105 protein-coding genes, 3 tRNA genes and 1 pseudogene (1 of these 109 running past the window's edge) are annotated in these 115,343 nt (G+C 53.6%); 28 read left to right on the top strand and 81 right to left on the bottom strand.

Annotated features, from left to right (window positions below; translation table 11 throughout):
* The 11 genes from fdhF to ACTVJH_RS01780 form a co-directional block, all read right to left on the bottom strand.
* On the bottom strand, positions 1-1,016 hold the 5' end (the start) of the coding sequence (gene fdhF, locus ACTVJH_RS01830) for a formate dehydrogenase subunit alpha (protein WP_455986954.1). Its footprint begins 1,744 nt before the window's first position; 1,016 of the gene's 2,760 nt are visible here — the first part of the coding sequence; the start codon lies at positions 1,014-1,016; the stop codon falls past the left edge of the window.
* Positions 1,017-1,023: 7 nt separating this feature from the next.
* On the bottom strand, positions 1,024-3,021 hold the full coding sequence (locus ACTVJH_RS01825) for an FAD-dependent oxidoreductase (protein WP_455986867.1): 1,998 nt from the start codon (positions 3,019-3,021) through the stop codon (positions 1,024-1,026).
* 310 nt (positions 3,022-3,331) lie between these two features.
* Complete coding sequence (locus ACTVJH_RS01820) at positions 3,332-4,507, bottom strand: murein transglycosylase domain-containing protein (protein WP_455986865.1); 1,176 nt, start codon at positions 4,505-4,507, stop codon at positions 3,332-3,334.
* 317 nt (positions 4,508-4,824) lie between these two features.
* Positions 4,825-5,898 carry a 3-isopropylmalate dehydrogenase gene (gene leuB, locus ACTVJH_RS01815; protein ID WP_455986863.1) on the bottom strand — a complete coding sequence of 358 codons (1,074 nt, stop codon included), beginning with the start codon at positions 5,896-5,898 and terminating at the stop codon, positions 4,825-4,827.
* Between the two features lie 294 nt (positions 5,899-6,192).
* Positions 6,193-6,687 carry a 3-isopropylmalate dehydratase small subunit gene (locus tag ACTVJH_RS01810; protein WP_455986861.1) on the bottom strand — a complete coding sequence of 165 codons (495 nt, stop codon included), beginning with the start codon at positions 6,685-6,687 and terminating at the stop codon, positions 6,193-6,195.
* 206 nt (positions 6,688-6,893) lie between these two features.
* On the bottom strand, positions 6,894-8,153 hold the full coding sequence (gene leuC / locus ACTVJH_RS01805; protein ID WP_455986859.1) for a 3-isopropylmalate dehydratase large subunit: 1,260 nt from the start codon (positions 8,151-8,153) through the stop codon (positions 6,894-6,896).
* Entirely contained in the window at positions 8,138-9,673 is a 1,536-nt protein-coding gene (locus ACTVJH_RS01800; RefSeq protein WP_455986857.1) for a 2-isopropylmalate synthase, read from the bottom strand. The genes leuC and ACTVJH_RS01800 overlap by 16 nt, the downstream gene beginning before the upstream one ends.
* 201 nt (positions 9,674-9,874) lie before the next feature.
* Complete coding sequence (pssA, locus tag ACTVJH_RS01795; protein ID WP_455986855.1) at positions 9,875-10,636, bottom strand: CDP-diacylglycerol--serine O-phosphatidyltransferase; 762 nt, start codon at positions 10,634-10,636, stop codon at positions 9,875-9,877.
* An 11-nt stretch (positions 10,637-10,647) separates the two neighbouring features.
* A complete protein-coding gene (locus ACTVJH_RS01790) occupies positions 10,648-11,322 on the bottom strand; it encodes a phosphatidylserine decarboxylase family protein (protein ID WP_455986853.1) in 675 nt (224 codons plus the stop codon).
* A 361-nt stretch (positions 11,323-11,683) separates the two neighbouring features.
* Complete coding sequence (locus tag ACTVJH_RS01785) at positions 11,684-12,964, bottom strand: CgeB family protein (protein WP_455986953.1); 1,281 nt, start codon at positions 12,962-12,964, stop codon at positions 11,684-11,686.
* 53 nt (positions 12,965-13,017) lie between these two features.
* The gene (locus tag ACTVJH_RS01780) at positions 13,018-14,256 is read right to left on the bottom strand and encodes a glycosyltransferase family 9 protein (protein WP_455986851.1); all 1,239 of its coding nucleotides are present in this window, start codon (positions 14,254-14,256) and stop codon (positions 13,018-13,020) included.
* 707 nt (positions 14,257-14,963) lie between these two features.
* On the opposite strand from ACTVJH_RS01780, the gene ACTVJH_RS01775 reads away from it, so the two are divergent.
* Complete coding sequence (locus ACTVJH_RS01775) at positions 14,964-16,289, top strand: hypothetical protein (protein WP_455986849.1); 1,326 nt, start codon at positions 14,964-14,966, stop codon at positions 16,287-16,289.
* A 769-nt stretch (positions 16,290-17,058) separates the two neighbouring features.
* Here ACTVJH_RS01775 and ACTVJH_RS01770 read toward each other — a convergent pair.
* From ACTVJH_RS01770 to ACTVJH_RS01760, 3 genes are all read right to left on the bottom strand, one after another.
* Positions 17,059-17,403, bottom strand: a complete 345-nt coding sequence (locus ACTVJH_RS01770) for a hypothetical protein (protein WP_455986847.1) — start codon at positions 17,401-17,403, stop codon at positions 17,059-17,061.
* 48 nt (positions 17,404-17,451) lie between these two features.
* Positions 17,452-18,042 (bottom strand): hypothetical protein, encoded by a 591-nt coding sequence (locus tag ACTVJH_RS01765; protein ID WP_455986845.1) that lies wholly within the window; start codon positions 18,040-18,042, stop codon positions 17,452-17,454.
* A 68-nt stretch (positions 18,043-18,110) separates the two neighbouring features.
* On the bottom strand, positions 18,111-19,676 hold the full coding sequence (locus tag ACTVJH_RS01760; RefSeq protein ID WP_455986843.1) for a glycosyltransferase family 9 protein: 1,566 nt from the start codon (positions 19,674-19,676) through the stop codon (positions 18,111-18,113).
* 150 nt (positions 19,677-19,826) lie between these two features.
* On the opposite strand from ACTVJH_RS01760, the gene ACTVJH_RS01755 reads away from it, so the two are divergent.
* Entirely contained in the window at positions 19,827-21,146 is a 1,320-nt protein-coding gene (locus ACTVJH_RS01755; RefSeq protein WP_455986841.1) for a malic enzyme-like NAD(P)-binding protein, read from the top strand.
* A 204-nt stretch (positions 21,147-21,350) separates the two neighbouring features.
* Here the strand turns inward: ACTVJH_RS01755 and ACTVJH_RS01750 are convergent, their stop codons facing one another.
* Positions 21,351-22,730 (bottom strand): MBL fold metallo-hydrolase, encoded by a 1,380-nt coding sequence (locus tag ACTVJH_RS01750; RefSeq protein ID WP_455986839.1) that lies wholly within the window; start codon positions 22,728-22,730, stop codon positions 21,351-21,353.
* Positions 22,731-23,172: 442 nt separating this feature from the next.
* Here ACTVJH_RS01750 and budA point away from each other — a divergent pair, with 442 nt between their 5' ends.
* A complete protein-coding gene (gene budA, locus ACTVJH_RS01745; RefSeq protein ID WP_455986837.1) occupies positions 23,173-23,880 on the top strand; it encodes an acetolactate decarboxylase in 708 nt (235 codons plus the stop codon).
* An 80-nt stretch (positions 23,881-23,960) separates the two neighbouring features.
* Here budA and ACTVJH_RS01740 read toward each other — a convergent pair whose 3' ends face one another.
* Positions 23,961-24,299 carry a P-II family nitrogen regulator gene (locus ACTVJH_RS01740; protein WP_455986835.1) on the bottom strand — a complete coding sequence of 113 codons (339 nt, stop codon included), beginning with the start codon at positions 24,297-24,299 and terminating at the stop codon, positions 23,961-23,963.
* 62 nt (positions 24,300-24,361) lie between these two features.
* Positions 24,362-25,579 carry an ammonium transporter gene (locus tag ACTVJH_RS01735; RefSeq protein ID WP_455986833.1) on the bottom strand — a complete coding sequence of 406 codons (1,218 nt, stop codon included), beginning with the start codon at positions 25,577-25,579 and terminating at the stop codon, positions 24,362-24,364.
* A 326-nt stretch (positions 25,580-25,905) separates the two neighbouring features.
* Here ACTVJH_RS01735 and glnD point away from each other — a divergent pair, with 326 nt between their 5' ends.
* From glnD to ACTVJH_RS01705, 6 genes and pseudogenes are all read left to right on the top strand, one after another.
* Positions 25,906-28,440: a [protein-PII] uridylyltransferase gene (glnD, locus tag ACTVJH_RS01730; protein WP_455986831.1), complete on the top strand. Its 2,535-nt coding sequence runs from the start codon at positions 25,906-25,908 to the stop codon at positions 28,438-28,440.
* 67 nt (positions 28,441-28,507) lie between these two features.
* The gene (locus tag ACTVJH_RS01725; protein ID WP_455986829.1) at positions 28,508-29,566 is read left to right on the top strand and encodes a VgrG-related protein; all 1,059 of its coding nucleotides are present in this window, start codon (positions 28,508-28,510) and stop codon (positions 29,564-29,566) included.
* A 162-nt stretch (positions 29,567-29,728) separates the two neighbouring features.
* A pseudogene (locus tag ACTVJH_RS01720) lies at positions 29,729-30,031 on the top strand (HU family DNA-binding protein); the annotation flags it as partial.
* Between the two features lie 442 nt (positions 30,032-30,473).
* Positions 30,474-31,898, top strand: a complete 1,425-nt coding sequence (locus ACTVJH_RS01715; protein WP_455986827.1) for a nicotinate phosphoribosyltransferase — start codon at positions 30,474-30,476, stop codon at positions 31,896-31,898.
* 442 nt (positions 31,899-32,340) lie between these two features.
* The gene (locus ACTVJH_RS01710) at positions 32,341-32,643 is read left to right on the top strand and encodes an HPr family phosphocarrier protein (RefSeq protein ID WP_455986825.1); all 303 of its coding nucleotides are present in this window, start codon (positions 32,341-32,343) and stop codon (positions 32,641-32,643) included.
* A 38-nt stretch (positions 32,644-32,681) separates the two neighbouring features.
* Complete coding sequence (locus tag ACTVJH_RS01705; RefSeq protein ID WP_455986823.1) at positions 32,682-33,185, top strand: Hsp20/alpha crystallin family protein; 504 nt, start codon at positions 32,682-32,684, stop codon at positions 33,183-33,185.
* Between the two features lie 70 nt (positions 33,186-33,255).
* Here the strand turns inward: ACTVJH_RS01705 and crcB are convergent, their stop codons facing one another.
* Complete coding sequence (gene crcB, locus ACTVJH_RS01700) at positions 33,256-33,633, bottom strand: fluoride efflux transporter CrcB (protein WP_455986821.1); 378 nt, start codon at positions 33,631-33,633, stop codon at positions 33,256-33,258.
* A gap of 199 nt (positions 33,634-33,832) precedes the next feature.
* Between crcB and ACTVJH_RS01695 the strand changes: the two genes are divergently transcribed.
* Both ACTVJH_RS01695 and ACTVJH_RS01690 read left to right on the top strand, forming a co-directional pair.
* Entirely contained in the window at positions 33,833-34,492 is a 660-nt protein-coding gene (locus tag ACTVJH_RS01695; protein ID WP_455986819.1) for a LexA family transcriptional regulator, read from the top strand.
* Positions 34,493-34,574: 82 nt separating this feature from the next.
* Positions 34,575-34,736, top strand: coding sequence for a hypothetical protein (locus tag ACTVJH_RS01690; RefSeq protein WP_455986817.1), 162 nt, complete (start codon positions 34,575-34,577; stop codon positions 34,734-34,736).
* Between the two features lie 46 nt (positions 34,737-34,782).
* Here ACTVJH_RS01690 and rlmN read toward each other — a convergent pair whose 3' ends face one another.
* From rlmN to ACTVJH_RS01650, 8 genes are all read right to left on the bottom strand, one after another.
* Entirely contained in the window at positions 34,783-35,814 is a 1,032-nt protein-coding gene (gene rlmN / locus ACTVJH_RS01685; protein WP_455986952.1) for a 23S rRNA (adenine(2503)-C(2))-methyltransferase RlmN, read from the bottom strand.
* Positions 35,815-36,045: 231 nt separating this feature from the next.
* Positions 36,046-36,600 (bottom strand): methyl-accepting chemotaxis protein, encoded by a 555-nt coding sequence (locus tag ACTVJH_RS01680; protein WP_455986815.1) that lies wholly within the window; start codon positions 36,598-36,600, stop codon positions 36,046-36,048.
* Between the two features lie 6 nt (positions 36,601-36,606).
* Entirely contained in the window at positions 36,607-37,716 is a 1,110-nt protein-coding gene (locus ACTVJH_RS01675) for a HAMP domain-containing protein (RefSeq protein ID WP_455986813.1), read from the bottom strand.
* Positions 37,717-38,257: 541 nt separating this feature from the next.
* Complete coding sequence (locus ACTVJH_RS01670; RefSeq protein WP_455986811.1) at positions 38,258-38,527, bottom strand: hypothetical protein; 270 nt, start codon at positions 38,525-38,527, stop codon at positions 38,258-38,260.
* A gap of 75 nt (positions 38,528-38,602) precedes the next feature.
* Entirely contained in the window at positions 38,603-39,595 is a 993-nt protein-coding gene (locus tag ACTVJH_RS01665) for a D-alanine--D-alanine ligase family protein (protein ID WP_455986809.1), read from the bottom strand.
* A complete protein-coding gene (locus tag ACTVJH_RS01660) occupies positions 39,573-40,826 on the bottom strand; it encodes a KamA family radical SAM protein (RefSeq protein WP_455986807.1) in 1,254 nt (417 codons plus the stop codon). Before ACTVJH_RS01660 ends, ACTVJH_RS01665 begins: the two co-directional genes overlap by 23 nt.
* 48 nt (positions 40,827-40,874) lie before the next feature.
* Entirely contained in the window at positions 40,875-41,144 is a 270-nt protein-coding gene (locus tag ACTVJH_RS01655; protein ID WP_455986805.1) for a hypothetical protein, read from the bottom strand.
* Positions 41,145-41,445: 301 nt separating this feature from the next.
* On the bottom strand, positions 41,446-42,849 hold the full coding sequence (locus ACTVJH_RS01650; protein ID WP_455986803.1) for a sigma 54-interacting transcriptional regulator: 1,404 nt from the start codon (positions 42,847-42,849) through the stop codon (positions 41,446-41,448).
* Positions 42,850-43,083: 234 nt separating this feature from the next.
* On the opposite strand from ACTVJH_RS01650, the gene ACTVJH_RS01645 reads away from it, so the two are divergent.
* Positions 43,084-43,638 (top strand): NapC/NirT family cytochrome c, encoded by a 555-nt coding sequence (locus ACTVJH_RS01645; RefSeq protein ID WP_455986801.1) that lies wholly within the window; start codon positions 43,084-43,086, stop codon positions 43,636-43,638.
* A 66-nt stretch (positions 43,639-43,704) separates the two neighbouring features.
* Positions 43,705-45,090 (top strand): multiheme c-type cytochrome, encoded by a 1,386-nt coding sequence (locus ACTVJH_RS01640; RefSeq protein WP_455986799.1) that lies wholly within the window; start codon positions 43,705-43,707, stop codon positions 45,088-45,090.
* Positions 45,091-45,235: 145 nt separating this feature from the next.
* On the opposite strand, the gene ACTVJH_RS01635 is transcribed toward ACTVJH_RS01640, so the two are convergent.
* From ACTVJH_RS01635 to ACTVJH_RS01485, 31 genes are all read right to left on the bottom strand, one after another.
* On the bottom strand, positions 45,236-45,721 hold the full coding sequence (locus ACTVJH_RS01635) for a pyridoxamine 5'-phosphate oxidase family protein (protein ID WP_455986797.1): 486 nt from the start codon (positions 45,719-45,721) through the stop codon (positions 45,236-45,238).
* Between the two features lie 142 nt (positions 45,722-45,863).
* Entirely contained in the window at positions 45,864-46,952 is a 1,089-nt protein-coding gene (gene secF / locus ACTVJH_RS01630; protein ID WP_455986795.1) for a protein translocase subunit SecF, read from the bottom strand.
* Positions 46,953-46,967: 15 nt separating this feature from the next.
* A complete protein-coding gene (gene secD, locus ACTVJH_RS01625; protein ID WP_455986793.1) occupies positions 46,968-48,569 on the bottom strand; it encodes a protein translocase subunit SecD in 1,602 nt (533 codons plus the stop codon).
* Between the two features lie 132 nt (positions 48,570-48,701).
* Positions 48,702-49,073 carry a preprotein translocase subunit YajC gene (gene yajC, locus ACTVJH_RS01620; RefSeq protein ID WP_455986791.1) on the bottom strand — a complete coding sequence of 124 codons (372 nt, stop codon included), beginning with the start codon at positions 49,071-49,073 and terminating at the stop codon, positions 48,702-48,704.
* Positions 49,074-49,141: 68 nt separating this feature from the next.
* Positions 49,142-50,656, bottom strand: coding sequence for a beta-barrel assembly-enhancing protease (locus tag ACTVJH_RS01615; RefSeq protein WP_455986789.1), 1,515 nt, complete (start codon positions 50,654-50,656; stop codon positions 49,142-49,144).
* 35 nt (positions 50,657-50,691) lie between these two features.
* The gene (gene nadE / locus ACTVJH_RS01610) at positions 50,692-51,576 is read right to left on the bottom strand and encodes an NAD(+) synthase (RefSeq protein ID WP_455986787.1); all 885 of its coding nucleotides are present in this window, start codon (positions 51,574-51,576) and stop codon (positions 50,692-50,694) included.
* Between the two features lie 55 nt (positions 51,577-51,631).
* A complete protein-coding gene (gene rho / locus ACTVJH_RS01605; RefSeq protein WP_455986785.1) occupies positions 51,632-52,879 on the bottom strand; it encodes a transcription termination factor Rho in 1,248 nt (415 codons plus the stop codon).
* 366 nt (positions 52,880-53,245) lie between these two features.
* Positions 53,246-53,788 (bottom strand): CarD family transcriptional regulator, encoded by a 543-nt coding sequence (locus ACTVJH_RS01600; RefSeq protein WP_455986783.1) that lies wholly within the window; start codon positions 53,786-53,788, stop codon positions 53,246-53,248.
* A gap of 325 nt (positions 53,789-54,113) precedes the next feature.
* On the bottom strand, positions 54,114-54,698 hold the full coding sequence (gene pth, locus ACTVJH_RS01595; RefSeq protein WP_455986781.1) for an aminoacyl-tRNA hydrolase: 585 nt from the start codon (positions 54,696-54,698) through the stop codon (positions 54,114-54,116).
* 117 nt (positions 54,699-54,815) lie between these two features.
* Complete coding sequence (locus ACTVJH_RS01590; protein ID WP_455986779.1) at positions 54,816-55,430, bottom strand: 50S ribosomal protein L25; 615 nt, start codon at positions 55,428-55,430, stop codon at positions 54,816-54,818.
* A gap of 23 nt (positions 55,431-55,453) precedes the next feature.
* The gene (locus ACTVJH_RS01585) at positions 55,454-56,401 is read right to left on the bottom strand and encodes a ribose-phosphate diphosphokinase (RefSeq protein ID WP_455986777.1); all 948 of its coding nucleotides are present in this window, start codon (positions 56,399-56,401) and stop codon (positions 55,454-55,456) included.
* Between the two features lie 25 nt (positions 56,402-56,426).
* Positions 56,427-56,502 (bottom strand) — tRNA-Gln (locus tag ACTVJH_RS01580).
* A gap of 3 nt (positions 56,503-56,505) precedes the next feature.
* Positions 56,506-57,414, bottom strand: coding sequence for a 4-(cytidine 5'-diphospho)-2-C-methyl-D-erythritol kinase (gene ispE / locus ACTVJH_RS01575; RefSeq protein WP_455986775.1), 909 nt, complete (start codon positions 57,412-57,414; stop codon positions 56,506-56,508).
* The gene (locus tag ACTVJH_RS01570; protein WP_455986950.1) at positions 57,407-58,834 is read right to left on the bottom strand and encodes a DegQ family serine endoprotease; all 1,428 of its coding nucleotides are present in this window, start codon (positions 58,832-58,834) and stop codon (positions 57,407-57,409) included. Before ACTVJH_RS01570 ends, ispE begins: the two co-directional genes overlap by 8 nt.
* A gap of 790 nt (positions 58,835-59,624) precedes the next feature.
* Positions 59,625-61,313, bottom strand: a complete 1,689-nt coding sequence (locus ACTVJH_RS01565) for a bifunctional sulfate adenylyltransferase/adenylylsulfate kinase (protein WP_455986773.1) — start codon at positions 61,311-61,313, stop codon at positions 59,625-59,627.
* A gap of 211 nt (positions 61,314-61,524) precedes the next feature.
* Positions 61,525-62,775, bottom strand: a complete 1,251-nt coding sequence (locus tag ACTVJH_RS01560) for an EAL domain-containing protein (RefSeq protein ID WP_455986771.1) — start codon at positions 62,773-62,775, stop codon at positions 61,525-61,527.
* A 495-nt stretch (positions 62,776-63,270) separates the two neighbouring features.
* Complete coding sequence (locus ACTVJH_RS01555; RefSeq protein ID WP_455986769.1) at positions 63,271-64,764, bottom strand: sigma-54-dependent transcriptional regulator; 1,494 nt, start codon at positions 64,762-64,764, stop codon at positions 63,271-63,273.
* A 483-nt stretch (positions 64,765-65,247) separates the two neighbouring features.
* On the bottom strand, positions 65,248-65,490 hold the full coding sequence (locus ACTVJH_RS01550; protein WP_455986767.1) for a hypothetical protein: 243 nt from the start codon (positions 65,488-65,490) through the stop codon (positions 65,248-65,250).
* A 154-nt stretch (positions 65,491-65,644) separates the two neighbouring features.
* Positions 65,645-66,196, bottom strand: coding sequence for a FumA C-terminus/TtdB family hydratase beta subunit (locus ACTVJH_RS01545; protein WP_455986765.1), 552 nt, complete (start codon positions 66,194-66,196; stop codon positions 65,645-65,647).
* Complete coding sequence (locus ACTVJH_RS01540; protein ID WP_455986763.1) at positions 66,196-67,032, bottom strand: fumarate hydratase; 837 nt, start codon at positions 67,030-67,032, stop codon at positions 66,196-66,198. The genes ACTVJH_RS01545 and ACTVJH_RS01540 overlap by 1 nt, the downstream gene beginning before the upstream one ends.
* A gap of 76 nt (positions 67,033-67,108) precedes the next feature.
* Positions 67,109-67,861: a fumarate reductase iron-sulfur subunit gene (locus ACTVJH_RS01535; RefSeq protein WP_455986761.1), complete on the bottom strand. Its 753-nt coding sequence runs from the start codon at positions 67,859-67,861 to the stop codon at positions 67,109-67,111.
* A gap of 3 nt (positions 67,862-67,864) precedes the next feature.
* A complete protein-coding gene (locus tag ACTVJH_RS01530; RefSeq protein ID WP_455986759.1) occupies positions 67,865-69,700 on the bottom strand; it encodes a fumarate reductase flavoprotein subunit in 1,836 nt (611 codons plus the stop codon).
* Between the two features lie 14 nt (positions 69,701-69,714).
* Positions 69,715-70,365 carry a succinate dehydrogenase/fumarate reductase cytochrome b subunit gene (locus ACTVJH_RS01525; protein ID WP_455986757.1) on the bottom strand — a complete coding sequence of 217 codons (651 nt, stop codon included), beginning with the start codon at positions 70,363-70,365 and terminating at the stop codon, positions 69,715-69,717.
* A gap of 312 nt (positions 70,366-70,677) precedes the next feature.
* Positions 70,678-71,025 (bottom strand): hypothetical protein, encoded by a 348-nt coding sequence (locus ACTVJH_RS01520; protein ID WP_455986755.1) that lies wholly within the window; start codon positions 71,023-71,025, stop codon positions 70,678-70,680.
* A 255-nt stretch (positions 71,026-71,280) separates the two neighbouring features.
* Complete coding sequence (locus ACTVJH_RS01515) at positions 71,281-71,625, bottom strand: hypothetical protein (RefSeq protein ID WP_455986753.1); 345 nt, start codon at positions 71,623-71,625, stop codon at positions 71,281-71,283.
* Between the two features lie 192 nt (positions 71,626-71,817).
* A tRNA-Leu gene (locus tag ACTVJH_RS01510) sits at positions 71,818-71,904 on the bottom strand.
* 17 nt (positions 71,905-71,921) lie between these two features.
* A complete protein-coding gene (gene secG, locus ACTVJH_RS01505) occupies positions 71,922-72,338 on the bottom strand; it encodes a preprotein translocase subunit SecG (protein ID WP_455986948.1) in 417 nt (138 codons plus the stop codon).
* Positions 72,339-72,486: 148 nt separating this feature from the next.
* Positions 72,487-73,245 (bottom strand): triose-phosphate isomerase, encoded by a 759-nt coding sequence (gene tpiA / locus ACTVJH_RS01500; RefSeq protein ID WP_455986751.1) that lies wholly within the window; start codon positions 73,243-73,245, stop codon positions 72,487-72,489.
* On the bottom strand, positions 73,242-74,429 hold the full coding sequence (locus ACTVJH_RS01495) for a phosphoglycerate kinase (protein WP_455986749.1): 1,188 nt from the start codon (positions 74,427-74,429) through the stop codon (positions 73,242-73,244). Before ACTVJH_RS01495 ends, tpiA begins: the two co-directional genes overlap by 4 nt.
* 168 nt (positions 74,430-74,597) lie before the next feature.
* Positions 74,598-74,978, bottom strand: coding sequence for a rhodanese-like domain-containing protein (locus ACTVJH_RS01490; RefSeq protein ID WP_455986747.1), 381 nt, complete (start codon positions 74,976-74,978; stop codon positions 74,598-74,600).
* 108 nt (positions 74,979-75,086) lie between these two features.
* Positions 75,087-75,278 carry a hypothetical protein gene (locus tag ACTVJH_RS01485; RefSeq protein ID WP_455986745.1) on the bottom strand — a complete coding sequence of 64 codons (192 nt, stop codon included), beginning with the start codon at positions 75,276-75,278 and terminating at the stop codon, positions 75,087-75,089.
* A gap of 492 nt (positions 75,279-75,770) precedes the next feature.
* On the opposite strand from ACTVJH_RS01485, the gene ACTVJH_RS01480 reads away from it, so the two are divergent.
* Positions 75,771-75,965: a hypothetical protein gene (locus ACTVJH_RS01480; RefSeq protein WP_455986743.1), complete on the top strand. Its 195-nt coding sequence runs from the start codon at positions 75,771-75,773 to the stop codon at positions 75,963-75,965.
* Positions 75,966-75,986: 21 nt separating this feature from the next.
* Here the strand turns inward: ACTVJH_RS01480 and ACTVJH_RS01475 are convergent, their stop codons facing one another.
* The gene (locus tag ACTVJH_RS01475; RefSeq protein WP_455986741.1) at positions 75,987-76,274 is read right to left on the bottom strand and encodes a hypothetical protein; all 288 of its coding nucleotides are present in this window, start codon (positions 76,272-76,274) and stop codon (positions 75,987-75,989) included.
* Positions 76,275-76,419: 145 nt separating this feature from the next.
* Between ACTVJH_RS01475 and ACTVJH_RS01470 the strand changes: the two genes are divergently transcribed.
* A complete protein-coding gene (locus tag ACTVJH_RS01470) occupies positions 76,420-76,584 on the top strand; it encodes a hypothetical protein (RefSeq protein ID WP_455986739.1) in 165 nt (54 codons plus the stop codon).
* Between the two features lie 21 nt (positions 76,585-76,605).
* On the opposite strand, the gene ACTVJH_RS01465 is transcribed toward ACTVJH_RS01470, so the two are convergent.
* The 3 genes from ACTVJH_RS01465 to ACTVJH_RS01455 all read right to left on the bottom strand — a co-directional run bounded on the left by ACTVJH_RS01465 (position 76,606) and on the right by ACTVJH_RS01455 (position 79,387).
* Positions 76,606-77,697 (bottom strand): LptF/LptG family permease, encoded by a 1,092-nt coding sequence (locus ACTVJH_RS01465; RefSeq protein ID WP_455986737.1) that lies wholly within the window; start codon positions 77,695-77,697, stop codon positions 76,606-76,608.
* A 133-nt stretch (positions 77,698-77,830) separates the two neighbouring features.
* Positions 77,831-79,033 (bottom strand): LPS export ABC transporter permease LptF, encoded by a 1,203-nt coding sequence (gene lptF / locus ACTVJH_RS01460; RefSeq protein WP_455986735.1) that lies wholly within the window; start codon positions 79,031-79,033, stop codon positions 77,831-77,833.
* A gap of 168 nt (positions 79,034-79,201) precedes the next feature.
* Complete coding sequence (locus ACTVJH_RS01455) at positions 79,202-79,387, bottom strand: hypothetical protein (RefSeq protein ID WP_455986733.1); 186 nt, start codon at positions 79,385-79,387, stop codon at positions 79,202-79,204.
* 307 nt (positions 79,388-79,694) lie between these two features.
* On the opposite strand from ACTVJH_RS01455, the gene ACTVJH_RS01450 reads away from it, so the two are divergent.
* The 4 genes from ACTVJH_RS01450 (at position 79,695) to ACTVJH_RS01435 (ending at position 83,215) form a co-directional block, all read left to right on the top strand.
* The gene (locus ACTVJH_RS01450) at positions 79,695-80,486 is read left to right on the top strand and encodes an amino acid ABC transporter substrate-binding protein (protein WP_455986731.1); all 792 of its coding nucleotides are present in this window, start codon (positions 79,695-79,697) and stop codon (positions 80,484-80,486) included.
* A 163-nt stretch (positions 80,487-80,649) separates the two neighbouring features.
* Complete coding sequence (locus ACTVJH_RS01445) at positions 80,650-81,651, top strand: ABC transporter permease subunit (RefSeq protein ID WP_455986729.1); 1,002 nt, start codon at positions 80,650-80,652, stop codon at positions 81,649-81,651.
* Complete coding sequence (locus ACTVJH_RS01440; RefSeq protein ID WP_455986727.1) at positions 81,638-82,417, top strand: amino acid ABC transporter ATP-binding protein; 780 nt, start codon at positions 81,638-81,640, stop codon at positions 82,415-82,417. The genes ACTVJH_RS01445 and ACTVJH_RS01440 overlap by 14 nt, the downstream gene beginning before the upstream one ends.
* A 3-nt stretch (positions 82,418-82,420) precedes the next feature.
* Positions 82,421-83,215 carry an undecaprenyl-diphosphate phosphatase gene (locus ACTVJH_RS01435; RefSeq protein ID WP_455986725.1) on the top strand — a complete coding sequence of 265 codons (795 nt, stop codon included), beginning with the start codon at positions 82,421-82,423 and terminating at the stop codon, positions 83,213-83,215.
* 92 nt (positions 83,216-83,307) lie between these two features.
* Here ACTVJH_RS01435 and ACTVJH_RS01430 read toward each other — a convergent pair whose 3' ends face one another.
* From ACTVJH_RS01430 to ACTVJH_RS01400, 7 genes are all read right to left on the bottom strand, one after another.
* Complete coding sequence (locus ACTVJH_RS01430) at positions 83,308-86,193, bottom strand: Hpt domain-containing protein (RefSeq protein ID WP_455986723.1); 2,886 nt, start codon at positions 86,191-86,193, stop codon at positions 83,308-83,310.
* Positions 86,194-86,259: 66 nt separating this feature from the next.
* Positions 86,260-86,628, bottom strand: coding sequence for a response regulator (locus ACTVJH_RS01425; RefSeq protein ID WP_455986721.1), 369 nt, complete (start codon positions 86,626-86,628; stop codon positions 86,260-86,262).
* A gap of 44 nt (positions 86,629-86,672) precedes the next feature.
* Positions 86,673-87,074: a PilZ domain-containing protein gene (locus tag ACTVJH_RS01420; protein ID WP_455986719.1), complete on the bottom strand. Its 402-nt coding sequence runs from the start codon at positions 87,072-87,074 to the stop codon at positions 86,673-86,675.
* Between the two features lie 2 nt (positions 87,075-87,076).
* Positions 87,077-87,958 (bottom strand): CheR family methyltransferase, encoded by an 882-nt coding sequence (locus tag ACTVJH_RS01415; protein ID WP_455986717.1) that lies wholly within the window; start codon positions 87,956-87,958, stop codon positions 87,077-87,079.
* Positions 87,958-89,886: a HEAT repeat domain-containing protein gene (locus ACTVJH_RS01410; RefSeq protein ID WP_455986715.1), complete on the bottom strand. Its 1,929-nt coding sequence runs from the start codon at positions 89,884-89,886 to the stop codon at positions 87,958-87,960. Before ACTVJH_RS01410 ends, ACTVJH_RS01415 begins: the two co-directional genes overlap by 1 nt.
* 88 nt (positions 89,887-89,974) lie before the next feature.
* Entirely contained in the window at positions 89,975-91,030 is a 1,056-nt protein-coding gene (locus ACTVJH_RS01405) for a protein-glutamate methylesterase/protein-glutamine glutaminase (RefSeq protein ID WP_455986713.1), read from the bottom strand.
* Positions 91,031-91,431: 401 nt separating this feature from the next.
* On the bottom strand, positions 91,432-92,949 hold the full coding sequence (locus ACTVJH_RS01400; RefSeq protein WP_455986711.1) for an HD domain-containing phosphohydrolase: 1,518 nt from the start codon (positions 92,947-92,949) through the stop codon (positions 91,432-91,434).
* A 208-nt stretch (positions 92,950-93,157) separates the two neighbouring features.
* On the opposite strand from ACTVJH_RS01400, the gene ACTVJH_RS01395 reads away from it, so the two are divergent.
* A tRNA-Pro gene (locus ACTVJH_RS01395) sits at positions 93,158-93,234 on the top strand.
* 151 nt (positions 93,235-93,385) lie between these two features.
* On the opposite strand, the gene ACTVJH_RS01390 is transcribed toward ACTVJH_RS01395, so the two are convergent.
* From ACTVJH_RS01390 to yihA, 3 genes are all read right to left on the bottom strand, one after another.
* A complete protein-coding gene (locus tag ACTVJH_RS01390; RefSeq protein ID WP_455986709.1) occupies positions 93,386-94,630 on the bottom strand; it encodes a uracil-xanthine permease family protein in 1,245 nt (414 codons plus the stop codon).
* Positions 94,631-94,761: 131 nt separating this feature from the next.
* Entirely contained in the window at positions 94,762-95,388 is a 627-nt protein-coding gene (gene upp / locus ACTVJH_RS01385) for a uracil phosphoribosyltransferase (RefSeq protein ID WP_455986707.1), read from the bottom strand.
* 204 nt (positions 95,389-95,592) lie between these two features.
* Positions 95,593-96,225: a ribosome biogenesis GTP-binding protein YihA/YsxC gene (gene yihA / locus ACTVJH_RS01380; RefSeq protein ID WP_455986705.1), complete on the bottom strand. Its 633-nt coding sequence runs from the start codon at positions 96,223-96,225 to the stop codon at positions 95,593-95,595.
* 179 nt (positions 96,226-96,404) lie between these two features.
* On the opposite strand from yihA, the gene ACTVJH_RS01375 reads away from it, so the two are divergent.
* From ACTVJH_RS01375 to ACTVJH_RS01365, 3 genes are all read left to right on the top strand, one after another.
* Entirely contained in the window at positions 96,405-97,334 is a 930-nt protein-coding gene (locus tag ACTVJH_RS01375) for a hypothetical protein (RefSeq protein ID WP_455986703.1), read from the top strand.
* Positions 97,335-97,545: 211 nt separating this feature from the next.
* Positions 97,546-97,719 carry a hypothetical protein gene (locus tag ACTVJH_RS01370; RefSeq protein WP_455986701.1) on the top strand — a complete coding sequence of 58 codons (174 nt, stop codon included), beginning with the start codon at positions 97,546-97,548 and terminating at the stop codon, positions 97,717-97,719.
* Positions 97,716-98,069 (top strand): hypothetical protein, encoded by a 354-nt coding sequence (locus ACTVJH_RS01365; RefSeq protein WP_455986699.1) that lies wholly within the window; start codon positions 97,716-97,718, stop codon positions 98,067-98,069. Before ACTVJH_RS01370 ends, ACTVJH_RS01365 begins: the two co-directional genes overlap by 4 nt.
* On the opposite strand, the gene ACTVJH_RS01360 is transcribed toward ACTVJH_RS01365, so the two are convergent.
* The 3 genes from ACTVJH_RS01360 to ACTVJH_RS01350 form a co-directional block, all read right to left on the bottom strand.
* A complete protein-coding gene (locus ACTVJH_RS01360) occupies positions 98,070-99,452 on the bottom strand; it encodes a sigma-54-dependent transcriptional regulator (protein WP_455986697.1) in 1,383 nt (460 codons plus the stop codon).
* Complete coding sequence (locus tag ACTVJH_RS01355) at positions 99,449-101,653, bottom strand: ATP-binding protein (RefSeq protein WP_455986695.1); 2,205 nt, start codon at positions 101,651-101,653, stop codon at positions 99,449-99,451. The genes ACTVJH_RS01360 and ACTVJH_RS01355 overlap by 4 nt, the downstream gene beginning before the upstream one ends.
* 211 nt (positions 101,654-101,864) lie before the next feature.
* A complete protein-coding gene (locus ACTVJH_RS01350; protein ID WP_455986946.1) occupies positions 101,865-102,416 on the bottom strand; it encodes a DUF4390 domain-containing protein in 552 nt (183 codons plus the stop codon).
* 293 nt (positions 102,417-102,709) lie between these two features.
* Between ACTVJH_RS01350 and ACTVJH_RS01345 the strand changes: the two genes are divergently transcribed.
* On the top strand, positions 102,710-103,177 hold the full coding sequence (locus tag ACTVJH_RS01345; RefSeq protein ID WP_455986693.1) for a 23S rRNA (pseudouridine(1915)-N(3))-methyltransferase RlmH: 468 nt from the start codon (positions 102,710-102,712) through the stop codon (positions 103,175-103,177).
* On the opposite strand, the gene ACTVJH_RS01340 is transcribed toward ACTVJH_RS01345, so the two are convergent.
* Both ACTVJH_RS01340 and ACTVJH_RS01335 read right to left on the bottom strand, forming a co-directional pair.
* On the bottom strand, positions 103,168-103,380 hold the full coding sequence (locus ACTVJH_RS01340) for a glycosyltransferase (RefSeq protein ID WP_455986691.1): 213 nt from the start codon (positions 103,378-103,380) through the stop codon (positions 103,168-103,170). The two genes, ACTVJH_RS01345 and ACTVJH_RS01340, sit on opposite strands and share 10 nt — an antisense overlap.
* Positions 103,381-103,382: 2 nt before the next feature.
* Positions 103,383-105,062 (bottom strand): glycosyltransferase family 4 protein, encoded by a 1,680-nt coding sequence (locus ACTVJH_RS01335; RefSeq protein ID WP_455986689.1) that lies wholly within the window; start codon positions 105,060-105,062, stop codon positions 103,383-103,385.
* Between the two features lie 79 nt (positions 105,063-105,141).
* Between ACTVJH_RS01335 and ACTVJH_RS01330 the strand changes: the two genes are divergently transcribed.
* On the top strand, positions 105,142-106,668 hold the full coding sequence (locus tag ACTVJH_RS01330; protein WP_455986687.1) for a GGDEF domain-containing protein: 1,527 nt from the start codon (positions 105,142-105,144) through the stop codon (positions 106,666-106,668).
* A gap of 195 nt (positions 106,669-106,863) precedes the next feature.
* On the opposite strand, the gene typA is transcribed toward ACTVJH_RS01330, so the two are convergent.
* On the bottom strand, positions 106,864-108,708 hold the full coding sequence (gene typA / locus ACTVJH_RS01325; protein WP_455986685.1) for a translational GTPase TypA: 1,845 nt from the start codon (positions 108,706-108,708) through the stop codon (positions 106,864-106,866).
* Positions 108,709-109,078: 370 nt separating this feature from the next.
* On the opposite strand from typA, the gene ACTVJH_RS01320 reads away from it, so the two are divergent.
* Positions 109,079-110,041, top strand: a complete 963-nt coding sequence (locus ACTVJH_RS01320; protein ID WP_455986683.1) for an MDR/zinc-dependent alcohol dehydrogenase-like family protein — start codon at positions 109,079-109,081, stop codon at positions 110,039-110,041.
* Between the two features lie 169 nt (positions 110,042-110,210).
* On the opposite strand, the gene ACTVJH_RS01315 is transcribed toward ACTVJH_RS01320, so the two are convergent.
* From ACTVJH_RS01315 to ACTVJH_RS01300, 4 genes are all read right to left on the bottom strand, one after another.
* The gene (locus ACTVJH_RS01315) at positions 110,211-111,329 is read right to left on the bottom strand and encodes an Rpn family recombination-promoting nuclease/putative transposase (protein WP_455986681.1); all 1,119 of its coding nucleotides are present in this window, start codon (positions 111,327-111,329) and stop codon (positions 110,211-110,213) included.
* 94 nt (positions 111,330-111,423) lie between these two features.
* Positions 111,424-111,840, bottom strand: coding sequence for a hypothetical protein (locus ACTVJH_RS01310; RefSeq protein ID WP_455986679.1), 417 nt, complete (start codon positions 111,838-111,840; stop codon positions 111,424-111,426).
* Entirely contained in the window at positions 111,800-112,894 is a 1,095-nt protein-coding gene (locus tag ACTVJH_RS01305; RefSeq protein ID WP_455986677.1) for an FUSC family protein, read from the bottom strand. Before ACTVJH_RS01305 ends, ACTVJH_RS01310 begins: the two co-directional genes overlap by 41 nt.
* 145 nt (positions 112,895-113,039) lie before the next feature.
* A complete protein-coding gene (locus ACTVJH_RS01300; RefSeq protein ID WP_455986676.1) occupies positions 113,040-114,002 on the bottom strand; it encodes a 4Fe-4S binding protein in 963 nt (320 codons plus the stop codon).
* Between the two features lie 537 nt (positions 114,003-114,539).
* On the opposite strand from ACTVJH_RS01300, the gene sugE reads away from it, so the two are divergent.
* Positions 114,540-114,860, top strand: coding sequence for a quaternary ammonium compound efflux SMR transporter SugE (gene sugE, locus ACTVJH_RS01295; protein ID WP_455986674.1), 321 nt, complete (start codon positions 114,540-114,542; stop codon positions 114,858-114,860).
* 191 nt (positions 114,861-115,051) lie between these two features.
* Positions 115,052-115,343: DJ-1/PfpI family protein (locus ACTVJH_RS01290; RefSeq protein ID WP_455986672.1), on the top strand; the 292-nt coding region annotated here is incomplete at its 3' end.

Below are 115,343 nucleotides of genomic sequence, written 5' to 3'. Positions count from 1 at the left end.
AACAGATAGTTTTCCTCGTTGGTGCATCTGGCCGAACTCAGACCGGCCAGGGAATCCGGGCCGTGATCCCGTGCGATCGCATGCAGCCGTTCGGCGACATGGGCCAGGGCCTCGTCCCATGAGGCCGTGCGGAAACCTCCCTTTTCGCGGATCAGGGGGGCGGTTATCCGCTCGGGAGAATGAATAAATCCGAGGCCGAACCGTCCCTTGGCGCACAGGGAACCGTCATTGACCCCTCCCCGGCAGGAGCTGACGCCCTGGACGCGGTCCTCCTGAATCCGAAGGTCCATTTCACAGCCGCATCCGCAATAGGGACAGACCGTTCTGACCTTCTTCATCTTCACCCCGACGGGCATCGTGTCCCCACCATGGGTCGGGGTCAGGGCGTTGACCGGACAGACGGACAGACATTCCCCGCAGGAAAGACATTCATCCGCGCCCCGTATATCCCTGACAGCCGGGCCGATCGTGGTCTCCGCCCCATGGCCGATAAAGGAGAGAACGGACTGGCCGCTGATTTCCTCGCAGGCCTTCACGCACCGACCGCACAGGATGCACCGGTCCGGATGATAGGTGATCAGGGGGGTTGCCCCATAGGTTGTCGGCCCCTTGGGGACGGGACAAAAGCCCAGTTCATCGATCTCCGCCTGGGTGATCCCATAGCGCCGGGCCAGTTCCTGAAGCTGACATTCCCCGTCCAGTTCACAGGTATCGCAGTCCAGACGGTGGTCCATGAGCAGCAGAAGCAGGGTATCCCGGCGGAGTTTTTCCAGTTCGGGGGTGTGGGTCCGAACGACCATGCCGGATCGGGCCGGGGTGGTGCATGCGGCAACCGGCGATGCGCTTCCCTGAACCTCCACAAGGCACAAACGACACGAGCCAATGGGCTTGAGCCGCTCATGATAGCACAGGGTCGGAATATGGATCCCGTTTGCCCGGGCAACCTCGAGGATGGTCTGTTCCCTTTGTCCCGTACAGGGGATGTTGTTCAGAGTGATGGAAATATGTGTGGTCATCTCTCTTTTACTGTCCATGGGTACGATCCCCTTCCCTGCCGATCATCACGATTCGATAGCACCGCAGACATCTGTCCGCCTCGAGCAGGGCGTCTTCAGGAGAGATGCTCTTTTCCACCTGATCAAAATCTCTGATCCGTTCCTGCACATTGCGTTCACGCATTTTCATCCTGTCGAATCCCCGGGCCGGCCGGTCGATCACGTCCTTGTCCAGCCGTGCCAGGAGATTGTAGAAAAAACTGAGCTGCTCGTCTTTTTCCATGGCAGGGGGGATACCCCGGATATATTGATCTATGGTCCTTGCAGCCCGTTCTCCGGCCGCCAGGGCCTCGACCAGGGTGGCCGGCCCCGAGGTGCAGTCACCTCCGGCAAAAATGCCCGAGACATTGGTCGCCATGGTTAGGGGATCGACCTGGAGGGTCTTCCAGCGTGTCATCTCGAGGGCACAATCTTTTTCCATCCAGGATATGTCCATGCTCTGCCCGATGGCCGGGATGACCATGTCACAGGCAATGACATATTCAGAACCGGAGACGGGCTCGGGCCTGCGTCTGCCTTTTGCATCGGGCTTTCCCGGCTTCATGCGCACGCATTCCACCCCGGTCACCCCGTTTTCTTCGCAGAGGATGCGCACCGGATTGACCTGAAAATGGAAGTTCACACCTTCTTCCTCGGCCTCGTGAATCTCCACCTTGTCCGCGGGCATGGCGGCCCGGTCCCGTCTGTAGACCAGATGCACCTCGTCGAACCCGAGGCGCAGGGCCGAACGGGAACAGTCCATGGCCACGTTCCCACCACCCACCACAAGGGCCTTTTTGCCCCGGCGCGCCAGCTTACCCAGATTGATCCGGCGCAGGAATTCCACCCCAAGCATGTAACCGGGTGGATGTTCATCTTCCCCGGCAATACCCATGGGACGACCATTCTGCGTGCCGATGCCCAAAAAAACCGCATCAAACTCGGTGTGCAGCGTTTGAAGGCTGACATTCCTGCCCACCGTGGTCGAGTAACGGATGGTCGCCCCCATGTTCTCGATGACCCTGATTTCCTCGCGCAGGATATTGCGCGGCAGTCGGTAGTCGGGAATCCCCAAAGCCGCCATGCCGCCGGGCTCTTCCATGGATTCGAACAGGGTGACCTGATGCCCGCGCTGGAGCAGAACATAGGCGGTCATGATCCCGGCGGGACCACTCCCCACAATGGCCACCCGGCCCGCTTGAGGCGAGACATCACCTGGAACCCTCCCAGGACGCACGGCCGCCTCCAGCTCCACATCCGAGACGAATTGCTTGAGATGTTTGATGTCCACGGGATTGTCCAGCATACCCCGTCGGCAGGCCTGTTCGCAGAATCGCACGCATACCCGCCCGCACACAGCAGGCAGAGGGTTGTGTTCCCGGATCACGTCCAGGGCCTGGGCATAGCGCCCCGAACGGATGAACTCGATATATCCGGGAACATCCAGATGCACGGGACAGGCCTCGATACACGGAGCGGTAACCTTGAAATCATACCTTCCCCGTGATCTGCGAAATGGATTCACCACAGCGTCCACGAATCGATCTCGGAACTCGTCCATGAGAACCCTGACCGTGACAATGGACTGATGCCCCATCTCGCACATGGAACCGGCCCGAACCACCTCGATCATCCGCTCGATGGCAGCGATGTCCTGCTCCCGGCCATGCCCGTCGCAGATCCTGGTCAACAGATCGGCAATGATCCGCGTCCCGGCACGGCACGGCAGGCATTTGCCGCAGGATGTCTCCTGAATCCTGCAGGCATAGGCCCGGGCCATGTCCACCGGGTCGGCCCCCTGGCCGATCAGAAAAAAACCCTTCCATCCGAGAAGACAATTCATCTTCACACCGGGTATCCCCCTGCTCATCTCGCAGAGTTCAAGAAGAATGGCCTTGGTCTCGGCAGGCAGAGTTTCCAAGGATTCACCGGCATACCGCACCCCGTTCCACACCCCGAACAACGTGCACGATTCAGTATGATTCATAAGCCAGCACTTCATTGATTATCGTTTGGGAAAAAAATACACATGGAGTACGCAGTGCTTGAAGTACGCAGTGCGCAGTGCACAGTACGCAGAAAAAGCAGAAACAGCGGTTTTAAGTGGTAGATTGTAGGTGGTAGGTGGTAGATTGTAAAATCTTCAGAAAAAGCAGTATCGTGTCATGAATATAAACCTAAAGGCCATATAATTTTGTCTTTTCTGCGCACTGCGCACTGTGCACTGCGTACTTGTGCACTGCGTACTTTTTGTCTTTCCTTCCTAACCACCTAAAACCTAAAACTTAAAACCGCCCCTACAACTTGACAAATTCCTTCTTGGCCGAAACGACCTTCTGAACATACCGTCTCGTCTCCCGGGCCGGAAGATCGGCCACCAGGGTCCTGTACACGTCCCCCGGATGCATGCGGTTGATCTTTTCGGGTGCCCGGTCTCGATCACGGGAAAAGGTCTTGAGCACGGAACCGGCCCCTCCGTTGTATGCTGCAATGACGCAGTATTCACGGGAAACCGGATCGGTAATCTTTGCCAGGTACTTGTAGTTCAAAATGTGCAGGTAGACCGCCCCGTACCGGATGTTGTTCCCTGGCTCAAACAGAAAATCTCGGGAGGGAACCCCCTGGCTGTCACCCAGAAACCCGGACACATCCTGACCGGCGGTCGCCGGAACAATCTGCATCAACCCGTAGGCCGGGACATGGCTGACGGCAAAGGGATTGAAATCGCTCTCCGTCTTCATGATCGCATAGATCAGATTGGGACTGACCTTGTAGAGCCTGGCACATTCCAGAACATGGGGCCTGAATTTCCGGGCGCGAACCATGAGATGATCCTTGACCATGGGAATGTTCACATAATGGACGGTCCGCCTGTGTCCCTGGGCGGTAATTTTCCGCGATTGCATCTTCTCGCTGACCAGGACATCGGCAAACCGATTGGCCCGCCACTCCCAGCGAATCGGCTGGCCATCCCTGTCAAGCACCTCATTGTATAAGAAGGGAGTCTCCCCGAGAACCACGGACCTGTCCGAATACAGATCCACTCCTCTGGGATCGTTGGGTGTGAGCAATACCGTGACAATGGCCTCGCACAGACTCGACTCGGGCTCTTTGTCATCCACTGTTTCCACGGTAACGATCCCCTTGTCGAAATCCACCCAGGCCCGGGCCTTGTAGTTCTGGGTGTACTTTACATACGTCGTCGGGGTTGGCTCTTTGGTCTCCTTCTCGCCCCACTCTGGGGTAACCGCCTTCCGGAACCGATCGAGCATGCCGGCGAATTCCTTCAGCCGAGCAGCCACAACCTGTGGATGGGAGACATAGTAGACGCCCTTGCGAAGAACCAGACGCCCCGGTGCCATGATATCCCCGGAAATCGTTGCCGTGGTCACGGAAATGATCTCCCGGGTGGAGCAGGAGGAGAGGGAAACAAGATGCAGACAGATGAGGGAATAGACAAGGATCTGTTTCATGAACATGACGGATAAACGATCACCAAGAAAAGATAAAGCACGGCCAAAGGCCGGGAACGGGGGAAAATTTGATGCCAAACCCGACAACAGGGCTGCTACAGGGCTGATTTGTTCACATGGCTCAACCGTTTGAATGAGCTTTGAACGTACCAGTTTCAGACCCCGGCACAAAACGAAGGCAGGATGCAGGGCGTCACGTTGCCCTGTATCCTGCCTTCTGAATTAACAAATCATCTTGGAATGTTATAGAGACACTACTCGAACGAAAAAGGGGTCTTTTTTTCCCGTATCCCTTCTCCTGCCTCCTGTCTCCATTTTTACACCCTTTCCGCCACAAGATCCCCCATTTCCTCACCGCCGACCTGGGTTCGTCCCTCTTCCATGATATCGCCGGTACGGTATCCGGCCTCAAGGACATTTCTGACAGCCTGTTCCACAGCCCGGGCCTCGTCCTGCATATCGAAAGAATAACGAAACATCATGGCCAACGAAAGGATGGTCGCCAAAGGATTGGCCTTGTCCTGCCCGGCAATGTCCGGGGCCGAGCCATGGATGGGCTCGTAGAGACAGGGACCGGTCGAGCCCAGGGAGGCCGAGGGGAGCATGCCGATGGACCCGGTAAGCATGGCTGCCTCGTCCGAAAGGATGTCCCCGAACAGGTTGCCGGTGACAATGACGTCGAACTGGGAGGGATCGCGCACCAGCTGCATGGCTGCGTTGTCCACGTACATATGGGAGAGTTCCACCTCGGGATAGTCGGCTGCAATACGGATCACGGTTTCCCTCCACAGCTGGGAGACCTCGAGGACATTGGCCTTGTCCACGTTGCAGAGTCGCTTGCCCCGCTTCATGGCCGTCTCGAAACCGATCCGGGCGATGCGTTCCACCTCGGAGCGTTTGTAGACCATGGTGTTCAGGGCGGCCTCTTCCCCATCCCTGGACTCAAATCCCTTGGGCTGCCCAAAATAGATCCCCCCGGTGAGCTCCCGGATGACCATGATGTCGATCCCCCGGGCCACGATATCGGGCCGGAGAAAAGAGGCCTGGGCGAGTTCCGGAAAGAGCATGGCCGGACGCAGATTGGCGAACAGCCCCAGCTCTTTGCGGATGGCCAAAAGCCCGCGTTCGGGGCGGATGTCCCGCTCGATTTCGTCCCATTTGGGACCGCCCACCGCACCGAGCAGAACCGCATCGGACCGTTTGCAGGCCTCCACGGTCTCATCTGGCAGGGGAACGCCCTTTGCATCGATGGCCGCCCCGCCGATCAGCGCGGTCTCAGTGGTCAGCAAGTGGCCGAACCGTTCATTCACGGCCTCAAGCACCTTCACGGTCTGTCCGACAATCTCCGGACCAATCCCGTCACCAGGAAGAAGACATATATTTTTTTGCATGATTGTCCTCGAAACATATGAAATGATATAAGATGGAAGTACACAGGGCGCAGTTCATAAAGTACACAGTTCATAAAGTACGCAGTGCACAGTGCGCAGTGCGCAGAAAAGACAAAATCAGATGGTCTTTAGGTTTATATTCATAATAACATACTGGTTTTTTTAAAGACTTTACAACCTAAAACCTAAAGCCTAACACCTAAAACCTGTCATTTAAAACCGCTGTTCCTGCTTTTTCTGTGCACTGCGCACTGTGCCCTGCGTACTGTAGTGCACTGCGCACTTTTCTATCTCCTACGCCGACTTCTGCCGTTTCACGTATTCGATAAGCCCTCCCCCTTGCAGGAGTTCCTGCATGAATGCGGGGATGGGCTGGAATCTGATTTCGGTGCCCTTGGTGACGTTCTTGATGACCCCTTCCTCGACCTGGATGTCGAGCTCGTCCCCATCTTCGATCCCATCGATCTGATCGCCGACTTCCAGGAGCAAAAGCCCCATGTTGAACCCGTTGCGGTAAAAGATACGCGCAAAGCTGTGGGCCACGACTACGGGTATGCCCGCGCCGAGAATGGCCAGGGGGGCGTGTTCCCGTGAGGAACCGCATCCGAAATTCTCGCCAGCCACCAGGATATCGCCCTGCTTGACCCGGTTCACCCATCCGGGAGTCAGACCTTCCATGCAGGAGGCCCCGAGTTCCTTGACGTCCGAAGTGACCAGAAACCGCGCCGGTATGATGGCATCCGTATCGATATGGTCACCAACCTTATGTACCTGTCCGGAGAAATGCATTGTTGCTCCTTTTTTAAATACGGTTTTAGGTGTTAGGTTGTAAGTGTTAGGTCACAGACCACTGTTCCCGGTCTCCCGGCAGCGACGCGTACGATCTGCTCACCTCACTCCGTTAGCATATCTCCCTAACGCCTTACCCCTTAACCCTTAACCCTTTTAACCAGCTATAAACCTTAAAACCTAACACCTAAAACCTAACACCGCTGTTAAACCTTTTCCGGATGAACGATCTCCCCGGCAATGGCCGTGGCCGCGGCAACATCCGGTCCGGCCAGATAGACTTCTGCCTCGAGACTTCCCATGCGGCCCTTGAAATTTCTGTTTGTTGTGGACAGACACCGCTCGCCTCCGGCCAGGATGCCCATGTGCCCGCCGAGGCAGGGGCCGCAGGTCGGGGGACCGACAATGGCGCCGGCATCCATGAAGGTCTCGATAAGTCCTTCTTTAAGGGCCTGCTTGTAGATCCCGGGCGTGGCCGGCAGAACCACGAAACGCACGCCCTTGGCCACCTTGCGTCCCTTGATGATCCGGGCGGCCCGGCGCAGGTCCGAGATCCGGCCATTGGTGCACGACCCCAGAACCACCTGATCCACGGTAATGCCGCGAACCTCGCTGACCGGCTTGACGTTGTCTGGAAGATGGGGACAGGCGATCTGGGGTTCCATCCCGGTCACATCGATATGCACCACCCGGGCATAGGTGGCATCGCTGTCAGGGGCGAGCGGCTGATCACCCAGCCGCCCATGCTCACGGACATAGGCCAGGGTGGTTTCGTCCGCGGGGAAGAGCCCGACCTTGCCCCCGGCCTCGATGGCCATGTTGGCCATGGTCATCCGCCCTTCCACCTCCATGGCCTCGACCACGGAGCCGCCGAATTCCAGGGCCTTGTACAGGGCCCCGGAAACCCCGATCCTGCCGATCAGGTTCAAGATCACATCCTTGCCGGTGACAAACGGACCCAATTCTCCGGTGATCTCCACCCGGATGGTCTCGGGAACCTTGAACCAGGTCTCTCCCAGGGCCATGGCCGCGGCCACGTCCGTGCTTCCGAGTCCCGTGGCGAACGCACCCAGCCCGCCATAGGTGCAGGTATGGCTGTCCGCGCCGACCACGATGTCCCCGGGACCGACAATGCCCAGTTCAGGGAGCAGGGCGTGCTCCACACCGACCTCGCCCCCTTCGTAATAGTGGACAATTCCCTGGGCCTGGGCGAATTCGCGGACCAGCTTGACCTGTTCGGCCGAGGCGATGTCCTTGTTCGGGGTAAAGTGATCGCAGACCAGGGCCACCTTGGTCGTATCGAAAACCCTGTCCACATCCATGGCCTTCAGGGATTTGATGGCCAGGGGCGCGGTGATGTCGTTCGCCAGGGCCATGGATATTTCGCATTGCACGATCTGCCCCGGCCCGGTGATCGCTTCCCGACAATGGGCCTGAAGAATTTTTTCCGCTAAGGTCTGGTGCATTTTATCTCCTCTTCTTCCTTTTTTGCCAATCGGTTGAGGGCATTGATATACGCCTTGGCACTGGCGATGATCACGTCAGGGTCAGAGGCTCTGCCCACTGCTGTTTTCTCGCTTTCACCCAACTTGACCGTGACCTCGCCCAAAGCGTCGGACCCTCCGGTGATGGCGTTGACGCTGTACCTGAGCAGATCAGGGTGCTTGCCGACAAGCTGGGAAATGGTGTTGAAGACCGAATCAATGGGCCCTTCTCCGAATCCGGCAAGCTGCTTTTCCGTGCCGTCGACGTCCATCTTGATCACTGCCGTGGGGATGGCCATGTTGCCGGACATGGCACTCAGATAGATCAGTTTGTACTTGTCCGGCAATCTGAAAATCTCCTCCAGGACCACGGCCTCGATGTCCTCGATGAAGACCTCCTTTTTCCTGTCAGCCAGCTTCTTGAAGGCTGCAAAAACAATATCCAGATGTTCTTCCGAGAGTCGGTATCCCAGCCCTTCCAGCCGCTCCTTCAATGCGTGCCGGCCGGAATGCTTGCCCAGAACCATGTCGGTAGTCGTCCGGCCGATATGTTCCGGGGTCATGATCTCATAGGTCTGCCGGTTCTTGAGCACGCCGTCCTGATGGATTCCCGATTCATGGGCAAAGGCGTTGTCGCCGATGATGGACTTGTAGGGAGGAATGGGCTGCCCGATGATCATGGAAAGCAACCGGCAGGAGGGATAGATCTGCTCCTTTTTGATCCCGTTGCTCAATCCGTAGATATCGGAGCGAACATCCAGGGCCATGACCAGCTCTTCCAGAGCCGCATTGCCCGCCCGTTCCCCGATCCCGCACAGGGTCACCTCGGCCTGCCGCGCTCCGGCGCGAATGGCGGCCACGGTATTGGCCACGGCCAGACCGAGATCATTGTGACAATGCACGCTGAAAATCGCCTTGTCGCTGTTGGGAACATGTTCCAGGAGATAGGCGATGAGTTGACCGAATTCATCCGGTTGGGCATAGCCCACGGTATCCGGGATATTAATCACCTTCGCCCCGCAGGAGATGGCCAGTTCCACGATCCTGGCCAGGAATTCAGGCTCGGACCGGGAGGCGTCTTCAGCGGAAAATTCCACATTGGAGGTCAGTGAGGCGGCATAAGTGACCGCCTGTTTGGCCATCTCCAGGACCTGATCCTTGTCCTTGCGCAGCTTGTAGCGCATGTGAATGTCAGAGGTGGCAATGAAGGTGTGAATGCGTGGATCGGCCCCTTCCCGAATCGCCTCCCAGGCCCTGTCGATATCGGGTTTGATGGACCGGCAGAGCCCGGCAACCTGACACTCCTTGACCTCTGCGGCGATGGCCCTGACTGATTCGAAATCCCCGGTACTGGCCGCCGGGAAACCGGCCTCGATAATGTCCACGCCAAGATGTTCCAGCTGACGGGCAAGACGGATCTTCTCCCGCAGGTTCATGGTGGCGCCGGGAGACTGCTCGCCATCGCGCAATGTGGTGTCGAAAATGAAAATGTTCTCTTCCATGGTGTCCTCCAACGTGGGTGATGAGGATGGGCATGCGAAAAAATCGTGTGAATATGGTTCCCGGATTTCAGGTAAGGTACACCTGACATTGTTCCCGATGATACGACCGCCCGCATGCTCAAAAAAAAGACGAGAAGGAATGATTCCGACTCGTCTCGCTCCAACTATGGTGGTGATACATATACAAATGTCTTGAGCTTGCTATAGTAGCTTGGCGGACGGTCTCCGTTGTCTATAGGATCGTAGTAGGGGTAGAATAATAAAGGTATGAACGGGACCGGAAACAATGTACCCGATAAAAAAGATAAATCCGAGCAGCTTCGGTTCGGAAGCCACCAGGACAAAGAGCATGATCACGGTGACTGTGGCGCTGAAACGATGGGCCCTGACCACCTCGAAATCCTTGAACGAGGCATACCGGACATTGCTGACCATGAGCAGTGACAAGACAATGACCAAACCCAGACAGAAGGCAGGCAACACAGAGGTCATCGCACTTTCAGGAAGAAAAGGGGCAAAGAGCACCAAACATGCCAGGGTACACGCGGCAGCCGGAATGGGCAGGCCGACAAAGAACCGCTTGGAGACCACATTGACCTGAACGTTGAACCGGGCCAGGCGCAAGGCCCCGCAGACGATGATCATGAACGAGGAGACCAGCCCCAGCCGACCGAAAACGTGGGTCTGCCAGAGATAGATCATGAGTGCCGGGCTGACCCCAAAGGCGACCAGATCGGCCAGGGAGTCGAATTGAACGCCGAAATCCGAGGATGAATTGGTCAATCGTGCGACCTTGCCGTCCAACCCGTCGAACAGGCAACTGAACAGAATCGCCAGAGCGCATTTTTCGATCTGCCCGTCAATAGCCCACAATATCCCCAGAAAGGCCGTGAACAGACTGGCCGTGGTCATGAGGTTGGGCAGGATATAAAATCCTTTATGAGCTGGTTTTTGGTGGGGCATAATGGGTTGTGTTAAATGGTGTTCCCTGGATGAAGCGGCTCATCGTGCTTTTTCGTGGCCAGGACAGTCTGACCGGCAAAGACGATATCGCCGATTCGTACTGCAGGCTCATAACCACCAGGCAGGTAAAGGTCAAGCCTGGACCCGAACTTGATCAGGCCGAACCGGTCGCCTCGAAAAAGCGTATCCCCGGATTCCGTCCAACAGACGATCCTGCGCGCAATGAGACCGGCGATCTGAACCACGGTCCATGACTTGCCATCATCGTCCATGATTTTCACCGCGTTGCGCTCATTGTCCGTGGAGGCCTTGTCAAGGGAGGCGTTGAAAAACTTGCCCGGATAATAGCGGATCGCATCCACGGTTCCACTCACCGGAGCCCTGTTCACATGAACGTTGAACACATTCATGAACACGCAGATGGTCGTGCAATTCCTGTTGGTAAACGGATCACGCATGGTCTCGATCTTGACCACCTTGCCGTCGGCCGGAGAGACCGCAACACCCTTTTCCTGGGGTGTGACCCGTTCGGGGTCACGAAAAAAATTCATGACAAAGAAAAGCAGTACAAAGGCTATCAGGGCCGGAATGGACCACTCGAGCAGGGCAAAGACCAGGGTGAGCAGGGCCGTGAGCCCGATAAAGGGAAGCCCTTCCAGGCTGAGGCCGATGGTTGGTTTTTTCATGGTTGTTCCTTGAAAACATCCTCAACACAGGATGCGGTGAAATGAAATCGTCGATGGATCAAAATATATAGCAGGGAGGGGTGAGGATGGCAAATGCGAGGACAGACAAAAAAACATATAACCATGAAGGCACGCGAAGAAAACCCCAGACACAATCAGCAACCGGCAAAAATGCCTTTCCCTGGGAACGCCGACCGTCTGGTCGGCCTTTCGTGCAATGCCTGAAGGCTATGACTGCAGCACCTGACCATGTCGGAAACGCATTGCCGAGCAGACGCTCGGCGTTCCCAGGAGGAACAAACATGATCACATCGTCATTGGCTGATTGTTTTCCAACCCGACAAGGGTTTTGCTCCACGAACTACCCTTCTCCGCCATACTGCTTCTTCCACTCATCCAGAAACAAAATGGCCGTCTCCACCCGGGAGAGTTTGCCCTGCTGCTGCCGGATGCCCCAGACGACATCCTTGAAGGATGAATGCAGAGGGAGCTGTAGTCTCTCCAGCAAACTCTTCAGCTCGCTACGCAGATCATCGTCCAGTTCGGTTGCCCAGCCTGCGGAATCATCACGTTTTGCCGGCCAGCCTTCCCGATCCGCTGCAATGAAGTCGATCAGGGTCTGCATGCGTACCGCATAGGTGTGATCCTTGAGCACCCGCTTCCTGGCACGTTCGGCAAAGTTTTTCCGTTCTTTGGGATGAGCCAGAAAATAGTCGATCTTTCCAAACAACTCGTCCATGGAGCCGAAGGTGGCCATCTCGTCATCGGCAAAAAGCTCGGGCAACAGGGAACGGTGGTCGACGAGTTGGAACCCGCCGCACGAGGCCAGCTCGAAGGTTCTGGGATTGACAAAGTCCCCATCGCCCACAAGCGTGTTCTTCTTGATGGACGAGTGCAGATTCAGATTGACCTTGGTGGCATTGAAAATCTTGACGCACTCCTCGGGAGAAATCCGGGCCCCGCCGCGCTGAACAATTCCCTCCAGGATCGACTCGCCGTCCCATTCATTGCCCCAGATCCTGAAATCATATCCCAGAAGCTCTCTAAAGGCCAAACGCCTGTTGGGATATCCGGCACCCAGAAAGGACAGATCGCTCCCAAAAACCCGCTGCTCGGCAGACGTGAGATCGAGGGGTTGATGAACATCCGGCTGGGCCGCCAGAGGAAGGTAGAGATGATTGTGCACCCCGATCTTTTCAAGTTCATCCTCAAACGGCTCTTTCTGGATGATGGCGAAGTAATCGTATAACGGAGCGAATCCACGCCAATAGGTGAACACGGAGTAATCCTCCACAAACCACATGGCCGTTGGGACATTGTCCCGGCGTAATCGCTTCAGGGCCTGTCTGCTCATGGGGGCCTGGGCCAAAGCCAGGACGAGATCCGGTTCGAAGGTCTCCACCTTGGCCAATACCGCCGTGGACACAAGCTGGAGATAGTTGTTCTGCAGATAATCCAACCGGTCCAGGCCCACGCGGAGGTGCTCCAGGGCCGTATATCCGGAAAAAAACTCCGGGGCCTCAAAGGTCTCCACACTATGTCCCATGGACTGCAAGGCGCGGATGCAATAGCGACCAATGGGCAGGGAGCCTCCATAAAAAGGCAACACAACCAGAACACGGATGGAATCAGACAGGTTCATCATAAAGACTCACTCACAGAGATCGTTTGGAATTGTTCAGGCTTGCCGAATAATTAAGAAAACAAGGGAGATTTTGGGATCATCCAATCCTTTTCCCGGTAGAATCCCCTGAGAACCTCGGGAGTCACAGGGTGGTCAAGATGTGCTCCAAGATGTTTGTGAATGGCCACAAGCTCCCGCAAAACATCGCGTTGCGCCTGGAAACCATCCACACCCGCAAACGACGTGCAGCCCCCCCCAAGTGCATCGAATCCTGTGGCAAAAAGAGCCAGATCATCAGGCCAGTCCTTTACCGATCCCCTGGATACATACCGAAGCAGGGACCGGTCCCCAAAGGATGCGAAACAACGGGTCTGGTACGGGCAATCATCGTTTTCCCGACAGGGAGCGCAGGGTTGAACGGACTGGACCACGACATGCCCCTCCCCATAGGGTCCGGTCTCATGACACCATGCCGATGCCAGAAAAAAGGCCATCACCGGAACACCCAGATGGGCGGCCAGATGCATGGTGCCCGTGTCCGGACTGAGAAGCAGATCAAGACCCTGAACATGATCCACAAGTTCCTTCCAACCGGTCTTTCCGGTCAGATCCCTGACCTCCCCATTGACCGCCGGCTTGAGGAAAGTCCGCAGGTCCCTGGCAATCCGTTTTTCCATCCGGGTTCCCAAGAGATAGATGGGTCCGTGACCAATTCGCTGCAAGGCGGCCGTTACCACGCTGGCAAGGGTCCTGGCATCCAGCGAACGTCGTGACTCCCGGCCGGCCAGAACCACACCGATCCCGCCGCCATGTGCCGTGGCAACAGGGTTGACCAGGTCGGGGGCAACGGGATTGTCGACATATCCGGCCCACAGATCAACCAGGTTGAGGGGTGAGGTTTGCCGGGAGGCTGAAAATCGAAATCCCAGTTCCGCCCAATGGTTTTTACGCCACTGTCCACCTTCCATCCTGTATCCCCGGACAATCCCGGAATCGAACAAGGTGGACAGGGCCATATTCAGCCCGGAAAAATTGAGATTGTAAACCTGATCAGCGCCGATGGCATCAAGATCCCTGCACGAGGCGATCAATCCCTTGGCAAACAAACCATCGCCTTCAAATCGGCCACCATGTGCCCGGATAGTGTGGACAACGGCATCGGGATAGATCAGCCCTGCCAGTTCACCCAGAGACTGATCAACAACAAGATGAACCCGATTATCTTTTCGAGAGGCCAACGAGGCAATAAGCCGTTTGGTCTGCACGAGATCCCCGAACCGGGCAAGCTGTATAACCAATGAAGTGGACATGATCTGCTCCGAACCACATGTTGCCGTAACACTTCAACCAATAAAAATACTACCACCGATGCCGACCAAAGCCAAACACTTCAAAGTCGCCCACACGAACACATCCGCCCGGTACCCGTGTCCGAGACAACAGTGTTCTCATCCAAGCGCTCGGAATATCATGGCTGGTTTGTCCCGTTTTGGGTGCTTTGACTGTCTGACCGAGCCAGGCATCGTTCATCGAGCCGTTGCCTGGCGTCTTACGGAACACCTTGCCGTTTTTGAACAACGGCTCGATGCTACGAGGCCGGCGAGGGAGTTTCAAAGCGCCCAAAACGGGGTGAGTCAGCTACAAAAACACATCCGCCCAGTACTCGTGTCCGAGACAACAGTGTTCTCATCCAAGGGCTCGGAATATCATGGCTGGTTTGTCCCGTTTTGGGTGCTTTGACTGTCTGACCGAGCCAGGCATCGTTCATCGAGCTGTTGCCTGGCGTCTTACGGAACACCTTGCCGTTATTAAGCAACGGCTCGATGGTACGAGGCCGGCGAGGGAGTTTCAAAGCGCCCAAAACGGGGCAAACCAGCCATAGGCACAATCGACACATCAACCCTGCATCCGTGCCTGCGGTTCTTGCCAAGGGGAGTCGGTTCCTCTAAGGCAGGCTACCGGCCAACAATACAATATCACTGATCACAGACAACCGCGCACCATCACCTGTTCACCCATGACCAACAACGATTCCCTCACACTCCGGGTCATCTTCACATTCTGGGTTCCCCTGGCCCTGGTCTGGCTGATGATGGGCATTGAACAGCCGGCCATCGCCGCTGTCATAGCCCGCCTTCCTGAAATCAAGGAAAACCTGGCGGCCTTTGGTTTGACCTTTGCTCTCTCCCTGATCATTGAAGCACCGATCATCCAGCTCCTCTCGGCCGCCAATGTCCTGGCCAAGGACAAAAAATCCTATGCACGGTTGCTTGTTTTCACCCACATTGCCGGTTGGTCCCTCTCCCTTGTGCATCTGATCATTGCAGTCACTCCGCTTTTCGATTTCATCGTCTGCAAAATCATCCATGCCCCATGCGAAATCGTGGAAACCACCCGGTTGGCATTTTTGATCATGACCCCCTGGACCGTGGCCATTGCCTACCGACGTCTTGGCCAGGGTATCCTTATCGGCTATGGCCATACATCGATCATCCCCCTGACCATGACCAGCAGGCTCATAGCCATAAGCGCGACCCTGGGGATCGGCATGCTTTTCCCCGTCCTTCCGGGAGCCTGTCTGGGTGCATTGGCCCTGAGCTGCGGTGTGATCACCGGGGCGGTTGTCACCTATTTTTTTGCACGACAGGTGGTTATCCGGGAAATTCCCGACACTGACGCCCCCCCGCTGACCTGGTCCCGACTCCTCGGGTTTTATATGCCCCTGGCCATGACATCCATGATTGGATTGGCTGTCCAACCGGTCATGGCCATCGGCCTGGCCAGAATGGACCATCCCCTTGAATCCCTGGCCATCTGGCCCGTACTCATGGGCTTCACCGCCCTGTTCCAGACCCCCTGTTTTTCCTACCAGGAGGCTGTTGTCGCCCTGCTGCCGCGCAAAGGCGGGTACACGGGGCTGAAGCGATTCACCCGCATCCTGAGCATCACGCTGACACTCTGCTTTTTCGTGGCCGCCATGAGCGAGCCCCTTCGCTGGCTCTGGTTCGGCTGGGTTTCAGGACTCTCGGAACACCTTCGCTCTTTTGTGCGCTCCCCCCTGATGGTTCTCGCCCTGGTTCCCTTTTTGACCGTCAGCATTGCCTGGTTCCGAGGCATTCTGGTCAGCAACCGCCACACCACGGCCATAACCTATGCGGTCATCATCAGCGGATCGGTCCTGGTAGGTTCGATGTTCACCCTGCCCCTGCTCGTAAACCTTCCCGGCGTGGTCGTCGTGGCCCTGTGCCTCGTTGTATCGCTAAGCGCAGAGGCGGGGTTTTTAAAGTTCTGTGTCACACGAGACGCCGTGAAAAAGACGCTACACCACAAAAAAGGGGATTGAATTCTCCTTTGACCCACGCGTCACCAGGAGATGCGGTATCAAGTCCGGAGATGACGACCTTGCGGCTTTGGATTTTCTTCTTTTCCATGACAGACTTTCCTGCGTATGGTGCTAATGCGGCCAAGCCGCAGTTTTAGGTTTTAGGTTTTAAGTTTTAAGTTCTATCCTGTATTTCAGAGCGTTATATAAATAAATAAAAAAACATCTCACGTTCCATCAATGTCGAGTCCTAAAAAATAGTTGTCACTTTTCTGGGATTCTCCTGTCTCCTTTCTTTTCCTCCTGTTCGTTCCGGTTTGGGCGAACACAAGGTTCGCCGCCTCTACGGATATTCACCTTCCATTCGCCTTTCCCGTCAGCTTTGCATAAGGTCTGCTAACCTCGCAAGCTCGCTAAGCATTCACTTTTCCCGCCTCCCTGTCTCCTGTCTCCCTGTCTCCCTGTCTCCCGCCTCCTGCCTCCTGCGCACTGCCTCCTGCGCACTGCCTCCTGCGCACTCCCTCCTGCGCACTCCCTCCTGCGTAAAAAAGCCGACCCAAAACATTGTCGTGGGTCGGCTGGCAAAATTTGTTCAGCACACGAAAAAAACGTAGAGGGCATGCTCGGTTTGCCATTCCCGGGAAGGTGGACGGTTTATTCCCTTATCAGTGGTAACCCGAAGCACACCCGACATCTCCGTTGCTCTGTCAAAGATCGTCTTTTTTTGTGAACATGCGGGTGGGACGCCTGCGCCCCTGAAAACACATTACGCACCTGTGCAGGGGTAATGCTATCCTTTCTTGTCCACAAAACGGCTGGATATGGGAGTCACATTGGCGGCATTGCGGTACCCGCCATATCGTTTGCCCTGTCCCTGAACCCGCAGAATTTCCTTTTTCAAGAGTTCACGAAGCTCCTGAGCCTCTTTGGTCAAATGAGCCTGCTGGTGCTGCAATTGCTCCAGTTTATAGCGCAGCTCGCCATCTTCTGATCCAGAAGCAACAAGACGCTCCAGAAGCGTCTTGCGTTCCCTGGCCAGGGAATCGGCTTCCGTGACATTCTTTCCCCGCAAACACTCGAGTTCCCGTTCCCCAAGATCAAGGGCCTGCTGAAAGATAGTATCCTTACCTGCCATTACGTCCCCATGATTCCACAGCTATGTGGCGTCAAAAAATCTTTTCACCTATGCGATACGCTTTTCCAGATCCTGGACAATGGGTGACCATTTTTCGACCACAGGCAGAAACTCGTATTCCAGAAGATCGGCCAGAAGCACCCAGTCTTCGTTTTCCTGTACCTCGATCATTTCGGTCAGCAGAGCGGAAAAAGCCTCGAGAGCCTCTCCCATTTCCGTGTTGGATGAGAGAGAAAGTTCCTCCTGCAGACTGCCGACCATGCCCAGAAAATCACGGGCCACTTCAAGAAGATCCTGATAGGTATCCAGGGCTTCCACATCCTCTGCCTGGCGGAACAATTCTGCAACCTGTCGGGCACCCTGGCTCATAAGCGAGATGACTTTGGACATCTCCTGAACAATCTGCTGCCCCATTTCCTGTTTGGATACGGAAACGATCTCCACCTTTTCAAGTTCATCGTTTTCAATATCCTCGGACTGGTGAGGATAGATTTCGGAAAAAACCTCGCCATTGACCAGCACATCGGTAACGATCCGATCCTGGAAATATTCGCTTCCGGTAATCTTATCGAGCAACTCCTCCAGATTTTCAAAATTGCTTAAAGAATATTCTGATTGCTGCCCATCGATAATAATCATTAAGTGATCCTCCTTGACCCGTGCAGTGTAAGAAAAAATATTGACATCTCAAACTTGAATATCAAAATTCATGCCGTTTTGTTCATGTCAACATACCCGCAAAGAGACTCAAGTAGTTGGTCATACCTGTCGAGCAGAAAGACAAGCTCGTTCAATGAATCGGTTTTGACATTCTGAGTCTGATACGCCCACAAAAGTCCAATAATACCAACCCATCGACTTTGTTCGAAATTTGTCTGTATTCTCTGCCATGTAAGCATGAATTTCTTATTCATTGCTTCTGAAGGCATCCGGATAAGCAGAGTTGTTTGTTCCCTGAACAGGTGCAGCAGATCCTGACACCGGATCAAGGTGGATTTGATCTCTTTTTGGGCTGCATCACTGAGAAAATAGACCCTCGAAAGAGGTTTCAGAGGTTCTCCGTCAAGAAAATGACGATAATACCAGCGTTGGATTCGGACCCATGAAACACGATCACTGTGATCGTCGGTCAGGGAAACCAAATCCATCATCCCCTGGTCCAGGACGGTCTTCCATCCCCGCGCGCCTCTACCTGCCTCCATTTTCCAGCCCCCTGTGGTAAGAAAACCATCCACAAGGTCACCGACAAGATCCGGCGTAATGATCATTCGACATGCGTGATCATGCTCACAGGTCGAGGAAAAAGAACAGGGGTGACAGGCCATGTCCGGTTCCAGACAGACACAGTTCTCCAGATACGGCCCGGTATCCCAAGGCTGGGCCGTGGCCAGAAACAGGGCCACGATAGGAAGGTTCAGACCGGCAGCCATGTGCATTGTGCCGGTATCATTGGTGACCAAAAGCCTTGTGTGATGAAGCACTCCCGCAAGTTGAGCAAGATCTGTCCGCCCTATCAAATCGACCCGAGGCGCCTGAGTCGTGGCTGCGTAATGGTCGCCGAGATGTTTTTCGTTTTTGGCACCCACAATGACCGGACACAGTTTATGCCTCTCCCAGATAGACTCCCCCAATCGTGCAAAGTGTTCTACTGGCCAGCGGCGAACATCCTGACTGGCCCCCAGCTGGAACGCCACAAATCCCTTGCAGTCCAGGGGTGCATTCTCTTCAAGACAATGGGCGCTCCAGGAAAGGGTTGCAGATTCGGGATCCTTGAGTCGGGGGCGATCGCCTTGACAGGACAGATGAGCCACTCGAACCATGACGTCCACCAGATTGAAGGGACTGCATCCTCTGATGGTTGAAGCAGCCTGGAGAAAATTGGCCCATGGGGAAGAATACAAACCAAATCCGTACGCATCGAGCCCAAAGCCAAGCTGCATTGATTGGTCGTACAGACGTCCCAAGAGCCGCGAGCTCAGACTGGGCGTAAGATTGACCACATTAAGGGTCTCATCTTTTTCACTCGCGCTTTGGATAAATTCGAACAGGGTTTCAAGGGCCGTTGTCCACTGCGTATCGATCCGGGCCAAAAGACGCGCACCTGGAAACGAAAAAACCAGGTCCACATCCGCGAGCAGTTCAGCCGCTTTGGCAAATTGTTCCAAACAGACCACAGCGACCCGATCGCCCTGACGTTTGTACCCGCTGAGTACGGGCTGGGTCTGAATCAGATCACCGAACCGGGTCAGATTGATAACAAGTGTCGTACGCATTTGCCCCCACTAGCCCATATTGAATTGCCTGACAATCTGGAGTAGAGACTTTTCCCTTGTGGATACCAGCTGGCCCACATCCCATTCACGCTAGGGGAGTAATCACGTTTCTCTCCATCCAACTATCGCCACCAACAATTCGGAGGATCTATGGCTCTTTTCACCAACCAGGAGGCTTTGGACTACCACTCCCAGGGACGCAAGGGAAAACTCGAAGTCATTCCCGTGAAACCCTGTTCGACCCAGAAACATCTCTCTCTGGCCTACACCCCGGGTGTGGCCCAGGTCTGCCTGGCCATCAAAAACGATCCCTCTCTCGCCTACGACTACACCAACAAAGGAAATCTCGTGGCTGTGGTTTCCAACGGGACAGCAGTGCTCGGCCTCGGAAATATCGGTCCCATGGCCGGCAAGCCGGTCATGGAAGGCAAGGGCGTCCTCTTCAAGGCATTTGCCGACGTGGATGTCTACGACATCAACGTCAATCAGCCCGATCCGGACAAGATCATCGAGCTGTGCACCATGCTCGAACCCACCTTTGGGGGTATCAATCTCGAGGACATCAAGGCTCCGGAATGCTTTTACATCGAAGAAAAACTCATCGAATCCCTGAACATTCCGGTCTTTCATGACGATCAGCACGGAACCGCCATCATCTCCGGGGCAGCCCTGGTCAACGCCCTGGAACTGAGCGACAAAAAGGCCGAAGACATCAAGGTCGTGGTTTCGGGAGCCGGAGCCGCTGCCATTGCCTGCGCCAAGTTCTATCAGAGCCTGGGAGTGAAAAACGAAAATATCTTCATGTTCGATTCCCGGGGACTCATCTATACGGGCCGTGCGGGCATGAATCCCTACAAGGCCATTTTCGCCCAGGACAAGGATTATGGAACCCTGGAGGAGGTCATCGAGGGAGCAGACCTGTTCCTCGGGGTATCGGTCAAGGATATCCTGACACAGGACATGGTCAGATCCATGGCCGACCATCCGGTCATCTTTGCCATGGCCAATCCTGATCCCGAAATCACCTTTGATGCTGCACGTCAGGCCCGTCCGGACTGCATCATGGGCACGGGACGATCCGATTACCCCAATCAGATCAACAATGTCTCCGGGTTCCCGTTCATCTTCAGAGGCGCATTGGATGTCCGCGCTTCCACGATCAACGAAGAAATGAAAATCGCTGCGGCCAAGGCATTGGCCAAACTGGCCAAGGAAGAAATCCCCCAGGAAGTCCTGGATGCCTATGGCATGGAATCCATGACCTACGGCCCGGACTACATCCTGCCCAAACCCCTGGATCCCCGCCTCATCCTCCATGTAGCCCCGGCCGTGGCCCAGGCGGCCATCGATTCCGGCGTGGCCCGGATCTCTCCGGACATGGACGCCTATGTGGAAGAACTAGAAAAAAGGATGCACGCCTGTCAGCAGCGGATCGAAACAGCCATTGCCAGCTACGATCTGGATTTCTAACCGCCGATCGATTACATTGCTCCAAACAAAAAGCCGCCCTAAAGGGCGGCTTTTTCTATAAACAATACCAGCATACTCAACGTGGACAAACAAATCATCGCAACCGTTCAGACGCTCGGCGCTCCCTGAAAATGTCACAGCTTTGTAACGGGTTATCGTACGAATAGTTACAAATCCTCGCTCTTATCGTATCTTCCCGGTCCATCAATCAACCACCGACAACCCGCTATTCACCCAGGCAGCCATGCCTCCGGCCAGGCTGTGGACATGTTCGAAACCCTGGCTCTGCAGATAGCTTGCCGCGATGTTTCCCCGGTAGCCCACTCCGCAGGTGACAATGATTTCCTCGTTCTTGGGAATGTCCGGGACTTCCTTCAACAATTTGGGCAGTGGCAGATGTTCGGCCCCCTGAATATGGCCGGATGCCCATTCGCCATCGGTGCGGACATCAAAGAAGTATTTGCCATCTCCCTTTTCCAGCTTGGAATTGAGCTTGGCCGCCGAGATCTGCCAGAGCTGATCGATGGGATAGCCCCCCTCCTGCCAGGCCGCGATGCCTCCATACAGATACCCGATGATATTGTCGTACCCGATGCGGTGGAGCTGAACAGCCATATCCTCGTAGGCCTTGGGATCCGTGACCACGAGAATGAGCTCTGAAGCAGGATCGATGACCATGCCGATCCAGTTGGCCGTCTGGTTGGCAAACCCGATGTTGATGGAACCCGGAATGTGCGCGCCTCCGAACGCAGCCGTATCCCGGGTGTCCAGGACTACAGCGCCCTTGTCCACGAGCTCCTTGACCTGTCGGGGACTCATATCCGTGACCACGGGGCAGCGATCCAGCTGGGGGACCCCGGTCTTGTTCGTTTCAATGATATGGTGGAAGCTCTTGGGTCTTTCCGGGAAGCCCTGTTTCATTTTTTGGGTGAACTGCTCTTCAGTGAGGCTCAGGATGGGATTGCTCACCTTCTCGAACCCGATGGTCGAACTGGATTTGGAACTCATGCCCTTGCCGCACAAGGAGCCCTCCCCGTGGGCCGGAAACACCTCCAGGCTCGCTGGCAGTTTGCCCAGCTTGTTGTACAGGGAATGGTAGAGATTGTGGATCTGTTCGTCGATGAGCTCCTCACCGGCAAGATCCGGGCGACCGATATCCCCGACAAAGAGACAGTCCCCGGTGAGCACGAACCAGGGATTCTCGCTGCGCGACCGATCCGTTACCAGGATGGACATGGCATGGGGGGTATGGCCCGGGGTCTTGATGAACTCGAGTTTCGCGCTCCCGAATTCCATGACCTGGCCTTCGTGCAGAACCGTATGCTCAAAGGTGACCGGCGAATCCTCCATGTAACAGATTTCAGCGCCGGTGCGCGAACGCAGTTCCTGGTTCCCGCTGATATGGTCGGCATGGATATGGGTTTCGAAAATATGGGTGATCTTCATCCCGTTTTCTCTGACAATATCCAGATATTCCTGCACATCCCGCTTGGGATCGACCACACAGGCAACCTGCGCCCCGGGACAGCCGATGATGTAGGAAAGACAGCCCATCCCCTTGACCGCAATCTGTTTGAAATACATACTTGCATCCTCCATGTTCAGCTTCAACTGATTGTTGGTGTGACCGTCATGATGTGATGTTCGGAGACATATCACCGACCAATGGTCCTGCCAGGAGAACAAATCGGTCCTGTATTCCCCCTAATCCCTGGTTTTCGTTCCCCAGGTAAAAGACATGCATAGATATATATTGTGAACATTTCCAAAACGTTTGGCAAGGCCGACCCGACAATGCATCAGGGACGAGTTGTTTTCAGGGCTGGTTTGCCCTGACAGGTTGGTACCTTACTCGTGAAAGTCTGCCGTAAAAACAAAAAAATTTTATAACCGCTTGAACTTAAAACTGCGGCTTGGCCGCATTAGACACACATATCTTGATCAACCCATGAACACGACAAGCGACTCCTTGTTGGGCCGCAGAAAAAAACCGGCATCCCACCTTCTGACAAACGAGCCATTCATCATGCACTCACTCTTCGTCACCTGCCCCATAGAAGCCCTCATGCAGGGCATTTATCAAGCCCGGACGACCATGGATGAACTGACCTCCCGAGGGGATTTCGGTATCGGCACATTCAATCATCTCGACGGTGAAATGATCGTCCATGAAGGTGAAATTTTCCGGGCCGACAGTTCCGGTGCCATCCGCAGGGTTCCTCTCGATATTGCGACGCCTTTTGCCGCAGTGACCTTCTTTGCTCCGGATACCGTGGAATCGTTTGAATCCCCGATACCCGAAGAGGAATTCGACACCTTTCTCAAAGGGCTGATCCCTTCGGAAAACATGGTCTATGCCGTCAGGATTCAGGGATTGTTTTCCCTGGTCCATGCCCGATCCGTGCCGGCCCAGGAAGACGGCCGCCCGCTGGTTGAAGTCACCCGTATCCAATCCGAATTCAACTTTACCGATATCACGGGAACCCTTCTCGGCTTCTATACCCCGGAATTCATCAAATCTTTAGTCGTTCCTGGTTTTCACCTCCATTTTCTGTCCAATGACAGGACCGTGGGTGGACATCTCCTTGGATGCTCCATGGTTTCGGGAATCGTGGCCATCCAGCATGTCCCGGAAATCTCGGTCGGCCTCCCCCTGACCCTGGACTTCCTGACAGCCGATCTCAGCTCGGATGTTTCAGGCGATATCCACGAGGCCGAACGGGCCCGCAAATGATGTTCTCCTCGATTCAGGCAAAAAAGCCCGGAAAACCTCATGGTTCTCCGGGCTTTTTTTGCCTGGTTTTGAATGTATCGTCAGATCGCGTCCGGGCCGCGTTCTCCGGTTCTGATCCGTACGGCGTTGTCCACGGGGATGACGAAGATCTTCCCGTCACCCACCTTCCCTGTCCTGGCAATTTCCTGAACTGCCTGGATGATCTCTTCAACCTGGCTGTCATCGACAATGACGTCGATCTTGATCTTGGACACGAAATCAACCTGATATTCAGCCCCTCGGTAAACTTCCTTGTGCCCCCGCTGTCTTCCGAAACCACTGACTTCAGTGATGGTCATTCCCCTGACCCCGAGTTCAGTGAGCCTCTCCTTGACATCATCAAGCTTGAACGGCCGGGTGATAATTTCTATTTTTTTCATGAATCGACTCCTGTGCATGAATGCTGTGCAGCGTGCTCCCTGGTGCAGGGAACGAATGCATCTTATAATTGGTACCCGTGTTCGCTGTGCTGGGCAACATCCAATCCCATCTCTTCCGCATCGGGCGCAAGTCTGATGCCCACAATGACGTCGATCGCCTTGGCCAGGACATAGGAAACAGCGAAAGAAAACACACAGGTAGCCACCACGGAAACGAATTGTATCCATAACTGCTCGGGATTGCCGTAGAAAAGACCGTCGGCACCATCGGGATTGATGGCTGTGCTGGCGAAAAGACCCGTGGCCAAGGCCCCCCAGATTCCGCCGACTCCGTGGATGCCCACCACGTCCAGAGAATCATCATATCCGAGCTTTCCCTTGAGCAGAACGCCATAGAAACAGAGGATACCCGCTGCCGCTCCGATGATCAGGGAGGGGACCACGCCCACAAATCCCGCTGCCGGGGTAATGGCCACGAGTCCGGCAACCGCTCCACTGGCAGCCCCGAGTGTCGTTGGTTTGCCGCTGTGCTTCCATTCCATGAATATCCACCCCAGGGTGGCGGCGGAGGCCGCGATCTGGGTAGTCACAAAGGCGCTCGCAGCCAGCCCGTTGGCACCCAGGGCACTTCCGGCATTGAACCCGAACCAGCCGAACCACAGGATGGCCGCCCCGGTGATGGTCATGGGCAGATTATGGGGGATGAACGATCGCCTCCCGTATCCCTTGCGTTTGCCGATGACCAGGATCACGGCCAGGGCGGCACTGGCCGAACTCATGTGAACGACCGCACCGCCAGCAAAATCAAGGGCTCCCATGGCCCCCATCCAGCCGCCGCCCCATACCCAGTGACACAACGGCGCATAGACCAGGGTGCTCCAGGAAACAATGAACAGAAGAAAAGCGGAAAACTTCATCCTTTCGGCAAAGGCCCCACTGATGAGCGCCGGAGTGATGATGGCGAACATGCATTGGAAAATCATGAACGCGAAATGGGAGAGATTGAAAGCGACCTCCGGATGCGGATCCATGCCCACACCGGCAAGCCCCAGATAGTCGAATCCACCGATCACCCCCCCGATGTCCGTGCCAAAAGCAAGGGAATATCCCCACAACACCCAAACGACGGTTATCACTGCCAGAGCGATGAAACTGTGCATGATGGTTCCAAGGACATTCTTGGAACGGGTCATGCCGCCATAGAACAGAGCCAACCCCGGAGTCATGAACATGACCAGGGCGCTGCATATCAAGATAAATCCGGTATCTGCCGCACTCACGAAAAACCTCCTTGAAAAATGAACGTTTCACGGAGTCAGCAACCAGCGTACCAAAAACAACAAATTTTACATTTCAGGACATTAACGAGCTTCAGACCTGTTTCAATTTTCAGCATAATAACATTTTTGTTAAAAGACGACAAAATTGGGCTCACCCATGAACATTTATGTGCTCTCGAAACCGGCTGCAAGGTTCAAAACGCCCCCAGAAAATACCTAACCCATCAGTATAAAGAAACAAAAAAGAAAATCATTCTATTTTGCAGGAGGTGGATGCGTAGTGCCGACAATAATGACGCGCACCATTCCATTTGGGACAGACTATCATGTCAAATCAAGCGAACAAAAGGCTCAGGAAGCATTGGAGTCAGGTTTTCAGGGGGCAGGCTGCGACCGATGGAATCGCTCTTGTCCATCGATTGTCCATGTTCATGGATGGTTATTTTCAGGAACGACTCGACGAATGTTCCGTGCATCCCGATACATTTTCCATCCTGGCAGTTGGGGGATACGGTCGCAAGGAACTCTGTCTGGGTTCGGACATCGACGTTCTCCTACTCGTTTCGGACAGCCAAAGCGCCCCGGTGGACACATTCGCCCGTGCCCTGTTCACCCCCTTGTGGGATCAGGGATTTGCCCTGGGGCACAATGTAATGACAATTTTGCAAACAATGAAACTTGCCCGCAAAGAGTACACATTCCTGGTTTCCCTGCTGGATGGACGCCTTGCAGCCGGCAGCAAACATCTCGCCCTCTCCTTGTTCCGGCAATTGGACACGCTACTGGCCCCACAATGCCGCGAACAACTCGCTTCACGATTGATGCATGACTACAGAGCACGTCATGACAGGGAACGAACCACCAAGGGCATGCTCGAACCCGATCTCAAGGAAGGTGTCGGCGGATTGCGTGACGCCCACCTCGTCCACTGGATTTCTCTGCTCGAGCACAAGGCGTATGGGCTGGAAAATCTGACCATGCATGGTCTTCTCTCCCCGGAAGAACAAGAAACCCTCTCCAATTCACTGAGACATCTCCTTGTTGTCCGCAATTGCCTGCACGGAGTGAACAGCCAAAAAGGTGATCGGCTCTTTTTCGATGTCCAGCAGCGGGTGGCCGGTCTCCTGGGATACGAGGACAAGAATGGACAACGCGGGGTTGAATACTTTCTGGCCGATCTCCACCGCCATATGCGGGAGATAAGGATTCTCTGTGAATGCTTTGTCACCCGTTTCGTTCCAAGGCCGCTTCACGAAAAATCCCAAGAGAAATATCATGCCGGGCGATCGGTTATCAATCTGAAAGAAAGCGACCTTGATGAAGATCCCGGTGTCATGATGGATGCTTTTGTTCGAAGCGGTCTGACCGGTTGCCCCCTGTCCTGGGCAACCCGCAAGGCCATCACCTCGCGCCTTGATCGCGTCACTGGCGAGGATCTGGCTGACGAACGGTTCACGACCGCCATCGAGTCCATCCTCGTCTCGGACCGGGCCTATGAAACGCTGTTGCAGATGCTTGAAACCGGCTATCTTGGTGTGCTGATACCTGAATTCGGCATCATCCAGGATCGGGTTCAATTCGATGCCTACCATCTCTTTCCGGTTGGCGTACATACCCTGGAAACCATCAGGGCCATCTCCCAGTGTACCGACTCTGACAGCGAAAACTTTGTTCCGTTTCTGTGCAGATTTTCCAGAGATCGGATGCTCCGCTGGGCCGCCCTTCTCCACGACATCGGCAAGACAGGCCCCAACCATGCCCAGCGAAGTGGGACCCTGGCCGACAAGATTCTCCAGCGGATGGGATGGCCGCCATCCGAACGCGAACAAGTGGTCTTTCTCGTCTCCAATCATCTCCTGCTCATCCATACGGCCCTGCGCAGGGACCTCGATGACGAATCCGTGATTCATAACCTGGCCTTTACCCTGCGAACAGTCACCAGGCTGCACCGCCTGACCCTGCTCACCTGGGCCGACTCCAGGGCCACAGGCCCCAAAGCGTGGTCCTCGTGGACACGGACATTGCTCAAGGAACTCGTTCTGAAAACAGTCAGGATGTTCAATCAGGATACGATGGCCGTTCCTCTCGCGGTCCAGCGGATTGCCCAATCCCGAGACTTCCTGCGGTCCAGGACAAATGATCTCTTTACCGGTCCGGAATTGGAACCCCTGCTGACCTCGATGCCGCCCAGGTACTTCCTCCATCATGAAAAAGAGGACATCCTGCGTCACCTCGAGGGAGTAAAAGCACTTCTCACGGCCAACGCATCCACCACCCGCCATCACATCATTCTGCGGGAATCCCCAAACCACGACCATCCCTTCACCCGGGACAGACCGGGACTTTTCGCATCCATTGCCGGAACACTGGCCCTGAACGACATCCAGGTGTTCACGGCCAGTCTGCATCGATGGGACAACGGAATCATCGTTGACAGCTTCCTGGTCACACCGCCTCCCGATCCTCTGTATCAGGAAGCGACCTGGTCCCGGATCGACGCCACCCTTTCGAAAACCTTTACCGAACCAGAAGAACTCGCCCGACTTCTGGCCGAAAAAAACCACTTTGCATCCCGCCCGTACCATCCCCACTGCCTGGAAAAAGCCTGCGTCAGGATCGACAACGGCGGATCGGATTTCCATTCAATCATCGAACTGCGCAGCAAGGACAAACCCGGGTTGCTCTACGCCATAGCCCGAGGACTGCAACAGACCGGCCTTGACGTGGCCTTTGCCAAGATTGCCACCCACAAGGATCAGGTACAGGATATCTTTTATGTCCAGGATGCAGGGGGTCAAAAAATCGTGGACGATGATGAAATGGCCGCACTGCGTGAATCCCTCATGCAGAGCCTTGAATGAAATCAATGCAACTGTGGATCGTTTTTTGCTTATACATTGGCAACCACGACCCCATCAGGCTGCGACAATGAGCAAAACAAATTTTATTCCAATCAATCCGGACCTCTATAAAACACCATCCGCGGTGTCGGGAAACCGTCATCAGCGCGACCGCACTTCGGACGTGTCCTTCGAACAGCACTTCGAGCAGATCAAGACCCGCATGGACATGGCCATGACCAATGCCCTGTTCGACGACGATTCCCCTGCCAAGGCCTCGGGAGGGGATCTCTTTGCCCAATCCCTCAATCTCGATGTTCTGGCGACCTTGTCCAAACTTTCCAGTCAGCGGTCCTTTGTCCAACCTTCGTCTTTTCAAGAGGCAGGTGGATCTGTTTCCAGGGATATCCAGTCGGACAGTCCAGAACCCAAGTCTCCTGCCGGGGATGCCGATGCCCTGGTCCACAGGCTGGCACAGGAAATCGTGACCGAACACGGTACCCCCGAAAAAGCTTCCACCGTGTCCACCCCGAGGGGTATGCTCTCACGCCATTTCGAATCCGGAGAACAATGTGACGCCATTGGCTATGACCGGCATGGCGGGACGTCCTATGGAACCTATCAGATTTCCTCACGCCAGGGGACCTTGGACCAGTTCATCGACTTTCTGCGTCAGGAAATCCCTGCCTGGGCCGAGCGGCTCAAACAAGCAGGCCCTATGGACACCGGGAGCACCCAGGGAGCCATGCCCTCCACCTGGCGGGCCATTGCCGGGGAAGAACCCGACCTCTTCGCAGAGCTCCAGCACCGCTTCGTCACGCAAACCCATTATCTGCCTGCCTTGAAGAACATCCTGGAACAGACCGGTCTGGAAGAGGATCTCTTTTCAGCCCCGCTCCAGGAGGTACTCTTCTCCACTGCCGTGCAGCACGGCCCCACAGGGGCCGGAGAGATTTTCAAACGTGCCCTGGAAAATATCGATCCCGGAGATTCCACCCATCTGACATCACGCCTCATGGATCAGGTTTACGAGATCAGAAAAACCCGGTTTTCCAGTTCCTCCAGCCAGGTTCAGGCCGCTGTTGCAAACCGCCTGTCCCGGGAAGCGCTCCTGGCCCGAAATCTTTCCGACTCCATGCTCGGGTGACATCCCTTGCCTACCGTGCCGGGGTTAAGCAGCCTGCTTGCTCCATGAATCCAATGCACCAACAATATCGAGCATCAAAAAATATTTCCTTGTCTCCACCCCACTGAACATGTAGCATCCTTTACCATATAGTTTCATTTTCCACCGACCAAGGAGACGCAAACCATGCACAAGACCGAACTCGTTGCCCTGCTCCAGGAAAAAACAGGCAGATCACCCGAGGAAGTCCGCAAGACCGTCAATGCCATGATCGACATCATCACGGAAAGTTTGGCCGAGGGAGACAAGATATTGCTGCCCGGTGTCGGTTCTCTCAAAGTGGTGGACACGTCGGAGCACAAGGGACGACACCCCCGTACCGGCGAGGAAATCACCATTCCCGCTTCCAAGGCGGTCAGGTTCAATCCGGGCAAGCTCCTGCGAAAAACAGTCAAGTCACTCGATTTCATTACCAAAAATGTCTGATTCTCTGCATGGTTTGCAACGGCGATCACAATCACCCACCACGTGGTTGTCAGACGACGAATTTCCCAAAGGCCTCTTTCACCAGAAAGAGGCCTTTTTGATTCCAGGGAGGCGGAAGAAGCAGACAGGCATCCCTGGAAAACAGACAACCGCCCAGGCAAGGCTTACTCCTTGTTTGATCATTGGATCACTCGAGAGGGCATTCAGCCCATGTTGAATCAGAGATCATCCCAACGACTCTGGATCCGCTGAAATCAAAGTGGCTGATCAACTTCAGCGAGATGCGCATCACCCACGTGCTTTTCCCCTTGTCGTCTCAAACGCGTGGATAAGCCTTTGACCACTTCTCCAAACCCGACTACCCTTATTCCTCGAGATATTCGGTCCGGTTTCTTTCCCGGGAACCATTTTCCCTTCATTCCAAACAGTGGATTCAATCACCATGCAGACATACTCCCCCCTTTTTTCGGACTTCTACCAATTGACCATGCTCGCCGGCTACTTTGCCGAAAACATTCATGAAACCCCGGCCACCTTTGATCTCTATTTCCGCACTCCCCCGTTTCAGGGAAGCTATGCCGTTTTTGCCGGGCTCAAACCCGCGCTTGATTTTTTGCACAATCTCAGATTCGAAAATGAGGATATCGCCTATTTGCAGGAACTTGGAGAATTCACGCCCGAGTTCCTCGATTTTCTGAAAGACTTCCGTTTCCGGGGCAAGGTGACTGCCATGCCCGAAGGCACCTGCGTCTTTCCCAAGGAACCCCTGCTGACCGTCGAGGGGACCCTGGCTGAAACCCAGTATGTGGAAACCGCCCTGCTCAATTTCATCAATTTTCAGACTCTGGTGGCCACCAAGGCCGCCCGGGTGAGTACCGCCGCGGGGAAAAAACCGGTTCTCGAATTCGGTCTGCGCCGGGCCCAGGGGCCTGACGGCGGACTCAGCGTGGCCAGGGCGGCCTATATCGGCGGCATTCGAAGTACCAGCAACATCTGGGCGGGCAAGGATCTGGGGATTCCGGTCAAGGGAACCCACGCCCACAGCTGGGTGATGAGCTTTCCCGACGAATTGACCGCCTTCAGGGCCTATGCCCGGTGCTTTCCGCACAACTGCATTCTGCTCATCGACACGTATGACACCCTGCAGAGCGGACTGCCCAACGCCATCGTCGTGGCTGGGGAGATGCGCGAACGCGGGGAGGAATTGCGGGGAATCCGCATCGATTCCGGAGACCTGGCCTATCTGAGCAAGGAGGTCCGCAAGGCCTTTGATAAGGCGGGATTTCCCGATGTACTCATCACGGCGTCCAGTGATCTGGACGAATACGTCATTGATTCGGTCAACCGCGAAGGCGGCCGTGTGGATGTCTGGGGGGTGGGAACACGGCTCGCGACCTGCGCCGGCAAGGGTGGGGGTGCATTGGGCGGGGTGTACAAACTGTCCAGATGCAACAATATCCCCAAGTTGAAGATCACCAACGATCCCTCCAAGCTGACCCTGCCGGATCGCAAAAAACTCTGGCGTCTGATCTATCCCGACGGGAGTTTCTTCATGGATGTCATCTCCCTGGCAGACGAAATTCCCGGTCCCGGTGACTGGGTCTTTGACCCCGCAGCTCCGCTTCTTCGCAGCCGGACCATTCCGGAGGAGATCAGGCTTGAATCCATCCGGCACACGGTCATGGAAAACGGCACCATCGTCAGGGAGGAATCCGAGCTGGCCACCCTGGCGGATCGCTGCGCCTCCCAGCTTCAACTTCTTCCGGAAGGTTCCCTGCGACTTTTGAACCCCCATTTGTACAAGGTGGCCATCTCACAGGGACTCAATAAGTTGCGCACCGAACTCCTGGAGGAATATCGGAAATAATCAGATCCTCCAGCTCACGACATTGTCCGATCATGTACGCAAACGGCCTGTTTTCCCACACCGAGTCCAACCGGGGAAAACAGGCCGTTTCGCCTTGGGCCATACGCGTATGGCACCCGGCAGACGGACAACGATTCGCCACAGCGCACGGCTGCCCGGGCATGTCATGATCCTTCACGAGATGTAAAAAAACAAGACAGATCCATTTTCCCCGGACCAGGCCCGACAGATAACCTAATGAATTCATTCATATAATTACATGTCCGAGTTGGCATCTTCCCTGCTAGGCCCTTAAGACATGTCGGGTCCCGAAAAAAGTCACCACTTTTTTGGTTTTTCCTGGGTACTGTGCACTGCCTTCTGCAAACTGCTTTTTGCGTACTGCGCACTCCGTTCTTGAATCCTGCCCCGCATCTCCGATACCCAAAAACCTCTTTCACTCATGCACGAAACTTCTGAAAATACCGTTGTGGAACGATCCTTCCGTGTGAAGAACAAATTCGGACTTCACGCGCGGCCGGCTGCCCTCATCGCCCGAACCGCCCAGCGGTTCAAGGCCCAGATCTGGATCATCGATCGCAATAAACAAGCCGACGCCAAGAGCATCCTGGATATTCTCTGTCTGGCAGTTCCCTACAGGGCGGCCATTACCATCAAGGTGAGCGGACAGGATGCTCTCGAGGCATTGAATACACTTGACAATTTGTTTCAACAATCTTTTGACGAAACCATTGAGCAGGGGTAACAGGGGTAATAAAGTTTCCTGGCAGGGGTTGGTGTACCGTGCTGAGCCTCATCAGCATTGTCGATCACACAATCAGCAAGGAGGATGATGACATGTTCAGGCAATTTTTGCCCCAACTCAAGAAAAGCTCTCTGGAAAGCAAGCGGCCCACAAGCATCGCCGACCTGATGGAAAATTTCTGGGAAAATCCGTTCGAGTTCCCCATGATGCGGGAGGCACGCTTCCCGGCCGTCGATGTGAGCGAAAACGAGAAAGATATCACGATCAAGGCGGAAATTCCCGGAATGGAAGCCAAGGACGTGGACATTTCCCTGGAAAACAATACCTTGATCATCAAAGGGGAGAAAAAATTCGAGGAAGAGGAAAAAAAGGAGAACTACCACCGTATCGAGCGCAGTTACGGCTCGTTCTATCGGGCCCTCCCCCTGAATTCCGAGGTCAAGGAAGAAGCAATCAAGGCCAAATATGACAAGGGCATCCTGACCATCACCCTGCCCAAGGCCGCACCCACCAAGGCCAAGAAAATTGAAATCCAGTCCTGATCCCGTCCCGACCCTGTTCCCTCATACCGAAACGGCCACGTCTACGTGGCCGTTTCGGTATGAGGGAGTTTCAGATCGCCCGGGCCAGTACAATCCCGGCCAGAAGAAAGACGAGACCGAGGAGGGTCTGGCCGAGGACATTGGCAGCCGCCCACAGCCATTGGGAATATCTGATGAGCGAGGCGGTTTCAAAGATATAGGTGGAAAAAGTGGTGAAGGCCCCCATGAATCCGGTGAGCAGATACAGCTTCATCCCGGGGGGAAGGGCCATCCTCTCGTCGATCAGGGTGACGATGAACCCGAACAAAAAGCATCCCAGGATGTTGACCACTGCGGTTCCCAAAGGAAACGCAGGACCAACCAAATGCTGAATGGTCCCGGAGAGCGCATACCGGCTCAATGCCCCAAGCCCCCCGGCCAGGGCTATGAAAAACAGTTTCATCAACATGGGATTTCCTGATAGGTAAATGGTCCATGCACACGCTAGGAAATGATCGGATAAACGTATCTATCTCTACGATTCCTCACATGACATTTCTTCCGGGCCGAAAGCCTAGTCAGGCTGTTGCCCGTGTCAACAAATCTCTTGACGATACTCCATGGCATTGTTAAACAAAGTGAACACAAAACACCAAGGACAATCATACATGCCCACTATCCCCGCTCCGACACCCGTGGATGCCTTTCTCAAACGAACCTTCCTTGCCACGGGATTGGAAACCCAGACAGCCCTGGCCACGATGCTCGGGGTAAACAGGGCCGCCATCAGCATGGCCAAGAAAAAAGGCATGGTCCCGGAGAAATGGGCCCTCAAACTGGCCGAACGTTATGGATTACGTCCCCAATGGCTCCTGTATGGACGGGGTGAGCGTCTCATGCAGTCCGGTCAAAGGGAAAAGATTGTCTCCCTGCCCAAGGTGGCCGCCCGACTCTGTGCTGGGGGCGGGTCCTTCGACACCGGAGGGATGATCAAAGAAACCATGACCTTTTCCCGAACATGGCTCACAACCAGGGGCAACCCCAAGGACATGGTTCTCATGGACATTCTCGGGGACAGCATGGAACCAGAAATCAGAGATGGAGACACCGTGCTCATCGATCAGTCCCGGACCGAGATGCAGGCAGGTGCCATCTATGCCCTGGGAGTCGAAGACAGTCTGCTTATCAAGCGGATCGAACGCCATCCCGATAAAATCGCCTTGATCAGCACCAACCCAGGCTATTCCCCGATTTTTCTCCAGGGTGATGAGATCGAAACCCTGCGCATCCTCGGGCGTATTCTCTGGGTCTGTCGGGAATATCGGTGAATCTGAAAAACCTCACCCCGCTCGCCCTCTTTTTTTCCGCAGCATGTTAAAACAATTTAACAATCATATCGAGGAGACCCTCATGCAAAAGAGATTCTGTGATTGCGGCTACCTGTTCTGGGTCCAGTACTTTCTGGAGAACAACCTCTTCATCCCGCTCTTCTGGCCGAGCATCGGAGATATCAAGACCATATCCATCTGCCCTCATTGCGGCCGCAGACTGGACATCAACCAGTTGCGCTAGTCCGAGATGCCCAGGACACAGGTGCCGATGATCCAGGATCTATCAGTCACGCCTCCTTCTTTGCGGCCAGCTGCCCGCATCCGGCCATAATGGACCGTCCCTTGCTCCATCGGATGCGGGTATGGACACCATGCTCGCGCAGATATCCGGCAAAGGCCAGGAGATCGCTGTCATCAGGGGCCTGAAACCGGGAGTCGCGCCCCGGATTATAGCCGATGATATTGACCCGCACGGGAAGATTCCGAATAAAGGCGAGCACCTCTTCGGCGTGGGCTCTTTCGCTGTTAAGCCCTTTGAACACCACATATTCGATGAAGAACTCCCGATTCTCCGGCAGGGGAAACAGCTGCAGGGCCTTTTTGAGTTCTGCCAGGGGAAACCGTTTGTTCACCGGCATGATTGCCGAACGGAGAGCATCATTGGCCGCGTTCAGGGAGACGGCCAGGCGGATCGTGTTCAGTCCGGCCCGGGCAAGCCGAGCCAGACCGTCCACCCGTCCTGCCGTGGAAACGGTCATCCGCCGAAGCGGGATGTCCAGCCCCCGCTGATCCCGCATCACCCGGATCGCCTGGATGACATGATCGAGATTGTCCAGGGGCTCGCCCATGCCCATGAACACGACATTGCGCACCGAATGCCCCAGGACATGTCTGGCCCGCCAGACCTGGGCCACGATCTCCTCCACCGTGAGCTGCCGGACAAATCCCATGCTCGCGGTTTCACAGAAAAGACATCCCTGCCGGCAGCCGACCTGGGAGGAGACGCACACGGTCGAATACCCTTTCATGGGAATGATCACCGACTCGATCCGCGCCCCGTCATCCAGGGTGGTCACGAATTTGATCGTCCCGCCTTCGGTCTTTCGTTCCGTGATTTCTCCCGATTCTGGGACGAGCACGGCCTGAATCCTGTCAGCAAGATCGCCGGAGCGTGCAAACTCCTTGATAGCATCCAGGTCACGTCGCCCATTGTGCATGACATGGCGATACAGGGCATGACCATGAAAGGCCCCCTTGCCGAACAGTCTGCCTAGTTCCCGGGTGAGCTCTTCACAGGTCAGTTCCAGAACAGATAGCATCACGTTTTCGCCTCGATTCAGCAGAAGATGAAGTCCTTGAGTATTTTTTCTGCTCCCGGGAGTAAAGCGGGAAAAGCTCGTTCATCCCCCGATCCGCCCGCACATGCGGGGTATCGCCCCATACCGAGTTATATCAACATTCCAACCATCCTATCCTTTTGACGACAAATCCCCCTGAAAGTGCGCACTTTCAGGGGGATTTGTCGTCAAAATCGTCAACGAGTCCAAGGCTCAGGACTCTGCGTGGATCAATCTGTCAAGAACCATCTTCAGCTCAACGGCCATGCTTGCCAGTTCCTGAACCGCTTCAGCCGATTGCATCATGCCATCGGTTGTCTCGGCAACTACACGGTTCACGTCATCAATGGCGCGATTTATTTCATCGCTGGTTGCGGACTGCTGCTCGGCTGCCGTGGCTATGCCTGCAATCAAACCTGAGCTTTCAGTGGACAGGGCCACAATTTCGGAAAGCGCCTCGCCGGATTGTGCGGCCAGTCCGGTTGCTTCGGCGACACTTGTAACCGCATTGTTCACACTTTCGGCATTGGTCTCTGCCGCCTCCTGAATGGCCTTGATGGAGCTGCCCACTTCATTGGTGGCGTGCATGGTTTTTTCCGCCAGTTTGCGCACCTCATCGGCCACCACGGCAAATCCCCGGCCGGCATCACCGGCCCGGGCGGCCTCGATGGCCGCATTCAGGGCCAGCAGATTGGTCTGATCGGCAATATCCGTGATAACGGTCATCACCCCGCCGATGGATTCCGCCTGCCTGCCCAGCTCCTTCATGTTGTTCTACAGGTTCTGGGCAACCGTGTTCACCTCGGTGATGGCCGTGACCACCTTGTCGACCAGTCCGGCCCCATCTCCGGCCTTGGTCTTGGCCCGGTCGGATTGCTCCGTGGCCTGGGAGGCGTTTCTGGCCACCTCCAGCACGGTGGCATTCATTTCCTCCATGGCCGTTGCCGTCTCGGCAACCCGTTGCTGCTGCATCTCCGCCCCGCGACTGATCTGCTCCACCTGGGCGGAGAGTTCCTCGGCCGCCGATGCGACACGGTCGGAAATGGTCCCGGCGTGTTCGGCAACCTGGAGCATGGTGTGTTGCGCGGACTTGATCTCGGTCTGGTCCACGAAAATTTCGAGCACCCCCTTGACCGCTCCCGAGCGGGAACCAAGGGGCACTGCATAATAGGCTATCTCGAACGCCGTGTCTGCCGGCTTCGCCGTGGTCTGCGAGGATTCCAACCGACCGGTTTCCAGACAGCGATCCGAAGCGCACTTTCCGTTGCAGTCCCCGGTCCTGAACAGATCATGGCATTTCCTGCCGTTGAACGCATCCGTTCCGATAAAGCCCTTGCCCATGTCATTTAAATACAGCACATCCCGATCGGGTGATCTGATCATGGCCCCGACAGGCAGGCTGGTGATCAGTCCTTCAAAAACATCCACCATGGAATTGATGTTCTTGATCATCGAGGTATATCCGCCCTTGAATCGTTCCTCCGGGATACGGGCGTCCAGTCGACCGGATTCGGCCCGTTCCGCCAGGATGTCGCATTCCTCGGTAAGATGTTGCGTTGCCGACCCGATCCGGCCGAGCGCCCGACCGATCTCTCCCAGCTCATCGGCTTGATCCATGGCAATGTCCACCGAGAAATCTCCATCAGCCATGGCCCGGGCCAGGCTGGTCAGACGCTTGAGCGTGGTCCATTCGTACAACGTTACACTCAGAGAAATCAGAACGAGAATCCCCAGACCGGCCATACTCAACACTAGAATATTCCTGGAACCGGCGGTGTCCGGTTCCAGGTATCCGATGACCGCGACACCTCCAAGTACCATGATGCTGACCACGAGCACTGCCAGATGACGAGTGAGCAAACCGACCCTGCCGAATAGTTTCACGTTGCCTCCAATGTGAATGAGTTGTCATACATCGTTGGTTCACGCAGATCCAGAAAACCGGTCGATGTCTGTGGCCATTTCCACACAGAACGGGAATACACATGCCGGCGCCAGAGATCATACGAAATCAGGCCGTCCACGTCGAATCGGTATCCGGAATCGACGTGTGTACCTGCATCCTGATCCTGCATTCGATCGCCGATCCTGGCAGACACCGACCAAACGTGGATTATACCGCATCCCTATCCGTGCATGAACAGGAAATCAACCATGTTCAAGGATTCACGATTTCTTTACATAATAGATTTTGGATATACAAAGGTGACCAGGTTATCCACTCAGTGTCATACACCAATCTCCCCCGTGAAAAGAGAACATCCGAATCAATTTCTCAACACCACGACCATACACGGTAAAACGGGCATGCCTGGAAAACGCTCCCCTGCATGCCCGTTTCCGGGTCGATCACCCTATTTCGGACCGAATCGTATCAGCTAGTGCCTGCTATCAAGCGAACAGCCACGCAATGTCTGTCTGCCGATCAATACTCATCGAGCTCACCGTCCCACACGTCAGCGTACTCGTCGTACTCGTTTTCAGGACGGAACCAGGTCACGGTCATGAAATTGTCACCGTTTTTCCGACGAACCGTTCCCTCGGCCTCGACCCAATAGTCAGCGTACTCGAGAAGTTTTCTTCCCTGCCCAAAATGTTCAATCTTGTACTCCCGATGATGATCGTCGATGAGCATGATTTCTGAAATCAGGTCTCCATCCCATTCGTAGGGTACGACATGACCTGAAACACTCATTGCACTCCCGCATTTCTTCATCATTCACCTTCCAAAACCGTATCAGATGTATCAGTGCCATTCCAACACGACAGATCACCTTGATCTGCCGTTCTTCGCCGCCCGAAGCATCGCAGAATCCAGGATCGTTCCGACCAGATCTTCGAATTTTCCCCCACCCAGCCCGTGAAGAATGGGCAGATCCGAACAACTCGGGTCCAGCCCGGGGAGAGGGTTGACTTCCATGAAACAGGGCTTCCCCTGAGCATCCAGCCGGACATCCACCCTACCGGCATCGAGACAACCGAGTCCCTTCCAGGCCTTCAAGGCAAGCTCCTTGGCCTTTTGGGACGTATCATCGTCCACAAGGGCGTAAGCCACATTCTGTCTCCAGTTCATCTTGTTGGCATAGGTATAGGCCGAACCATCACCGCTCCCGGTGGAGGTGACCTCCATGACCCCGATACTACGGGCGTTGTCGCCGTCCCCGAGAATGCCCACGGTGAATTCACGACCGGGAAGATAGGTCTCGACGAGTACCGGCTGCTGGAATCTTTCCAAAAGTTCCTCGCAGACTCCCTTGAGATCAGGACCGTTTGTCACCAGGGATCGCGGGCCGATTCCCTTGCTGGTTCCCTCGGCTACCGGTTTGACGAACAGGGGGAACGGGAGATCCAGGTTGTAGACATCGTATGGTTCTCGAATCACGGCGAACTCTGCCGTGCATACCCCGTGGGACCGGACAACGGAATTGGTCCAGGCCTTGTTCAGGGTCAGGGCGAGGATGTCGGGCCCGGAAAAGGTATAGGGAATGTTCCAGGCATCCAGGAGCGCGGGGATCTGGGCCTCGCGACCCCTGCCCTGGACCCCTTCGGCGATGTTGAAAACCAGGTCCCAGCGCTCTCCGGCCGCCAGCCGCGCAACCAGCCGATCCACCGAACCGATTCGGTCGACCTGGCCGCCACGCGCTTGCAATATATTCTCGATGGCCCCCACGGTCGTTTCCGAGTCGAACTCGGCCGCGTCCTCCGGAGTGAATCCCCGGTTCAGATAGGCATCTTTCAAATCAAAGGTCATGCCGACGTTCATGCATCTCCTCCCGGCAGAAAGCCCCATGTTCTGCCATTGGTCCCAACGCTTCAGGGTAGGTGAACAACTTTTCTTCGTAATTTTCGAGCATCAGATTGCCCACGGCATCGAGCCCGCGTGTGCTCTCCGGCAGAAGGGGAATCTTTCCCCCGCCCCCGGGAGCGTCAATGACGTAATGGGGAATGGCGTACCCACTGGTATGCCCTTGCATGCCCTTGATGATCGCCAGCCCTGTCTTCACAGGTGTCCTGAAATGCGTGGACCCGGGAATGGGATCACATTGATACAGATAATAGGGACGAACCCTGAACCGAAGCAGTCCGTGCATGAGCCGGGTCATGACCGGAACCGAGTCGTTCACCCCGGAAAGCAGAACCGTCTGACTCCCCAGAGGGATGCCGCCATCGGCCAGCAGCTCGCAGGCATGTCTGCATTCCCTGGTCAACTCATGAGGGTGGGTGAAATGAAGACTCAGATAAAAAGGATGGGCCTTACGCAATATCCTGACCAGTGACGGGGTGATCCGCTGGGGCAGGACAGCCGGAACCTTGGTTCCCAAACGCACGATCTCCACATGGGGGATGGCACGGAGTTCGCCAAGAAGCCGGTCGATCTTTTCATCGCACATGGTCAGCGGGTCGCCGCCGGATATCAGGACGTCGCGGATTGCAGGCGTGTTGCGGATATACTCCACCCCCAATTCCCACCCGGTTCCATGCCAGGAGGCCTTTTCCCGGCCCACAAGGCGGGAACGGGTACAATAGCGGCAGTAGGATGAACAGAAATCCGTGACCAGCAAGAGTACCCGGTCCGGATATCTGTGCACGACACCTGGAACCGGTGAATGGCGGTCTTCCCCCAGGGGATCGACGGACTCGTGGGGTGAAATGCATGTTTCCCATACCGAGGGCACCACGCATTTACGCAGGGGAGAGTGCGCGTTCTCAAGAATGACCCGCAGATAATAGGGGGTCACGGCAAGGGGCATTATGGATGCGTCGCTGCATGCGGACCGCTCCTCCTCGGAAAGACCGAGAATGGCATGCAGCCGTTCCGCATCCGTGATTCTGTTGCGAATCTGCCACTGCCAATCATTCCATTGTTTCCTGCCGGCTCCGGGAAACCAGGTCCGGATAAACCGATCATCACTTTCTGAATCGGGCACCGTTTTTATCGTGCACAGGGATGCGGGATCAGGAGGTTCTTCATCCATTTCATCCAAAACGTACATTGTCCTTTCCTTTTTTCGTTGACGATCCTCCAAGAGGACCGGATGAATCTACTCAGGATCGAGCAGACTGTACTCCTTGACTACAATGCGTTCCCGGTCCCCATATCCGGAGGAAACCAGGCCCCGAACCCGGACCATCGACGGGCACAGTCCGATCAGACCAGGATGACACGCGAGATTCGCAATCTCGAGTTCGCGCTCTCCGTTGCAGGCGATGAGCAAGGCGGTCACCCGAAAATTCCCATCCCAGTCACAGGGAAAAAGAGACCCGGACACTGTTTCCAGAACACCGACTGGCGGTGATGCATGTCCTCTCATTGCCAACCTGCCTCCATGTGGAATGCGTACCTCGACCCCTCTTTGAAGCAGTCTCTGTACCATAATGCAACATACTGTTTTTAAAGAATAAATAAAAATCATTCTTCAGAAATCGGAACGTTAAGTTCCTCTTTGAAAGCACATAGAAATGCCCTCCCGGCAGAAAAACCGGAAGGGCATTGTAAGGATAACGAGGCTCCGCCTGGAATTGCCGGCGGATGACGGGTATCGTGAACAAGGGGAACTTCATGTTCCCCTATGCGTCATAAAGGAACCGCGAGTTCTTTTGATCCGTTCACCTTCATGCAGGCCTGGAAGGATGAATGTATTTTTTTCGGTCCACCCCATGGCGAACCATGAGCTTGCGCAGCTGCCTGGTGGTGACACCGGCGCGGTCGGCAGCCGTTTTCATGCCTCCGGCGCACTCGGCCAACAGCCTGTCCAGATACACGCGTTCGAATCGATCCACCACGTGACGCCGGGCATCGGCAATGGGCAGGGTAAGGTCCACCTCGGCCGACACCGCCCCGGGCGTACCCTCGAAGCATTCGGCGGGAAACCGCTCCGGGCCGAGTACATCGCCATCCTCGAGAATGCAGGCCCGCTCGATGAGATTCTCAAGCTCCCTGACATTGCCTGGCCAGTCATAGTGCATGAACCCGCCAAGCACCTTGGGATGCAGCCCGCGGATCTCCTTGACCAGCTGGATATTGCACCGCTTGATGAACAATTCCGCCAGCCTGAGGATGTCTTCCCGCCGTTCGCGCAGCGGGGGGACATGAATGGGAAAGACATTGAGCCGAAAATACAGATCCTTGCGAAACATTCCCCGGGCACTGAGCTCCTGCAGATCCTCGTTGGTCGCGGCAATGATCCGCACATCCGCCTTGATGTCCCTGTCACCGCCCACCCGCTGGAAAACCCGTTCCTGGACCACGTCCAAGAGCTTGATCTGGACCGACTGGCTGATGGTCCCGATCTCATCCAGAAACAGGGTTCCTCCCTGGGCGAGTTCGAACTTGCCCGGCTTGCGGCGCACGGCTCCGGTAAAGGCCCCCTTTTCATGGCCGAACAATTCGCTTTCCGTGAGGGTATCGGGAATGGCCCCGCAATGAACGCTGATGAATTGTCTGTCCCTGCGGGAACTGTGGTTGTGAATGATCCGGGCGATGAGGCTTTTCCCCGTGCCTGTTTCCCCGGTCAAAAGAACGGTTGTCCGTGTCCCTGCCACATGCCGGACCTTGGAAAAGACCTCGCGCATGGACGGGCTGGCGGTTCCCACCAGGTCATGCACATCCTCCTGCCAGAAATGGTCCCGCAGATAGTCGAGTTCCGATTGGAGGATGAGACTGTCCCGGGTCCGATTGAGAACCAGTCCGATTTCTTCCGGGGTCAGGGGATAGGTCAGATAATCCGTGGCCCCTTTTTTGAGGGCGTCCACAACACGACGAATCTGATCGGCCGGGGCCATAACAATGATCTCGGACGAGGCGAACCGGGTTCCCAAACATTGCAGCCCCTCTTCCAGAGAATTGAACTCCTGTTCGAGCATCCCGATATCCACAAAGAGATAGTCCGCGCCTTCGCGACCGCGCATGAAATCCCGAAGGGTCAGGGGATCGTGGCTGAAAACATCTCCGGACAGGCTCTCGTGCAACACCTCCATGTCCCGGCCCTTGGGCATGAAGAGTATATGTTCGCTCATGGCTTCCTCAATTCGACCAGGATCGGCCGTTGAAGGTGGTGACGTTTACCGCGCAATAAGAACGATCCACTAGCTTGTCCATGAGAATAATCCTGTCGCAGACCTGGAATCCCCCAGAAAAAAAGAATAAACTTGCAATGAAATCGAGCTTGGGATATTACGCGGATCAGCTTTCATCACTACAAGGCGCCACCGCCGTTCGGCTTCCTGCAATCCGCAACCATCCCGAGGAAAATGATGAAAAAATTCAGTCCGTTCATATGGATCATCCTTGGAATCGTCATTGCCTTCCCCCTCTTCAGCATGACCTACTACACCATGGTCCGGACCTCGACCCCCGAGTTCTGCGCCTCCTGCCATGAGATCCAGTGGGCCTACAACACCTGGAAAACATCGACCCATGTGAACAACGAACAGGGATTCGTGGCCGACTGCATGGACTGTCATCTTCCCGCTCCCCACGACACGGTCGACTTCTTCTACATGAAAACCCTGCACGGGCTCAAAGACGTCTTTGTCCATCTGACCCTGGACAGTCCCGAAGACTATGATCACGCTGAAAATCGTGCCAGGGCCTATGCCAGCTTCAAGAACGACCAGTGCCAGAAATGTCACCGGAACATCGCCTATCTGCCCGGCAAGAGAGGGGCCATGCTCGCCCACAAACAGGTGCTCTATCCCCGCCCGGGCTATGAAAAAAAATGTGTGGACTGCCACTATGACCTTGTCCACAACGACAGAACGCATTTTGATTACAAAACATGCCAAACAGGTGCGTCCAGCCTCTAATCGGGTCCAGGCAGCCACCTGTCCGGCTCGTCCATCCTGCAAACATCTTTCGCCAAGGAGGGTTCCATGCAACACCATGTGACAAAAGGTTTCATCATCGCCTTGCTGCTCTTAGTCTGGGTCGCCATGCCCGCAGGGGCCCAGATGGCAAAGGTCAAGGAATTCAGAATCGAACGGGGCATGTCAGAACAGGCCAAGGCGTGTATCGAATGCCACAAGACCGAGTCACCCGGTTTGTTCGTGGACTGGGCCAACAGCAGACACGCCAATGCAAACATCACCTGTATCGACTGCCATCTGGCTGAAGATCATGATCCGGACGTCTCAGATGTCCACTACAAGCAGTACCAGCGTTCGGACAATCAGTGGGGCGTCAAAGAATACCGTGTTCCAGTGGCCGCGGTGGTCACCCCCAAGGATTGCTCCCGCTGCCATCCCGACGAGGTCAAGCAGTACGCCAAAAGCAAGCATGCCAATACCATGGAGATCATCTGGAAAATCGATCCCTGGCTGAACAAGGGCATGAACAGCGACTGGGAACGCACGGCCGGATGTTACTATTGTCACGGAACCGTGCTCAAGAAAAACGAGGACGGCCTTCTCGATCCCTCCACCTGGCCCAATGTGGGCGTCGGCCGCGTGAACATGGACGGATCTCTGGGAAGCTGTACCTCATGCCACACCCGACATCAATTCTCCACGGCCGAAGCCAGAAAGCCCGAGGCCTGCGGCCAATGCCATCTCGGCCCGGATCATCCCCAGATCGAGATCTACACCGAATCCAAGCATGGCGCCATCTATGACGCCTCGGGCCACACCTTCAACTGGTCCGCCGCTCCCGGCACGTGGACGGCCGGCGTTGACTACAGAAGCCCGAGCTGCGCCGCCTGTCACATGTCCGGTTCAGGACCGGTCATGACCACCCACGACGTGACCGAGCGGCTGGGCTGGGAACTGCAGGCTCCCCTGACGGTCCGACCTGAAAACTTTGCCGCCTTTCCCGCCCAGACCAACGGTCTGGCCGAGCAGGAAAAGATGAAGGCCATCTGTATGCAATGTCACGGCAAGAGCTGGGTGGACGCCCATTATGTCAAGCTGGACGAATCCGTGGAAGAGTACAACGAGGTCTATTACAAACCCGCCAAGGCCATGCTGGACGAACTCTATGCCAAGGGCATACTGGATGATTCCAGATTCTTTGACGAAAAGCTCGAGGTCGAATTCTACGAACTCTGGCATCACGAAGGACGCCGGGCCCGAATGGGTACGGCTATGATGGCCCCGGACTACACCTGGTGGCACGGATTCTACGAGTGCAAACACCGGTTCAACAATTTCATGGCCGAGGCCCGTCACCTCCTGGCAACCGGCACCAAGGCGGTCATCTTCAAGGACTTCCCCAATGCCAACGGTGACACCACCAAGCCCCCGGCGATTTTTGGGAAAAAGTAGGTCGAATCCATCAATATCCTTTGTTCGTAGCAGACCAGACAACCCGCAAATCGAGCAAAATAATAACACCGCGAAATCCTGGACCATGTCCAGGATTTCGCGGTTTATCTGACAAAACAGCATCCACTGCCGAGTCTACCGACTCTTATCCTGTGCGCACAATTTCGATAGCCGCCTTTCCGGTCATATGTTCGATCCGAAGTTCACCCACAGCCACCCGATTCCAACTGCGGTCAATCTCCTCTTTGGCCTCTGATACACGACCCGGGGAATACTTCTTCGCCAGGAGGTCCAGCCCGTAGCGTTTTTGGTGATCCCCTGTCAGCAGGCGGAGTCTTCCAAAGACGATGACGCTTGAAAAATGCGTGGTAAAGGTCGTTGGGATGACCTCATCCCTGCCGATCACGCAGAAGCTGACCTTGTCGCTTCGTTTGATGGCGTCGAGCTTGTGTCCCGACACCGCGAAGTGGAAATAGATCTTCCCCGCCTCATAGGCATAACTCAAGGGCACGGCATACGGATATCCGTCATCGCCCGTCACCGCCAAAACGCCTGATGTGCCCTTCTGCAATATCCCGATAGTTGCTTCTTCGGACAATAATTGTCTGGTTCTCCGCATGGGTCTGAACATAACTCTTTCCTTTTTGCTGATGAATCAAATCGCTCCCGGATCTCGTTGCGGGACAGTGTTTCTCCCGCCTCAAACGAGCAAAGGCGGCCCATTCGGGACCGCCTTTGCTCGTTGTTTCGACTGCATGATGCTCTACATATGGTTAGGAGACTTCGGCGCTGCTGCCGGCCGCCACTGCATCGCCGCCAGGCTCCTGGTTCTTGGAAAATCCGAGCAGGATGGGGCTGGCCACATAGATTGACGAGTAGGTACCAATAAAGATCCCGACAAGCAGGGCAAAAGCAAAATCATGGATCACCCCGCCGCCGAAGAAAAACAGGGCCAAAACCACGATGAGCGTGGTTCCCGAGGTGAGCAGGGTCCGGCTGAGCGTCTGGTTGATACTGATGTTGATGGTATCCCGAAGCGTCTTGGCCGTCTTGGCGTGAATGTTTTCCCGGATACGGTCGAAAACAATGATTGTATCGTTCAGGGAGTAGCCGAGAATCGTCAAAAGGGCTGCCACGATGGTCAGATCAAAGTCCTTGTCCAGCAGGGAAAAGATCCCCACCGTGATGGTAATGTCGTGGATCAGGGCGACCACCGCACCCAATGCGTAATTGAGCTTTAAGTACCAGCACAGCCCGATGGTGATAAGCATGGCCGCGACAATCAGATAGGTGATGGGCAGGCTGACAAGCTGAAGGACATAGATCCCCAGGGCGAGCCCCGCGGCCATGATCCCGGCGGTCATCCAGCGCTGTTCAAAGCGTCCGGAAATATAAATGGCTATGAGCAACACCGCATAGAACAGTGCTTCCAACGCCTTGGTCCGCAGATCAGCCCCCACCTTGGGTCCGACCATTTCCAGTCGCTGAATCTCGAAGGTTTTGTCGGAAAGTCCCTGGGTCAGGGCTTCACTGACCTTGGTACGCACATCCTCGGCCTTCAGAGTCCCCTGAGAGGTCCTCATAAGGTACTCGTTGGCCCCGGTTTCACCAAACCGCTGCACAGAAAGCCCGGGGAGATTTATTGGAGCCAGGGCGTCCTTGATCTCCTGGACATCGACATTGTCCTGAAACTTGGCCTGAACAACGATACCGCCCGCGAAATCGATCCCGTACTTGGGTCCTCCCTTGACCGTCAGGGAGACCACCCCGATGAGCAGCAGGATTCCGGAAAAGATGAAGGCTAATTTCCTCAGCCCGATGATATTGTAATTGGTGTCTGGCTTGATAATCTGAAGTCCCATTTCCGAATATCTCCTCTATACGCTCAGTTTTGCGCCGGGTTTACGTTTCTCGAGCCACAGGTCAAAAATGATCCTGGAAACAAAAATGGCCGTAAACATGGATGCACATATACCGAGCGTCAGGGTCACGGCAAAGCCCCGAATCGGGCCGGTCCCGAACTGGTACAGGATGATCGCCGCGATGATCGTGGTCACATTGGCATCGAGAATGGTCAGGGTGGCCCTTCCAAATCCTTCCTTGATGGCGGCCCTGGCTGAGAGTCCCTTGCGCAATTCTTCCCGGATTCTTTCAAAAATGAGCACGTTGGCGTCCACGGCCATACCAATGGTCAGAATGATACCGGCGATACCGGGAAGGGTCAGGGTCGCGCCAAACGCGGCCAGGCCGGCCAGAATAAGCACAATGTTGAGGATCAGGGCCAGGTCGGCAACCATACCGGCGAACCGGTAGTAGATGACCATGAAACACAGGACCAGAATCATACCCAGAGCCGTGGAAAAAACGCCCTTGTCAATGGATTCCTGACCAAGGGAAGGACCAACGCTGCGTTCTTCCAGGATGGTCACCGGCGCGGGCAGAGAACCCGCCCTAAGCACGATGGAAAGGTCGTGGGCCTCCTCCGTGGTGAAGTGGCCGGTAATGCTGGCCCGACCGCCGCTGATTCGCTCCTGGATGGTCGGGGCCGAATAGACCTTGCCGTCCAGGACAATGGCCAGGCGTTTTTTGACGTTGTTCCCGGTGACCCGCTCGAAAATTCGGGCTCCGCGATTATTGAAGGTCAGACTGACATAGGCCTGACCGTAGGAGTCGAACTGCGTCTTGGCATCGGTTATGTACTGTCCGGTCATGACCACGTCATTCTTGAGAACGATGGGCTGCGCGGCGTAGGAGCCGTCAGCGCGACGCTGCTGCAATTGGTACAGGGCGTCACCCGGAGGCACGATACCCTTGACCGCCTTGGCCACATCGGCCTCCTCGTCCACAAGCATGAACTCCAGATGAGCCGTCTTGCCGATGATCTGAATAGCCCGCTGAGGATCGTCCAGACCGGGTAGCTGGATCTGGATGCGATTGTCCTCCTGTTTGCGGATATCGGGCTCGCTCACACCAAACTGATCGATTCGATTGCGGATGGTCTTGACGGCCTGATCCAGGGTCATCTTCTCCAGCTTGTCCCTATATTCAGGCTTGAGCCGCAGGTTGTAGAGAACCTGGCCATCATCCTGAACCGTTTTCCCATTCACCTTGAGATTGGAAAAACGCGAGGAGAGAATATCCTCCAGAGAGGTTTGCTGTTCCTTTTTCAGAAGAACAAACGTCAAATTCCCCTGCGTATTCACCTTGGGTCGAAGAACAAGGACCCCTTCTTCCCGGGCCTCGTCCCTTATATCCTGCCCCATTTGAGCGACCGAGTTGGAAAGCGCCTTTTCCACATCCACCCCAAGGGTCAGATGCATCCCCCCCTTGAGATCGAGACCGAGATTGATTGTGCTGTCAGGCAGAACCTTTTTCAGCCCCGAGGTCTGAAGATTTGGGAATGACGGCAGGACAAAAGCGATCGCAACGACCGCCACAACCAGTGTGAAAATTATCCGCCAGCGTAAGCTACCATTCATCTCCGATTTCCTTATGTAAAAAAATAGACCGGCTATCCTGCACGCTCGTCATGCTGGATATCCCGACAAAAGATCGCAAAAAATGCGAGACCTTTCCTCGGAAGGGTCTCGCACAGACTGTGGCCATGTCAGCTACTTCTTCTTGGCCTTGTCTTTTTTGATATCCTTTCTCTGAACATCTTCAGGCTGATCGAGGCCGGAGATGAACGCCCGTTTCACCGGGATCCGGACATTGCCACCCACATCGATGGTCAGGGTGTCCTCGGTCAGATCCACGATCTGACCGCACAAACCGCCACTGGTGATAACGCGATCCCCCCGCTTGAGATTGGCCAGGGTCTGCCTGTGCTCCTTGGCCTTTTTCTGCTGGGGCCGAATGAGCAGAAAATAAAAAATGGCAAACATGATGATCAAAGGCGCAAACGCGGCAATGGGGTTGCCACCGCCCTGTGCACCGGCTCCACCGGACTGTCCCATGGCAAAAGCCACACTTTCAAAAAACATTGTATCCTCCTTGGCGACGAAATGACAAAAGAATGTTTCAGTTAAAGGATGGTTCCAATATCTGTCAACTACCAGTACTGGGAGCGTTCTTTGTATATTCTCTCCAATCTTTCAAGTTCCTTTTTCTGACCATCGGTCCGGACATGGGTTTTCAACGTGGTCAGACGTTGTTGGAACTTTCTTTCCTGGTTCTTATACAAACGGGCATAGCAGAGATGAAGATAGGCGTGGAACATATCTTTTTTCTGGCCGTACATCCTTCCCAGATAGTAATGAATCTCCGCATCCTCGGGAAGACGCTTCTCGATGCGCTGCATCATGGTGATGGCTTCATCGGTTTTTCCGGTCTCGGCCAGAATCCTGGAATAAAAAAACAGGGCCATCAGATCCCGGGGATTGCGCATGACAGCCTCCTGGAGATAGGCCACGGCCTTGTCCTGATGTCGACCATACTCAAAGTAGAATCTGCCCATCTCTCGCAGCCACAAGGGATCGCGATCAGGTGAGCATTCCAGAGCCCGGGCAAAGGCCTGTTCCGCCTCCTGAATACGATTGAGGCGGGAGAGCACAATGGCCTTACCCAATCGGTCGAGACAGGTCATCTCCTGCTCGTCTTCCTGGGCGTAATACCCCTGTGCAATCTCCGGGTCGCTGTACCGGGCCCGCAAAAGCATCTTGACCCGGTCGAATCTGCCGGTGTCCCTGTGCTGGTGACGAATCGACTCCGGATATCGGGCAATGCGCTGCTCAATATAACCGATCCGTTCATCGATCCCTGGATGGGTCAGGTAATACGCCGGGATATCCCCGCCACCACCCATCCATGTCATACGCCGGATGGTCTCGAAGGCCTCGACAACGCCTTGTGGATTGTATCCGGCATCGACCATGGAGGTCAGTCCGATATTGTCCGCCTCACGCTCGTGCTCCCGGGAATAACTGAGCATGGCAGATTGGGCGCCGGCCATGCTTCCGAGCATGACCCCGCCAGCGGCATCGCCCTTTCCCTGGCTTCCCAGAAAAACACCGGCAAGCATCCCCACCAATGCTCCGGCACTGAAAATCTGTGATTTTTCAATGGATTGAGCAATATGCCGTTGCTGAACATGGGCCAATTCATGGGCAATGACGCCAACGAGCTCGGCCTCGCTGTCAAGATTGAGGATCAGTCCGCTGAATACAAACACATAACCGGCTGCCGTGGCAAAGGCGTTCATGGAATGATGACGGACCACGTTCACGGTGATCGGAAAGGCAATGGGCGGCATGACATCGACAACTGACCAGGTCAGTTCACGAACATAATCGACAATTTCCGGGTCATCGATAAGCGGAAACCTGGCCCGAAACATGACATTGAACTTGCGGCCCACCTCGGCCTCATCAGAGATGGAAAACTCGCCAAAAAGCGCAGATTGTGAAGGGACGGCCGGCCCCAGAATCAGGACGGAAGAGATGATCAGACAAAACAGCCGTGCAAGGAGTCCGTGTACAGACACCACCTTCAAGGCCCCCAGCCGTCCTTTCTGACAGGCAGGAAACCGAAAGACTCGGGCAAAAGGGGTGAACGTCGCCATAGACATGATTTCGGATGTATCGAAACGTGACCTCGATCAGATCAAAGAGGGTTGAGGACCACCGGGCCCTGACGCTTGAATGATGTGGACTCGAACCGTTTGATAACGGTCTGCTGCCGAAGAATCTCGAGACGGGCCGCGTCTCCGGGCAGTGCAATACCCTGGATGCGTCGGTTCTGAAGTGAAAAATATTCCCTGAAGATCGACTCGGCCGCCTCATACGAGGAAACGCCCAGTTGATCCAGATCCGAGCTGGAGATGCCCAGGCCATCTGTGGGGACAGCAGCCATGGTGGCCCGTAAGGGTTCAGGATCGTCCAGCTCGTCACAGAGCATTCCGGCTAATTCGTATTCTGTTGACTTGGGAATGAGTTGCAGGGGGGAGACATCACCCACATCTCCATGCAGGGTCCAGAATCCGGTCAGCAACTCGTCGAGCTGATCCGTGGACACAACGCAGCCACGAAAGAGCTGGGCTGCATGGTAGAGAAACATCATTCTCGAACGGGCCTTGAGGTTGCCCTCGGCAATTCTGCTGGTCTTGTGGAAAAATCGAGCGAATACGTCCGAGAAGGCCACATACAGGGACGTCAGATCCTGGGTGGACGGAAGGGGAGGATCCTGGAAACCATACGCCGTGCAAACGGCTTCGGCCCGAGCTACTTCGTCAGGGGCGTTACCTTGGATGACCAGCGAAAAAGGGTGAAAGGGAATGGACCAGGCATGCATCAAGGCTGCCAGAAAACCGGAATCCACCCCTCCGGAAACGCCCAGGATGTAGCAGGAAAGGTTGTTGTCCTTCAGATAATCCCGAAGAAAGCGGGCAATCCGGTCCAGCAATTCAGTAGAGGCCGTGACTTCGAGCAGTTCAAGCCAGGCACTGTAGTCATCCTCGTGGGGAATATCCATACTCTCTGGGCGTGCCATATTCCTCTCCTCGATGTGGCCTGGATCGTTCGGGAAGACGGTCAAAATCAACCCGTCACTTGTTCATGATATCCAGAAACTCATTGTTGTTCTTGGTGCCACGCATCTTGTCCAACAAAAATTCCATACTGTCCACGCAATTCATGGGGGAGAGCACCTTGCGCAAAATCCACACCCGGTTGAGAATCTCGGGAGGCAGGAGCAGGTCTTCCTTGCGGGTTCCGGAGCGATGGATGTCAATGGCCGGGTAGATGCGCTTGTCTGAAAGATGCCGGTCGAGATAGATCTCCATGTTACCGGTTCCCTTGAACTCCTCGAAGATGACCTCATCCATGCGCGAACCCGTATCAATGAGAGCCGTGGCAATGATGGTCAGACTGCCCCCCTCTTCGATATTTCTGGCGGCACCGAAAAACCGTTTGGGCCGTTGCAGGGCATTGGAATCCAGACCCCCCGAAAGAACCCTTCCCGATGAGGGACTGACGGCGTTATACGCCCGGCCGAGGCGGGTGATACTGTCAAGCAGGATGACCACGTCCATCTTGCGTTCCACAAGCCGTTTGGCTTTTTCCAGAACCATCTCGGCCACCTGGACGTGTCGCTGGGGAGGCTCGTCAAAGGTGGAGCTGACAACCTCGGCATTGACGGTCCGCTCCATGTCGGTGACCTCCTCGGGCCGTTCGTCGATCAGCAGGACAATCAGGAAAGCGTCAGGATGGTTGGCATTGATGGAGTTGGCAATGGACTGCATAAGCATGGTCTTACCTGTCCGGGGTGGAGCCACGATGATCCCGCGTTGACCCTTTCCGATAGGGGCCAGAAAATCCACGATGCGCGCGGAATAGTTCTCCTTGCCATTTTCCATTTTAAACCGTTCGTCAGGATAAATGGGGGTCAGATTGTCAAAGAGGACGACCCGCTTGGAGCGTTCAGGATTCTCGAATCCAATGCTCTTGACCCGGAGCAGGGCGAAATAACGTTCCCCCTCTTTGGGGGGCCGAATCTGGCCGACAACCACATCACCGGTACGCAACCCGAACCTTCGGATCTGGGAAGGCGAGACATAGATATCATCAGGACCCGGCATGTAGCTGTACATAGGTGAACGAAGAAAACCAAAACCATCGGGCAGAATTTCCAAAACCCCCTCTCCGGAGATGGCCTTGTTCTGGGAGGCACATCCCTGCAAAAGGGCAAAAATGAGCTCCTGCTTGCGCATACCGCTAGGATTTTCGACCTTGTATTGGCTGGCGAGTTCCATGAGCTCAGCCATGGTTTTGGTTTTCAATTCGGATAGGTTCATGCGGAATACTCCAGAAAGTAAGGATCACATACTGTAGACGTGGTTAAAGAATGCCCCGACGTACCAAACAGACGTCGTGCATACAGCACAATTGACAATGGATGCAGGTATGAAAACATGCAGGGAGAGAAAGGCTGGATACAAGTATTTCAAGTAATTAGGAAATGCTTCTTTCAAGAATACATATATATCCACCACGGACAAAAATAATCTTGCGGGATTATTGTCCGTGGTGCTTTATTGCGTGGATTATTGGAAAAGAAAAAAATTTGTGGATGCTTTGATTTTCCCTGATAGATGAGAAAAAGATACTGCGTGGTCAAATAGAGAGGAAGAGTTTCTCGGCATTGATGGACTGTAAAAAACCTACAAGGACTTTTTGTCTTGGTCCTCGGCTAATTCTTCTTCCTTTTTTTGCAGAACATCGGCAAAAAGTGCTTCGATTTCTTTTTTGACGTCATTTTGATCTTTGTCAAGGGCAAAAGAGAGTTCCAAGGTAATAAGCCCCATGGCTTGCTCCAAAAGCCTCCGTTCCCCAAAAGAGAGATCCTTGTCCTTTCCAATGAGGATAAGCTCTTTCAAAACATAGGCAACATCTTTCAAATCGCTGCTTTTGAGCTTTTCCGAATACTCTCGATAACGCCGATTCCAGTTCTGACCGGAATAGCCTGTAAAGTCGGAACGATCATCAAGATATGACAGTATGCCTTGGGCCTCATCCGCAGTGTACAGGGCACGCAAGCCGACATTGGCGGCATTGCTCACGGGAACCATCAAAGTAACATTGTTGCTGAGAATGCGAACGATATAAAGTTCAGTGGATGCGCCACCGATCTCCTGCGTTTCAATACGCTCAACCTTTCCCACTCCCTGCGCGGGATACACTACGAGTTCGTCGATAGAAAACACGACATTTCCTCCGGGTCAAAAAAGAGTGTTCCTCTTGACGGTGTCAACGAGGCACAACCAGTAAACATCAGACTGCACACACCAAGGTGGGCAGCCATGTCATGCGATGCAGATAAAATCGGAACAATTGGATGTGACGAAACGCACGGGGATGGAGCCTGGTCGTCAACGCTTACGAGATACCGGTTCTGAAACAAACCGAGAAGAAAGCAAAAAGCATGTCACGCCGGGCCCGTGATAAGGACGGATCATCACCGATATGAAGGGCTTTACTACCCCAAAATTAAAAAATAGTCCATGGTCGAAAAGGGGATTCAGCCCCCTCTTATCGGGAATGCGATTCAAGCATGGCACGATCAATACCCTCATTGCAATAGACCTCGATTCCTTTGAGAGCTTGATCCAGGGCCTGATCGATTGCAGTGCTTTCTGCAGGCGCGAACTTCCCCAACACATAGGCAACCACGTCATGACCTGGATCGGGGCGATCGATGCCCATACGCAGGCGGTGGAACTCACGGGTGCCCAATACAGCTGACACGGAACGCAGCCCGTTATGGCCCGCCAGACCGCCCCCTTTCTTGAACCGTATCCTGCCCAACGGCAGGTCGAGCTCATCATGGACAACCAGGATATGCTCGGGATCGATCTCGCGATATCTGAGAACCTTCTGCACTGCGCGCCCGCTCCGATTCATAAAGGTGAGCGGTTTGAGAAGCAGCCAAGGATCGCCGTGGCCCATCCGCCATTCCCAGAGAACGAAATCTCTCTCAGCATTCGAAGACAGTCGGACACACCCGGGTTCGCGATTAACGAGACGGTCCACGACCATAAACCCGAAATTATGACGGGTCCTGTCGTATTGGCCACCAGGATTACCAAGACCTACGATGAGACCGGCGTGAGCCATGGCATTCTCATATGCGTAACAAAGGGGATAGAAACGGCAAGAGGCCTCTGACTCGAGGCCCCTTGATGGTGGGAATAGAGTACGAACAGAAGAAAAAAAGACCGAATCAGTGATCCGCTATTCTTCTTCCTCTGTCTCTTCTTCATCTTCACCCTCATCAGTAACGGAACGAGGGGAAATAACACCGACAACGGCGAAGTTGTCATCAAAAACAGCACTGACACCCTCACCAAAATCGACATCTGCTACCAGAATGCTCTGGCCGAGACGAAGATCGGTGACATCGAGAGTAAGGTTGTCGGGAATATCTTTGGGGAGACATTCAACCTCCACGGTTTCCCGAAAGATACCCAGCTTGCCGCCTCGGGTCACGCCTATGGCCTTTCCGGTAACACGAACAGGTATGGAGACAACGACTTTCTGATCCAAATCAACGCCAAAGAAGTCCACATGGTTGTACAGAGGCTTCAGGGGGTGATGATCAATGGCCTTGATGAGACAGGGCATGGTCTCGGTCTTACCATTCGTGACGATCTCCAGCTCAAAAACCTTGGAGTATCCGACTGCGTTAACCATCTTGTTCAGAACCACGAAATCAACCTTGATGGGGGCATTGTTCCCCTTGGAGTCATAATAGACACCTGGGACCATGCCACTCTCGCGGAGTCGATGGGTGGGACCCTTTCCGGTCTTGGTGCGGCCTTCAACTTGCAACTTTAAAAACTCGGACATATCGATTTCTCCTTTAAAACGCCCTAGCCCCGAAAAAGGACGCTTACAGACGATTCAGAATGAATATTATGAATGGCCTTCCCCAGCAGGGAACCCACGGAAATCACCTTGAACTTGCCGGAGGCCTGGGCCTCGGGCCTCAGCGGAATGGTATCGGTAACTATGATCTCGGAAAACGGGGATTTTTCAAGACGCTTGATGGCCGGACCGGACAGAACCGGGTGAGTGGTACAGGCCACGACCTTTTTGACCCCGTTGGTCGTAAGGATCTTGCCGGCCTCGACCATAGTCCCGGCCGTATCGATCATGTCATCGAGAACAACGGCTATCTTGTCCTTGACATTTCCGATGACCTGCATGGCCTGGGCTTTGTTGGGTTCATCACGACGCTTGTCAATGATGGCCAAACCGGCACCAAGGCGTTTGGCATAGGCACGGGCGCGTTCCGTTCCTCCGGCATCCGGTGAAACAACTACAAGATCCTGCCCAAGTGAAGAAATATAGTCGAGCAAAACTTCTGCAGCGTACAGGTTGTCCACAGGAATATTGAAAAAGCCCTGAATCTGTCCGGAATGCAGGTCGATAGTCAGAACCCGGTCAACGCCGCCGGCAGACAGAAAATCCGCAACCACCTTGGCACTGATGGGTACCCTTGGCCCAACTTTCCTGTCCTGACGAGCATACCCGAAATACGGGACAACGGCCGTCACCCTGCCGGCACTGGCCCGTTTCAGGGCATCGAGCATCAGGCAGAGCTCCATGAGGTTGTCGTTGACGGGCGAACAAATGGACTGAACGACAAAAACATCGTCACCGCGTACATTGTCGCCGATTTCCACCCGGGTCTCACCGTCGCTGAAGGTGCCGACAAAGGTTGGAGTCAGTCGGTCTCCAAGATGTTCACATATGGCTTCGGCCAAACGGGGATTGGCGTTTCCTGTGACAATCCGCAAATCACCATGTCGCGGCATAACGTGTGTCCTCGAAAAAAAAAATTGGCTGGGGCGGAAGGATTCGAACCTCCGAATGACGAGACCAAAACCCGTTGCCTTGCCGACTTGGCGACGCCCCAGCATCATTGAAAAAAGGAAATGGCTTTGGCGCGTAAATAGGCGCTCGCCCTTTCCCGATCCTGCTCCCGTTCGAAAAAAGCCACAAGACTTGCTCCGGAACCGCTCATCACGCATCCACACGCACTGAGGGCGATCATGGCCAGTTTGAGTCGGTACAAAGACGGGTGAACAGGAAAAACCACTCTCTCGAAATCATTGTACAGAACAAGATGCCGTCGAGAGGATGGATTCCTAACGGCTCGGCTGTGCATTGTCAAGATTCGAGAGGATTTTTTTTCCTCCCTGGCCGTTCTCAACATTTTGTCCCACGCCCCATAGGCCCATGCGGTAGACACGTGAACCTGCGGGCAGATGAGCAGATGATAATACTCCGAAAGGTCAAGATCCACCTTTTGAAGCCTCTCACCCCTTCCCCTGGCCCGGGAGGGATGGTTGACCAAAAAAAACGGGACATCAGCCCCCACATCCCGGGCCAGCCGGGCCAGCTGTTCCTGGGAGAGTCCCGCATCTTTGGCGGTATCGTTGAGCCATTTCAAAAACATGGCTGCATCCGAGCTTCCTCCCCCCAGCCCCCCTCCCACAGGGATATTCTTTTGGAGATACACGTTCAGGCAGGGGGCATACCCCATACGACGGGACCACGCATCATAGGCCGCATACAGGATATTGCCCTTGTCCGCGAGTCCTGTACGGGAACATGCCACCTCCAGCCCCGGTTTGCCCCCCCGTGATATGGTCAGGATATCGCAGGGTGAGGAGAGGGGGTAGAAAAGGGAATCGAGCTCGTGATACCCGTCAGGATGAACCCCCACAATAGCGAGACTCAGGTTGACCTTGCAGCCCGGCCGCAGAACGACCGGGCTGCGTAGTGCCTGCTCAAAGACTTCCTTGCGTACAGTCAACCTATTCACCCAGGGGAATGGTCCGAAACAGGTTCTGTCCCTTACGCTTCAAAAACAAAAGGACCACTCCGTTCTTCCTGGCCTTTTCAACAATCGCATTGAACGCACCGACCGTATTGACCGGTTGCTGGTTGGCCTCGAGAACCAGGTCTCCAGGAACGATTCCCGCTTCACCGGCCGGAGAATCACCGCTCATGTCCACGACCAACAATCCGCGAACGTCATCGATGCCAAGCAGTTCAAGCTCGTCTTGTACGGGAGCACGCAGAGTCATGCCCAGAACCTGACCACTTTGAGATGTGTCGCCCTGGGTATTGGTGCCCTTGGCTAATTCTTTAAGAGAACGCTCATCCAATGAAGCGGCAAGATGGAGTTTCTTCTCGTTGCGCCAGATGGTCAGGTCGACCTTGTCTCCAGGCAGGAGCCTGCCGATTTTACGAGTCAAATCAGTGTAGTCTTCGACATCGTCTCCATTGACAGCCAAAATGATATCTCCGGCCTTGACCCCTGCCCTATCGGCCGGACCGCCGGGCGTTATCGAGGCAACCAGGGCACCTATGTTTTCATCGAGGCCGAGGGCTCGAGAGGTATTGTCATCCATAGCCTGGACCATGACTCCAAGAAGCCCTCGTTTGACCTTTTTGAATTCCTTGAGCTGGTCAATAATATTTCTGGCCATGGCGCTGGGAATGGCGAAACCGATTCCCTGGCCAGATGCAACAATGGCCGTATTGATGCCAATGACCCTGCCCCGCATATCCAGCAGCGGGCCGCCGCTGTTCCCCGGATTGATGGAGGCGTCTGTCTGCAAAAAATTGTCATAGGGTCCGGCCCCGATGACCCGTCCCTTGGCACTGATGATTCCGGCAGTCACGGTATGATCGAGGCCAAAGGGATTGCCAATGGCCATGACCCATTCACCGACCTCGAGCTTGTCGGAATCGCCAAAGGAAAGAAAGGGAAGACGATTCTCGGCGCTGATCTTGAGCAGAGCCAGGTCTGTCTCAGAATCCGTGCCGATGATTTCAGCCAGATACGATTTCTCGCGTTTCCCGTTTTCCCGAAGCCGGACCTTGATTTCGTCGGCTCCCTCGACCACGTGGTTATTGGTCACAATATACCCATCGGAACTGATAATAAATCCGGATCCAAGGGATCGTTCCTTACGGGGCTGCTGGTATTGTTCCCCAAAAAACCGCTCGAACTGATCGAAAAATTCATCAAACGGGGACCCCTGCTCTGGTTGTCTGGGCATGAACTGCCTGAATCCCTGCCGGGGTTTGACCATCTTGACCGTGCTGATATTCACGACCGCCTCACCAGCATCCTCGGCCAGTTTGGTAAATTCGGGCAAGGCTGCCCAGCTGCTTGCGACCCAAAAAAACAGGGTCAGAAAAACAGGTGTAAGATGTATCACGGATTTCTTCATCATACCTCTCTCCTTGGTTGCAAACTCTATTGGCCAGCCAGCACATACTGATGTTTGACACGGTAGCAGGGATGCGAAACCAAAACGCACCCCGGGAACCCCGACCGCTGGTTGGCGCAGCACACACTCGAAATGTAGTAAGCCGACACGGGAAATAGTCAAGAACGGGGCAAACCAGCCATCATATTTCAGGTACTTGTATGAGGGAACAAATGTGCCGTGTGGTACACCGTCTGGTTCCTGGCCCCGGACAAAAGAACCTGCCCGTATATATCTGTTCCACCCAAAAAGGACAACACCCCTACGGGTGCTGTCCTTTTTGGGATGGCCACTCATCCGATACGCAAAGGAGATCTCAAGGGAGATGCAGGCATGCAACAAGACGGATGTAGATCACTTTCATGGTGACAACGAATCTTTGGACCAAGGATAGTGTACCAAGTCGTTTCAAGCTACCCCAAATCCAGGTGGAGGATGGTGTGGCCAAGAGCAGATGACATTTTCAATAAGCAATCACCATGCCTGGCACGCATGATTTTCCCCGAATTGTGCAGACCCCCTTGAAAAAAGAAAACAGGAAAACGATCAATGTACAAAACCCGCATCTACCGGGGTCTGAAGTGTTTTCGTTTGGCGCTTGGTTATCGTACACCATAACCCAACATGGTCCAACAACGTGAAAAAATGACAGACAAAAAAACCTTCTGTCCACAAAAATTGGTCGTATGCTCCAACCTGAGAGTTTATGTCGTCCAATCCGGTCCAACCGTCATGGCAGTGTCCACATTTCCTATTTGATATACCCTTGTTCTTCAAGAAAAAGGAGGACCATCTGGGCACCCTCCACCGGAGAAAGGGTGCTCGTATCGATGGTGAGTTCGGGATCTCGTGGCGGCTGATACGGATCATCGATACCGGTGACGCCTTTGATGATCCCTTGACGAGCCTTGGCATACAATCCTTTACGATCCCTGTTTTCACAGACATCAAGGGGCGTGCTCATAAAAACCTCGATGTATCCCCCATATCGAGAGATCAATTCACGATTATACTGACGAGAATCCTCAAACGGCGCAATGGGCGCACAAATGGCGATTCCCCCGTTCTTGGTGATCTCCGAGGCCACAAACCCTATACGCCGGACATTGAGTTCCCGGTGTTCTCTGGAAAAATCCAGTTCACTGGACAGATTGCGTCTGACCACATCTCCGTCGAGCAGGGTGACCGGGCGATCACGCATTTCCAGAAATTTCTTCCGGAGCACCTTGGCCAAGGTGGATTTCCCGGCACCCGACAATCCGGTCAGAAAAAGGGTGAATCCTTGCTTGTGGCGGGGTGGGAACGCATATCTGAGCTCATTGACCACATCGGGAAAGGAGAACCAGTCAGGAATTTCCAGGCCCAATTCCAAACGACGCTGGAGTTCCAGAGAGGAGATCTCCTTGGTATCCATCCCCTCCTGAACCTCTGTTTCAGGAATGTACTGCGCCTTCTCCGTCACGAAAACCATGGGCTCGAGCCGGACCGGCTGAATGCCGATCTCATCACAATACTTCTTGACCAGATCGTGTCCCGACCAACGTGGATACAAAGGCATGTCTTTGTCTGCGAACGGATCGGCAATGGTGTCCGAAAGCATGGCATGACTGCAGCCGTAGTTTTTGTGGATGATGGCACGCCACACGGCCTCACGGGGACCGGCCTTGCGCTCGGCAAGGGGAAGGATGCCCAGAAAAATCATGTTGGTGGGAAATTTTTCAGCAAAAGCCTGGTAACAGCGGACCTGCGTGATGGGGTCGAGTTTTCCTGTCTGGGACCCACCAACCAGGGGATGAAGAAATATACTCGCCCCGACTTCTCGGGCAGCCCGCAAGATCATCTCCTTATGGGCACAATGCAGACAGGTATCGGCCTGAAACCCCACTATCTGCCGCCATCCCATCTGGGAAAACTGTTGATGGGTCATGGACGGGGTCATCCACAGAGAAGGAAAATCATAGTGCATGGGCAGATGAAGGCCCTCCACCTTTCCGCCGAGATACCAGTCACCTACACGATCATAGAGGTGGCGCACCCCTGGATGTTTTGCCGGATCATCCGTGCCGAAAATACTCACCGCCTCCGCGCGTTTGTCCGGCCGCCACACGGATTCCACATGGAGTATGGCCAGAAGAAATCCTTCCTGATCCCGAAGGCCGACCACGCTTCCCGGTTCACATTGTTTGGCGAATCGCTGGGAGACATCGAGCGTCACGGGCATGGGCCAAAGCGTACCGTTTGCAAGGCGCATCTTGGAGAGAACGGACTCGTAATCCTCCTGACACAGAAAACCTTCCAGTGGATAAAAGGCACGATTGAGCAGAAGTTCGAGATCACATAACTGGCGGGAACTCAAATCAATGAACGGACAGGACAGAGTACTCTTTTTGAGATGCTCTGCCCGTCGAAAATGGACGAGGAGTGATTCAGAGGTATTCATGAACGGCACACGGCCCCTTGACAGGTCACGGGTTGCACCTCGTGCAAACGAGGATGGGGATCAGTCTGCCTGAAACAGGCAAGGAGGTGTGCATACACGGTTCGGGGACAAGATTCAATATTGCCGCAAGCGACGCTCAGGGGCGATCCGTCCTCATAGCTGGTTCATCCTGTTGTGCGCGGTTTGAAACTTTCGCACCGGTCTTGTATCGTCACTGGGAAAGAAATCGATCATGGCCTGGAAACAATGAGGGGGGTGAGCCCATAAAAGCCGGAACCTGTGCTGCCGTGAGAAATTGTGAGCCATCCTGCTGCTGAATGTACCGGCATTTGGTTGCACGAAGCGCTTCAGTGCTGCAGGAACCTCCCGAATACAAGGTCAAAACATGAATACCCAAAGAAGAAAAAATTTTGGCAAACGTGGCAAAAAGTTCGAATTGCCGGGTACTTCTTTGTGAACCCAGGGTATAGTTCCCGAGATATACCGCCTTGAACGGAATAACTGAAAACGCAAAAAAATAACTCAAATCCGCCAGATTGGTTCGTAACCTGTCGACGATAAAGTTCACGCCCAGGACATGATAACGGTGAAGAAGCAATTGCTTGGCTGTATCACGGGTCTTAAAACAGTCCTTGGAGGCCTTGATCCATACATCCGAGGCATCGAGCCCATTAGCAGCCAGACATCGCTGCAGCACATGCAGGATGCACAAGGAATTCATTTGCCCCAGCGACAAGCGAAGTTGAACAAAACAATGATGTGCATCGCAGGCACTTGCTTTCCATTTTCGAAAATCATCACAAACCTTGCCTAAAAACCATATTCCGAGAAGCAGGGACCCCCCGGATGTATCCAGGAGATGAAAAAAATCATTTGAAAAAAAGGAGTGTTCTTCAGAGGCCCATTGAATTCGGGCCTCGAATCCAGCCACCCGGCCCATCCGGATATCGTAAATAGGCTGATAGCGGACTGAAAAAAATGTATCTGCCAAGGCCTGCATCATGCACTCATGAGAGGCCCCCCGGGTAAAGATATCTTGCGAATCGACTCCGGAAAGCGCAACCTCCACCATGTCATCAACAGGATACCCTTGAGCAAGAGACCTTTGCGGGGTGACGAGCAAAAAAACTGTATCGCCCAGATTGCCGGCAGTGAAGACCCAGACAAGCACACTGCGTCGCTTTCCTCGCGTGGTCAGCCAGGTGTGGGAAACGATCCGGGGCTTCAGGACATCAGACCGGAAGTTCTTGACCAACACTCCGGCACTCTTGCTCCACCAGCGGCAAAAACCTCCCTGATACTCACCAAAAAGGGTATACATCTTCTGGTTGGCTGCATGGATTCTTCCATCACATCCAGCGATACAAAATCCCATGCCAACTTTTTGCAACAAGGGATCGCGGTCGAACTCAGAATCGATAAGACGTTCACACGAATGCGGGAGGTATGTAATATGTGGCATGTTTTTGTACCCAACAAGCCGGATGCGCTTGATTGACAAGTGAATCACCATGAACTCGAACCTGAACCTGAAATGATAGACCACGTTAATACAAAATGCATACCATCTAAATAATCCATCAAAAGATACCCTTGTATGTGCGTTTTCCGACCAGAAAACCTCATAATCTGCGCTCACGAACGTCAATACGACCCTCTTGGCCTGGTACCCGCACAGACAGCACGCCTCAAGGGAAAGCTGCCTGTGCACAAATGTTGTATGGATCCACAAGATATAGACCTCCCAGGTCCATGTTTGCGGGATGCAATACATCCAATGGCGATCAACCATGGGGATACCCCCCTGCGGATTATCGCCTTGATTTCGTTTTCTGCAGGTATGCCGGTCATCCGCTGAGATCCCTTTTTTTTGTACACGTAGATCGCATAAAAAAAACCCCTTTCGGAACCATTGGGAACCAAAAAGGGCTTGAAACAGGAGGCAAGGAAGAGATATTCAGGAAACCATTTTTTTTCGGGGTTTATTAAAATACCGGCCGTGTTTTTTGAGCAGCTGATACAACCGAGCCCTTGAGAGGTCTGAGTAGGAACAGGCCGAGGCAATATCACCCTCGGAAAGTTTTTCCAGGTCATCGAGATATACCGATTCCATTTTTGAAATCACATATTCCCGCATGGCCTTGTAGGTGAGGCAGGTTTCAGGGTCCAGGTTCCTTTTCACGATTTCCGTCGCCTGGGGAGCATGAACGACAACGGGATCCGAGGAAGGAGGCGGGGGTGGGACATACTCCATTTCAGGTCGTGGCAGATTGTAATTGGATTGAATGATCTTCACCCGAATATCCACGGGTAAATGATGAGGGTACAGATGGCGTTCCTCCATGGCGTTGTTCACGGCGATATAGAGGGTGTTGACCAGTTCCCGTACGTTCCCCGGCCAGGAGTAACAGGTCAGCGCATGGATGAAATCTTCGGAAGGCTGCTTGTCCACAACCTGATATTCTTTACAAATCCTGGATACATAATGGTTGACCAGGTCGAGAATATCCTCTCGACGTTCACGTAACGGCGGCAGCTCGATGACCATACCGCTGATCCGAAAGTAGAGATCCTTGCGGAATTTCTCGTTTTCCACCATCTCGAGCAGCGATCTGTTGGTCGCACAAACCAGTCTGAAATCGCTTTCTTCCTCGTGCTTCGATCCCAATGGCCTGAATCGTTTCTCCTGCAAAACCCGCAAAAAGGATTTCTGGACCTCGAGGGGCAGTTCGCCGATTTCATCGAGAAAGAGACTGCTGGTATCCGCCTGGGCCACAAGCCCCTGTTTTTTGGCCACGGCTCCGGTGAACGCGCCCCTGTCGTGACCAAAGAGCAGACTTTCAGCCAAAGTCCGGGTGAGGTTGGTGCAGTCAACCACAACCATCCGTTTACCCGAACGCGAGCTGTTCTCGTGCAGAGCACTGGCGAACAACTCCTTGCCGGTGCCGGTTTCACCCACAAAAAGAACGCTGCACATGCACTCCGATGCCCTGGCCAATGAATCCAGACAGCGGCGCAGACGCATGCTTCGCCCGATAATTCCGTCCCGTTTGAGGATCTTTTGCCGGGCAAAGGCCCGCCGCTTCTCTCTGCTTTGAAGAACCCGGGCGATCATGCACTGCACGGAGCCAATGGAAATAGGCGTTCCCAGATAGTCCCATGCCCCCCGGCTGATGGCCGAGGCCGCCGTTTCCGGATCACCCTCGTTGGTCATGGCAATGATATCCGGCATGGAAGGCAACTCCTGCAACTTTGCTATCCACTCCAGTCCCTGGCCCCCCTCCATCATGACATCAAGATAAACGACCTCGTAACTCGTGTCTGAAGAGGCTGCCGCATAGCCTTCCGTGATCGCCTGGACAAAAACAGGCTCGTGCCCCATTCGCTGTGAAAGTGTACAGATCGATTCACAAAATTCATCCTGTTTGCCGATGATCAAAATTTTGCCCATGGTCCCTTCTCCCACCTAACGCATTCGTATTATTATACTCCCTATGTTTTGCAATAGCATTAACGCCGGCAAGCCATCTCACCATTTCGATGAGGATGTGTTTGCCGCTAGCACACCGATAATTTAATGTCTACCCTCTTTAGATTTTTTCTCGTATTTTTATCGTTTTGTGAGACATTCTGCGACTTCCTGGTATCCTGATGAATCACCTTCAGGTATTACAACGACATCGTTTGTTGCAAAAAATCTTTTCTTTCATACCAATGTGTTAGGGAATGCCTTTCGCCATGATCATCTATACTGGTTTATTGTCACGACCTGCGCGATACAACGAATCGATCACGTACGCATCAAATCCTTTCAGCCGTAAAGGCAATGAACAAGAATCCACAACACCATGGAGCCATTTATTGAGAAGCACACAAAAAGCCCCCTGATCGAGATGATCAGGGGGCTTTTTGTGTTTGATAGAAAAAGAGCGAGTTACGAAGTCATCATCGCCTTTTCAAAGGAGTACACAAAATTGGCATACCCTTCGTAATCATTGAAGGTGATGTCCTGCTCGCCAAAATTTCCGGTCAACTTCAGGGTGTAGACTTGCTTCCCATTGGACGAATCAATCTTGAGCTCCTTGTGGACATCGTTCAATGGCACTTTCTTGGTGAAAAAGAACCATTGGGGAATAGCCAGACATTTCTCTTTCACATTAACCTTGACCTGAGCCATACTCGCCTCCTGAAGTTATGTAATTATGGACCGTTGGAAGCCCAATTTTCTTACATGATTAAAAGAAAAAATAGCACGAAAGCACAGCACCTGACAAGGGGGTTTTTGAAATATTCTCTGAAAGTCAGCACATAGGCCACGAAATATCCAGAACTTAGAACTCGGGGAGTTGGGGGGTAGCATACAATTCCCCTCCAACAGCGTCGTTGATCACCAAAAGCGGGAAGTCCGTGACCTTGAGAACCCGGACCGCCTCGGGACCGAGCTCCTCATAGGCGATGACCCTGGCCTTTTCGATACACTGGGAGATGAGCGCCCCCGCCCCACCGGTAGCTCCGAAGTAAACGCCTTTATGGGTTGCGAGGGCATCCCTGACTTCCTGATTACGCCTGCCCTTGCCGATACTTGCCTTGACTCCCAGTGCATGAAGATACGGGGCAAAGCTGTCCATGCGATAACTGGTGGTCGGTCCGGCAGATCCGATGGGCCTCCCCTCGGGAGCGGGTGAGGGGCCCACATAGTAGATCACAGCTCCCTGCAGTGGGAAGGGCGGCTTTTCGCCGTTTTCCAGAGCCTGGACGATCTTTTTGTGTGCGGCGTCTCTGGCCGTGTACACCAACCCGGAAAGAAGAACCTTGTCCCCGGCACGCAACCGGTCGATATCCTCGTCGGTCAGCGGAGTCTGGAGTCTGTATTCCTTACTCATTATATAGTTACCTCCAGATGACGTGATGAATGGCATTGGACATTCACGGCCAGGGGAAGACTGGCAATATGGCAGGGGGCCATGTTGATACGTACCCCCAGACAGGTGGTCTTTCCCCCCAGTCCCATGGGACCGATGCCCAACTCGTTGATTGCGGTGTAAAGTTCATCCTCCATGGCCGCTATCTCAGGATCAGGATGCGGAACATCCAGGGGTCGAAACAGGGCCTTCTTGGCCAAAAGAGGTGCCTGGTCAAAGGTTCCCCCAATGCCCACTCCCACAATGGTCGGCGGGCAGGGGTTGGGACCGGCCTCGGCCATCCGTCTGATCACGAATTCCCTGATCCCCTTCCATCCCTGGGCGGGCGTGAGCATGGTCGCACGGGACATGTTCTCGCTCCCACCGCCTTTGGCCATGAATCTGATGGTCAGCCCGTCCCCAGGGACCACCTCCGTATGAATGATGGCCGGGGTATTGTCTCCGGTATTTTTACGGGTCAGAGGATGACAGGCCGATTTGCGCAAAAATCCATCCTGGTATCCCTGCCGTACCCCCTGGTTGATGGCCTCGTAGAGATTCCCCTTGACATGACAATCGTTGCCGAGCTCCACGAAAAAAACCGCCAGCCCGGTATCCTGGCATAAAGGCAGACGCGTGGATTTGGCCAGGGCGGCATTGTCCAATAATTGCTGCAGAATCTCACGTCCCGCAGCCGAGGTCTCGTTCTGTAAAGCCGTTGTCAGGGCATCGAATACATCCCCCGGCAGTTCGACGTTGGCTTGGACAACCATTTCCGCGACCTTGTCCGTGATAATCGAGTCGTCTATCTGGCGCATGATTCGCTCCTTGTGCGAAAAAGGCCGGACACGGTCTTCCATGCCCGGCCGGATAATCCGATCACAACCCACCGGATCAGCGGGTCTTTTTTCTTCTGGCTGTAAGATCCTTGAGGGCGAAAAGCCCCATCTTGCGACGCAGAAATCCGAGCTGGTCCTGCAGGGGCAGATTTTTGGGACAGACATCCTCGCACCCCAAAAGCCCCATGCATCCAAAGATTCCCTCATCGTTCCCGATGAGCTCGAAATAATCCTTTTCCTCACGCTGATCCCTGGGATCGAGGATGAACCGGGCGATCCGGTTCAGGGCCACGGCCCCGAGAAAATCCTCGCGCATCCGGGCTGTTCCACAGGCGGCGAGACAGCATCCGCACTCCACGCATCGATCGAGCTCGTAGATTTTCTCGGCGGTTTCATTGTCCATACGCTCTTCTTCAGACGCGGGATCAAACTCTTTCTGGGTATGAATCCATGACTCGATATGGGTGTTCATCTCCCGAAACCAGGTTCCCGTATCCACGGAGAGATCGCCGATCAGCTTGAAAAACGGCAGGGGCAACAGGGTGATCTGACTGGGTAGATCCTTTGTCTTGGTCTTGCAGGCCAGATTGGGACGGCCATTGATGACCATGCCGCACTGCCCACAGATACCTGCCCTGCAGCAGAAATCGAATTGCAGAGAGGGATCCTGCTCCTCCCGGATCCTGTTCAAGGCAATGAACAGGGTCATGCTTTCGGTCTCATCCAGATAATAGGACTGCATGTGCGGCTTGGAATCCGGATCCTGGGGGTTGTAGCGAAAAATATTTATCGTGAGCATTCTATCCATGAATTAGGCCTCTTTTTCGTCTGCACTGATGATTTTTCCTCCGCCATAGCCACGTTCTCCAGGAGGAAGTTCAAAACTCGGGCTTACCGGCTCGTATTTCAGGGTGGGCAGATCCGCTCCCTCTTTCCAGGTGGCCAGGGTTCTGACCAGCCAGTCGCGGTCATTTCTTGCAGGATAATCCTCGCGGGCGTGGCAGCCGCGGCTTTCCCTGCGCTCCAGGGCACCGTAAGCCACACACAGCGCCATGCGAACCATACCCGGCAGTTTGAGGGCCATGGCCAATTCGGGATTGGCCCCCAACCCGTTGCTCACCAAACCAAGATTGGCGGTCCGTGACTGGACTTCCTGCAATGTCCTGACAGCCTGCTCCAGATCCTTTTCGTTACGGAAAATGCCCACACCCTTCATCAGGGCTTCCTGCATCATATTGCGCAGTTCAAAGACATTCTCCTTGCCGCCCCCGCTGATCAGGGTCTTGATACGGGCCTTGTCCCTGGTGATCTGTTCATCGATGACCGACGTCTTGAATGTTGCGGTAGCCCCCTTGAGGTACTCTACCACCTTGGCGCCGATGATCTTTCCGGCAACCACGGTTTCGGCCAGAGAATTGCCGCCAAGGCGGTTGAATCCATGCAGATCCCAGCAGGCAGCCTCGCCTGCGGCAAAAAGACCTTTGAGTCCGTAGGCGGCACCATCCTTGTCCGTACGTACTCCCCCCATACTGTAATGATGGGTGGGCCGTACCGGGATGAGTTGATGCAGGGGATCGATTCCCAGAAAATTCTGACAGATTTCGTCAACCTCGCGCAACTTGGTCCGGATATGGGTCTCGCCGAGATGACGGATATCAAGCCAGAGGTTGTCATCCCCATAGGAATTCTTCACCCCGAGTCCCTTGCGGATATGCTCGATCATCCGGCGGGAGACAACGTCCCGTGAGGCAAGTTCCGCCTTTTCCGGCTCGTAGTCGGGCATGAACCGGTCTTCGTTCCTGTCCAGGAGCGTTCCGCCATCGCCCCGACACCCTTCGGTGACCAGAATGTCCGTGGGCACGATGCCCGTGGGATGGAATTGGATGGCCTCCATGTTTCCCAGAGAGACAACACCCGTATCCAGGGCGATGGACTGTCCACCACCCTCGCAGATGACCGCATTGGTCGTATTCTTGTAGATTCTTCCATATCCCCCGGTGGCCACCAGAGTTGCCTTGGCCAGATACACCCGGAGCTTACCGGTCTTCAGACATCTGGCCACGACCCCCTGACACGCCTCCCCGTCATGGATCATGGAGATGGCCTCGATCCGATCATGAACCTGAACACCCATCTGGGTGGCACGATTATCCATGGTATAGAGCACGGCATGGCCGGTCCCGTCGGACGTATAACAGGTCCGCCACTTGGCAGTGCCCCCGAAATTACGGGAGGTGATCAATCCTTCCTTGGCAGGGTCTTCGAATTTCTCGTATTTCTGCCCCCCCTTGTAGTAGAATCCCTTGCCGCCGACCACACGATTCCAGGGGACTCCCCAATGGGCGAGTTCGCGCATGACAATGGGCGCAGTGTCCACAAACATCCGGGCCACCTCCTGATCACACCCCCAGTCCGAACCCTTGACCGTATCCAGGAAATGGACATCCGGACTGTCGCCTTCCCCCATGACGGAATTGCCGAGCGCCGCCTGCATACCGCCCTGGGCGGCAGAGGAGTGGGAACGTTTGGAATGGACCAGACTCAGACAGATGACATCAAACCCGGCCTCGGCAGCCTCGATGGCCACGCGCTCACCGGCCAGGCCCGCACCCAGGCACAACAGGTCTGTATATATTGTTTCTACCATGTTTCCCCCTTGCTCTACACACTCAGAAAATAAAAACGCATCAACGACACCAGGTCGACGACAATCAGGACCCCTGCGAAAATATACAGGTATTTTTTCATCCTGGCCCTGTTTTCACGTCGGATGTACCCCCACTTGACCCCGGCCCGGTAGATGCCGATGGCCACATGCATGGCCACGAAGAGGAGAAAGAAAAGATAGAACCACAGCCATGTGCCCTCATAGAGCAGGGCAACGGATTTTTCTGCGGTAATGGGAAGATCGTTCAAGAGGACCCACATATGGATGGAACCCATGAGCAGAATGAGCATCCCTGTCACGGCCTGCACCAGCCAGAGCCAGGTGTCCTCATGACGCATCATGCGAGCGTGCCTCCAGATGATCCGCTGCTGGGAGGCCCGAAACGGGATCTTGCGGGCAGCAAGCACAAAATGCAGCAAAAAGACCAGAGCGATGATCGGTCCGCCGACCTGGGCCAATCCGGTGGTCTCGAAGAAGCCGGCCAGGCCGTCAAATGTGGCCGCCCCAAAAACAACGCTGGCCACAAAAAGAGAATGGCCCATGATAAAAAGGACCAAACCGATACCTGACAACACCTCCAGCCAGTCCAGGACCGCCGAAGTCCTGGTCGGAGACTGGACGTGCATGGTCGTATCACTCCACATAGAACCTCCCATAAGATATTGGAACACAAGAATAACGCCAAAAAAAGGTTTGATTTTATTACTCGATATACGAGTCAAAGGCAAATGAATTGCTCCCCCTTACGAGGCAGAGTCAACCCTGATCCGGGGAGATGCCCAAACAGGGCTGTAAGTGGTAGAGTCTACAGATAGACGGCACGAGTCATAGCCATGCACAATCACCCCAGAAAGGGATATCGGTGTGGCAAGGGTACGCAAAAACAATGGCCCGGGATAACGGCAAAAAAAAAGCGGACCATCAAAATGGGTCCGCCAGTGTGACAGGAAAATAAACTACCGTGAGGGAGGTGACCAGCATTCAGCATGATTGGTCCGGGCAGCCAACTGTTTTTTGGCCCGGAGTTCCTCGATCACGTCAATGTCATAGCCGTTCCATTCAAAACCCATGAGCTCGGCCACCCAGGTTTTTTTGGTGGGATCATACCAGGTTCCACCGACATTGTGCTCCCTGTACCAGACAACAGTCTGGATTTCATTTTCGCGACAGATTTCCAGACGTATATCAATGGCATCTTGCGAATGGACACAGATACCGTCCTCGTATTCGTACTCCTTGGTAAATATCTCATCCTCGGAGGTTCCAAGCGTCTCGATCACGACCTTTCCATGCAGCTTTTGCATACCCTCATCTCCGCCATCCGACAGCTCGTGCCGGTTGTTGGCAACCACTGAAAGTGGTCATGCCCATAAACGTAGGGGTCACTTAGTGAATAAAAGCGCAAAGATCAAGTTCCAGATCGAAGAGCTGTCCTGCACAGGCCCCTTGATCCAGGCGGCAAAAGGTGGTGATCCACACGTAACCCGTCAAGACAATTGAAATATCCTGTCTGGACACACAGGGATGATGCGTCCCGCCCCGATGATCGTAAAAAATGCTCAGCTTTTTTTGGATCGATCCTTTCTGTCCGGCCGGGGGCCTGTCGTGTGCCTGTACCTTTGACCGGGAGAAAATGGCCTGGATGTCCCCTTGTGCCTGTCCTTGTTTCGTGTCGAGTGTTTTGCCCAGAGAGAAACAAAAATATGTTTGATCAACCGCCAGGAAAAAATTCCCATCCAGGCAACAAAAGCCATATTGGTCTTGGCGGCCTGTCGGAACGACTCCTTGATCAACTCCTTGGATTCCTCAAAGGATTCCTCGGTTTCAGGATTGATCTCAACCGGTTTGCGCCTGGGTTTGACAACGAGATTTTGGGTATATGAATCACGCTTTGTATCGGACATGCTCGATTCCCGTAAACTTGCTGCCAACCGGGCTTGCGAACCCGGTATCTTCCACCTGATCCGTCCGAGTCCGGCTGGCCATTGTTACTTTCTGTTCGCATCAGTTCCCTTGCATACGCCACGTCCCGGACCTATGCAAGGGAGCATACGAAAAGAGCCGCCTGAATAATTCAGACGGCTCATGTACATGCGTGGTGCCGAAGGGGGGACTCGAACCCCCACGGGTGTTAACCCACTAGCACCTCAAGCTAGCGTGTCTACCAATTCCACCACCTCGGCATCCTTATCATCCAGCCCTACTGCTTGGCAGGATCGTTTGCTGTTTCAGTGTCTTGCACCGAGTCAGCAGGAGAGGCTTTTACGGATTTCGATTCCTCTTGTCCAGAACTTTTTGCATCGTCTGCAACATTTTCTTCGGATTCACCGGAAACCGGGGCCGGAGCCTGTTCGGCAATCGGTGCCGGGGCATCAAGAACGATGGATTCCCTTGGGGTTTTATGCTGCATCGTACTTATATAGGTGAAGGTCAGCGAGGTGACGAAGAAGACGGCAGCGGCCGCGCCGGTCAGTTTGGTCAGGAGTCCACCGGCCCCACCGCTTCCGAACAAAGAGGTACTTCCGCCGCCAAAAATAACCCCCATGCCTTCCTTTCCGGACTGCAGGAGTATCAGAACTACCAAAACAATACATGCGATAACATGAATGGTGATCACCAAAGAATTCAAGGTCTCGACCTCCTGACCTACCGAGCAAGGCCCGTGTGGGCCTTTAACTGTCCAAGACAAACATCTTGGGGTTATATGTTCGACCGGGTGTTTTTACAAACCACCCTGCAAACAAAAAACACATCTTTTCAGATGATTATGCCAACACAATCCGACTGAAACTTTCAGCCATCAAGCTCGCGCCTCCTACCAACACCCCGTCGACATTGTCAAGGGCGATAATGGATCCGCAATTGTCCGGCTTGACGCTTCCCCCATAGAGGATGCGGATATCTTTACCGGCCTCGGAAAATATATCCACCAGTTTGGAGCGAACCAGGCCGTGGGATTGAATGATCTCATCAGGCCCGGCAACTTCACCGGTGCCAATGGCCCAGACGGGTTCGTAGGCCACGACAAGGTTGTCCACATTCGCTGGGCTTACTCCGGCCAGCCCCTTGTCAAGCTGCCTGAAAAGCACTTCCTCGACACGATCCCTCTTGCGTTCATCAATGGTTTCACCAATACACAAAATGATCGAAAGTCCCTTTTCAATCCCGAAAGCCACCTTCTCGCCAACAAACTCGTCACGTTCCTTCAGGATATGCCGGCGCTCGGAATGTCCGGCCAGGGCATAGGAACAGCCAAGATCAAGAAGCTGTTCCGGGCAGATCTCTCCGGTAAATGCTCCCTGATCTGATGGATAAAAATTTTCCGCACCAAGAAACATATCTCTCTGTCCGGCGAGCTCCCCTCCCACTGCGTGAAGCAGTGTAAAGGGTGGAATGACAAGCATCTCCCTGTCTTCGGGAATAGACCCGGAAACACGTCTCACCAGTTCCCGGGATGTTGCAACACCGTCTTCAAAGGTCTTGAACATCTTCCAATTGGCCGCCATGAGTTTTTTCTTTTTCATTGCGTCTCCTTATCCTGAAGGGCCTTGAATGCCGGCAGATCCTTGCCTTCAAGAAATTCAAGGAAGGAACCGCCGCCCGTTGACATGAAAGAAATCTTGTCCTGGATACCCAAGGTATGGATGATCACATCCGTATCCCCTCCTCCAATAATGCTTAAAGCCTTCGACTGAGCTATGCCCATGGCCAGATTAAAGGAGCCCTGGGAAAAAAACTTATTCTCAAAAGCCCCCATGGGGCCGTTCCAGACAATGGTTGCAGCGTCACGGATACCCTCGGCAAACAGCGCCGAGGTTGCAGGACCGATATCCAGGATCATTTCATCACCGGGAACATCCTGATAGGGGCAGACCCCGGCTGTCAGCTCCCCCTGGGGGCTCTCGCCCAGAATACAGTCGACTGGCAGATAGAGACTCACGCCCCTGTTCCTGGCCTTGTCCACGATAGCCCTGGCCTCATCCAGAAGATCGTTTTCAACCAGAGAGGTTCCCACCTCGTAGCCCAGGGCCTTGATAAAGGTGTTGGCCATGGCCCCGCCGATCAGGATGCGGTCAACCTTGTCCAAAAGGGAGTACAAGACACCGAGTTTCGAAGACACCTTGGCCCCGCCGACAATGGCCACAAAGGGCCGCTTGGGATTCTTGAGTGCTTCGCCGAGGTATTCCCACTCTTTTTTGAGCAGCAAGCCTCCACAGCACAGGGAAAAATGATCGAGCACCCCGACCACGGATCCGTGTGCACGGTGAGAAACCCCAAAGGCATCGTTCACATACCCATCAAGCCCATTGGCCAGTGCCTCGCAAAATTCGGGATCATTTTTCTTTTCTCCCGCATGGAACCGGAGGTTCTCAAGCATGAGCACCTGACCGGACTTTAACCTGTCGACCATGGCCCTGGTTGGCTCGCCGATACAATCCGGAGCCATTTCCACGTTTCTGTCAAGAAGCCCGGCAAGATGTCTGGCCACCGGGGCCAGTGAGAGCTCAGGTACGACCGTTCCTTTGGGTTTACCCATGTGCGAACAGATAACCAGGGCGCACCCGTTATCAAGAGCGAATTTCAGGGTCGGCAAGCTGGCCTTGATCCTGTTGTCATCCTTGATCACCCCATCCTCGATGGGAACGTTGTAGTCTACACGGATGAGCAGGCGTTTGCCCTTGATGTCAACATTATCGATAAAACGCATGCAAGTCTCCTTCAAATTGAATCACGATGAAGAAAATATCCCCTGAAACCACTCAATGAGGTCTGGTCATGGTTCATGCGGGACCATGGGATAACCATTGATCGTCTGGCCGGGACACTGCTTTTTCTGAAGAGTGGAGCATCCCAAGGGCAGAAAAAAACCGATTCATTACGACATGATCTTGATCAAGGCACCGGGCTTGAGTGCAGCGGCCATGGCATCAGTGCCCGAGGTCAACCCCTTGACCTCCTCATACCCGTGAAAAAGAAGATAGACATAGCACATGGCTGCCCTGAAAGTTGTAGCGCAAAAAGGAATGATAAATTTGTCTCTGGGAATCTCGTCGAGGCGATCCGGGATTTCTTCCAGGGGAATGTGTTTGGCAAAGGGAAAACTCAGATAGTTCACCTCTTCCTTGGCCCGAACATCCAAAAAGAAGAAGTGATCGTTGCCGATCAGGGGCAATGCCTCAGGCATGCTCATCCCGTATTCTCCCGTGGCAAAAAACGTGAAATCCATGTCGCGCATAATCTGTTCACATGCTTCCATTGTAAAAATACCTCCTTGGGTAGAGTCGTGCAACAAAAAAACCATTACCCTTTACCCCAATTTTAAAGCAAAAAAAAGAGTATTTATGTGAACAAATCCTGCAGGAGATCAGCAACGAAATTCCTGGAAACCCAACGCCCCGAGCAGCCTGGATCTACCAGGAAGGAGGATTAATATCTCATTGAAAAACAAAACGGATTTTGGCATGATCGTAAGCTTCACCATATCTGCATCTGTCATGGATGAACCATGGTCTTCAAAATCATCAGTCATGCTGACATCCATCTCTCCCTGGCTCATGAAAATCTTGGGGTGGATTCCCTGATACAGGGACCAATTCAAAAAAAAATGCGGCCTTAGAACTCATAGCCGCATTGGTCCAGGAACACGAAGAGGCGCGGATAGGCAGGCGCTACGAAACCTTCACACCCATCACCTTTATCATTCATTGGTACCTTACTCGTAAAAGTCTGCCATAAAAAACAAGAAAATTTGTAACTATTCAGGTCAAAATTTATCAGGCGCAACAGACTGCAATGTAATCTTAAATTTGAGTGCCAGCCCCTAAATTTTAGAGATTTAAGGATTTCAGAAATTTTAGAAATTAAGGACCTGCACGCTAACCGCCTGTAATTTCTTAAATCTCTTAAATTTCTAAAATTTACAATTCTGATTCCCGGGAAATGCACCTGAATAGTTACGAAAATTTTATAACAGCTTGAACTTAAAACTTAAAACTTAAAACCTAAAACTGCGGCTTGGCCGCATGAGTAACCTTTAAGGGATAATCCCATGTGTCCATTTTCAACTCATTGTAAATTTTTTATTTTTTTCCAGCAATCAGACAATCCCCAGGTCAAGGCATCGATCAGAAATATCTGCAGAAACGAAAAAACCTGGCAGGGGTGCGTCCGGGCCTTGATGATCAAGAAAAACGGCAGGGCTGATTTGGCTGCCGACATCGGCCCCGAAGGAAGAGTATTGTAGATTGGGGGAGATATCCGAATCTCAGGTTCTCTCTTCGATGATTCGGGCATATTCTGCGGCAAAATGGGGATCGATGTCCCTGATATCGGCTTGGATTTCCAGATGATCGAATCCATTTTTGAGCACGAATTCAGCCAGAGAGCGGCCGGAAGTACCGGAATGGACCATCATCACATATCCGTCTTCATCACGTACAAAAAGCGCATACGAACCGCTGGACCGGATTTCCAGAGAAAATTCCCTGGACCAGGACGCAGGATCACCTGAGGTGTTCACCGCTCCAAGATAGTGGCCGGGTAGTTCCATCATATTCTCATTGTTTCAAGGTGGTGATACATCCGGGAGGCAAAATGTTCTGCAACCCTCTCATGGCCTTGGTTCCTGTGGTCTGAAAACCTGAGCCATCAGCCATGTTCGACATTTTTCAACAAACAACTCTACACAAGGGGAAATCATGCACATGTTCAAGGCCGACGCGGCCATTGTCAACGAAGAGGATTTCGAGGAACTCGAAAAAGGGATTGTCTATATCGATAGAAAAGGTGGTTTCGTCGCCATTGCAGAGCCCGGCTCCAACGACGTACTCCTCGTGGAGCTTGATCGTTCCCAGGTCAAATAACACGATTCCTGGTCAACCGAGTCAACGTCCCTTTTCAAACGAATTGATTCCCAAAAGGGCGAGAAAACCCAGTCCGAAAACAGTGTTTGGCATCCACGCAGCCACTATCGGAGGAAGCAGACCACTCTCTCCGGCTGCCGTGCTCATGACGAACATGGCATAGTAGACAAACACGAGAGCCAGTCCCGCAAGAACGCTCGCATAGATATTGGAAATGGCAAGAGTAAGGACAATGGCTGCGCAGGCCATGACCATAAGGGAAAAGGGATAGCTTATCTTTGCGTGCAGGGAGGTGATCAAGGCCTCTACATTGGAACCGGCCGCACCAAGCCCCTTGGCGACCTTGGCAAGATTCCAATAGCTGAGATATTGAGGGTCTTTTTCGCTCTCCAGGGTTGCAAAGGAGCGCGGATCGGTCTGTAAAACCAGTTCCGTGCGATCTTCTGTCCATCGGGAAAAGGATTTAATATCAATGTGATTCACGCCCGTAAGGAGCCATCGTGTCCCGTGAACCTCGACCCGACGGGCCTCGGTGACCATCTCCACGCTTTTTCCATCAGCGGCGAGGGCATACATGACCAGCCCGCTCCCAGTCCCCTGAAAGGGCTTGAACGATCCGATCCTGACAATCCTGTTGTCCTCCCTGAACCAGACATTGCCCAACACCTGCTCGGAAAGCTGCTTTTTGCGGACATCTTCCTTCCAGATCTGGTGGGCCACATTGTACCCCTTTGTCCCCACAACCTGGGAAAAACCGAAAAGCAACGCACTCCAGACAAAGGCATAGACAAGAACGACCTTGCCTACGGCACCGAAAGGGACCGCACAGGAAGTCAAGGCGATGATCTCCCGATTGCGGTGCATGATGCTGAACTGGATGAGCAGAGACAGCAAAAATACGGCTGGAAATATCTGGGATATGATCAACGGGGTCTTGGCTACGAAATACATCACAATGGACGATAGCCCCACACCGGCCTTTAAGAAATCGTCCAGACGATCGAACAATTCGATCAGCAGATAGATGCCTATGCCGGCCCCGAAAACCAAGGCCAGCAAAAAAAGATTTTGTCGGATCAGATAGTGAACCAGGATTCTGTTTTTTATAGCCACGGTATCTTTTAACCAAAACGGCTGTAAAAGCCATCAATTTCAGTAGAATGAATCAAAACGGGACGACTAACAGGACGAGGTGAGAGTCCACGCTCTGGAAAACAAGGCGATCAGATGGATTGTTCTGCCGGGTTTATGAAACACGATTGCCGTTTCCATCAGGATCTGGATTCCTTGCCCCCAGACAATTCCGAATCCAGCGAAAAAAAGGCAGGATATTCACGTTCTTTTCCCGGGCAACAAGAACGAACCCCCCCATGGTCAGCAGGGCAAAAATCACGTTGGGCATCCACATGGCCAACCCTGGGGCAAGATCCCCGGTTTCCCCCAGAACCATCCCCAGAGAAAACAGGGAATAGTAAAGCATGAAAAAGCCGAGTACCAGGATCAGCCCATACTGACGATTCATTCCCTGAAAGAGAAAGGCCAGTGGAATGGCGAAAAGCCCTAGAACAAGACAGGCAACAGGCAGCGCGTATCGTTTATACAACTCGGACTTCAGATCCCGCCATTGTTGAAGGTCCTTCGTATCCCCGCTGTCCAGGGATGCCAAACGGTCACGAATCTCCTCCAAAGACAGCGATTTGATGCGTTTGTCTCCCAACCCATCCACGCTCCCAAGGAGCCGACTCAGGTCCATTCTCACCTGATAGGTGGCAAATCCGATCTCATCGATCTCATCGTCGGTAAATCGATAAATGGTTCCATCCGAAAGCAGGAAAAACATTTCACCCTGATCGGGATCCGTGGTGATCCGCCCTTTTGGTGCAACAATGGTCGTTCGCAAATCCCTGTTGGTGGCGTCCTCCACAAAGACCCTTTCCATCTCTCCGGTTCGGGCATCGACCCGCAGGGCAAAAATGGTCAGGCCGGAAAAATCCTTGTTGAACACCCCGGGTTGAAGACGCAGGGTGGCCTTGGTGCGAGCCAGTTCGTACACGGTCTGTCTGAAATGATCCATGCCCCAGGAAATCCCGTACAATGTCATCACCGCGCAACTGAAAACACCCAGCAATGAAAACACCAGGGGCCCGGGCAGAAACCGATACACCCCGAGTCCCCCGGCCCGCAGGGCAATGAGCTCCCTGTCCGTTCCCATCCGCAGGAAAGTCAAAAAAATGGCCAACATACAGGAAACGGGAATGAGCAGACTCATGAAAAAAGGACTCAAAAAAACAAAAAGTTTGCCCAGCTCGATCACGGAAACATCCTGCCCCATGACGAGCTCCCGCATCTGGAGCAGCCTGCCGATGAGAAGAACCACGAGTACCGCCCCCAGGCAGACCCCGAAAATGGTCACCAGCTCCTTGAAGATCTGGCGCTGCAAAATACGCACGATCGTGGACTCCTCGATCAAGACAATTGTATACGTGTCATTTGGGATATCATCGTCATCTTCCCTACAAAGGAGACCTACCAGTTCGTGAACCGTTGAGCTCGCGATCTGGTAGGCCAGTCATATCCATGGGCTCGACAACCGATTAAAAATCCGGATGTCTCCGGTTCAGGAAGCGGTTTCGTCCTTTTCAAGATACAGACGGTACAGATACCGTTCGTCTTCGGGTCCGAGATTAAAACGCATGCCCACATCCTTGAGGAGATTCTTGATCTCCCCATCCTGACGTAAGTGCTCCTCGATCCATTCAACGGCCATGCGCAATTGTTTGCCTTCAGGAATTATCGTCGTCATGGGTTCCTCCTTGATCCCTGCATGCAGGATGATAATCGGTGTGCCCCACCCCATACGCAGTCCCCTGATAAAAGTACAGAGCCATATCCACGCTTGCAACTTGAACAGCCTTCGGCTATCCGGTATCGTCGTCTTTTATGTTCTTTTTTGTGCAGCAGAAGCACACTGCACGATCAGGCACAAGACGATATGGTCCGAACACATGTTCTCGTGCTCCATCGTGTACGTGATCATATGTATCACAATCCCCGGTTCATCCTTTTTTCAGCCCAGCTCGTCCACGATTTCCAAACAACTAGGAGGCACTGTGAAAACCCTGCTCAAGATGCTTGTTCCCCTGTTCGTTCTGGCCCTGGTTGGCACCGCTTCGGCAGCCGACGATTCATGGCAGCAGATCCAATCCAAAGGTGAGCTGCGTATCGGTCTGGATGACGACTTCCCACCCATGGCCTTTCGTAAGGCTGATGGCAAATTGTACGGTTTCGACATCGATTTTGCCGAAGCCGTGGGCAAGAAACTCGGCCTGAAGATCAAATGGGTTCCCACCGCATGGAAAGGGGTCATCCCCTCGTTGTACGCCAACAAATTCGATTGCATCTGGAACGGGATGACCATCACTGAAGAACGTGAGGAAAAGGTCAACTTTTCCAAGCCCTATATGATGGACGGCCAGGTGGCTGCCGTGGTCATGTCCAATACATCCATCACGACTCCTGCAGATCTCGGCGGCAAGGTCGTTGGCATCCAGCAGGGCTCCACAGCCATGAAGGCCATCGAGGCCCTGCCCAATGAACCCAAACAGCTCAACCAGTACGAAACCAACCCCAAGGCCATGCTCGACATGGAATCCGGCCGGTTGGACTGCGTGGTCCTGGACAATCTGGTCGCCCGGGACATCATCTCCAAAAAACCCGGCGTGTACAAGATCCTTCCCGAATTCATCACCAAGGCTCCTTTTGGGGTTGCCTTCCGAAAGGCCGATGACTCCTTGCGCGCCAAGGTCCAGCAGGCTATCGACGAAATGGTTGCAAACGGCGAAACAGCTACCATCTCCAGAAAATGGTTTGCCGAAGATCTGACCAATCCTGCAACCTGGTAGAAGCACCGATCTCACCATGGCTTTTTGGCCACATGTGTGAGTTACAGGGTTCCTCGTTCCTGAGATCCGGAACGAGGAACCCGCTTGTTACTCCATCCTCGAAACCATGCAGGGAATTGTCTTGAGGCACACCACAACGAAGCACCTTGTGACGGGCGGGTATGTGCAATCATTCCTGCTCGTTTTTTTGTTTCTGGCACCGATCCTCTGGACCGGCAACTGCCTGGCGGCCGACCCGAGCGAATTGCTGATCCAGGGAAGAAACGCCCTGAGCGTAGGGGATATCCAGAAAGCCACCGACCTATTGTACCAGGTACCTGCACCAGACGAAAATGGTGACGACGGCAGTTTTGTCCAAAGCAGAATGCTCCTCGCCCGGATGTTTTTCTCCATCGAGGAGTATGACCAGGCAACCGAGGCATGCAAGGAAGTCCTGGCGGTCTATCCGGACAATCCCGAAGCAACGAACTTTCTGGCCTCCATCGACCAGGTCAGCCGCCCGGCTTACGCTCAATTCTTTCTGGATACCGTCAAGTTCCTCCCGGCCCTGGCCAAGGGTACGGTGATGACCCTGTTGCTGGTGGTTTTGACCATCCTCATCTCTCCCATCGGCGGGCTCCTCATCGCCCTGGGCCGAATCAGCTCCTTCAAGCCCCTGACCATGCTCTGCTGGTTCATCATCTGGATTTTTCGGGGAACCCCGCTTCTGCTGCAGCTCTTCTTCATCTACTATGCCCTGCCCACCTTCGGGGTGACACTCAGGCCGATCACCGCCGCCATCATGGGGCTTTCCCTCAACTATTCAGCCTATTTGGCCGAGATCATCCGAGGTGCCATCCAGAGCATCGATTACGGCCAGACCGAGGCGGCCAAGGCTCTGGGCATGACCTATGGACAATCCATGCGCCGGGTCATCATTCCCCAGACCTACAAGCGTCTCATGCCCCCGATCGGCAACGAATTCATCGCCCTGATCAAGGACACGGCCCTGGTCTCGACCATCGCCATGGTCGAACTCATGCGGTCTGCGGATCTTCTCTTCAACACCTATTTCAATATCACGGTTTTGGCCCTTGCCGCCATGATCTATCTTGCCCTTACCTCGATATTTACGGTGATCTTTGAAAAAATAGAAGCCATTGTGGGAGCCTATGAAAACCGATAATTCCGCCCCGCTTATCCGGCTAAAAAATATCGTCAAACGATTCGGTTCGCTCACGGCCGTTGACAATGTATCTCTTGAAATCAACCCCGGCGAAAAACTGGTCATCATCGGCCCCTCCGGTTCGGGAAAGTCAACCCTGCTTCGGGCGATCAATTTCCTGGAGGAAATCGACGAGGGCACGATTCTCTTTGAGGGCAAAAATGTCGGGTACGTGCACAAGAAAGGCCGCATGATTCTGGACAAGCCGTCGCGAATCTGCAGGCTGCGCTCGGAAATCGGTATGGTTTTTCAACACTTCCACCTTTTCCCTCACATGACCGTACTCGGCAATGTCATGGAAGGCCCCCTGACCGTACAGAAAAAATCCCCCGAGGAGGCCCGGGAAATCGCCATGGTCATGCTCGACAAAGTGGGAATCGTGGACAAAAAAGATTTCTTTCCGGCAACTCTTTCAGGGGGACAAAAACAGCGCGTGGCCATTGCCCGGGCCATTGCCATGCGTCCCAAGCTCATGCTTTTCGATGAACCCACATCGGCCCTGGATCCGGAACTGGTCGGCGAGGTCTTCGAGACCATCCGCTCGTTGGCCAAGGAAGGTATGACCATGATCGTCGTCACCCACCAGATGGGATTTGCCCGGGAGATCGCCGACCGGGTCATCTTCATGGAGCAGGGGGGATTCATCGCCCAGGGAGACCCCAAGGAATTTTTCAGCAAAAACCTGAACAATGATCGGGTGCAGAGCTTTCTGGCCAAGATCCTCTAAATTATGGACCATATATTCTCCGCCATCATTCTCGGTATCATCGAGGGGCTGACCGAATTTCTTCCGGTCTCCTCCACCGGCCATTTGATCATAGCCGGCCATCTGCTCGGATTCACCGGGCTCAAGGCCTACGTCTTTGAAGTGGTCATTCAGCTTGGGGCCATTTTAGCCGTTGTCGTTCTCTACTGGCCGACATTTCTCGGGCTGCTGCGCCCCGATCCCAACCGTTCCTTCACCGGCGTCAGGGGGATCTCCCTGCTCATCCTGACCTCCATCCCGGCCTCTGTACTGGGACTTCTGGTCCACAAACAGATAAAGACCTACCTCTTCACCCCCCAGACCGTGGCCTGGGCTCTGGGAATCGGTGCCGTAGCCATCATTATCGTGGAACAAATGTCTACCCGGAAGAAATTCAGGACACTCGACGCCATCACCCCCAAACTCGCCCTGGGAATCGGCTGCTTCCAATGTCTGGCCCTATGGCCCGGCTTTTCACGGTCCGCCGCGACCATCCTCGGGGGCATGCTCCTTGGTGCGGACAGAAAACTTGCCGCAGAATACTCGTTCATTGCCGCGGTCCCCATCATGATCGCTGCAACGGGTTTTGACCTGCTCTCCCATTGGACCCTTTTCGAGGGTGAGGACATCCTCATTCTCGCTATCGGATTCGTCTTTGCCTTTTTGTCGGCCTGGGCCGCGGTCAAGGTTTTCATCTCTCTGGTCCAGAAAATATCCCTGCGTCCTTTTGCCTATTACCGGCTGCTCATCGCCCCTTTGGTCCTCTATTTCTGGAGCTGAACCCGACCACAATGTACTCACATCAATAAAGGCCCCCGGAACACACAGTTCCGGGGGCCTTTGTCGATGGCAAAAAACAGTAAAAACTCCAATCAGATGCCCGCGCGGGAAGTGGCCATCCTGTAAATCTCGTGAGGATCAAGAATGAGAACGACACTTCCGTCACCCATGATGGTTGCTCCTGAAATCCCGGGCAGATCACCAAGATAGTCTCCCAGCGATTTGATGACCACATCCTGTCGTTCCAACAATGTATCCACAACCAGTCCAAGACGACGATCATTCACGGTCAATACGACCGTTGGCAAAAGATCACGCTTGCCGTCATGACAGGTGAGACCGAGCAATTCGGCCAGCTCGACCAGCCCGAGAACCTCCCCACGCAGGGTGACCGCCTTCTGGCCGTTGACCTCGCTGAGCCGGGCGGTCTCGATCTTGGTGGTTTCAGAGACCGCATCCAGGGGTATGGCGTAGATGGCGTCATCCACCTTGATCATCAGGGCATCGATGATGGCCAGGGTCAAGGGGAGGGTCAGGGTGATACGTGTTCCCTTCCCGACTTCCGATTGAACGGCAATGCTCCCCTTCAAATTTTTGATGTTGTTTCGGACCACATCCATACCCACACCCCGGCCCGAGATATCGGTTATCTGATCAGCCGTGGAAAATCCCGGAGCGAACATGAGCTCGATGGATGCGCGGTCATCCATGCTCCGCGCCTCTTCCTCCGTGATCACTCCCTTGCGAATGGCCTGGGCCCGCATTTTTTTCGGATCAATCCCCTTGCCGTCATCTTCGACCTCGATGCCCACGGAATTTCCCTTGTGAAAGGCACGCAGCCAGACCCTGGCCTTGTCGGGCTTACCGGTCTGAGCACGTTCTTCCGCTGACTCGATGCCATGATCCACGGCATTACGGATAAGATGCACCAAGGGATCACCGATCTCTTCGACCACACTTTTATCGAGTTCCGTATCCTCGCCTTCTGTAATCAACTCAACCTGTTTCCCGCTCTTCTGGCTCAAATCTCTGACCAGTCTGGGAAACCGGGAAAACACCGATTGTACAGGTACCATACGTACATTCATGATCGTGTCCTGAAGATCATCCGAGATACGGCCCACGGAATAGGTTGTTTCGCTGAGCATCTGGGCGACCTCGTTCACGTCCTGGCCCTCTTCGAGTCCCCTGGCGAGCATGGCAAATCGGTTCCGGTTGATGATCAACTCACCGATGAGATTCATGAGATGATCAAGCTTGGTGTGATCGACCCGGATGGTGGAGGGGAGTTTGGCACGTTGCCCCGCTTTGGAACCATTTTCCTTGGACGGGGGCTTGGTCGGCTTTGATTCGGGAGTTGGGGGGACATTCGTTCCAGTCTTGGATGAAGAAGATGCGGCAGCTGGAGATCCGACTTCGCTGGCGGACGAGCTCCCCTTCGGCTCGGAGGTTTTTTTCTCGACAATGGGTTCAGGTTCTGACGAAGATTCCCGGGACGTTTCCGGCAATAAAGCAGTGGGTTCATCGGATTTTTGGGCATTGTCGGTTTGAACTGATTCACCCGCTTCCGCCTGACCATTTCCCCAGCTGGCGGCCACCAATTCCTCCAGGGAAACCCCTCCAAGGGTGGTGAGTGCGGCATCGATCTTATCCCAGACAATATCCCGTTCCTGACGCAGAATATCGATCAGTCCGGCAAAATCCATATCCGCTGAACGGCCCTGATCCACCAAACCGGCCACCCGTCCGACATACTCGTTTATTTCGTCCAGACCCATGTAGCCTGAAGCATTTTGGATACTGACCAATGATCGATAGAGTCCATCAATAATCTGGGGCTGGCTGCTATCCTCTTCAAGGGATGTCAACGCAAAATTAATATTGCTTAATTGCTGCGCAACGGTCTGGGAAAAAATCTGCACATCTTCAGGATCAGCTCCGTCATCCTGAAATTCCTGGTCATCAACCTGCTCCCTGGTCGAAGCATCCCCTTCCACCAGAGGCGGGACATCTGGTGCCAATGTTTTGATTTCACCTGTACTCAACAGGTGTCGGACACGGTCCGTGGTCCTGGAAACGTCCACGGGCACCACACGGCCATCCATCTGAATGCAGGCGAGCAGCTCATCCATGGAATCAACGACATCGAGGAGCAGATCGACCAGCGAATGACTCACCGGAATTTCTTCTTTCCTGACCTTGTTCAGCAGGGTTTCGGCCTCATGGGTCAGTCCATTGAGTTCCTTGTACCCGATAATCCCGCTGTTTCCCTTGAGATTGTGGAAAAATCTGAAAATATCATTGACAATGTCGCCCCCGGATTCAGGAGTCTTTTCAAGGGTGAGCAGATTATCGTTGAGTTCCTCCACGATCTCCCGTGCTTCCTCAAGAAAATCTCCCAGATGATCCTGATTGACCAGGGTCAGGTCATATCCCTGGGGGGCCTGCTCTTCATCCAACGGCTCTTCAACGGATACGGATTGTTCGGATGCGGGTGACGGCTCTGGTTTGGGTAAAGACTCGGGAACCTGATCCTGATCAGGATCAGGGACAGGAGCGGCTTCGGGAGCGGGAGCGGGTGTTTCCCCTTTGAGCAGTGCATCGATCTTTTCAATGACTGAAGCGGTTTCCACGTCCCCTTCCTTGGCGGTTTGCTCGAGATTTTCAACCATGGCCTTGAGGGCGTCGGTGGAAACAAGGATCAGGTCGGTGATGCCCGGGGTCAGATTCATGTTACCCTTGCGAATCTCATCAAGGATATTTTCGGCCTTATGGGTCAATCCGTTTATCCGACTCAACCCCAAAAAACCTGAAGCGCCTTTCAAAGAGTGCATGAGACGAAAAATATCATCAAGCAAACCAGGATCATCCGGATTTTTTTCAAGTTCAAGCAGAGAAGGTTCGATATTCTCCAGATGCTCGCGAGCTTCTACGACAAACTCGGAAAAAATTTCAGGATCCATAAACTCTTGGTTCATGATTGGGCCTCGCAATGCCACATCGGTTGTTGACGTACGTGTTATTCCCTTCCCCGGAATGATCCCCTAACCAAGAAGCATTTTGACGTTGCGGACCAGCTTCTCCGGTTGAGCCGGTTTGATCATGTACAGATTGGCTCCAAGGCTCATCCCGTTCTGAATATCCTTTTCCTGGCCTTCTGTCGAAAGAACCACAATGGGCAAATCCCTATACCCCTGCTGTTCACGTACCGTCTTGATAAAAGTGAATCCGTCCATCCGCGGCATGTTCACATCCGAAACGATGAGATCTATCGCCCCATGTGAGTACAGTTTTTCCAGGCCATCAAGCCCATCTTCCGCTGTGGTCACCCTGAATCCTTCCTTTTTCAGGATAAAGGCAACCAGATTACGTACGGTCTTGGAATCATCCACAATGAGGATATGTTTCGTCATCTCGCTCTCCAAACCATGATAAGCGCATTGGTACTGTCTGTGTTTTACTCGAGGCCGTTTCGGATCAGATTGTGGAGTGCACGCAGATCATCTTCGTACACATCCACGAACTCCAGTCCGAGAATAAAATCATCCTGCTCGGGGTCAGGATTGCTCCAGGCTATTTCTGCGACCGCCGTGATATGTTGACCGAGATCGTTCTCAAAAACCTTGAAAAATCCGGGATGATACTTGTTCAGCTTGGGAATGTTGATGGTGATCTGAACCTGCTCACCCTTGGTGAATGCCTTGGAACAACGTACAGCCACCCCACCGGTACTGATATCGATTCCCGTAACCTCGATTGGACGCATCTTTGACAAGGGAAACGTGAAGGAGCTGATCTCCATACTGAACTGTCGTGTCAAACGTGCGAACTGGCGCCGTTCCTTTCCATCCACATCCATGCTCACTCTTCCTTTTTGTACACAATGGCTCCCGGGTGATGTTGTGGGGTGAAAGCCCTTGAAATGTTATGCAATGATTCTGAGTGACCGATAAAAAGATACCCACCGGGGCAAAGATTGTCATAAAAAGAGCTGATTACCTGCTTTTTCATGGACTCATCAAAATAGATGAGTACATTGCGACAAAAAATCAGGTGCGACCGTCGCATGGACCGGAGTTGCATCCGGTCCTTGAGGTTGATCGTGTGGAAGGTGACCAAACGTTTGACACTATCCTTGACCCTGTACCTTCCACCCTCCACCACTTCGAAATACTTGTCCCTGATGTAATCGGGAGTCGTCCTGAGTGCATACGGAGCGTACTCGCCCCTGCGTGCACTGACAAGGACACCCTCGGAAAGGTCCCCGGCAGCAATATTGATCTTCCACCCACCGAGCTGAGGACCCAAAACCTCAAGTACGATCATGGCCAGCGTATACGGCTCTTCCCCGGTAGAACATCCGGCCGACCAGATAGACAATTCCTGAGTTCCGCGGCGTCTCTGCCCATCGAGCAGGGTCTTCAAAAGTCCGTCTTCAAGGATTTTGAGCTGTGGCGGATTCCGATAAAAGCTGGTCTCGTTGGTTGTAACCACGGAATAAAGCGCTTTGAGTTCCCTGTAAGCACCGGGGTCATACCTCAGATATTCGTGATACTCCCCATAATTTTTGAGGCCAAGGGTTTTGAGACGGTTCAGAAGACGATTTTCCAAAAGATACTTGCGGTTGTCCGGGACATATATCCCACACTTATCGTAGATGAAATCGCGCAACTTGAAAAATTCATCTTTTTTGATGGTGAACTGCTTCTGTAACGAGGAGGATTGGGCAAAAAGAGCAGCCATCAAAAAACCTCGTCACTGCCGGACTGAATACTGTCCAGAGCCTGTTCGGCAGCCTCCTGGACTTCCACATCCTCGGTTTCCAAAACCTTGAGCAATTCCTGGAAGGCCCTTTGTCCACCGATTTGAGCCAGTGCCTTCGTGACCTTGATACGTACAAGGGAATTGTCGTTTTCCAACAAGGTCGACAGGGCAGAAACGGCCTCCTCCCTGCCCCGAACACCCAGAGATTCCACGGCCCGTATCCGGACCCAGATGTCTTCATCCTCCAGGGCCTTGACCAAAAAAGAAATCGTGCCTGGGCATTGTGACGTGCCGAGCAGATTGACCAGACTCCGACGAATATCCACACTTTCGTCCTTGATCATTCTGGAAACTATCCGAGGCATAATCTCCTTGCTGCTGTCACAAAGCCCGATAAGAGATTCCATGGCCACCCTTCTGACATCGACGGAATCATCGGCCAGAGCTGCTTCAAATTCCTCCATGTACCGCGCTGCGTCGATTCGGGCCAACCCGTAAATACCCATCATCCGTTGAATGGAATCAGCATCCGTGAGCATAGCGGTAAAAACATCTTCCATCTCCTTGCCGCCGATGGCCACGCAGGCATCGAGAGCCACCTCTTTGACGTCGTTAAACCGGTGTTTCAGAAAAGGAATGACCTGCTCAACCACATCTTTAAAACGCATCCGGATTCCCAAAAACCGCAATGCGCTCTTGAGAAGATCGCCATCTGACGATTCCCTGAGCACACGAAGGAAAAAGGGTTTGCTCTGCTCACAGGCCGTGGTCGAAATGCCTTTGGCAATGGCCCGCTGCAGGTCGCGCCCCTTCTCCCAAAAGATCTCTATGCACGCCTGAGCGGATGCAGGAGTACCCAGCCTGATGAGAACGTCGATGGCTACGTGTGAAGCTCGATCATCATCGGAGCGACAGCCCTCGCGCAATACCTCGGTCATGCCTTGAGCGACCAATCCATTGATCGCCCTTGAATATCGATCAGGTTCCTTTTCGGGATCGATGCTCGTGGCCAGGGCAAAAATTTTCCTGGACGCATCTTCCCCGCCCAGGCTGGACAGGCCAACAATGACCGCATCCTGAATTTCATGATCGTCATCTTCAGAAGCGGCAAAAAGATACCTGGAAAAACTGGACCGCTCCTCGTCAGAGAGCAATGTCAAACCTTTGGAACCCATAATATTGACAATGGCCTTCAGTATTTTGTTGCGCAACGCAGGCGCTGATTTGTCGAGATACTTGACCAGCACAGGAACCGCACGGATATGACCAAGCCCTCCCAGGGCATCTATGATAATCGAGGCGACCAGTTCGGAACTTTTGTCCAAGGCCCTCATGAGTGCGGTGATGGAGCCGTCGTCCCCGATTTTCATAAGCGCCTCGATGACTGCAAAATTGACCCAGTCATCACTGCCCAAGGCATTGTTCAAGGCCTCGGTGGCCTCGGGTTTACCCAGTTCTCCCAAGCTCACTGCCGCCTGATAACGCACATTGACTTCACTGTCATGTAACATGGCTACGCACAAGGGATGTACGGCCATGTAATTATTCGTTGCCCCGAGAATATCACTGGCAAAAATCCGAACATCCGGATCATCATCTTTGAGAAGAGCAATAATCGGCGCAATATGTTGGGAGCCTATCTGCCGTAAGATATCCATGGAAAGATTTCGGGTGGCCACGTTCTCACTGCGCAAAAGGGGAATGATCGCTTCAACGACCTCCTTACCACCGATTTTTCGCAAGGACATGTCAGCGGCATCCTGAACACCCAGGTTCGGGCTGGTCAGCATGGCGGTCAAAAAAGGTATGGCCTGCCTGTTTATGTCCTCTCCGGCCATGAAGGCACCTTCCCGTTGCAATTCGGGATCATCGCTTTCGAGAAGGGCAAAAACCTGATCATGATTCATTAAACGAGTACCTCGATAAAAACGTTCATGGAAAATGAAAACGGCTAGTTGTATTCAAAACTCCACATTTCAACAGATCCCGGTTGCATCAGTACAAACCCTGGAAGATGGCTGCGGACATTTCCTCAAGATCAACGATCCTATCAGCCAGACCCGCGTCGACAATGGCCTTGGGCATCCCATAGACGACACAGGTCTCATTACTCTGCGCAATGGATGTTCCACCGCGCTCCTTGAGCAACTTGATTCCTTCGCACCCATCACTGCCCATTCCTGTAAGTATGACTCCGAGTCCGCGTTTTCCAACGGCCCGGGCCACCGACGAGATAAGTTCATTGGCAGACGGTTTGTACAGGGCATCTGCAGGTTCGCTCTCGACAACCACATTGATATGGGTAACCTGCTGCCTGATCTTCAGATGCGACCCCCCGGGTGAAACAAAAACCTTGCCCGGCTTGACCACATCTCCTGGTTCCGCCTCTTTGACATCAAGGGCACTGGATTCATTCAGGCGTTTGGCAAAAGGGCCTGTAAAGGTCTTGGGCATATGCTGTGCAATGAGAATACATGCGGGAAAATCCGCAGGAAGTTCCGAAAGAATTTTCTGGACCGCCGGTGGCCCACCCGTGGATACGCCGATGGCAACGATATCGCGTACAACCCGACCCCGTTCCTCCCGGCTCGGGATAGAGGCTATCTGTTTGACTTCCCGAACCGGTCGTTTCCTTCTGACGGGAAGGATACGCATGCGACGCTTGGCAACCGCCTTGACCTTGGCCCGCAGCTCATCCTCGATTCTGACAATGTCCAGACTGACCAGGGAGAGACGCTTGGCAATGAAGTCCACAGCCCCGGCCTCCATGGCCTTCAATGTGGCTTCTGCACCTTCGGTTGTCAGGGAGCTGATCATCAAAACCGGTCTGGGCATCTCCATCATGATATGCTTGAGTGCGGTCAGCCCGTCCATCCTGGGCATCTCGATATCCATGGTCACCACGTCCGGATTGAGCTGACGGACCTTATCCAGTCCATCCGCCCCGTTCCTGGCCGTACCAACCACCTGAATATCCGGATCCTTATCCAGCATCGTGCTGATGGCCTTACGCATGAACGCCGAATCATCGACTACAAGCACACTGATCAAGAAAGGCATCCTCCTGATAATAGATTGCCTAACATCATTTCAAATATCCCATGAACACGCCGTACAATAACCAACTAAAAAGTATCGCAACCATCAAAATGTTGTTTCAGAAATTGAAGATTCTGGGTGTAAGAAATTTTAAAAATTACAAATTGTTAGTATCTTACTCGTGAAAGTCTGCCATAAAAAACAAGAAAATCGAAAGAGGTAAAATCGCACGCAACGTCCGGCATATTACATATGCCTCGAGGGGGCTGGCAAGCAGGCGATGAAGCCTTGGTCGGGTTGTAAGCATATGCCTGCTTGGGAATGGAAAGACGCAAAAATCCAAACCTGAAAGCTACATTTGTTTGCACATCTGACTGGTCAACGAGTTGGATTTCGACCTGAACAGGTACGAATTATTTTTCCAGAGACAACGAATCGGAATCCACCAACGCAAGCCACTCCCGAACCAGATCGTCTTGCCACTGGGTTCCCGCTCCCGCTTCAAGAATAGTACGCACAGTCTCCAAGGGCAGGGCCTTTCTGTAAGCCCGATCCGAGGTCATGGCCTCATAGCTGTCAACCACGCAGATCACCCTGGCCAAAAAAGGAATTTCGCTCCCTCTCAGACCGTCAGGGTATCCCTTTCCGTCAATTCGTTCATGATGGTGGTAAACAACGGGCAGGATCTCCTTGAAGCTGGTTACCTGAGACAGGATGTCCCGTCCTACCTGGGGATGGCTCTTCATGACATTATATTCATCTGGAGTGAGAATGTCGGGTTTGTTCAGGATGCTGTCGGGGATACCGATTTTCCCGATATCATGAAGAACACCAGCCATATACAGAATGTCGAGTTCCTGTCTGGAAAGTCCAATGGACTGCCCCAGACTCTGGGCGTAGGTGGCGACCCGTTCCGAATGGCCGCGTGTATAGATGTCCTTGGCCTCCACGGCCCGTGCATAGGACCTGATGACTTCCCAGTTCAGATTTTTCATTCGGGTGTATAACTGGGCATTTTGCAGAGAAGAGGCGATGTGTGAAGAAAAAACTGTCAACAGTTGAAGATCCGCTGGAGAATATCCGGGTTTGTCCTTGGACCGGACCACGGCAATAGTGCCGATAGCCTGAGAATACTGAAGCATGGGAACAACCATGATCGAATAGGGAAAATCTTCGCCCCCTGATGGAGGTGGGGTGGCTTCCAGTGACACGGTCGACTGATCCACAATTTTGGATTCACCCCGATGCTGCACGGTCTTGCAGATCTGATTGAGCCAGATGAAAAGCGGCCGGTTTGTCCGTAGCAAGGCTCCGCGAACCGTGACCCGATTGAGAGATAGTGTGTTGGGGAGATGAAAAAGAACACTGTCGGGAGCAAAATTTTTCTGAACGTGAAACAAAAATTCCTGCACCAGAGCGGCTAGATCCAGCTGGACATTCAATGCGTTGCTCAGATTGAGCATACGGACCAGGCTGCTTAATTTCTTGCGATCCAAGCGATCGTTCCGATCCTTGAGCACCTTTTTCACTTTGAGGAGCAAGTGACTGATATTAAAAGGCTTGGGAAGATAATCAGCCGCTCCCTTCTTGATACATTCGACAGCGGTCTCAATGGTTCCAAAACCCGTCATGATCAGAAAATCAGGATCCAATCCCAGGGTTTTAACCTTTTCCAAAAGCTCAAGTCCGGACATGTTGGGCATACGGAAATCCGAAAGAATCATGTCCACTTCGGCCTTGGCAAGATAATCCAAAGCCTCCTGCCCGGACCCTACACAAAAAACAGTATACCCGTTCTCAACCAGAGCTTCCTCACAGATTTCCCGTAATCCGAGCTCATCGTCGACCACAAGTATCCGGTTATGCCGGCCCGGTCTGTCACCTGGCACACGGGTCTCGGGATTCGATACTTCCAAGCTGCTCGTATTCACACTTTGATTCCCATTGTAAATCGTGTTGAACAAAATCACGCCTTCAGGCCCGGAATGAACCTTCCTGTGAATCCTTGAAAACCAGAAGCAAAAATCCACCCCAAAACCGAAAACATGCAATTCAAGACCTAAAAAATTATTCCGTTAATTACAATAGATAATTCTACTTGCATTCTTTTTTGAAACTCTCTAGAAACATATCCCTCGACGGGATGTGGCTCAGTTTGGTAGAGCGCTGCGTTCGGGACGCAGAGACCGCGCGTTCAAATCGCGCCATCCCGACCATAAAATCAAAGGCTTACGAAAACAGATTTCGTAAGCCTTTTTTTGTTGCCCAAAACCGCTTATGCAAAAAGAAGAGCCGACATTCCATTTGAAAGACACATCAAGGACGCGCTACAGGCACAGACGGTGTGGTTTCCCGGTCCAGTCGGTTTTACTGCCGATTTCCTCCGGGAAGAACCAGATTGAGCACCACCCCGATGATACCGGCCAGGCCAATGCCCTGGATGGTGAACTGCCCGGCTGAAAAGGCCATCCCGCCGACACCGAAGATAACGATCAAGGCCACAATGGCCATGTTTCGGGCCTTCATCAGATCGATCTGCGCCTTGACCAGGTTGTTGATCCCGACAACCATGATTGTGCCGAATAAAAGAATCATGATCCCCCCCATGACCGGAACCGGAATGCTCTGCAAAAAGGCACCCACTTTGCCCACAAAGGACAATGCAATGGCCATGATGGCCGCCCAGGTCATGATGGCTGGATTGAATACCTTGACCAAAGCCACGGCACCAGTGACCTCGGAGTAGGTCGTGTTCGGCGGACCACCCAAGAAAGACGCCAGAGATGTTGCCAGACCATCACCCATCATGGTCCGATTCACCCCGGGGTTTTTAAGATAGTTCTTCCCGGTGATGGAGCTGATGGCGATGATATCCCCGAAATGCTCGATGGCCGGGGCAATAGCCACCGGCACGATGAACAAAATGGCCTGCCAATGGAACTCAGGAAAGGTGAATTGCGGTACGGCAAACCAGGGAGCCTGGGCCACGGCTGTGAAATCGACGATTCCAAAAAACAAAGAGAGTACATATCCTACGATAATGGCACATAAAATCGGGATAAGGCGAATAACCCCCTTGCCAAAAACCGAGGCGATAACAGTGGTTGCCAGAGAAATCATGGAAATGATGAGTGCGGTCGTTTCCGGAACCAGAACGGCGGAACCATCACCCGTCTTGCCCATGGCCATGTTGACGGCAACCGGGGCCAGAAGCAGACCAATGACCATGATCACCGGTCCGGTGACCACGGGGGGGAGCAAGCGCTCCACCGCCCCTGAGCCACGCCAGGAAATGAACAGACTGAGCAGGACATAAAAAATTCCTGCAGCGGCCAGACCGCACATGGTCGCAGGAATGCCCCACGTCTGTACCCCGTAGATAATCGGGGCGATAAAGGCAAAAGACGAGGCCAGAAAGATGGGCACACTCCGCTTGGTGACCATCTGAAAAACCAGGGTCCCCAGTCCGGCAGTACACAGAGCGACATTGGGATCAAGCCCTGTGAGCAGCGGGACAAGGACCAACGCTCCAAAGGCCACAAAAAGCATCTGACCGCCCAGCAGACAGTCCTTGGCCCGAAAATGATATTCCGTGGAAATGTTCTCAGCCATCACTACCTCCATTTCTATCCCGTTCTTGGGGATCTACAGGTACGTTACAGGAAAACCAGATTGACCAATCATACCGCGCTTCGGTTATTGGGACCTCTTCCAAAGCAGACAAAAAAAATAGGCCGATTGGCCTATTTTGTTCCAAAAATTTTGTCACCAGCATCGCCGAGACCAGGGATGATATACCCGTTTTCATCGAGATGATCGTCCACGGCTGCGACATAGACATCCACATCCGGATGAGCCTGTTTAAGATTTTCGAGCCCCTCGGGAGCGGCCACCAGAAAAATGCCCTTGATGGTCTTGCAGCCGGCCTTTTTGAGCAGATCAATGGTCGCGATGAGGGTTCCTCCCGTGGCGAGCATGGGATCGAGAATCAAGGCAATGCGGTTTTTGATGTCCTTGGCAAGTTTGACATAGTATTCCACAGGCTGAAGCGTCTCTTCATTGCGATAAAACCCGACCACGGAAACCTTGGCACCGGGAATGAGGTCGAGCACACCGTCCTGCATACCCAGTCCGGCACGGAGAATGGGAACGACCGTGATCTTCTTCCCGCGGATGGACTCAACCTGGACAGGTCCGGCCCACCCCTTGATGGTTTTTGTTTCCATCTTCAAATCCTTGGTCGCCTCATAGGTCAGCAGCCTGGCGATTTCAGAAGCCAGAGCCCGAAAATTCTTGGTGGTCACGTCGTTTCTGCGGATGATCCCGAGTTTGTGTCTGACAAGAGGGTGGTCAACGACATGTACGGCCATATATTCCTCCTTGGAACAGATGGTAGAGGGTCAAAACGATATGTGTGCAAAACTGAAAAATTTATACGTGAAAAAAGAAGCGCGTCAAGATTTCATCCGGGGAGATTTAAAAAAAATCATTTTTATTCAAATCATTCCAAATAGATAGAAAATATTTCTTCTGCAAGTACATGCATTTGCGCAGGTAAACGCCAACGCGCCTCTTTATTTCATCAACCTGGAGGGGCTCTCATTTGCAGCTGCTGAATCCGCCCCCAAATCAACCCCTGCGACCGATCCAAGCAGGGTCCAGAGACGGTCCCTGTTCATCCCGGTCTTGCTGGAAACACACAGGGGAGGATTTGAAAGATCAAGCAGTTCCTGCCATTTTTTCTGGATCTTGGCCCTGTCCCGCTGTTTGCATTTATCAGCCTTGGTCAGCACGGGAATCAATCCGACCCCCATTCCGGTGACATATCGGGCCAGATCGATATCCAGAACCTGTGGAGTCAAACGGCAGTCGAACAAGGCGACCACTGCCTGCAGATGGCTGTTTTTCTCCATGTAGGCCTGAATGAGCAGACGCCATTTTTCGCGTTCCTTTTTGGAACACCGAGCGTAGCCGTATCCGGGCAGATCGACCAGATAAAAATCACCGGGACTGACCTGATAAAAATTGAGACTGCGGGTCTTACCGGGGGATGAGCTGATCTTGGCCAGCTTCCGACGTCCGGCCAGACAATTGATCAGGGACGATTTTCCCACATTGGACCGGCCGGCCATGGCCACCTGAGGCCGAGGCACGGTCGTAAGCTGGTCCATGGTATAGACGGTGGATTCGAGAGTGAGTATGGGCATGGGTAATCCTGGGCAAAAAATTGTATACATCCGGTTGCAGAATCCGCGTCAAGGCTTGACGCCCGCAGCGGGAGTCGGGCAAAGGTGGTACGATGATTCAGGATAAAAAATAAAAGGATACGTCGTCATGCAACAAACAGCCATACTCGTGCGGGTCTTGTTCCGCATCGTTCATCCCCATGGCACCGAGCACCAAACTGCGCACTGCCTACTGCGTCCTGCCTACTTCATCAACCCGTAATCGCTCCCCCATGGCGGACGAAACCGGTTTTTTCAACACAACCCATGAGGCCATCATGAAACGGATCACCCTGTTTTTTCTGTGTATGTTTGCTGCGGCCTGTTCCCCCAAACCGATCTCCCAGAGTCATTTCATTCACGGGGGATCGGCAGAACCAATCATCAAGTCGACCAAAATCGAAGTCGCACTGACCCAGTATGAAATGCAAGCGCAGCAGGATTTCACCCAACTCTTCTGGAACGAGGCCGCGAATCAGTCCATGGACGAAATTGGAACGGAGTTTGTCCGGCTTGCTCCCCTGTTTCACGGAATGGTTTCTCCCCAGGCAACACTGGAAACTTCGAGGCTGTTTGCTACCTCGGGCAGGGTTGCGAAAACCCCGGACCCGCAAACAGGAGATCACCGTCAATCAGCTGAGGTCACAGCCGTCTTTGTCCCGGAAAAAATTCTGGCCGGTCAGATCGTGCGTCTTGAGGACGACCGGGATATCGCCAGCATGAAGGATAGAATGACCGTTCGCCTCTTTTCGACCCAACCCATCACCACGCCGGCCTTTTTTCTCATTGCAGAGCGGATCAATGACAGCGGACCTGATTTTCTCAAGATCATCGGATGGGGCAAGGTGGTCCAATCCCTGAAAGAACCGGCCAGACCCAACCAGACAGACATGGGTTCTCTCTGTCTGGCTGAAATCCAGGAGTCGAGCAAGGAGGTTCAGCGCGGAAACATCATCTTCCTCCTTGAAATAGCGGCAACAGCCCTTGAACCGGACGCCCCTCTATCCGCCCCCCGGACCCACGAACCGGACGCAATCACTGTCGAGCCCAAATGGAAAGCCGAGCCCTACGAGCCGGGGGAAACCAAATAGCACCCGCAAACGATCCGTACATGACCAGCACGGGCCTTTGCCTCCCAGCTGTCCGGAAAAAATAGTCAAATCAAAAATTTTGTCCGACATTCCAAGACAAAACAAAAGAACTTCAAGTAAAAAACCCATAAAAACAAGGAGACTGCATTCCGGCACGATTCTTTCTTAAAAATGAGGGTCATTCATTAAGCCGTTCACCAAGGAACCAGCCATGAGCCTCGCCCTATGTACCCTCGTCGGACTGATCATCCTTTTCGTGGCCGAAATTCGTGCCGGTTGTTTTCGACCCCATACCGATGTGTCCATCACCAATGGTCGTTTTGAAAGCCTCAAGGCCCATGAACAAGAGGTGATCATGAACGGCAAGGTGGTTTCGACACCATGACCATGAGTGCAGCAGGGATCAAAACGATGTCGGAAACAGACCGAATGTGGGAACGAACCGCTTGTAACGTCCCGGTTTCGGTTATCCAGCATCCCACCAATTTCGTTTTTCAGGGAACGATCTACAATGTTTGCAGCGGCGGTCTCTATCTGGAATCCGGATATCGTATCCAGCTCTCCCAAACCTTGATTCTGCGGCTTTCAGGTAAACCGGTCCAGGCTCAACAAACTCTTCGAGAGAGCATCTTCTATCTTGGGGAAGTGGTTTGGATCAGAAATCTCGCCTATTCCCTGACAGCAGACTATGGCATGGGGATCAGGTTGCTCTTGTGTGAAAGAAAGCAAGCGTAGTTAGGGACTGATATTATAGGCCTTGAGTTTTCTGTATAAATAGCTTCGCTCCAGACCAATGGCTTCGGCCAGTTTGGTGATATTACCACTGCATTCGGCCAGTTTGTTTTTGAGATACCGGATTTCAAATTCGTTACGTGCGGTTTTAAAATCAAGGGGCACGGATGTGCCTTCAGCTGAATCAGATGCAGAAGCTGAAAAACCACGCGTCTGAGATTGACGATATTCTCCGGGAAGCATGGAAGCAGTCACCACCTGTCCCTGATACAGGATAAAAATCCGCTCCACAAAATTCTTGAGTTCACGAACATTCCCGGGCCAGGAATACTCTTGCAAAGCGGCCAGGGCATCATCGGAAAAGCGCATCGGTCTGAAACCGTGTTCCCTGACCAGCCCTTCCATGAATTCGTTGAGGATAAGCACGATATCACCCTGCCTCTCCCTGAGAGGAGGGACCTCGAGGGGAAAAACCCTCAACCGGTAATAAAGATCCTCTCGAAACCGCCCTTCCCTGATTTCATTGACCAGGTCTTTGTTGGTCGCCGCTACCACCCGGACATCCACTCGGAATGTCTTGCTTCCCCCAACCCTTTCAAAGCACTGTTCCTGGAGGATGCGCAATATCTTTGCCTGGGTCTTGAGACTCATATCCCCAATTTCATCCAGAAAAAGGGTTCCCTTGTCAGCCAGCTCGAACTTGCCCTTCTTGGATTTATCCGCCCCGGTGAATGACCCCTTTTCATGTCCAAAAAGCTCCGATTCGATGAGCTCTTCGGGAATGGCCGCGCAATTGACAGCGACCATGGCCCTGGAAGCACGTGAACTTTTGGCGTGGATGGACCGGGCCACGATTTCCTTGCCTGTTCCGTTCTCGCCCGTGATCAGCACCCAGGCATCGGTGGGGGCGACCTGAGCGATCATCTCTTTAAGACGAATCACCGGCCCGGACGCCCCGGTGATCTCATGCACATGACGTTCCCTGATTTTGGAACGCAGATCCCTGTTTTCTTCCTTGAGGTTATAGAATTCCAGGGCCTTTTTGACCGTGACCACCACCTTTTCCAGAGAAAGCGGTTTCTCGATAAAATCAAAGGCCCCTTTTTTGATTGCATCCACGGCTGTCTCGATGGTCCCATGTCCGGAGATCATGACCACAGGAACATCTCCGGCCTGGGCCTGCATGGACTCGAGGACCGTCAATCCATCCTTGCCCGGAAGCCATATATCCAGAAAAACGAGACCGGGTTCGGCATCGGCAAAACGTATCAGACCGGTTTCTCCATCAGCGGCTTCGACCACCTGGTATCCTTCATCCTCGAGAATACCGCGCAGGGAAAAACGGATATCTTCCTCATCGTCTATAATCAGAATCGTTTCACTCATAGGGGACAACTCCATCTGGCCTGTTGCTTGCCGGCAGGCAGTTCAATGACAAAAGTGGTTCCTCGAGGGCTGTTGGGATGGACCCGGATATACCCGTGATGGTCATCGATGACTGATTTGACAATGGTCAAACCCAGTCCGGTACCTCCCCGCTTGCTGGAAAAATACGGTTCAAAGATCCTGGAACGCTCTTCAGATGAAAGTCCGGGACCATTGTCGGAAATCTGAATACGCACCCGGTGCAGGGCTTCCACGTATCCAACCACAAGCTCAACACGTCCATCTTCCTGATTGCCGAGAATTTCCGCAGCATTGAGCAGGATATTCATGAACACCCGTTTCATGGCCTCGTGGTCAAACTTGAGCTCGGGCAGTTTGGAATCGGCCTGCAGACTCCATGTCATCCGGCCATGACTCTGTTCGAAAATCCCCTTGATCTCCCTAAGAACGTCCTGGATGTCACCATACCTGGGCTTGAGTTCGGGGAGTTTGGCAAAGGATGAAAAATCCTTGACCATTTCCTGAAGGTGTTCCACCTGGCGTACGATCAAACGGGTACATTGGGTGAGCACGGGATCGGTAATCCGAGAGGCAAATTTACTTTCTATCCGCTGGGCTGAAAGCTTGATGGGGGTCAGGGGATTTTTGATCTCGTGGGCAATACGCCGGGCAACCTCTTTCCAGGCCTCCATGCGCTGAATCTTTTCCAATTCTGTAATATCCTCGAACACGGCCACAACACCCGAATCCTCGCCGTTTTCCCGATGAAGGACAACCGCATTGACCAGTAATCGAATATCGGCATCCCCCACCTTTATGTCGACCTGGCGCTGCCATTGGGAAGAAGGAATCTCCTGCAATTGGGTCAGCACCTCCTGGACCATGTGGGCAAATTCTCCATAGAGAAGCGTGACCGGAGAACTGCCCATAACCTGTGAGGACTCGATCCCCAGAATGGATTCGGCAGCCTTGTTGAAGGTGTTGATCCTTCCCTGACCGTCCAGGGAAATAACCCCTGCGGTGATATTGTCCAGGACCGCTTCCATATACTGGCTCTTGGATTCAAGTTCCGCGTTCTGCCGCTCCAATCGTTCCTTGGCCTGTTTGAGACCGATCTGACTGTTCTCCAGATCCATGGCCATCTTGTTGAACGATTGCACAAGAAGTCCCAATTCATCCCCGGACTTGTCATCGATACGGACCCCGAGATCCCCTCGAGCGATACGTTTGGTCCCAATGGCCAGGGCCTGGATGGGTGCGGAAATTTCCTTGGCCAATCTGAAACCGAACCATGTGGCCCCGAGAATGATCATCAGGGTCATGATGCCCAGAATGAAATACAGGGCTATCTTGAGGGGATACTTGAGGGTTCTTAACTGCTTGTACTCGTCCACCCCCCTGACGATTTGATCCAGCTTGAAGAGCAGTCCCTGAGGCAGCGTCGTTCCGAGAACCAGATAGCCTGTGGCCCCCTCGTCCACAGGAACGATGCCCACGACAAGATCAGCCTCTTTACCGGGCCAGACAGCCGACCAGAACTGATGGTTCTCCTCCAACTCGGACCAGGCGATCCCCTTTTTGATATCTGCCCAGGCACTCTCCCACTCGGGTGCATCATGCCAGTTCTGTTCATTTCGCGAGGGCGTGAGTACCCCGATGAGGCTCAGGTCCAGATCTCCTCGCCGGGAAATCAAAAGCCGATCCATGGCCTTGCCGCCCCAGGCGAATTTGCTCGTCCGGATAGTCTCGACTATCTTTTCTCCCTTGCCGTCCAATCGTCCCTTGACCGTGTTATACACGGCCTGCCCCACAGAAAGGGCCTGTTCCATGGACCCTTCCACCTGGGCCTTGAACCAATAATCCACCGATGTCTGGACGAATTTGATGGATAAAAAGAACATAAGCAGCGTGGGGATGATGGACAGGGAAAAGAAAATGACCACCAACCGGGTACGCAGCTTGGCACCCAGGACCTTGCGCTTGCGCTCCAGTGCCAGTTTGACAACGTTACGGAGAACCAGAAACAGGACCAGCAGCAGAAGGATGAGATTGAAATTGAAAAGCCCCAGAAAAAGATAAGAATTGACACCGAAAAACTTGAGCTCCACCCAGCTTAAAACCCCGATGAGCACGACGCCGAAAAGGGCCAGCCACAATTCACGCTGACGCTTTTTCCGCTCATGCTGGACATTGGGGTGCATGTTGATGTGTTGAGGGGATTGGGACGACATAAGAGGGGAAAGGGCAAGGGTTAAGCGCCCGTTTCACTCAAGAAACGAAGTCGCTGGGAAGGACGTGCTCTCAATTGTTTTCAGGGGTTTGGTTTGCTGCCATCCTGGCGAAATGCGGCATGGATGGCTGGGGCTCGGTCTGTTTGCTCAACGGTCCCCGCGTTGCCATGTTCACTGAACATCAGTACGCGAATTCCATTTCAAAGGTGGTTTCAGGAACCAAATCCCAGGACCAGAAAAACAGAGGAACACGAATCCAGACAGGTACATCTATCCGGCTCATGGTAAGGGTGAGCCTGACAATATAGGTCGTTTTCTTGTCAACCATGCTCCAGGGCCCAAGAGGGGTGACCAGATGCTCCAACCGTTCCTGAAAAACCCTGGCAAATTCGGACATGGGGAAACGGGTTTCCTGATCGTCGATAACCAGGACCACTTCCTGCTTGAGGGTATCCTCACGAAGATCACAAACAAAATTGTTCTCCACGAGAAATTCATTCCACCACAAGGAACGTTTCTCATACAGGGCGACATGACCGATGAATCGAAGCTTCAATCCTTCGGACAATGCCTGCTCGATGGCCGGAGCATCCTCGACCAGCACCCCGTAATGGACGGTCATGGTGCCATTGCTGTTGTCCACGACAAGATCGTTCAAGATCAAGGATTGGGCATGAAGCAACCCACCACCACAAAGCAGAAATATGGCACTGCAAATGATAGCCCGCCACATGCGGGAAAAAAGGCAGGGGCTCGCGAAAGCGAACAGACCCCGCAAAGGATGCAACCGTGTACACATCATATAAAAATACTCCATCCAGACAACTTTGACAACCTCACGACATTCTCTTACCCAAAGCGGTCTTGAGAGAGATACTTGGATCTTATCGGAATGTTTTTTTGATAGCCACTCGTTACCAGCCTGCATCTGCAGCCGTTTTTCACCCCTCGAACAATTAAATCACTCTTCCCGGGATCACGGGATCACGGTGAAGATTGCACGCCCTTTGTGACAAAGGACACTTCATGCTTCGCATTCAATACATCTTCGTGGGCAAACTCAAAAGCCCCTACTGGCAATCAGCAGCAACGCATTACGATACCAGGATCAAACGGTGGTACAAGTGCCGGGAAACCATTGTCAAAGACGGCACCGGCAAGGACCCGGTCGAGCGAATGGCCCGAGAGGGCCAGGCCATCCTCAACAAGATAACGCCCAGAGATCATGTCGTCTGCCTGGACGAACACGGCCGGACCATGACATCTCCCGAACTGGCCCGAACGCTGCAGACGTGGTTCGAGCATCCCGTCAAGGCCCCCTGCTTTGTCATCGGCGGCGCCTATGGTCTGGATCAGCGGGTACGCGACCGCGCAGACACCCTGCTCAGCCTCGGCCCCATGACCTTTCCCCATGAATTGGCCCGGGTCATTTTATGTGAACAACTTTACCGCGCCGGTACGCTTCTCAAAAACATCCCCTACCATCACGCCTGAAGCTTCTTATCCATGCCGGGCCCCATCCTCGTATACACCCGTTCATATCCGGCACCCATCCTTTCCAGAGAAAATCGTTCTTTTCCTGTCTGCCAGGCAACCTCTCCCATACGCCGACAGATTGCTGGATGTTTGAGCAGTTCGACCGCTTTTTCCACCAAGGCCGTGCTATCACCCGAGCAGACAAGCACCCCGTTTGCCATCACTACTGCAATGAATCGCCCGCCCTCTCCGACTCCCCGTTATCAACCCTCTTGATCAGATCCTGCTTGAGGGCCCACATGACAACCAGATGCAAATGGTCCTCGGTCAAATCAGGAAACGATCTTTTCAAAACCTGAACCAATTTCACCAGGGAAACGGGCTCACGGGAATGAAACACGAGCAGCCTGACGATCTCCGGGGTTATCCAATCCTCCAGGCCCGCATAGATCAGAAAAAAATCCTGCCTGCGGTAGACGGCCTGACCGGACTTCGTCCAGGTAATCCGCGTGGACGGTGAAATATTGGCCGTGCAATAGTTCCCGAAAACAGTCCCGTAGGCCATGTTCAGAGGGTGACGGCCTGAAAAACGCTCCCGATCGAGGGGCACGGCCCACAGCTCATCCCAGAGTTTGACATATTCGCCAACGACCCGTTCCCAGGAAAACATGGAAACCACACGATCACGACCAGCCGCTCCCATACGCTGACGCACTTCATCATCCGTGATCAATCGGCAAAGATGGTTTGCCAGTTCAGGAACATCGACAGCAGTTCCCTGACTCAGCCACAGGTGCGAATGATAATCACTGATCAACGGGGCCATCTCATCGATGAAACCGGTTTGTGGGTTTCCCAGTGTGGGCACGAGAAGCCCCGTCTGATTCGGAAGCACAATATCTCGATAACCATCAAAATCCGATGCCACGACCGGCAGCCCCATACTCCCGGCCTCCAGCAGGGACAGACCAAAGGTCTCCTGTGGGTTATCGGCCAGGGAGACAAAGATGTCTGCCGCGGCAAAAAGCCTCCTCTTGGTTGCTTCGTCAGGAGAGGCAATCAGGTCCATACGCAGTTTCATGTTCTGGGCCAGAGTCTTCAAGGTTTCAGGAAATTCATCACCCGGATCGACCCAGCCGGAAACCATCAGCCGAACACCTGAACGTTTGATCCCCTGAGCAAAAACACGCTGCAAGGCCCGCAGCAAAGGAAGGATATCCATTTTGGAATGGGGACTGATCCTTCCAAAAACCAAAAGAACGATTTCTTTTTTTCCCACGGACCACTGCTGCCTGCCCTGCAGCCGCTCCTCCCGGCTGGGGGGAGCAAAATCGGCAACATCGATCCCCAAGGGGATGATCCGGCAAGCCGGTTGTGGGACGTCCCGCATCGGATGACCCAGATAGGTCCGGGCCTGGGCAAGAATATTCTCGACCACGCCCTTGCCCGCTGTTGACGAAGCAACAATGCAATCCCGGGGGGTGGTCCCGGGCCAAATCTGGACGAGCATTTCCCGAACATAGCGTGTCAGACTCAGGGAATGGGTCAAACTGGTGATGGGAAATAATTGCCGGGAATACCGGTTGCGCAATGAGGCGAGATAGGCTGGCCAATTGATGCAATCGGACAGGTGAAAGCAATGATAGGAAGTTGTTCGCAGTTGGTCGGGGAGCTGTCGTCTGAGAAAAAAACGGAGCGTGGACTGAGAATCCTGAAACCGCTTTTTTAAATTTTTTCTGGCATTCGAAAGGGTTGCGCTGTCGGAAAGAAAAAAATGGTATTCGTCAAAGGACTGGGAACGGATCAGGGTCTGAAAAAAACCAGCGTTGGCTACCTTCCGGCCCATACATGCCCCGCCTTCGATAAACGGATCGAGAGTGCCCCAAATTCGCTTCTTTGTCATACGTGGCCCTTTCATTGCATATCTAGGAACTACCGTCATTTTTTTCCACTTCAAACCACTCTTCGCTCAAGGATTAACCATGCTCATGCCCCAGACCACGATGACCGTCCCCTTCACTGACAAGGAAAAACACATCTGGGTTGTCGGAATGGAAGTTGACGAACCCATGGCCATGCTTCACACGCTTTCGTCAGGCGTCCGACTGGAGCACAAGACAGTCAATCAATTGACGGACAACTTTCCGGACATACATCAAGGAGCATGCCTCACACTGATTACCCTGAAGGCCTGGTCCGATATGACCGATTCACAGCGCAAGACCGTCACTGGTCGTAAAAATTGCAAAATGATTCTGGTCCTGGAAAAAGACGACCAACATATCAAATGCGATATCGAACAAGTCGTTTCCCAGAATTTTCTTGATGCCATCAGATTACCCCTGACAACCGAAAAACTGGAAAAATGCTGCCAAAAGGCCCACGAAATTTTTTCCGTCTACGATGACATCTATACAATGACCAATGAGATCATCCTGGAAAGAGAACTTTTGGCCCGCAAGAACGAGCAGCTTGATTTCTTAAACAAAATTCTGACCAAGGCAAGCAAAAGCCTCAATCCCGGCACGATCATCAACCAGGCGGGCCGTGATCTGAATATCCTGCTCGAGGTCGAATCCATCATGGGGATCTTCTGGAATCCAGAGGCTCCGGCCTTTCTCTCGGCTGAGATATTCATCCCCCCCAACCTTGATGACACCATGCACGAACAATGGGTTGGACACCTCCTTGACCAGGCCGAACGCCACGCCAGAAATGCCGTCAAGAGCTATCAGGTGGAGATCCTGAAACACGACGAATCACTGTTCCACCCCATAGATCTCCCTGATTCCGGAACCACCATCCAACTCCCCTTGATATGGAACGAAAGGACGTTTGGTATCCTCTTCATGGTCTCAAGGGAGGCTGAGCTGCTCGGAAGAGACAGGGTCAAAGTTCTGCAAGCCGTTGCCAATCACCTGGCCTTGGCGCTTAGAAACGCTTTATTATATCGTCAAATGCAGAATCAGGCCGATCATGATGGCCTGACCCGAATCTTCAACCGCCAGAATTTTGAAAGAAGGATCGTCAAGGAACTCAAACGTCATCAACGCTATCAGAATGAACTGAGTCTGCTCATGCTCGATCTGGATCATTTCAAACAGATCAATGACGATTACGGGCATCTTGCCGGTGACATGGTCTTGCGCGAAGTGGCCGACATCCTGCGGACCACCCTCAGGGAGTGTGATTTTCCGGCCCGGTTCGGGGGCGAGGAATTCGTGGTCATCCTCCCACATACCGAGGAAGAAAACGCCTGGATTCTGGCTGAAAGAATCCGCAAAAAGATCGCTGCGCACACCTTTAAATTCCACGAGCACTATTTCCAGGTAACGACCAGTATAGGCATTTCTTCCATCAAACCGTCCCTGCTCAAGCCTGCGGACTATCTGATCCACCTGGCGGACCAGGCTCTCTACCGAGCCAAGACCAGCGGCCGAAACATGGTCTGCCGCTCGGCACCACCGGAAAAGGATGATCTCTGCGTGAACGACTCGCAACGGGCATGAAAAAAAGCGGGAACCTGAAGGTTCCCGCTTTTTTCTTTAAACGAGGAATCACCGCTCAGAGCTGCTCCAGACCCGTTGTGACAGATTACCGATACAGATCGATACCCTGGCATCCCGGACGTGACCCGCAACCCTGTCGGGTCACGATTGTCTTCTGCAGTGTGGGTGTACGGCCAGGTGCCGGAAGATCCCGGATCATTCCGCTTTTTTCTTCTTGGCCACCCCGGCCATGGAATGTCTGTCTCGAGCTGAAAGCACGACCTTGCGCAGGCGGATACTCTGGGGAGTCACCTCGACAAGCTCGTCTTCCTTGATGAAATGAATGGCCTTTTCCAGGGTCATGGGCAATACCGGGGTGAGCACGACGGCCTCATCCTTGCCCGAGGCACGCATATTGGTCAGTTTCTTGGTTTTGCACGGATTGACGTCAATATCGTTGGTCCGATTGTTTTCACCAACGATCATTCCCTCATAGACCGGATCATTGGGAACACAGAAAAGACGGCCGCGGGGTTCGAGATTGAACAGGGCATAGGCAACGGCATTACCCTGACGGTCTGCCACCAGGGCCCCTGTGAACCGACCCGGAATATCCCCGCAATAGTCGTCATATCCGGCGTACAGAGAATTCATGATTCCCGTTCCCTTGGTATCGGTCAAAAATTCGTCCCTGTAGCCGATAAGCCCTCGGGAAGGAATGGCAAATTCCATCCGGACCCGGCCCTTGCCGTTATTGACCAGGTTGATCATCCTTCCCTTGCGGGTGGAGAGTTTTTCAGTAACCACGCCCATGAAGGTCTCTTCACAATCGATAAAGACCTTTTCCATCGGCTCCTGCCGCTTACCGTCCTTGGTCTTGAAAATGACCTCGGGTCGCCCGATGTTCAGCTCGAACCCCTCTCTGCGCATGGTCTCGATGAGAATGGCCATCTGGAACTCTCCCCGTCCCTTGACCACAAAAGAATCCTTTTCATCAGTCTCTTCGACCTTGATGGCCACGTTGAGCAACGTTTCCTTGAACAACCGGTCTCTGATGACCCGCGATTGAACCAGTTTGCCCTCCCGCCCGGCAAAGGGCGAAGTATTGATGGCAAAACGCATGGAAACCGTGGGTTCGTCCACCGTGATCCGGGGCAAGGGTTTGGGATGCTCCTTGGTGCAGATGGTATCTCCGATCGTTACATCTTCGATCCCTGAAAGCACGACAATGTCACCAGGCCCGACCTCTTTGACCTCTTGGTAGCCCATCCCTTCGTAAACCTGGAGTTTGGATACCTTCAGAGGAAGGGGCTGCCCGCTGACATCCAAACGAACCAGAGATTCGTTGGACTTGACCACACCATTAAAAACCTTGCCCACGGCCAGCCGACCCAGATAATCCGAATACCCGAGATCGGAAACGAGCATCTGAAAAGGTTCCTGTTCGTCGTACCCGGGTGCGGGAACTTCCTTGACAATGGTATTGAAAAGCAGGGTCAAATCACCATCCGCATCTTCGGGAGACTGCTTGGACACCCCTATCTTTCCGATGGTGTACAAGAGAGGAAAATCAAGCTGTTCTTCTGAGGCACCCAGATCGATGAGCAGATCGTAGATTTCGTCCAGCACCTCGTCAGGTCGGGCATCCTTGCGATCGATCTTGTTGATGCACACAATAATGGCCAGGCCGGCCTCAAGGGCCTTTTTCAAAACAAACCGGGTCTGGGGCAAGGGACCTTCCGAGGCATCCACAAGAAGGATGGCCCCTTCGGCCATGGACAGGGAGCGCTCCACTTCGCCGCCAAAATCGGCATGCCCGGGGGTGTCGATAATGTTGATCTTTACCCCGTCATGCAAGACCGCGCAATTCTTGGCTGAAATGGTTATTCCGCGTTCCCGCTCGAGATCCATGGAATCCATGATCCGGTCGTCCACATCCTGGCCCTCACGAAATACCCCGCTCTGCTTGAACATATTGTCCACCAGGGTGGTCTTGCCATGATCGACGTGGGCGATAATGGCGATATTGCGAATATGTTCATTGTGTTTCTTTTGATGCATTGTCGTATCCTCAAATATGTGTGAACTCCGCATGGTTGCGGAGACCGTTACAAGTGGCTATCCAATCGACAGCCGATCACGGCCGGGTCGATCCAATAAAAAAACGGCTCAACAGCCTTGCTGAACCGCTTTAAAGATCCCTGTTTGCCGCCGGGGGTGTATAGTCGAGCGAGAAGAGAAAAGCAAGAATAATTCCAATACCCCCTCTCAGGCCCTATCGGGCTGGATGCACTGAAAAATTTGACCGACAAACAGAAGATTGTAAAAATTAAAGCAATGCATTCCAATAAGTTACAAATTCAAAAAATTCTTATTTTTCTTAACGTCCTCAACTCTCTAAATTCTCTTAAATCTCTTAAATTTCAAAACCATGCACGCACTTATCTTTTCAAACACCCTCGCCATGACCGCAGATGCGCCCCGACCAACTCCCTTGCCTGGAGAGGCAGTCATCCGCATTCTCATGGCCGGAATCTGCAACACGGATATCGAAATCACCAAAGGCTACATGGGATTTACGGGGATTTTAGGCCATGAGTTCGTGGGGATCGTGGAAATCGTCAATGACGCCGACACCGGCCTGACCGGCAAACGGGTGGTCGGAGACATCAATTGCGGATGTACCAGGCCTTCATGCACATACTGCACCCAGGGCCTCGGGCGGCACTGTCCCGAGCGGACGACTCTCGGCATTGACAGACGTGACGGCTGCTTTGCCGAGTACATCACCCTTCCGGTAGCCAACCTGATCGAGGTTCCCGAGGCCTTGTGCAACGAATTCGCCACACTGACCGAACCCCTCGCCGCGGCCTTCGAGATCCTCAAACAGGTGCGCATTGTCTCCGCGGACGAAGTGCTCATTGTCGGAGACGGCAAACTCGGACTTTTGATCAGCCACGCCCTGTCCACGACCGGGGCCTCCGTCAGTCACGTGGGCAAGCATCCCGACAAACTGGCCATCTCCGCACAACTTGGCAACCAAACCATGCTTTTGCCCGACATGGATGCTAAAAAATACGATTTCGTGATCGAGGCCACAGGCAACGCCAGCGGTTTTGGTTTCTCTCTCGCCCACACCAAACCCCGGGGAACCCTAATCCTCAAAAGCACCCTCGCCGCTCACGAACCCATCGATCTGACACCAGTGGTGGTGGATGAAATCACCGTGGTCGGATCACGCTGCGGCCTGTTCCGGCCTGCCCTGGATTATCTACAAACCGGCGTTGACCTGTCACCGATCATCGACAGCATCTATCCCTTCGAGAGTGCCCTGCAGGCATTCGACCGGGCCAAAACCCGGGGAGCCACGAAGGTGCTGCTGGATTTTGCGTGATTCACGGCAAAAATATCATCAAGCCGTTGGGGTGCTTGAAATATTAACAACATCCCGGAAAGAATCGGTATGTGGCCGGCAGAAAGATCTCTCACAAACGAACACCCCACTGGTATGCATATCAGCGGGGTGTTTAGATCAAATAGCGTCTCATACAGATCAGCTGCATTCAGTTGTCCGTGACAGCCTCAAGCTCCTTTTCAAATTCTTCCAGACTTACGCAGGTAAAGGCCTGTTCAAAGAGTTTGTCCGCCGTCTCTTTCGTATGGATGGCACGTATCCGGCTGATCACGCGGGAAGGCACCGAAGCAAACTTCATCTTCAGGGTTTTAATCAATATATCCTGAGCCTGCTCCAGCCGACCCTGCTGCATGCCCTGCTGCATGCCCTGCTGCATACCCTGCTGCATACCCTGCTGCATACCCTGCTGAAGTCCCTGTTTAAGACCTTCCTTTCTTCCTTCCTGCAGACCTTCCATCTTCCATTTTTCTGTCCATTGGGTCACACGTTCTGCCAACATATTGTCTACCTCCTGCAGGTCATCGACTTCAGGAATGGGCTCTTCAGGCATCATCCTGCCCAGGAGCACCCTGCGTATCCAGACAGTGAACGCCCGCCGCAGGGAAAGATATTCCTGCCCTTTGAGTCTTCTAATAAGTGCTTTAACCGCATTTTGCAACTCCGCAGGACCAGAAGCCTGCTCCAAACGGATCAAGAGCGTGGAAAGGCCTTCGCGTGCTTCGAGCTTTTCTCGGGGAACATTGGCCTCCTCCAGAAGAAAATACCGCTGGCTCGGCCTGTAGCGCCGCAGACCAAGGGATATTGGTTCGATCAGATCGGCAACTTCCTGGCTCGCTGTCCATCGTCCCATTCCGTTGTAGAGCACAATAGGAAAAACAGGTGGCAGCCGATTGCCGGTAGCGACCTGTCCGCTCTTGATGAGATCCTGATACAACAATCCCGTGTAGACCATGATCCGCACGGCCATCCACGGGTCAACCGTGCTCTGGAATTCGATGAGCAGATACACATACACCCAGGATCCCTGCCATCTGACACGCCAGATGATATCGTCATGACGATCGCGGATGTCATCGGTGATAAAGCTCTTGTTGGTATTCTCCAAAGAGGAAAAATCAAGTTCCTCGACCCAGTCCTCGGGCACGAAATCCCGGATCAGACTTGCAACCATCTCCGGATGGGAAAACAGCTGCTTGTATGACCCGTCATGCCTGTTGTTCACGCCGTGTCTCGAAACCTGGGAATTCGCTCGTTTGTGTGTACTCATGATTTGTTCATACGTCATTCCTGTCAATCAGACAAGATCATGAAGCGGGAAGGATGATTCCTCAAACTGCCAACCATGTTTTTTCACGCATAGCCTAGAACATAGCGACCCCGATCCATCCAATGGTCATGGTCAGCAGGGTGACCGGAATGCCCACTGGCGCGTGGTCTTTCCACGAGATCCGGATATTCTGCCGGGCTGCCTGATCAAGAACGATGATATTGGCGATGCTCCCGACCACGAAGAGATTGCCGGCCAGGGTACTCGAAAGGGCCAGGAGGATGCCCGCCTGGGGATCGTGTACCCCGGGAAGAAGGAGCATGACAGCGGGCACGTTGGAGACCAGGTTGGACAGGACAGCGACCAGCAGAAAGAGCGGGCCCCCCTGGGTGATATCGATGCCTGAAGCGGCAAACCATGCCAGGGCCCTCGTTGTTGCGCCGGACAGGGCCAGGGTGTGGTTGAAAGGCTTAGAAAGCGGGATGAGCCAGCCATGAGAAGAAATCGGCACCGCCTCCTGGTAACTCACCCCTTGAAAACTCCCGCCCATGATTGAGGATGTTTTTGGCTATGGCCCGGGTGCCATGGTAAAAGGCAAAAAACTGAATGAGCTTTTGCAAATGGAACCGCCGGGTGGCCCCGCCTTCGCGTAATTCCAGCAACCGCGACTCGGCCCGGTCAAAGGCCTGGGCAAGCTCGTCCATATCAGGGACCTGCCCTGCACCCATGGACTCCATGACGGCCAGGGTGGCGTCCACCAGATCCCGAAGCTCCTGCTCCATGATAATCTCATACCCCTGCCCATCAACGCTGTTCAGGGCATGGAGCATGGTCTGCAAATGGGTGCCGCAGGTTTCCAGGGTGCGTACCCGAAGTCCCAGCACATCCACATCTTCGTGGTACATCCACCTTTCGTGACGGACCATTGATTGGTACAGGCTGCGATCCTTGCGAATCTCCCCAAGAAACCCGTCAAACAGGTGCGGGTCCACTTCGGCCTGCAGGGATAAAAACGCATGCACCAGCTGTTTATAGGCATCAGCGCACTCGTTGAACCGATTCCTGAGCCTTGCCCGAAGGGCATTCCCCGCGCGTACCGGCCACAGCAACACACTCACCACAAAGGCGGAAACCACCCCCACTCCGATCTCCACCACTCGAAGCATTCCAAAAACAAGCCGGCTTTCTTCACCAATACTGGCCAGCACCACAATGCACACGGTAATGGCTGCCATGCGGTATCTGGCGCTGTACCGGGTCATGTAGGCGCAAAACCCCACAGAGCAGAAAAGGGCCACCATGGTCATCACCCGGTTTTCCGGAAAGAGCACAATGGCCACTATTCCGATAAAGGCCCCCACGGCTGTGCCGGAAAACCGGTACAAACACATGCGGATGGAATCAGCCACATTGACCTGCATGACAATGACGGCCGAAAGGCCTGCCCAATAAGAGAATTCCAAATGACAAAGCCATGCAATGGTGCAGGCCAGCACAGCGGCCAGTCCGGTTTTTATACCGTGACGGATCATGGCCAGATGCGAATCAGGATCAACAAACGACATAGAATGATTTCCCGGATTTTCAGTAAAAACATGCAGGGCACACCAGAGCGACCAGAACAGCCAATGGTTGGTCAGGTGCAACCAGTCACAAGGCCATGACCAGGCCTGGTACATCCCCATAGCACGACAATCCAATTGCCCGCAATTACCCTCTTTCCAGCAACATGCGCACCATGTCAGGGCTTACCTGGGTATGCCAGTGGCCGCTTGCAAGGGCAATGACCCAGGCAAGGACAAACACCGCCACCATGCCCAGGCCAATCCAGTAACCCCTCACCCGGTGCCGGGACATGACCCGGATATTCAGGGCATCTGGTGCCGGACAGGTATCCAGACAGCGCATGCACAGCATGCAGGCGGGAGAGGAGACGCGTTCCTTGATATCCACGCCAATGCCCTCGGGACAGACGCGGGTGCAACGGCCGCAATGAAGGCATTGATCAGGGTTCCGATGCACGGCCAGAGGGCTTGCCCAGGCGACCACTTCCACAAGCGCTCCATAGGGACACAGATACCGGCACCAGAACCTGGGGATGAACATGCCCGCCACAACCAGGATACCAAAAACCACAAGAAAAAGAGAACTGGGGTGAAGAAAAAATTCAAGCATCTTGACGTCGGCCAGCATATTGTAGGGAGAATGGAGAAATCCTTGTACAGCCGGCAAGCTCATGGCCCCGAAAATCGTGCCCAGGAAAAACAGCAGCACAAGATACTTGAGACTGCGCAGCACACGATCCAGCCAGAAAGGCAACGTCAGGCAGGGAACAAACCGGGAGGCCAGGCGATGTACCGCGTCAAACAAACAGCCAATGGGACAAACGTATCCGCAAAAGGCCCGGCGAAACATAAGGGCAGAACCCACGGCCACAAGCAGGATCACAAGGCCTGCAGGATGGATGGGATCAAACACGCCCGTCAGCACAAAGGACTTGAGGCCCAAAAGCCCGCTGATGGGCAAAAAGGCCTCCACCGAGGGAGGCCTGGGAACCATCACATCTGACGATCCTGTGAGCCAGAGATAAAATCCATAAAACCGCCACCCGACCCAGAGGCAGAACAGGGCAAACCCTGCCTGCACGATCCGGCGGACAAGGGAAAGAGACATATGCATATGCTTCCTCGAAAACAGATTGTGGAGATACAAAGACAGAACAGCCATGACACAGCCGCTTGGAGATCAACCCCATATCCCCATGTCTGCAGGAAGACCAGCAGAAAATACCCCCTGAAAAAGCAGGCTGTCACCCAACCACCTCTTTCCCTGACAGATCTCCCTAGGACCAGATCAAAAGAAACACCTGCCTTGCCAGGAACTTGGGAAAAATGGTGCTGATGGAGCAGTCACCCCGCCTGTCCTGCTGCCAGCAAGACACACCATGAGCCCAGGACCATGAGGGTTCTGATTCCTTGAATTTTTCAACATTCGGGAATAGCCAGATTTCCGTTGGGGAGGCATGTTCATGTGGCGCTTCTGGCGCAGATTCCGGCTGTAAGCACAAACCAATGAACCTGGCCGGCACAACCGCTGCGCGTTTTTGCCGCCATGGGGATGCCATCACCATGTTTTTTGAATGAATATGAGGACGACCTCATTATTCCACTCTTTGTCGGGGACGACCCCATAACTGAAAAAGGAATCAGTATGACATGGTTTATTCTTGTTCTTGCTGGATTGTTTGAAACAGGATGGGCTATTGGATTGAAATATACCGAGGGCTTCTCCAGATTGGGGCCAACCATATGGACGATTGTGGCGATGATCATAAGTCTGTGGCTGCTCGGCATGGCCGTGAAAACCCTTCCCGTGGGCACAGCCTACAGCGTATGGGTCGGCGTGGGTGCTGTCGGTACGGTACTCCTGGGGATTATGCTCTTTGGGGAGCCTGCAAACCTGGCCCGTCTGATAAGCGTTGCACTGATCATTGCCGGCATTATCGGGCTCAAACTGACCTCAACGACCTGACAAACACATTCAAACCAACGCTGTAAAAAAATATCCAACCATGAAGACACAACGCAAACAGTAAGAGCCTTTCTGGCCCTCACTGGCCATGCTCCAAACTCCGTGGTACAAGGCTGAAAACCGTGTTCCACAAGGACCAGGGAGCACGGTTGCGTTTCACAACGCCACCCCAACCAGACAGGGAGGATCCCATGGAACCCACAGGCAAAAAAGTCGTCATCCTGGTTGAAAACATGTATAATGATTTGGAATTCTGGTATCCCTACTACCGACTGCAGGAGGCCGGAATCCAGGTTGTCACGGCCGGAGCAGGCCAGCCCCGGTACACCGGCAAAGCCGGAATCCCGGTGGAACCTGATGTTCAGGCCAAGGATCTCAAGGTGGCTGATTTTGACGGGTTGATCATTCCCGGAGGGTATGCACCCGATCACATGCGCCGCCATCCCGCCATGGTCCAACTGGTCAGGGACGCCCATGATGCAG

The organism is Desulfoplanes sp. PS50 (genome assembly GCF_053851535.1).
Note: the sequence above shows the minus strand (reverse complement) of the source record. Positions and strands in the feature narration are given on the sequence as shown.

Excerpts from the sequence above, each read along its gene's own strand:
- ACTVJH_RS01825 (WP_455986867.1), bottom strand. The coding sequence starts at position 3,021 with ATGAATCATACTGAATCGTGCACGTTGTTCGGGGTGTGGAACGGGGTG.
- ACTVJH_RS01470 (WP_455986739.1), top strand. The coding sequence starts at position 76,420 with ATGCACATGTTCAAGGCCGACGCGGCCATTGTCAACGAAGAGGATTTC.
- ACTVJH_RS01590 (WP_455986779.1), bottom strand. The coding sequence starts at position 55,430 with ATGTCCGAGTTTTTAAAGTTGCAAGTTGAAGGCCGCACCAAGACCGGA.
- ACTVJH_RS01480 (WP_455986743.1), top strand. The coding sequence starts at position 75,771 with ATGTGTCCATTTTCAACTCATTGTAAATTTTTTATTTTTTTCCAGCAA.
- tpiA (WP_455986751.1), bottom strand. The coding sequence starts at position 73,245 with ATGAAAAAGAAAAAACTCATGGCGGCCAATTGGAAGATGTTCAAGACC.
- ACTVJH_RS01415 (WP_455986717.1), bottom strand. The coding sequence starts at position 87,958 with ATGGCTGCTCTTTTTGCCCAATCCTCCTCGTTACAGAAGCAGTTCACC.
- ACTVJH_RS01330 (WP_455986687.1), top strand. The coding sequence starts at position 105,142 with ATGCTCATGCCCCAGACCACGATGACCGTCCCCTTCACTGACAAGGAA.
- secD (WP_455986793.1), bottom strand. The coding sequence starts at position 48,569 with ATGAATGGTAGCTTACGCTGGCGGATAATTTTCACACTGGTTGTGGCG.
- ACTVJH_RS01490 (WP_455986747.1), bottom strand. The coding sequence starts at position 74,978 with ATGGAAGCATGTGAACAGATTATGCGCGACATGGATTTCACGTTTTTT.
- ACTVJH_RS01375 (WP_455986703.1), top strand. The coding sequence starts at position 96,405 with ATGGCACCGAGCACCAAACTGCGCACTGCCTACTGCGTCCTGCCTACT.
- ACTVJH_RS01710 (WP_455986825.1), top strand. The coding sequence starts at position 32,341 with ATGCACGAAACTTCTGAAAATACCGTTGTGGAACGATCCTTCCGTGTG.
- ACTVJH_RS01440 (WP_455986727.1), top strand. The coding sequence starts at position 81,638 with ATGAAAACCGATAATTCCGCCCCGCTTATCCGGCTAAAAAATATCGTC.
- ACTVJH_RS01695 (WP_455986819.1), top strand. The coding sequence starts at position 33,833 with ATGCCCACTATCCCCGCTCCGACACCCGTGGATGCCTTTCTCAAACGA.
- ACTVJH_RS01455 (WP_455986733.1), bottom strand. The coding sequence starts at position 79,387 with ATGACGACGATAATTCCTGAAGGCAAACAATTGCGCATGGCCGTTGAA.
- ACTVJH_RS01420 (WP_455986719.1), bottom strand. The coding sequence starts at position 87,074 with ATGGATGTGGATGGAAAGGAACGGCGCCAGTTCGCACGTTTGACACGA.
- ACTVJH_RS01370 (WP_455986701.1), top strand. The coding sequence starts at position 97,546 with ATGAGCCTCGCCCTATGTACCCTCGTCGGACTGATCATCCTTTTCGTG.
- ACTVJH_RS01755 (WP_455986841.1), top strand. The coding sequence starts at position 19,827 with ATGGCTCTTTTCACCAACCAGGAGGCTTTGGACTACCACTCCCAGGGA.
- ACTVJH_RS01790 (WP_455986853.1), bottom strand. The coding sequence starts at position 11,322 with ATGAAAAAACCAACCATCGGCCTCAGCCTGGAAGGGCTTCCCTTTATC.
- ACTVJH_RS01635 (WP_455986797.1), bottom strand. The coding sequence starts at position 45,721 with ATGTTCAGACCCATGCGGAGAACCAGACAATTATTGTCCGAAGAAGCA.
- ACTVJH_RS01820 (WP_455986865.1), bottom strand. The coding sequence starts at position 4,507 with ATGAAACAGATCCTTGTCTATTCCCTCATCTGTCTGCATCTTGTTTCC.
- ACTVJH_RS01665 (WP_455986809.1), bottom strand. The coding sequence starts at position 39,595 with ATGAACGTCGGCATGACCTTTGATTTGAAAGATGCCTATCTGAACCGG.
- ACTVJH_RS01770 (WP_455986847.1), bottom strand. The coding sequence starts at position 17,403 with ATGGCAGGTAAGGATACTATCTTTCAGCAGGCCCTTGATCTTGGGGAA.
- leuB (WP_455986863.1), bottom strand. The coding sequence starts at position 5,898 with ATGCAAAAAAATATATGTCTTCTTCCTGGTGACGGGATTGGTCCGGAG.
- ACTVJH_RS01570 (WP_455986950.1), bottom strand. The coding sequence starts at position 58,834 with ATGAAGAAATCCGTGATACATCTTACACCTGTTTTTCTGACCCTGTTT.
- ACTVJH_RS01750 (WP_455986839.1), bottom strand. The coding sequence starts at position 22,730 with ATGTATTTCAAACAGATTGCGGTCAAGGGGATGGGCTGTCTTTCCTAC.
- ACTVJH_RS01800 (WP_455986857.1), bottom strand. The coding sequence starts at position 9,673 with ATGGAAGAGAACATTTTCATTTTCGACACCACATTGCGCGATGGCGAG.
- typA (WP_455986685.1), bottom strand. The coding sequence starts at position 108,708 with ATGCATCAAAAGAAACACAATGAACATATTCGCAATATCGCCATTATC.
- ACTVJH_RS01355 (WP_455986695.1), bottom strand. The coding sequence starts at position 101,653 with ATGCACCCCAATGTCCAGCATGAGCGGAAAAAGCGTCAGCGTGAATTG.
- ACTVJH_RS01525 (WP_455986757.1), bottom strand. The coding sequence starts at position 70,365 with ATGTGGAGTGATACGACCATGCACGTCCAGTCTCCGACCAGGACTTCG.
- ACTVJH_RS01335 (WP_455986689.1), bottom strand. The coding sequence starts at position 105,062 with ATGACAAAGAAGCGAATTTGGGGCACTCTCGATCCGTTTATCGAAGGC.
- ACTVJH_RS01475 (WP_455986741.1), bottom strand. The coding sequence starts at position 76,274 with ATGATGGAACTACCCGGCCACTATCTTGGAGCGGTGAACACCTCAGGT.
- ACTVJH_RS01545 (WP_455986765.1), bottom strand. The coding sequence starts at position 66,196 with ATGAGTAAGGAATACAGACTCCAGACTCCGCTGACCGACGAGGATATC.
- yihA (WP_455986705.1), bottom strand. The coding sequence starts at position 96,225 with ATGCCCATACTCACTCTCGAATCCACCGTCTATACCATGGACCAGCTT.
- secF (WP_455986795.1), bottom strand. The coding sequence starts at position 46,952 with ATGGGACTTCAGATTATCAAGCCAGACACCAATTACAATATCATCGGG.
- ACTVJH_RS01345 (WP_455986693.1), top strand. The coding sequence starts at position 102,710 with ATGCTTCGCATTCAATACATCTTCGTGGGCAAACTCAAAAGCCCCTAC.
- ACTVJH_RS01645 (WP_455986801.1), top strand. The coding sequence starts at position 43,084 with ATGATGAAAAAATTCAGTCCGTTCATATGGATCATCCTTGGAATCGTC.
- leuC (WP_455986859.1), bottom strand. The coding sequence starts at position 8,153 with ATGCACCAGACCTTAGCGGAAAAAATTCTTCAGGCCCATTGTCGGGAA.
- budA (WP_455986837.1), top strand. The coding sequence starts at position 23,173 with ATGCACTCACTCTTCGTCACCTGCCCCATAGAAGCCCTCATGCAGGGC.
- rho (WP_455986785.1), bottom strand. The coding sequence starts at position 52,879 with ATGAACCTATCCGAATTGAAAACCAAAACCATGGCTGAGCTCATGGAA.
- ACTVJH_RS01350 (WP_455986946.1), bottom strand. The coding sequence starts at position 102,416 with ATGTGGCGGGCTATCATTTGCAGTGCCATATTTCTGCTTTGTGGTGGT.
- ACTVJH_RS01540 (WP_455986763.1), bottom strand. The coding sequence starts at position 67,032 with ATGCGCCAGATAGACGACTCGATTATCACGGACAAGGTCGCGGAAATG.
- ACTVJH_RS01585 (WP_455986777.1), bottom strand. The coding sequence starts at position 56,401 with ATGCCGCGACATGGTGATTTGCGGATTGTCACAGGAAACGCCAATCCC.
- ACTVJH_RS01495 (WP_455986749.1), bottom strand. The coding sequence starts at position 74,429 with ATGCGTTTTATCGATAATGTTGACATCAAGGGCAAACGCCTGCTCATC.
- yajC (WP_455986791.1), bottom strand. The coding sequence starts at position 49,073 with ATGTTTTTTGAAAGTGTGGCTTTTGCCATGGGACAGTCCGGTGGAGCC.
- ACTVJH_RS01560 (WP_455986771.1), bottom strand. The coding sequence starts at position 62,775 with ATGCCACATATTACATACCTCCCGCATTCGTGTGAACGTCTTATCGAT.
- ACTVJH_RS01650 (WP_455986803.1), bottom strand. The coding sequence starts at position 42,849 with ATGAGCGAACATATACTCTTCATGCCCAAGGGCCGGGACATGGAGGTG.
- crcB (WP_455986821.1), bottom strand. The coding sequence starts at position 33,633 with ATGTTGATGAAACTGTTTTTCATAGCCCTGGCCGGGGGGCTTGGGGCA.
- ACTVJH_RS01680 (WP_455986815.1), bottom strand. The coding sequence starts at position 36,600 with ATGAAGGAGCTGGGCAGGCAGGCGGAATCCATCGGCGGGGTGATGACC.
- ACTVJH_RS01765 (WP_455986845.1), bottom strand. The coding sequence starts at position 18,042 with ATGATTATTATCGATGGGCAGCAATCAGAATATTCTTTAAGCAATTTT.
- ACTVJH_RS01425 (WP_455986721.1), bottom strand. The coding sequence starts at position 86,628 with ATGACGAAACATATCCTCATTGTGGATGATTCCAAGACCGTACGTAAT.
- ACTVJH_RS01555 (WP_455986769.1), bottom strand. The coding sequence starts at position 64,764 with ATGGGCAAAATTTTGATCATCGGCAAACAGGATGAATTTTGTGAATCG.
- ACTVJH_RS01320 (WP_455986683.1), top strand. The coding sequence starts at position 109,079 with ATGCACGCACTTATCTTTTCAAACACCCTCGCCATGACCGCAGATGCG.
- ACTVJH_RS01780 (WP_455986851.1), bottom strand. The coding sequence starts at position 14,256 with ATGTCCACTTCATTGGTTATACAGCTTGCCCGGTTCGGGGATCTCGTG.
- ACTVJH_RS01485 (WP_455986745.1), bottom strand. The coding sequence starts at position 75,278 with ATGAGCCAGGGAGAGATGGATGTCAGCATGACTGATGATTTTGAAGAC.
- ACTVJH_RS01715 (WP_455986827.1), top strand. The coding sequence starts at position 30,474 with ATGCAGACATACTCCCCCCTTTTTTCGGACTTCTACCAATTGACCATG.
- ACTVJH_RS01550 (WP_455986767.1), bottom strand. The coding sequence starts at position 65,490 with ATGGCTCAGGTCAAGGTTAATGTGAAAGAGAAATGTCTGGCTATTCCC.
- ACTVJH_RS01365 (WP_455986699.1), top strand. The coding sequence starts at position 97,716 with ATGACCATGAGTGCAGCAGGGATCAAAACGATGTCGGAAACAGACCGA.
- upp (WP_455986707.1), bottom strand. The coding sequence starts at position 95,388 with ATGGCCGTACATGTCGTTGACCACCCTCTTGTCAGACACAAACTCGGG.
- glnD (WP_455986831.1), top strand. The coding sequence starts at position 25,906 with ATGTCAAATCAAGCGAACAAAAGGCTCAGGAAGCATTGGAGTCAGGTT.
- ACTVJH_RS01315 (WP_455986681.1), bottom strand. The coding sequence starts at position 111,329 with ATGAGTACACACAAACGAGCGAATTCCCAGGTTTCGAGACACGGCGTG.
- ACTVJH_RS01340 (WP_455986691.1), bottom strand. The coding sequence starts at position 103,380 with ATGGCAAACGGGGTGCTTGTCTGCTCGGGTGATAGCACGGCCTTGGTG.
- ACTVJH_RS01300 (WP_455986676.1), bottom strand. The coding sequence starts at position 114,002 with ATGTCTCTTTCCCTTGTCCGCCGGATCGTGCAGGCAGGGTTTGCCCTG.
- ACTVJH_RS01775 (WP_455986849.1), top strand. The coding sequence starts at position 14,964 with ATGACCAACAACGATTCCCTCACACTCCGGGTCATCTTCACATTCTGG.
- ACTVJH_RS01785 (WP_455986953.1), bottom strand. The coding sequence starts at position 12,964 with ATGAACCTGTCTGATTCCATCCGTGTTCTGGTTGTGTTGCCTTTTTAT.
- ACTVJH_RS01390 (WP_455986709.1), bottom strand. The coding sequence starts at position 94,630 with ATGGCTGAGAACATTTCCACGGAATATCATTTTCGGGCCAAGGACTGT.
- ACTVJH_RS01515 (WP_455986753.1), bottom strand. The coding sequence starts at position 71,625 with ATGTCCGATACAAAGCGTGATTCATATACCCAAAATCTCGTTGTCAAA.
- ACTVJH_RS01640 (WP_455986799.1), top strand. The coding sequence starts at position 43,705 with ATGCAACACCATGTGACAAAAGGTTTCATCATCGCCTTGCTGCTCTTA.
- ACTVJH_RS01760 (WP_455986843.1), bottom strand. The coding sequence starts at position 19,676 with ATGCGTACGACACTTGTTATCAATCTGACCCGGTTCGGTGATCTGATT.
- ACTVJH_RS01615 (WP_455986789.1), bottom strand. The coding sequence starts at position 50,656 with ATGTCTATGGCGACGTTCACCCCTTTTGCCCGAGTCTTTCGGTTTCCT.
- ACTVJH_RS01740 (WP_455986835.1), bottom strand. The coding sequence starts at position 24,299 with ATGAAAAAAATAGAAATTATCACCCGGCCGTTCAAGCTTGATGATGTC.
- ACTVJH_RS01810 (WP_455986861.1), bottom strand. The coding sequence starts at position 6,687 with ATGCATTTCTCCGGACAGGTACATAAGGTTGGTGACCATATCGATACG.
- ACTVJH_RS01435 (WP_455986725.1), top strand. The coding sequence starts at position 82,421 with ATGGACCATATATTCTCCGCCATCATTCTCGGTATCATCGAGGGGCTG.
- ACTVJH_RS01670 (WP_455986811.1), bottom strand. The coding sequence starts at position 38,527 with ATGAGTGTTTCAGGTCATGTCGTACCCTACGAATGGGATGGAGACCTG.
- ACTVJH_RS01690 (WP_455986817.1), top strand. The coding sequence starts at position 34,575 with ATGCAAAAGAGATTCTGTGATTGCGGCTACCTGTTCTGGGTCCAGTAC.
- ACTVJH_RS01655 (WP_455986805.1), bottom strand. The coding sequence starts at position 41,144 with ATGAGAGGACATGCATCACCGCCAGTCGGTGTTCTGGAAACAGTGTCC.
- pth (WP_455986781.1), bottom strand. The coding sequence starts at position 54,698 with ATGGCTCACGCCGGTCTCATCGTAGGTCTTGGTAATCCTGGTGGCCAA.
- pssA (WP_455986855.1), bottom strand. The coding sequence starts at position 10,636 with ATGCCCCACCAAAAACCAGCTCATAAAGGATTTTATATCCTGCCCAAC.
- sugE (WP_455986674.1), top strand. The coding sequence starts at position 114,540 with ATGACATGGTTTATTCTTGTTCTTGCTGGATTGTTTGAAACAGGATGG.
- ACTVJH_RS01565 (WP_455986773.1), bottom strand. The coding sequence starts at position 61,313 with ATGAATACCTCTGAATCACTCCTCGTCCATTTTCGACGGGCAGAGCAT.
- ACTVJH_RS01410 (WP_455986715.1), bottom strand. The coding sequence starts at position 89,886 with ATGAATCATGATCAGGTTTTTGCCCTTCTCGAAAGCGATGATCCCGAA.
- ACTVJH_RS01520 (WP_455986755.1), bottom strand. The coding sequence starts at position 71,025 with ATGCAAAAGCTGCATGGAAAGGTCGTGATCGAGACGCTTGGAACCTCC.
- nadE (WP_455986787.1), bottom strand. The coding sequence starts at position 51,576 with ATGGCACGCCCAGAGAGTATGGATATTCCCCACGAGGATGACTACAGT.
- ACTVJH_RS01305 (WP_455986677.1), bottom strand. The coding sequence starts at position 112,894 with ATGTCGTTTGTTGATCCTGATTCGCATCTGGCCATGATCCGTCACGGT.
- ACTVJH_RS01430 (WP_455986723.1), bottom strand. The coding sequence starts at position 86,193 with ATGAACCAAGAGTTTATGGATCCTGAAATTTTTTCCGAGTTTGTCGTA.
- ACTVJH_RS01530 (WP_455986759.1), bottom strand. The coding sequence starts at position 69,700 with ATGGTAGAAACAATATATACAGACCTGTTGTGCCTGGGTGCGGGCCTG.
- ACTVJH_RS01660 (WP_455986807.1), bottom strand. The coding sequence starts at position 40,826 with ATGTACGTTTTGGATGAAATGGATGAAGAACCTCCTGATCCCGCATCC.
- rlmN (WP_455986952.1), bottom strand. The coding sequence starts at position 35,814 with ATGCTATCTGTTCTGGAACTGACCTGTGAAGAGCTCACCCGGGAACTA.
- ACTVJH_RS01725 (WP_455986829.1), top strand. The coding sequence starts at position 28,508 with ATGAGCAAAACAAATTTTATTCCAATCAATCCGGACCTCTATAAAACA.
- ACTVJH_RS01535 (WP_455986761.1), bottom strand. The coding sequence starts at position 67,861 with ATGGATAGAATGCTCACGATAAATATTTTTCGCTACAACCCCCAGGAT.
- ACTVJH_RS01360 (WP_455986697.1), bottom strand. The coding sequence starts at position 99,452 with ATGAGTGAAACGATTCTGATTATAGACGATGAGGAAGATATCCGTTTT.